Below are 115,343 nucleotides of genomic sequence, written 5' to 3' on the forward strand. Positions count from 1 at the left end.
TTGTTGTTGAAAACTTATGAAGTTATTGTTATTGGAGGTGGCCATTCGGGAGTTGAAGCATCTGCAGCGGCTGCTAGAATGGGTAAAAAAACTTTATTAATTACACAAAATAAAAATTCTATTGGATTTTTATCCTGTAACCCAGCTATTGGGGGTATTGGGAAAGGGCACTTAGTTAAAGAAATAGATGCATTAGGAGGATTGATAGCAAAAATTACAGATAAATCTGGAATACAATTTAGAATTCTTAATTCAAGAAAAGGTCCAGCAGTTCGAGCTACAAGAGCTCAAGTAGATCGAAATTTATATCAATTAGAAACTAAAAAATTTTTGCAAAATCAAAAAAATTTATTTATTATAGAAGGTGAAGTAACTAATATTTTAATTAAAAACAAAACTGCTGTTGGAGTTAATGTAAATACTGAAAATATTTTTTATGGAAAATCTATTGTTTTAACTACTGGAACATTTTTAGGGGGAAAAATTTTTATCGGAAAAAAATGTTCCGAAGGTGGTCGGATAAATTCTTTTTCTTCTAAATTTTTAAGTGATAAATTAAAAGAATTTTCTTGTTTTTATGGAAGATTAAAAACTGGAACACCTCCTCGTTTAGATGCAAAATCAATAAATTTTTCAAATTTATTAGTTCAGAAAGGGGATAAACCAGTACCTTTTTTTTCTTTTATTCATAAAAATATTAAACATCCTCAGCAGATATCTTGTCATATTACACATACAAATGAAAAAACACATTCGATAATTCGATCAAATATTTCAGAAAGCCCAATGTATAATGGATCGATTAAAAGTATAGGACCACAATATTGTCCATCTATTGAAGATAAAGTAGTTAGATTTTCTCATAGAACTAAGCATCAAATATTTTTAGAACCTGAGGATTTATCAAAATCTACTATTTATCCTAATGGAATTTCTACCAGCTTTCCTTTATCCATTCAGAAAAAAATTATTTCTTCAATATGCGGATTAGAAAATGCAAAGATTTTGGTTCCCGGATATGCAGTTGAATATGATTTTTTTGATCCTAGAAATTTAAAACTTACTTTAGAAAGTAAAGTAGTTCATGGTTTATTCTTTGCAGGGCAAATAAATGGAACAACTGGATATGAAGAAGCAGCTGCTCAAGGATTATTAGCAGGATTAAATGCAGCATTATATTCTTCTGATTTAAAAGGTTGGTTTCCTAGAAGAGATCAAGCATATTTAGGGGTGTTAGTAGATGATCTTTGTACTAAAGGAGTTGTAGAACCTTATAGAATGTTTACATCTCGTGCAGAGTATAGATTACTGTTAAGAGAAGATAATGCTGATGTAAGATTAACAAAAATCGGAAAAAAATTAGGATTAATCGATTCTTTTCGCTGGAAAAAATATAATGAAAAGTTATTGTTAATTGATTCTGAAAAAAAACGTTTAAAAAAAATTATCGTTAATTTAGACTCTAATGAGTCTTCTAATTTAGAAATGATTTTAAATAAAAAGTTAAGAAAAAATAGCACAGGTATAGATTTATTGAAAAGACAAGAGATAAGTTATGAGTTATTAACTTCTTTAAAATGCTTTTCTCCAGGTATAAAAAACAAGCAAGCTTCAGAACAAATCGAAATTCAACTTAAATATGAAGGTTATATTAAACGTCAAACAGAAGAGATTAATAATCAATTGTATTATGAAACCATGTCTTTACCATTAAATTTAAATTACAAAAATATTTGTAGTCTTTCAAATGAAGTAATTGAAAAGTTAAATAGGTATAAACCAATGACGCTTGGTCAAGCATCTAGAATTTCCGGAATAACACCTGCAGCAATATCTATTTTATTGATATATCTAAAAAAGAATAATATATAAAAAAAATAAAAAAAAAGTTTTATAAAATAATTTTTTTTTAAATTTTTTTATAATTTTTAATATAAATATATAAGAAATGTGTATTTTATACAGATATAAATACAAATTTTATTTTTCTGAAATATATTTCATAAACATTAAAGAAGAATTTTCCCAAAAGGAAAAAATTTAAAGATGAATTTAGAAAAAATAGTTAATCCTAAAGATTATATCTTACATCATTTACGTCATTTACAAATGGATATACGTACTTTAAGTATAGTTGATCCAGGAAATCCTCCTTCTGTCTATTGGATTATAAATATTGATACAATAATTTTTTCATTTTTTTTAGGTATATTTTTTTTAGGAGTTTTTTATCAAGGAACTAAAAATGTTCAAAGCATACCTACGAAATTACAAGTTTTAATTGAATTTATTATTAATTTTATCAATAAAAATGTAAATGATGTTTATTGCTTCAAAAATAAAATAATAGCTCCGTTATCTTTAACGGTTTTTATTTGGATTTTTTTAATGAATGCAATGGATTTAATCCCTATAGATTTTTTTCCTTTTATTAGTAAGTTTTTTTTAGGGGTACCTAATTGTAGAATTGTACCTTCAGCAGATATTAATGTAACATTATCAATGTCTGTCGGAATATTTTTACTTGTAATCTTTTACAGTTTAAAACATAAAGGTATATTAGGTTTTTCTAAAGAATTATTTATGCAACCGTTTAAGCATCCTTTATTTTTTTTGTTAAATTTTATTTTAGAAAGTATAAGTTTACTTTCTAAGCCTATTTCATTAGCATTAAGGTTATTTGGAAATATGTATGCTGGAGAAATGATTTTTATTTTAATTTCAGCATTAATTCCGTGGTGGTTTCAATGGTTTTTAAGCGTTCCCTGGGCAATTTTTCATATTTTAGTAATTCTATTACAATCTTTTATTTTTATGGTTTTAACTATTGTTTATTTATCAATGGCTTTTAAAAAACATTAAAATTTTTACTTTAAAAAATGTTATATAAAATATATAGGAGAAAAATTATGGAACATATGAATATGGACATGTTATATTTTTCTGCAGCAGTAATGATGGGTTTGGCAGCTATAGGGGCTGCAGTAGGGATTGGAATTTTAGGTGGAAAATTTCTAGAAGGAGCAGCTAGACAGCCAGATTTAATTCCTTTATTAAGAACACAGTTTTTTGTTGTTATGGGTTTAGTGGATGCAATTCCAATGATTGCTGTTGGAATAGGTTTATATTTACTATTTTCAGTAGCATAAATAGTTGATATATTTTTTTAAATACATGTATTCGATAGTATATATTTTATTTGATAACTAAAATATTAGTTTTATAGAATATAAAAAGGAAAGTAATGTGAACCTAAATGCAACGTTTTTGGGTCAAACGATTTCATTTATTTTTTTTGTTTGGTTTTGTATGAAATACATATGGCCTCCAATTATTAAAGTTATTGAAGAAAGAAAAAAAGAAATTGAAAATGGTTTAATTTATACAAAAGAAGCAAAAAAAAAGCTAGATTTAATGAATAAGAATGAAAAACAGGAAATTATTTTTGCGAGAAAAAAAGCAGAGATTATACTAAAAAAAGCATATGATGAACAAGTAAAAATTTTAGAACTTGCCAAAAAAAAAGCAGAAATAGAAAAAAATAAAATTATTGCTATGGCCGTTTTAAAAATAGAAATTAAACGAAAAAAAATTTTTGAAGAATTAAAAAATAATGTAGCTACATTAGCTATTTCTATAGCGGAAAAAATTATCCTTCAGTCTATTGATAGATCAGAAGGTAATAATATTACAAAAAAATATATTTCAAATTTGAAAGGAGAATAATAATCTATGATTAATGCGGATACAATTTCTCGTCCGTATGCAAAAGCTATTTTTAAACTTTCTATAGAAGAAAATTGTATTAATTATTGGGAAAAAAAATTATTTTTTTTTTCCAAAATATCAGAATCAAAAGAAATTAAAAAAATTCTTTTAAGTAATTATTCTTATAAATATATAAATAAAGTGTTTATTACTGCTTATGGAAAAAAATTAAAAAAAAATGAAGAAAAATTAATTTATTTGTTAGCGTTTAATAAACGTTTGATTTATTTAAAAAATATTTTTTCTTTCTTTTTAAAATATAAAAATAAATACGAAAAAAAGCTTTATGTTAGCATTATTTCTTCAAAAAAATTATCCAACTCTGATATTAGTCAGATTTCAAATATTTTAAGAATAAAATTTTCTAAAAATATTATTATAAATACGGTTATAAATATGTCCATTATAGGAGGTTTAATAATTAAAATTAACGACATCATTATTGATGGTTCTATCTGCACTCATTTAAAACAATTAAAAAGCATTTTACGTGCTTAATATTTGAGAGAAAAATAGTATATGGAATTAAATTCTACTGAAATTAGCGAATTAATTAAAACAAGAATTGCTAATTTTAAAATTTGCAATATTACTGAAAATGAAGGAACGATAATTACGGTAAGCGATGGAATAATTCAAATTTACGGACTTTCTAATGTTATGCAAGGAGAAATGATAAAAATATCTAATCAACAATATGCTATAGCTTTAAATTTAGAAAGAGACGTCGTAGGTGCTGTCGTATTAGGAGATTATTTAGAAATTACTGAAGGAATGAAAGTTAGAAGTATAGGAAAATCTTTAGAAGTTCCTGTAGGAAAAAATTTTTTAGGAAGAGTAGTTAACGCATTAGGAGATCCAATAGATGGAAAAGGAAAAATTATTTCTTCTTCTTTTTTACCTGTAGAAACTAATGCACCTGGAGTGATTGATAGGGAATTTGTTAATGAACCCATACAGACAGGATATAAGGCAATAGATACTATGGTTCCTATTGGACGTGGACAAAGGGAATTAATTATTGGAGATAGACAAACTGGAAAAACAACATTAGCAATAGATACAATTATTAATCAAAAAAACTCAGGAATTAAATGTATTTATGTAGCTATTGGGCAAAAATTTTCAACAATTGTTAATGTTGTAAAAAAATTAGAAGAACAAGATGCATTACAAAATACTATCGTTATAGTAGCTTCTGCATCAGAAGCTCCTGCTTTGCAATATTTGGCTCCTTATTCAGGATGTGCAATGGGTGAATATTTCAGAAATAAAGGAGAAGATGCATTAATTGTTTATGATGATCTTTCGAAACATGCAGTTGCTTACCGACAAATTTCTTTATTGTTAAAACGTCCTCCTGGTAGGGAAGCATTTCCAGGAGATATATTTTATTTGCATTCAAGATTATTAGAAAGATCGGCCCGTGTTAACGTTAATTTTATAAAGAAAAAAACCTTAGGAAAGGTTAAAAATAAAACTGGTTCTTTAACAGCATTGCCTATTATTGAAACACAAGCGGGAGATGTTTCTTCATTTGTTCCTACAAATGTAATATCAATTACTGATGGACAAATTTTCTTGGAAACTAATTTATTTAATAATGGAATTAGACCTGCTGTTGATCCAGGAATATCTGTTTCCAGAGTAGGTGGTTCTGCTCAAACAAAAATTATAAAAAAACTATCTTCTGGAATACGAACTGCATTGGCTCAGTACAGAGAATTATCTGCTTTTTCTCAGTTTTCATCAGATTTAGATGAAATTACTCGCAGTCAATTGTTATATGGACAAAAATTAACAGAATTATTAAAACAAAAACAAAATAAACCTATTTCTATTGCTGAACAAGCTTTAATTATTTTTTCAGCGGAATTTCATTATTTAGATGATGTTCCTTTAGAAAAGATTTCTTCTTTTGAAGAATCGTTATTAGATTATTTTAATCGTTTTCATTCTAAACTAATAATTAAAATTAATAAAACCGGTGTTTATGATGAAAAAATAAAAAGTACATTTATAGATATAATTCAAAACTATAAATGTAAAAGAACTGATTTATTTTAAATAATAATAATTATTGTTCATAGAGATTATTACATGGCATGTAAAAATGAAATACGTTATAAAATAGAAAGTGTTAAAAATACAAAAAAAATTACTCAAGCTATGCAAATGGTTTCTTTTGCTAAGATGAGAAAATCTAAAGAAAAAATGTATGCTAGTCGTCCATATTTAAAGACGTTATCTCAAATTATAAATAATGTTTTAGAAAGTTCTTTAGAACATCAGCATACATATTTTAGTAAAAGAAAAGTTAAAAATATTGGTTGGATTATTATATCTACTGATAGAGGTTTATGCGGTAGTTTAAATACTAATTTATTTAAAAAAATTTTAATTCAAATGAAAAAATATTCTAATAAAAATATTTCTTCTAACATTTGTATTTTTGGTTCTAAAGCGTTTTCATTTTTTAAATTTTTTAATGAAAAAATAATTTCAAAAACTATGAATATAGAAGAAAAGTCTATATATATACAATCTATAAAGCCTATTAAAAAAATGCTAGATGAATACAAATCAGGAGGCATAGAAAAACTTTATTTAGCTTTTAATTTATTTAAAAATAGTATGTTTCAAATTCCTACAATATCTCAATTATTACCATTAAATTTTAAAAAAAACAATAGTCAAAAAATAAGTAAATGGGATTATTTATATGAACCTGATTCAATAACTTTATTAAATACATTGTTAGAAAGGTACATTGAATTTCAAGTGTATCAAGCTATTGTAGAAAATGCAGCTAGTGAACAAGCGGCTAGAATGTTAGCAATGAAAACAGCAACAGAAAACAGCGATGATTATATCAAAGAACTACAATTATTATATAATAAGGTTCGTCAGAGCAGTATTACACAGGAATTAACTGAAATTATTTCTGGAGCTTCTTCAGTTTCATCAAATTAAAAAAGTTAGAGATCTAACCATGACTATCGGAAAAATTATTCAAGTTATAGGTGCTATCGTTGACGTGGAGTTTTTGCAAAATGAAACGCCTAAAATTTATCACGCTTTAGAAGTAAAAAAAAATAATAGTACATTGATTTTAGAGGTTCAACAGCAGTTGGGAGGAGGAGTAGTTAGAACCATAGCAATGGGAAATTCTGATGGACTAAAACGAGGTACTTTGGTTAAAAATTTAAAACATTACATTCAAGTTCCTGTTGGAAAATCAACACTAGGAAGAATATTAAATGTTTTAGGTAAACCTATAGATAAACAAGGTCCTTTAGTAGATATTGAAAATGATCCAATAGAATATTGGGATATTCATAGAGCTCCACCTTCTTATGTTGAACAGTTAAGTTCAAAAGAAATATTGGAAACAGGAATTAAAGTAATTGATTTAATTTGTCCTTTTGCAAAAGGAGGGAAGGTAGGTTTATTTGGAGGAGCTGGAGTTGGAAAAACTGTGAATATGATGGAATTAATTCGAAATATTGCTATAGAACATTCAGGATATTCAGTATTTACTGGTGTAGGTGAGAGAACTAGAGAAGGTAATGATTTTTATAATGAAATGAAAGATTCTAAAGTTTTAAATAAAGTTTCGTTAGTTTATGGACAAATGAATGAACCACCAGGAAACAGATTGAGAGTTGCTTTTACAGGACTAACGTTAGCTGAAAAATTTAGAGATGAAGGAAAAGACGTTTTATTATTTATAGATAATATTTATAGATATACTTTAGCTGGCACAGAGGTTTCTGCTTTATTGGGAAGAATACCTTCAGCGGTTGGATATCAACCTACTTTATCTGAAGAAATGGGAAAACTACAAGAACGAATTACATCAACAACAAAAGGTTCAATTACATCAGTACAAGCAATTTACATTCCAGCAGATGATTTAACAGATCCGTCTCCAGCTATTACATTTGCACATTTAGATTCTACAATTACATTAAGTCGACAAATTGCTTCTTTAGGAATATATCCTGCTGTTGATCCATTAAGTTCAACTAGTAGACAGTTGGATCCAACCATAGTAGGCGTAGAACATTATAATGTTGCTTGTTCGGTTCAAAAAATGTTGCAAAGATATCAAGAGTTAAAAGACATAATCTCTATTCTTGGAATGGATGAATTATCAGAAAAAGATAAGTTGTTAGTGACACGAGCAAGAAAGATTCAAAGATTTTTATCTCAACCTTTTTTTGTAGCTGAAATTTTTACAGGTTTTTCTGGAAAATATGTTTCTTTAAAAGAAAATATTTCAGGGTTTAAACAAATAATAGAAGGAAAGTGCGATCATATTCCTGAACAGGCATTTTATATGGTAGGAACAATTTCAGAAGCAATTGAAAAATCAAAAAAATTTAAATAATTTTTTAAAAAAATAATCTTTGGATTTTTATTATGGATTGTCAATTAGAAGTAGTGAATATTGAAAAAATAATTTTTTCTGGGTTGATCAAAAAAGTAAAAGTTTCCGGAATAGAAGGAAATTTATGTATTTATCCTAATCATGCTCAGTTATTGACTTTTATACAGCCGGGTTTATTATCGATTACTGATATAAAGGAAAAAATAGAAAATTTATATATATCAGGAGGAATTTTAGAAATTCAACCAAAAAAAATATCTATTTTAGCAGACTCTGTAATTAGAGTGATTGATTTAGATCGTCAACATATACTAAAAAACAAAAAAGAGTTACAAAAAAATATTAGCAATAACGTTGTTTTAGAACAACAATCGAAAATCATTAAAAAATTGTCAGAAGAAATAGCTAAATTAAAAGTAATTGAAATGATGGAAAAACCTAAAAATAGAAATTAAAAAATATTTCGGCAGGTTTTTCCTGCCGTTGTTTAAAATAAATAATTTATATTAAAAATCTATATGACTTACATATAGAGCATTTTTTTCTATAAATTCTCTTCTTGGTTCTACAGCATCACCCATAAGAGTACTAAATATTAAATTTGCATTTGTAGCATTATTTATTAAAATTTTAGACATGTTTCTAGTTTTCGGATTCATCGTTGTGTTCCACAATTGTTCTGCATTCATCTCTCCTAATCCTTTATATCGTTGTATGAACATTCGACTTTTATTTTTTTTAAGTAAGATCTCCCAGTTTTTTTCAAATTCTGAAAAAAAATATTTTTCTTTTTCTTTTAAAATATATCCTTTTTTTATAATTAATAAGCTAAAAATTTTTCCTAAGTTGCTAATATTTTGATAATTGTAGCTTTTAAAAAAATCTTCTTTAATTTTAAAATTAAAAGACTTTTCTTTTGAATCACATTTTAGTAATAAAAAAAAATTTTCTATTTTTGATTTAACATTAATGTTTAATAAAGAATAAGTTTCTTTAAATTTTTTATTTAATTCCTTTGTTAAATGTAATGTCCAATTTTTGATATTTTTCTTGTTTTTAAAATCAGATAGAATAGGATGGTAAATTAATTCGTTTAAAAAATTTTCAGGATAATCATTTTCAATATTTTTAATCGATTTTTTTGCTTTATAATATAAAAATACTATTTTTTTTAAGGTCTTAGAACCCAATAAATTTTTTTTATAAACTGAAACAATTTTTTCATTATTTTTTATTTTTTCTTTAGAGAATAGTTCCATTCCTTTTAAAGTTGTTTGTATTTGGTAATCTTTCATTTCTTTTTCATCTTTTAAATAAGATTCTTTTTTCCCTTGTTTAATTCTATATAAAGGAGGTTGAGCAATATATAAATGTCCTCGAGTAATTAATTCTGGCATTTGACGAAAAAAAAAGGTTAGTAATAAAGTTCGAATGTGAGAACCATCTACATCAGCATCTGTCATTATAATAATACTATGATATCTTAATTTATCAGGATTGTATTCGTTTTTTCCTATTCCACAACCTAAAGCGGTAATTAGAGTTGCTATTTCCTGAGAAGAAAGCATTTTATCAAATCTTGCTTTTTCAACATTTAATATTTTTCCTTTCAAAGGTAAAATAGCTTGATTTCTTCGATTTCTACCTTGTTTAGCAGATCCTCCTGCAGAATCTCCTTCTACTAAGTAAATTTCTGATAAAGCAGGATCTCTTTCTTGGCAATCAGCTAATTTTCCAGGTAAGTCAGCAATTTCTAAAGCTCCTTTTCTTCGAGTCATTTCTCTTGCTCGTTTTGCGGCATTTCTTGCTCTAGCTGCGTCTATAATTTTATTTACTATTGATTTTGCATCAATTGGATTTTCCAATAAATATTCTATTAAATATTCATTCATTAATGATTCAACAACAGATTTTACTTCTGAAGAAACTAATTTATTTTTTGTCTGAGAAGAAAATTTTGGATCTGGAACTTTTATAGAAATAATAGCCATTAATCCTTCTCTAGCATCTTCTCCAGTAGTGTTAACTTTATTTTTTTTTCCATATCCTTCTTTGTCTATATATGAATTCAATGTTCTAGTAATTGCTGCGCGAAATCCAGCTAAATGAGTTCCACCTTCCTGTTGAGGAATATTATTAGTAAAACAATATATATTTTCTTTAATTCCATTATTCCATTGTAAAGCGACTTCTACAATAATTTTTTCTTTTTTTGCAGAAAAATAAAATATTTTTGGATGTATTGGTTTTTTAGATAAATTCAATAGTTTAATAAAAGCTTTAATACCTCCTTTATATTGATATAAATCTTTTATAGAATTTCTATTATCATTTAAAAAAATAGTAATTCCTGAATTTAAAAAAGAAAGCTCCTTTAGTCTTTTAGATAAAATTTCATATTTAAATTCGGTGATATTGCTAAATATTTTATGACTAGGCCAAAATCTAATATAAGTTCCAGTATCTTTAGTTTTTCCAATAGAAGTTAGTTTATTTTTAGGTATACCATTACAATAAATTTGTTTATAAATTTTTTTATTTCTGTAAATAGTTAGTTCTAATTTTTCAGATAATGCGTTTACAACAGATATCCCTACTCCATGTAATCCTCCAGAAATTTTATAAGAATAGTTATCAAATTTTCCTCCAGCATGTAACATGGTCATGATTACTTCTGCTGCTGAGATTTTTTCTTCAGGGTGAATATCTATGGGTATACCTCTTCCATCGTCTTTAATTGAAACTGAGTTATCTAAATGAATAGTAACAATAATTTTTTTACAGTAACCAGCTAAAGCTTCGTCAATTGAATTATCAACTGCTTCGAATACCATATGGTGCAGTCCTGTCCCATCATCTGTATTTCCTATGTACATACCAGGTCTTTTTTTTACAGCATCTAATCCTTTTAAAATTTTAATATTTGATGAATCATAATTATTTTTCATTAATTTTCCTGATAAATTGAATTAGTATAAAAATTTTTTAATAAAAATATAAATTAATTTAATTAAGTATTTTAAATAATATAAGTTTTATTTTTTTAAATATAAATATTATAGACGTAATGGCATAATTATATAGTGAATAGAGAACTCATCTTTTTCTTTAATTTGAACACTAGTAATTGGATTAGAAAATAAAAGAGAAATATATTTCTTTTCTATAACATTTAAGATGTCTATTAAAAAATTAATATTAATAGATATTTTTATGTCTTCTTGTTGATAGTCAGTATTTATTATAGCTTTTGCTAATTCATCTTTTTGATTAGTAGTTATTAACTTTATCTTTTTATATGAAATGTAAAAAGTTACACTAGAAAGTCTTTCGTGAGACAATATTGAAACTCTAGAAAGAGCTTCTTTTAATTCAATTGTATTAACATTAACTGAAGTATTATTTTTTGTAAGCAATATGTTTTTGTAACTTGGAAAACTTCCTTCAATTATTTTAGTTATGAATGTTATTTCTTCTAGTTTTATTAAAACATTTTTTTTTCCAATAAAAATTATTAGTTTTGAATCTAGATTATCTATTAAATGTATTAATTCTATTATTCCTTTTCGAGGAATAATTTTTGAAAATTTTACAGATTTTGGAATTTCTTCTATAATTACACTTGAAGCGATAGCCATACGATATCCATCTGTAGCTATTACTTTGCATTTATTTTTATTAATTTTAAATAACACTCCATTTAAATAGTATCTAATATCTTGATTTCCCATACTAAAATAAGTATAAAGTAACATTTTTTTAAATAATTTTTTAGAAATTGAAATTTTTGATATACATGTAAAATTCAAAATTTTGGGGAAATTTTCTACTGATGAAGTTGATAACATAAAAGAACAATTTTCAGTATTGATAAATAATTTCTTTTTTAATAGAGTAATATTTAATAATGTTTTTTTAGGAAGTTTTCTGCAAATATTTAATAGTTTTCTTCCTGAAACAAGAATCTCTCCCTTTTCAAAAACTTTAATCTCTTTAATTTTAATTGTAATTTCAATTTCTAAATTAGTTGCAGTTAACAAAAGAATATTTTCTTTGTTAATTTTTAATAAAACATTTGAAATAATTGGAAAAGATAAATTTTTAATTAATATTCCATTAATTTTTTGTATTGGTTTTATTAAAAAATTTTGATATATAGAAAATTTCATAATTATTATGAAGATAATAGTTTAATTAAGTTAGAAAAGTCTTCTTTTATAGAATACGTATGTTTTTGAAGTTGATATATTTTTTTACAAGCATGTAATACAGTAGTATGATCTCTTCCTCCAAATGCTTCACCAATTTCTGGTAGACTATGATTTGTTAATTTTTTGGCAATCATCATTGCCATTTGTCTAGGTCTGGTAATAGACCGAGAACGTTTTCGAGATAAAATATCAGATATTTTTATCTTATAATATTTAGCAACTGTTTTTTGAATTTTTTCAATAGTTATAATTTTTTTTTGTAATTCAAAAATATGGCGTAAAGCATCTTTTGCAAAGTCAATTGTAATCATTTTACTGCTAAATTTTGCATTAGCAATGATGGTATTTAAAGCGCCTTCCAGTTCTCGAATATTAGATTTTAATTTTTTAGCTATAAAAAAAGCTACTTCATTTGGTAAATAAACATTTTTTTCTTCTGCTTTTTGCATAAGGATGGCTACTCTTGTTTCTAATTCTGGTGGTTCAATAGAAATTGTTAATCCCCAGCTAAACCTTGATTTTAGTCGATCTTCTACTCCTATAATTTTCTTAGGGTAACGATCAGAAGTTAATATTATCTGTTGGTTTTTATCAAAAAGAGCATTAAAAGTATGAAAAAGTTCTTCTTGTGATCGTTCTTTATTTGCAAAAAATTGTATATCGTCAATTAATAATGTATTTACAGAACGATAATATGTTTTAAACTTTTCAATTTCATTGTTTTTTAATGCTTTCACCATATTTTGAACAAAAGATTCTGAGTTCATATAAATTACTTTTGCATTATAAGAATTACTCAGAATGCTATTTCCTACAGCATGTAAAAGATGTGTTTTACCTAATCCTGTTTTTCCATATAAAAAGAGGGGATTATATGACTTACCTGGATTTTTAGCAATTTGAAAAGCTGCAGCTCTTGCTAATTGATTGGATTTACCTTCTATAAAATTTTTAAAACTATATTTACTATTAATTTTACATGTTTTAGAAAATGAATAAAAAGAAGAATAAATATCCCATTTTTTACGAATAAAAAAATTTTCTTTATTATTTATTTTTTTTTTTTAATTTTATGGTAACGTTTTTTTTAGTTATTTTAAAATTTAATATAGGAGAATTATTTTTACAAAGATTATTTAATAACTGATGCAAAATTTTTAAATATTTATCTTTTACCCAGTCTAGTACAAATCGGTTAGGAGCATGCAGTTCTAATATATTATTTTTTAATTTTGCTTTTAAAGGTCGTATCCACATACTAAATTCTGTAGGAGATAATTCTTCCTGTAATTGAATAAGACATTTTTTCCAAAGTAAAAGGCACATAAGGTAAACTTCTCGCATGTAAGATACAATAAAAAGATATTTAAAATTGTAAAACATTTATAAAAAAATTTTTATTAATAAAATTTTTTTTGTAAAGATTTTTTTATATTTATTTTTAAAAAAAAGAAGAATATGTATTTTTAGATAAGTAAATTATTTTTTTATGTTAAAAAAATATTTTTTTTGCTAAAATTAATTAATTTAAAATTTATAAAAAGATAATTGACTCTGTATTTTATAATTATTATTCTTTAGTATGAAATACTTTAATCAGCATATAATATATGTTTATATCTATAATTTTAACAAGTAAGGATTAATAATGAAAAGAACATTCCAACCATCTATTCTTAAACGTAATCGTTCTCATGGTTTTCGTTTTAGAATGAGCACAAAAAATGGTCGTCATATTTTATCACGTAGACGTTCTAAATTAAGAGTTCGTTTAACTATATCTTCTAGGTCATAAAAAAAAAGTGATTAAATATTTATTTAAAAAAAAAATGAAATTATTAAATTCTTTTGAATTTGAAAATGTTTTTCGTAAACCTTTTCATAAAGTTGAAAATTCGAAAATAATAATATTTAGTTGTTCAAATTTTTCAGAAGTCCCTAGATTAGGAATTAGTATAGCACGGAAACAAATAAAACTATCTCATGAAAGAATTAGAATTAAAAGATTAATTAGAGAAACATTTCGTTTATCGCAATATAAATTAGTAAAAATGGATTTTGTTGTTATAGTAAAAAAAGAAGTTATGTTTTTTAAAAATAATTTATTAAATAAAATTTTAAGGAATTTATGGTATCGTCATTATCAATAGTCTCTCGAATTTCAATATATTTAATATATATTTATCAATATTTTATTAGTTATTTGATTTATCCATCATGTAGATTTTATCCAACGTGTTCAGAATATGCTAAAATTTCAATATATCGATTCGGATTATTTAGATCTATTTTTTTGATCACAAAAAGAATTTGTAAATGTCATCCTTTACATACTGGTGGTTTTGATAGTGTTCCAATTTATAATAAGGAAGTAAAAAAACATCATGGATCTACAACGTAACTTTTTTATTTTTCTATTTTTTATTTTATCATTTTTTCTTTGGAAGGAATATAAAAAAGAAACTTTCATTCAACCAGAAGTAAGTAAAGAGAAAATGCATGTATCTAATTTTATTAATTATAAAGATGAAATTTCTAATAGTATTAGAATTAAAACAGATGTTTTATCTTTAAAAGTAAATATGAGAGGAGGAGATATAGTTCAAGCAAATTTAAATAATTATAAAAAAGATTTACATTCAAGAGAATCTTTTCAATTATTATATACTAAACCATCATTTTTATATCATGCTAAAAGTGGTTTAATAGGTAAAGATGGAATAGATAACTTTAGTGTTAACGAACGACCTATATATCAATCGAATAAAAGAACATTTGAATTAGAAAAAGATAAAACGGAGTTAAGAGTTCCAATATGGTTTCTTTCAAAAAAAAACATTTTATATAAAAAAACGTTTGTTTTTAAGAAAGGAAAATACGATGTTTATATGGATTATGATATATTGAATTTAAGTAAAAAAAGAATAGAAATGCAATTACTTAATGAATTACAGCAAAATGCAAATATTCCAAAAACTCAGCAAAATAAATATAAGCAAAATTTAATGCTTCATACTTTTAGGGGAACGGCTTATTCTTCTATTCAAAATAAGTTTAAAAAATATAAATTTGAAGATATTGTAAGTAATAAACAACTTAAATTAAAAACTAATAGTGGTTGGATAGCAATGGTGCAACAGTATTTCAGCACTGCTTGGATACCTAAAGAAAAAGATATTATTGATTATATATATACTTTTAAATCAAAGAAAAATTTAGTCAACATAGCTTATATATCTAAAAAAATTTATGTTAATCCAAATACTCATAAAAAAATTAGTTCAATATTATGGATTGGTCCTGAAATTCAAGATCAGATGAGATTAGTCGCTCCTAATTTAGATTTAACTGTAGATTATGGTTGGTTATGGTTTATTTCTCAACCATTATTTCAATTATTGCGATGTCTACATTTTTTAGTTGGAAATTGGGGAGTTTCTATTGTGTTAATTACATTAATTATTAAATTATTAATGTATCCTTTAACTAGAGCTCAATATAAATCTATGATAAGAATGAAAAAAGTACAGCCTAAAATTGACATTATTAAGGAAAAATTTAGTAATGATAAAAAGAAATTAAGTCAAGAAATTATGAGGTTGTATCAAAAAGAAAAAATTAATCCTTTTGGAGGATGTTTTCCTGTATTGTTGCAAATGCCAATTTTTTTAGCTTTATATTATATGTTAACCTCTTCTATAGAATTAAGGCATGCTCCTTTTTTATTATGGATTTTAGATTTGTCTTCTTACGATCCTTATTATATTTTACCTATATTAATGGGTTTATCTATGTTTTTAATTCAAAAAACATCTTTGAATGATATTTCAGATCCAATACAAAAAAAAATAATGTATCTAATGCCTTTTATATTTATTTTCTTTTTTTTATGGTTTCCTTCTGGATTAGTTCTTTACTATATTTCTAGTAATTTAATTACTATAATTCAACAAAAATTAATTTTTAATAATTGATTAAAAAATAAGAATTCAATTTCTTACTTAAAGAATAAGTATTATTTTTAATAAATTTTATTTTTAAAAAAAAAATATTTTTTGAGAGAATGTTTTATATGCTAAAAACAGATACAATTGTTTCACAAATTACTCCAAAAGGAAAATCCGCGATTGGAGTTATACGCGTTTCAGGAATTAACACAAGAAAGGTAATTTCAAAAGTATTAAAAAAAAAAATTAAACCAAGGTATGTTTATTACGTAAATTTTTTTGATAAAAAAAACATTATTTTAGATAGTGGTATAGCAATATGGTTTGTATCACCAAATTCATTTACAGGAGAAGATGTATTAGAATTACATAGTCATGGGAATCCAATAATCTTAAATTCTATTATTGAAAGAATTATTTCAATAGACGGAATAAGAATAGCAGAACCAGGAGAGTTTTCAAAAAGAGCATTTTTAAATGGAAAAATTGATTTAGTTCAAGCAGAAGCAATATCAGATGTGATTAACGCACAGTCTCGCCATGCTGTTCAAGCATCTTTAAATTCTTTAAAAGGTATTTTTTCAAGATATATTAAAGATTTAATAAAATTAATATTAAAATTATGTGTTCATATAGAAGCTGAAATTAATTTTTCGGAAGAAGAAAACATTACTTTAGATTTTAATATTAGTTATCAACTAAGAAATATATCTTTAAGTTTTTCAAAATTTAATAAGTTTTCGATAGAAAACAATACTGAAAAAGAAGCAGTTCGAGTAGTTATTGTTGGTCATCCTAACGCAGGAAAATCTAGTTTATTCAATGCCTTAGTTCTTGAAGATCGATCAATAGTAACTGACATTTCTGGAACCACTAGAGATGTAATTTATGAAAATTTATTAATAAATGGAACAAATGTTAAAATAGTCGATACAGCTGGGCTGCATGATTCTAAAGATAGAGTTGAAAAAATTGGAATTCAAAAAGCATGGGAAGAAATTAAAATTGCAGAATATATATTTTTTGTTATAGATGCAAATCTAAACATAGAAATACAAAAAAAACATTTTGAAAAATTTATTTTTTCTTTATCAGATAATTCAAAGAATATTATAATTATTTTAAACAAAATTGATCTTGTTAAAAAAAATAAAAAATTATTTACTTCTAAAAAACATTTAGTAATAAAAATATCTGTTAAGAAGGATATTGGAATTAACTTAATTCAAAAGATATTAAAAGAAAGTATTATTTTTTATGGAAATACAGAAGATAAATTTTTAGCACGTTTTCGTCATATAAGTGCTTTAAAAATTGCTAAAAAACAGTTTATTATAGCAAGAAAAAATTGGAATAAGCAAAAAAATATCGAACTATTAGCAGAAGATTTAAAAATAATTCAAAATACATTAAATAAAATTACTGGAAAAATAACTTCCGATGATGTATTAAAAAAAATTTTTTCTGAATTTTGTATTGGAAAATAATTTTTAATATATGCCCGAAGGCGGAATTGAACCACCGACACGGGGATTTTCAGTCCCCTGCTCTACCGACTGAGCTATTCGGGCTATAAAGTATTTAAACATTATTTGGATACTTATGTCAAATATTTTATAAATATCTTATCTTTAATTAAATAAAAATGAATACCCCCCTTGAAAATTTCTTTATTCATCCCTATATCAATTATAGGAAACTTGTTAAAAAATTTAATTTTTTAATAAAAAAAAATTAATTTTTTTGAATTTTTAAAGGAGAAGTAAAAAAATGAAAATTCGTCCATTACATGATCGTGTTATAATAAAAAGAAATGAAGTTGAATTAAAATCAGCAGGTGGAATTGTTTTAACTGGTTCTGCAGCTGGAAAATCTACTAGAGGAACAATTACAGCGGTAGGTAATGGAAGAGTGTTAGAAAATGGAAAAGTAAAACCTTTAGATGTAAAGGTCGGAGATGTAGTAATTTTTAATGAAGGATATGGAGCAAAAACTGAAAAAATTGATAATACAGAGTTATTAATTTTAACAGAGAGTGATATTTTAGCAGTTGTTGAAGAGTAAAGTTAACCAACATATTTACTGATAAAACACTTACTTAAGGGAAATTTCTAATGGCAGCTAAAGATGTAAAATTTGGTAATGAAGCTAGAGTTAAAATGCTTCGCGGAGTAAATGTATTAGCAGATGCAGTTAAAGTAACTTTAGGACCAAAAGGTAGAAATGTAGTACTAGATAAATCTTTTGGAGCACCGAGTATTACTAAAGATGGTGTTTCTGTAGCTCGAGAAATTGAATTAGAAGATAAGTTTGAAAATATGGGTGCTCAGATGGTAAAAGAAGTAGCATCTAAAGCTAATGATGCTGCGGGAGATGGGACAACAACAGCAACTTTACTAGCTCAAGCAATAGTTAATGAAGGTTTAAAAGCTGTTGCTGCAGGAATGAATCCTATGGATTTAAAAAGAGGAATAGACAAAGCAGTAATTAGTGCAGTAGATGAATTAAAAAAAATGTCAGTTCCTTGTTCTGATGCTAAAGCAATTACTCAGGTAGGAACTATTTCTGCTAATGCTGACGAAAAAGTTGGTTCATTAATTTCAGATGCTATGGAAAAAGTAGGAAATGATGGAGTAATTACTGTTGAAGAAGGAACAGGATTACAAGATGAACTAGAAGTTGTAAAAGGAATGCAGTTTGATAGAGGTTATTTATCTCCTTATTTTATTAATAAATCTGAAACAGGAATCGTTGAATTAGATAATCCATATATTTTAATGGCAGATAAGAAAATATCTAATATCAGAGAATTATTACCTCTATTAGAAGCAGTAGCTAAATCAGGAAAACCAATGTTAATTATTTCAGAGGATTTAGAAGGAGAAGCATTGGCTACATTGGTAGTAAATTCTATGAGAGGAATTGTTAAAATTGCAGCAGTAAAAGCTCCAGGTTTTGGGGATCGAAAAAAATCAATGTTACAAGACATTGCTGTATTAACAGGTGGAACTGTTATTTCTGAAGAATTAGCAATGGATTTAGAAAAATCAAGTTTAGAAGATTTAGGACAAGCAAAAAGAGTAGTTATAAGTAAAGATACGACCACAATTATTGGTGGTGTCGGAAATAAAGAATCAATTAAAAATAGAATTAATCAAATTAGACAAGAAATCTTTGAAGCTACTTCTGATTATGACAAAGAAAAATTAAATGAAAGACTAGCTAAATTATCTGGTGGTGTTGCAGTATTAAAAGTAGGTGCAGCAACAGAAGTTGAAATGAAAGAGAAAAAAGCACGTGTAGAAGATGCTTTACATGCTACTCGCGCAGCAGTAGAAGAAGGAGTTGTTGCAGGAGGAGGCGTAGCTTTAGTAAGAGTAGCAGAAAAAATTTCTGGTATGTTAGGTCAAAATGAAGATCAAAATGTAGGAATTAGAGTAGCATTAAGAGCTATGGAAGCTCCATTACGTCAAATAGTTTCTAATTCAGGAGAGGAACCATCTGTTGTTACTAATAATGTTAAAGATGGAAAAGGAAATTATGGATATAATGCAGCAACAGATGAATACGGGGATATGATCCAGTTTGGAATATTAGATCCAACAAAAGTAACTCGTTCAGCATTACAATATGCTTCTTCAGTAGCTGGTTTAATGATTACTACAGAATGTATGGTAACTGATTTACCAAAAGAAGAAAAATCTGATATAGGTGGCGGTGCACCAGCAGGTGGAATGGGCGGAATGGGCGGAATGATGTAATTTTTTTTAATAATTAATTCTTTTCTCCCTAAATATTATATATTTAGGGAGAGTTTTTTTAATAATTTATATCAATTGGAATTTTACTATATTTATTAGGTTGTTCTAAAACTAATTTTGGGACTAAAAACCCAGAAATTTTTTTCATTAAGTTTTTTATAATAAATTTTGCTTTTGATGTAGTAACATAAAAGTGATTAGTTCCATAAACAGGATCTAGCATGTGTAAATAATAAGGAATGATATTAGCATCAAATAATTTATTGCTTAATTTTAATAGGGAGGTTGTATTATCATTTATCCCTCGAAGTAGAACCGTTTGATTTAGCAAGAAAACCCCTGTTTTTTTTAATAACTTCATGCTTTCTTTAACTTCATTATCTATTTCTTGAGCATGATTTATATGTGTTACAAATAAAACTTTAATTTTTATTGATTGTAAAATTGAACATAGTCTATTTGTAATTCTAGAAGGTATTACTATTGGTAATCTAGTATGAATTCTAATTCTTTTGATATGTTTTATTTTTTGAATTTTTTTTAATAACCAATTTATTTCTTCATCTTTAGCCATTAAAGGATCTCCACCAGATAAAATTATTTCTTTTAAATTTTTATTTTTTTTTATGTATTCTAAAGAAAGAGTCCAATTTTTTTTATTTCCTGAATTACTTTCATACGGAAAAAATTTTCTAAAACAATATCTACAATTAATTGCACAATTAGTTTTTACTAATAATAAAACTCGATCAGTGTATTTTTTAATTAAACCAGGAACTATAATATTTTTTTTTTCTTCTATAGGATCTTTATTGAATCCTGGAGAACTAAAAATTTCTTGTTTTTTAATTAAAACTTGTAATAATAAAGGATCTTTTAAATCGTTTTTTTTCATTCTTTTAGCGAATTTTATGGGGACTCGTAATGGAAATAATTTCCATATTTTATTTTCTTTTTGAAAATCAGTATGATTTTTGATATTTAATAAATTAAATAATTTTTTTGAAGAAGTAATGACTTGAGAAAGTTCATTAATCCATAATTCTTTTTTTATATTCTTCATTTTTTTTAACTATTTTTTAAAAAGGAAAATATGACTACATATAATAGTAACTATTTTAGATCTGGATTAAAAATTATTTTTGATAAAGAACCATACATTATAGAAAGTAGCCAATTTGTTAAACCTGGAAAAGGGCAATCTTTTGTTAGAGTAAAGTTAAGACGATTATTAACAGGAAAATTAATAGATAAAACTTTTAAAGCCACAGATACATTAAAAAGTGCAGATGTTACAGAAATAACTGTTTCTTATTTATATAATAATAGAAAATTTTGGTTTTTTATAAATAAAAAAACATTTGAAGAGGTTTTTGCAACAAAAAAGGTATTAGGAGAGTCCATAAAATGGTTGGTTGAGCAAGCTAGTTGTTTGGCAACATTATGGAATAATGAAGTAATTTCAATAACTTTAAGTAATTTTGTAGAATTAAAAGTAATGGAAACAAATCCTGGTTTGAAAGGAGATAGTGTAAGTACAGCTACGAAAAAAGCTAAATTAATTACTGGAGCTATTATTAGAGTTCCTCTTTTTATTAAAGAGGGTGAAACAATCAAAGTTGATACTAGGTCAGGAGAGTATGTGGGGAGAGTTAGATAGGTTTTATAACTGAGAATCAATATTCATTACCTTGAACATGTTTTCTATAACTGTTCCATTCAAAAGTTAACCATAAACTTTTTCCTAATTTCATTCGATCAATTACTCTTTCTCCTAATAATAATTTCATTCCTCTATGATCTAAATTCGATAACATACCAGTAGATTTTTTAGAAGAAGATCTTCTATCGACGATTTGATTGATAATTACTTTTTCATATCTGGATTCTGTTTGCATTCCTATTTCATCTATCATTAATAGATCTACACTGCTTAATTCATTTAATAAGCGTTCTTCTGTCATTGTAGTATTTCCATTAAATGTACTTTTTATATTTGACATTAGATCTGCTACAGTTACAATGAGTACACTTTTTCCATTTAAAATTAAATAATTTCCGATTGCTGAAGCAAGGTGGTTTTTTCCTGTTCCTGGTCTTCCTGAGAAAATAAAGCTAGCTATACTAGAGTGAAATTCTTCAGCATATTTTCTTGTTGCTTTGACAACTTTTAAATGTCCTTCATGTTCAATTTTATAATTTTCAAAAGAACAATTTATATATAGTTCTTTTATTCCTGATCTTCCAAGTATTTTTTGCATTTTCATCGCTTTATTTTTTCTAATAATTGATTCAGAATCTATTTTTCCTTGTGCTTGATTCCAATTAAGTAAATCCATTTCATTTTTAAATTTTGGTTGAATATGATTAGGAATTAATTTTTTTATTCTTTTAAAAATATTAGTATAGTTTTTCATAAAAATCTCAATGATTTGTTTAAAAAAATATTTAAAGTATTTAATATATAATTTTTTAAAAATTAGGTTGTATATATTACTAATTTTTTTAATATTTAATATTTTTAAAGATGATTTTTTTTAAAATTATTATATTTTACCATTTTTTTTAAAAAATTAATAAGTGTATTTAATAAAAATAAAACTTTACTTAAATTAATTTTTAATTAAAGATTTATATCTTTTTTTTTATATAAAGAAAATATTCGTTATTTTTATTTTTTGTATTTTTTTTTAATATCCAACTTTTTGGGATGTTTACAAGATTATATTTTTTTGATTTTTCTATATAAACAATAGAACTAGGTTTTATCCAATTATTTTTTTCTAATAAAGAAATTGCTTTTTGTAATAAATTTGATTTAAAAGGAGGATCTAAGAATATTATATCATAAGGAATTCCTTTTTTTTTTAACCATTTTAAAGCATCAATTTTAATTGCTGATATATTTGGTATATTGAATATATTTTTATAAATATAAGAAATGATCATTTTATTATTTTCTAATAATAAAACTTTATTTGCTCCTCTAGATATAGCTTCTATTCCTAATGCACCGGTTCCTGCAAAACAATCAAGACAATTAGAATTTTTAATGCTGTCTCGTAACCATTCGAATAAAGTCTCTCTTTTTTTATTAGTTGTTGGTCTATTGTTTAAAGTTTCTTTAACTTGTAAGAGTTTTTTTTTTAAAAAACCTCCAATAATTCTAATTCTTTTTTTTTTATAAGATTTTTTCTTCATAAAATATATAATTTATTTATTTTTATATAATTAAAGTTATTAATATATGATAATATTTATATGTTATAAATCAAAATATTTTTTATAATAAAAAAATATTTTATATTTTTTGATTGGTTAATTTATGTTAAATAAAAAAAGAAATAGCTTTTTTTCCTGGTTTAAGAAAAAAGTAAATAATGATAATACAAGTGTTGTAAAAGATTTTAAGAAAAAAAAGAAAAAAACTTGTTTTTCTTTAAAAATTAAAGATAAAGATAATTTAATTAATATTAATAAAAAAAAATCAGATCGTTCTATTTTAAAAATATTTAAAAATTGTTTAACGAAAACAAAAATAAAGTTTCAAGATGGAATAAAAAATATTTTCTTTTCAAAAAAAAATATTTTTTATTTAGAAGAATTAGAGGAACAATTGTTATTAGCTGATGTAGGTAGTGAAACCACTAATGAAATTATAAATAAAATAAAAAAAAAGATAAATTCTTTTAATCAAAATAATAATGAATATTTATATAGTTTATTAAAAGAATACATGTTAAAAATTTTAACTAAAGTAAAAAAACCAGTAAATATAAATGTAAAAAAGCTTTTTATTATATTAATAGTAGGAGTTAATGGAGTAGGGAAAACTACTACTGTTGGAAAATTAGCATATTTTTATAAAAATATAGGGAAATCAGTTAATATAGTAGCAGCAGATACTTTTAGAGCAGCAGGAATAGAACAATTACAAATTATAGGTAATAAGTATTCTATACCCATAATTTTTGAGAAAATAGGAGCTGATCCAGCTTCAGTAGTTTTTAATGCTGTTCATTTAGCCAAAAAAAATAAAATAGATATTTTAATTATCGATACAGCGGGAAGATTGCATAATAAAATTCCATTAATGGAAGAATTAAAAAAAATTAAACGAGTAATAAAAAAAATAGAGAATATTATTATTGATCAAACAATAATAGTACTGGATGCTTCGATTGGTCAAAATAGTATAAAGCAAGTAGAATCTTTTAATAAGTATTTAGGATTAAATGGTATTATTTTGACAAAATTAGACGGAACTTCTAAAGGAGGAATTATTTTTAATTTAGCAAATACTTTTAAAATTCCTGTTCAATATGTAGGTACAGGGGAAAAAATAACAGATTTATCTTGTTTTAAAAGTACAGAATTTGTTAAAGAAATTTTTTAGTTTTTTAAAAATATTTAAAAAAATTTTAGTCTTTGATTTTTTTAAATAATTACAGTAGTATGTAGTTATCTTAAGTAATTTAATATTGTATCAATACAAAAATTATATCTGGATTTACATGATAAATAAGGTTCAAATTCTATCTATATCTCCTTTAGGAAATTTAGATGCTTATATTAGAAAAGTGAATTCTTGGCCTATGTTGTCAAGTAAAGAAGAAAAATTTCTTTCTGAAAAATTATATTATCATGGAGATCTAGAAGCGGCTAGAACGTTAATTCTATCACATTTAAGATTTGTTATTCATATTTCAAGAAATTATTCAGGTTACGGTTTGTTACAAGCTGATTTGATTCAAGAAGGAAATATAGGATTAATGAAATCTGTTCGTAGGTTTAATCCAAGTTTAAATGTACGTCTTGTTTCTTTTGCTGTTCATTGGATTAAATCGGAAATACATGAATATGTTTTAAGAAATTGGAGAATTGTAAAAGTAGCGACTACTAAATCACAAAGAAAATTGTTTTTTAATCTTAGAAAAAATAAACAACGATTAGGATGGTTTAATAATCAAGAAATTGAAATAGTTGCAAAAGAACTTGGAGTAAGCATTTCAGATGTAAGAGAAATGGAATCAAGAATGTCAGCACAAGATGTAGCCTTTAATGTTTCATCAGAAGATGATTTTCTTGGAGAAGGAAAATTTTTTAATGTGAAACCTTATTTAAAAGATCAATTCTCTAATTTTGCGAATTTTGTCGAGCAAGAAAATTGGAAAAAACATGTTACGAAAAAATTAACTAATGCTTTATTAAAATTAGATAAAAGAAGTAGACATATTATCAATCTTAGATGGTTAAATGAACATAGTAAGATTACTTTACAAGAAATAGCAAATAATTATGGAATTTCAGCAGAAAGAGTTCGACAATTAGAAAAAAACGCAATGAAAAAATTAAGAATTGCTATAGAATCATAAATTTTTTTTCAGTTTAAAGTTAATTTATTTTTAACAAAAGTTTATTATTTTAATTATTTTTTTTGAGATTTTATTATATGGAATATATAGTTGTTTCAGATTTAGATGGTACGTTATTGAACAATAATTTTCAACTTTCTAACTTTACTAAGTTGGTAATAAGAAAATTAAGTAAAATGGGTATACGTTTTATAATAGCTACCGGGAGGCACTATATTGATGTATTGAAGTTTCAAAAAGAATTGGGAATTAATTTTTTTTCAATTACTTCTAATGGTTCAAAAATTTATGATTTTTCGGGTAATTTAATTTTTAGTTGTGATTTATCATCAGATGTTTGCATAAGGTTACAAAAAATAAGAATTTTTGATAAAGATATCTATACTCATGTGTATAAAAATAATCAATGGTATGTTAATGGAATACTTATCAAGAATAATCAAGTTAATATAAATAAAATTTCTACTTTTTTAGATATTAAAAATAGAAAATTTTTTTTTTCTAAAGTAAGTAAAATATATTTTACTTCTATAGATATAAAAAAAATAAAAATTTTAGAAAAAGAAATTTTAAATAATTTTAAAAATGAAGTAAGTATAACTTACTCTTCTCCTCTTTGCTTAGAAATTATGCCTAATAAAATATCTAAAGGTTTTGCTTTAAAATTTTTATCAAATTATTTAAAATTTCGCTTAAAAAAATGTATTTCTTTTGGAAATTCTTTAAATGATCAAGAAATGTTAGATATTTCTGGAAAAGCTTATATAATGAATAATGCAGATGAAGATTTAAAAAAATCTTTACCTCATTTAAAATGTGTTAAAAACAATTTTGATGATGGAGTGGCTAATTTTTTAGTTAATTTTTTTAAGATTTAATCTTAAATTATCTAATAAAATTTCAAATAACCCATTTTAAATTAATATGTATATAAATATTTTATTTTAAATATATTCATATATAAATAAAATTTTTATAGAAGTAATGTTTTTTTAAAATTTTTAATAAGGTTTACTTTATGACAGTATTTAATCATATACTTGGATTTCCAAGAATTGGATCAAAGAGAGAGTTAAAAAAAGCTCAAGAAGAATATTGGTCTGGTAAGATAACAAAAAAAGAATTATTATTTGTAGGAAAAAAGTTACGAAAAGAAAATTGGAAACAGCAAAAAAAATATGGAATTGATTTTTTACCTGTAGGAGATTTTTCTTGGTATGATCATGTGTTGACAACAAGCATGTTTTTGGGAAATATACCTGATCGACATAAAAATTCCGATTCTTCTATAGATATAGATACAATGTTTCGTATTGCTCGTGGTTCAGCTCCAAAAGGAAAGCCTGTTTCTGCCTCTGAAATGACAAAATGGTTTAATACTAATTATCATTATATAGTTCCTGAATTTCATAAAAATCAAGAATTTTCTTATTCTTGGAATCAATTGTTAGAAGAAGTTGATGAGGCTCTATCATTAGGATATAAAATTAAACCAATTTTATTAGGACCTTTAACATATTTATGGTTAGGGAAAATTAAAGGAGATTATTTTAATCGAATTGACTTATTACATAAAATTTTACCAATTTATAAACATATTTTAAAAGAATTATCTGATAGAGGAATTTCTTGGGTTCAGATAGATGAGCCAATTTTAGGATTAGAATTATCTAACAAATGGAAGGAAGGTTTTAAATTTGCTTATCGATTTTTAGGTCATCATAAAAATTTGTTGTTAACAACTTATTTTGAAGATGTTAGTCTTAATTTAGATTTAATAGTACAATTACCTATTGCTGGATTACACATCGATTTGTTTTCTGGTAGTTATGATTTGTTGGCTTTAAATAAAAAGTTACCTGAAGATTGGCTATTATCTTTAGGGGTGGTAAATGGAAGAAATATTTGGAAAACAGATTTACTTTACTGGTTTGAAAAAATTATTCAAATAGTAAGTAAAAGAAAAAATATTTGGATTGGCTCGTCTTGTTCATTATTGCACTCTCCTATTGATTTAAACCTTGAAAAAAATTTAAGTCAAGAAATAAAAAATTGGTTTGCTTTTGCTTTGCAAAAATGTTTTGAATTGTCTATGCTTACAAAATCTTTAAATAATAAAGATATAACTGGAATTAAAGAATGGAGTGAATTACTTCATACTAGAAATATTTCTAAATTTGTTCATAATAAAGATGTTCAACATAGGTTAGAAAACCTTAATTCTCAAAGTTTAGATAGAAAAAGTGCTTATGCAGCTCGTTATTTAGAACAAAAAAAAGCTTTAAAACTACCAATCTTTCCTACTACAACTATAGGTTCTTTTCCTCAGACAGAAGATATTAGAAAAGTAAGAAGAGATTTTAAAAATGGATTGGTTACAATTGAAGATTATAATGAACATATTAAAAATAATATAAAAAAAGTAATTTTAGAACAAGAATCATTAGGAATTGATGTATTAGTTCATGGAGAAGTTGAACGAAATGATATGGTGGAATATTTTGGGGAAAATTTAAACGGATTTGCTTTTACTGATTATGGTTGGGTGCAAAGTTATGGTTCTCGTTGTGTTAAACCTCCTATAATTATAGGAGATATCTATCGAACCAAACCCATTACTGTTAAATGGTCTAAATATGCTCAATCTTTAACTAATAAACTAGTTAAAGGAATGTTAACAGGTCCAATAACTATTTTATGTTGGTCTTTTCCTAGAGAAGATGTTTCAAAAGAAACAATAGCTAAACAAATTGCTTTAGCTTTACAAGATGAAGTGTTAGATCTAGAATCAGCGGGTATTAAAATTATTCAAATAGATGAACCGGCATTAAGGGAAGGTTTACCGTTAAGAAAACAAGATTGGAAGAAATATTTATCTTGGGCTGTCAAAGCTTTTAAATTAACATGTTTTGGTGTAAAGAATACTACTCAAATTCATACTCATATGTGTTATTGTGAATTTGAAGATATTATGGATGCTATTGTACATTTAGATGCTGATGTTATTACGATTGAAACATCTCGTTCCGATATGCAATTATTAGAATTTTTTAAAAATTTTAAGTATCCGAATGGTATTGGTCCTGGGGTATATGATATTCATTCACCTAATGTACCAAAAATTGAAGATATAAAAAATTTATTAACAAAAGCATTAACTTATATTTCAAAAGAAAATTTATGGGTTAATCCTGATTGTGGTTTAAAAACAAGAACTTGGATTGAAACGAGAAAGGCTTTAAAGAACATGGTACTTGCTGCTGAAAATATGCGGTTGGATACATTGTAATTTTGTATAGAAAAATGGTCAAAAAGAAGGCGCTTTTTTTATAAAAAAAGCGCCTTCTTTTTGACCATTTTTCTATACAAAATTACAATGTATCCAACCGCATATTTTCAGCAGCAAGTACCATGTTCTTTAAAGCCTTTCTCGTTTCAATCCAAGTTCTTGTTTTTAAAGGTAAAAGTATATTAATTTTAGTTATTTTTTAGTGTTTAAAATGACGAAAATTAGTAAAAATCATGGTCATGTGACACTTATCAGCTTCTTTTTTTACCTCTTGATCTCTAATAGACCCACCTGGTTGTATAACAGTTTTTATATTCAATTTATTCGCTTCTTTAATTGAATCTGAAAAAGGTAAAAATGCATCAGATGCCATAATTATATTATTATATTTTTTTTTGTTTTGATTTAATAATTTCATATTAGCAACTTTAACAGAACATAATCTACTTGTTTGTCCTGCTCCTATACCTAAAGTAACTCTATTTTTTACATAAACAATGCCATTTGATTTAATAAATTTGACTATTTTCCAAGCAAAAATAGCATCTTTTTTTTCTTCTTCGGTAGGAATTCTTTTTGTAACAATTTTCCATTTTTTAACATCAATTGATAATTGATCTTTTTCTTGAATTAAAAGTCCATTTGTTACAGACTTAAAATCTAAAAAATTTTTTTTATTTGTGAAATAACCAACAGAAAGTAAGCGTATATTTGGTTTTTTTTTAAAAATTTTTAAAGCAGATGAAGTAATATCTGGAAAAATAATGACTTCAACGAATTGTTTGTTTAATATTTCTAAAGCAGTAACGGAATCTAAAATTTTATTAAAAGCAATAATTCCTCCAAATGCAGAAGATGAATCACTTTCATAAGCTAATTTATAAGCTTGGTGTAAATTTTCTGCACTGGCTACACCACAAGGATTTCCATGTTTAATTATTACACAAGTAGGTTCAATAAATTCCTTTACACATTCTAAAGCTATATCAGCATCATAAATATTATTTAATGATAACTTCTTCCCTTGAATTTTTTCTACATTTCCAATAGATCCAGAAAAAACTTTTTTTTCTGTATAAAAAGCTCCCTTTTGATGTTTATTTTCTCCATAAGAAAGATTTTTTTTCTTAAAAAATTGCATATTTAATATTGATGGAAAAGTTTCTTCTTTTTTTTTCAGTGAAGTAACTTTTTTTTTAAAAAAAGTAAATATTTTTTTTTCATACATAGCGGTGTATTCAAAAGCTTTCATAGCTAACCGCATTCTTTCATTTATAGATAATGTATTATTTTCCAAATGTTTATCAAATAGTAAATAATCTTTATTATCTACAAGAATTGAAATATGTTCATAATTTTTAGCAGCAGCACGAACTATAGCTGGACCTCCTATATCAATATATTTTAGAATTTCTTTCATTTTTTCATTTTTCCAACTTTCTTTTTCATCAAAAGAATAAAAGTTGGCTATTACTAGATCAAAAGGAATTATAGAATATTTTTTAATAATGTGATCATCTATTCCTTTTCTATATAAAACACCAGCATAAATTTGATAATGTAAAGTTTTTAATCGACCATCCATAATTTCTGGAAAATTAATATAATCAGAAATGTTTGTAACATTTATTTTATTTTTTCTTAATATATTCGCAGTGCCTTCAGTAGAAAATAATTTAATGTTTTTTTTTATTAATTTTTTTGAAAATTCAACAATTCCTGATTTATCAAATACACTAATTAAGGCAGTTTTAATATTTTTTGATTTCATAATTTTTTTATTCTTTTTAATATTTTTAAAAAATATAATTTAAATATAAGTTTTATATTTTTATAAAAATAAGAGGGCTAAATGCCCTCATTTATTTTAAGATTCTGGGCATTATTTAACAGCTTCTTTTAAACTTTTACCTGAGGCAAAGCTTGGTATTTTTGTTGCAGAAATTTTAATTTCTTTTCCTGTTTGAGGATTTCTACCTATTCTTTCTGATCTATAATTTACTTTAAATGTTCCAAACCCGACTAGCTGTACTGTTTCTCCTTTTTTAAGAGAATTTGTAATCGTTGATAGAGTGGCTTCTAAAAAAATTTTAGTAGTAGTTTTAGGTAAATTGGTAATTTCAGAAACAATATCAATTAATTGAGCTTTATTCATTTTTTTTTCCTTAATTAAATATTTCATTTAAAAATTTAAAAAGTATTAATACTATTTTTCTGAGTAGTTACATATTTTAAAGAATAAATTTTAATTAAATATAAATAAAAGTGAGGTATATAAAATATATATTTTTATATAATTTCAAATCGTTTGAAAATTTTTAAGAAAGTATTTTTGTATTAATATTTTTGTGTTAAAAATAATAAACGTAAAATAAGTATTCATTATAGTTAAAGTTTTTAACTGTTAAAAATTTTTTATTTAATTTTTTTATAGAAATAAATTATTAATGTTTTTAAAGAATGTAAAAAGATACAATCTATTGTATAATTAATCATTATAATTTAGCAGAATTTTTTTACTAAATTAATATTTTACTATTTTAAAAAAGTTTAAAAATTTATCATAGTATAATTGTATTGACTTTAAAAGTTTTAAAAAAATTAAAGCTTAAAAAAAATATATATATAAATATTTTTGTTATTATAAAAAAAATAGAGAAAAAAATGAACATTATTAAAAATAAAAAACGATATCTTGCTAGAAAAGAAGCAAAAAAATTTATTGATACAATTAAAAGTACTACTTTTCCAAATTCTGAACGTGTTTATATTTCTGATAATAAAAAAAAAATATCTGTTCCGATGAAAAAAATTAATTTAACTATTAATTCTGATCATAATAATGTGTGTAAAACTGATAAAGTAAAACCAAAAAAAGATTTTATCTTAACTTACGATACATCAGGTCCTTACGGTGATAGTACAAAAAAAATTGATATATATCAGGGAATAAAAAAAACAAGAGAAGAATGGATTAATCTTAGAAATGATAGTATTTCATATACTAAAAAAATTACAAGTGATTGTTTAAATGAAAAAATAAAAATTTCTTCTACTTTAAATTCTAATACTTTTAGGAAAGCAAAACCAAAGTTTGGTTTAACTCAAATGTATTATGCTAAAAGAGGAATCATTACTTCAGAAATGGAATTTGTCGCTGTTCGAGAAAATTTAAATCAGCAAAAAATAATTGATAAACGAATGAATCAACAGCATTCTGGAAACAATTTTAAAGATCAACAACATATAAAAATTACATCTGAATTTGTTCGTAATCAAATAGCTCTTGGTCGTGCAATAATTCCAGCTAATATCAATCACCCTGAATGTGAACCTATGATTATAGGTAGAGATTTTTTGGTAAAAATAAATGCTAATATCGGAAATTCTTCAATTTCCTCTTCAATTGAAGAAGAAATTGAAAAATTAGTATGGGCAACAGTCTGGGGAGCCGATACAGTCATGGATTTATCAACAGGTAGATATATAAAAGAAATAAGAGAATATATATTAAGAAATAGTCCTGTCCCAATAGGAACAGTACCTATATATGAAGCTTTAGAAAGAGTAAACGGAATACCTGAAAACTTAACATGGAATATATTTAAAGAAACTATTATTGAACAAGCAAAACAAGGTGTAGATTACTTTACAATCCATTCTGGATTATTGCTAGATCATATTCCTATGACATCTAATAGACTTACAGGAATTGTTTCTAGAGGAGGTTCTATAATAGCTAAATGGTGCTTATTCCATCAAAAAGAAAATTTTTTGTATACTCATTTTGATGAAATATGTGAAATATGTGCAGAATATGATGTGTCTATTTCTTTAGGAGATGGATTAAGACCTGGTTCAATTTATGATGCAAATGATAAAGCTCAATTTTCTGAATTAAAAGAATTAGGAAAATTAACTAAAATAGCTTGGAAGAGAAATGTACAAGTAATGATAGAAGGCCCTGGACATGTTCCAATGCAAATGATTAAAGAGAATATGTCAAAACAAATTGAACACTGTCAACATGCTCCTTTTTATACATTAGGACCATTAGTTACAGATATTGCTCCTGGATATGATCATTTTACTTCAGGAATCGGAGCGGCTTTAATAGCTTGGTTTGGTTGCGCTATGTTGTGCTATGTAACACCCAAAGAACATTTAGGCTTGCCTAATAAAGAAGATGTTAAGGCAGGTTTAATAGCTTATAAAATAGCAGCCCATGCAGCTGATTTAGCAAAAGGGCATCCGGGAGCTCAAATTAGAGATAATGCTTTATCTAAAGCTCGTTTTGAATTTAGATGGGAAGATCAGTTTAATTTATCTATTGATCCTAATACTGCTAGAACTCTACATGATGAAAGTATACCTAATAAATCAGGAAAAACAGCTCATTTTTGTTCTATGTGCGGACCTAAATTTTGTTCAATGAAAATTAGTCAAGAGATTAGAAAAAGTACTATTTCATCTAATTTTAATAAATCAATAAAAAATTAATAATAATTAAATATTTAACAAAATAAAAAAATAGTTTTTAACTTTTGGAATAAAATTTTGAAAAATTTTCCAATCATTACAAGAAAAATAGGATTGTATCCTATTGTAGATAGTACTAGTTGGATTAAAAAATTATCTAAGTTTAATATTAAAAATATTCAACTTCGAATTAAAAAAAAATCTGAGTTCGATATAGAAAGAGAAATAATAACAGCAATAAAAATTTCTGAAATAAAAAAAATTAATTTATATATTAATGATTATTGGAAATTAGCAATAAAACATAAAGCTTATGGAGTTCATTTAGGCCAAGAAGATTTAAAAAAAGCTAATCTTAAATTAATTTTAAATTCTGGTATAAAACTTGGAGTTTCAACAAGAAATGAAATTGAATTTAATGAAGCAATAAGTCTTCGACCTTCGTATATAGCTATTGGGCATATCTTTCCTACTGGAAGCAAAAAAATGGAATGTATGCCTCAAGGATTAAAAAAAATTAAAACATACATACAAAAAAAAGATACCATTCCGATAGTAGCAATCGGAGGTATTACATTAAAGCGTTTACCATTAATTTTAAATTTTAATATAGATGGTTTTTCTTTAATTAGTGCTATAACAAAATCTAAAAATTGGAAGTTCAGTGTTTTAGAATTTTTAAAAATAATTGAAAAATATTGGAAATAATATGTTAAATGATAATGATTTTTTTCGTTATAGCCGTCATTTATTATTAAAAGAAGTAGGTATTAAAGGACAAAATAAAATTCAAAAAAGTAAAATATTAATTATTGGATTAGGAGGATTAGGATCAGTTGTATCAATGTATTTATTAGCTTCTGGAGTAAATACTTTATTTATTTCAGATGGAGATGTTTTAGAATTAAGCGATTTACAAAGACAAATTATATATGATAATAATCAATTAGGAAAATTAAAATCCGAATTAGTTAAAAAACGTCTAACAAAAATGAATCCTAATTGTAAAATTACAGCTATATCTGAATATCTTAATGAAAAAAATATTCATTTTTTTATTAAAAAAGTAGATATAATATTAGATTGCACAGATAATTTAACAACCAGAAGAATAATTAACAAATTCTGCGTAAAAGCAAACAAACCTTTGTTAATTGCTTCAGCGATAGGATTTAAAGGACAATTAATTGTTATTCAACCCCCTTGGAAATTTGGATGCTATTCATGTTTATGGCCGGAAAACATTAAAGAAAACAATAATTGTGAATCATTAGGTATTTTTTCTCCTATAACTGGAATAATAGGATCATTTCAAGTATTAGAAACTTTAAAATTAATTTTAAATGGAGAATCATCGATAAATGGAAAAATTCAGCTATTTAATGGATTAAATTTGTCAATTAATCAAATAAATCTAAAAAAAAATATTCATTGTTCTATATGCAGAGGGAAAAATGAAAATTACAGTGAATGAAAAAGAACTGCTAATTAAATCCTCATTAACTATAATAGAATTATTTAAAAAATTTCCAATATATTCTAAAAATTCAGCTGTATCTGTAAATAACAATATAATTCCTCAAAAAGAATGGAAAGAATATAATATAAAAGATAACGATCAAATTGTTCTTTTTCATATTATAGCAGGAGGTTAAAAGAATGTTAAAAATATCAAATAAAGAATTTCATTCAAGATTATTATTAGGTACAGGAAAATTTTCTAGTTCATCTATAATGTTACAATCGATTCAAACATCAGAAACAGAAATAGTAACATTATCTATTGCAAGAATTGATTTTAAGAAAAAACAAGAAAATTTTTTAAAACCGCTTAAACAACTAAATGTAAAATTTTTACCTAATACGTCTGGAGCAAAAAGTGCTGAAGAAGCCGTGTTTGCAGCAATGTTAGCTAGAGAAGCTTTGAATACAAATTGGATTAAATTAGAAATTCATCCTGATACTAATTATTTAATGCCTGACCCTATTGAAACATTAAAAGCAGCTGAATTATTAGTAAAAAAAAAATTTGTAGTACTACCATATTGTAGTGCTGATTTAGTTTTATGTAAACGATTAGAAGAGGTAGGTTGTGCAGCGGTTATGCCTATTGGTTCTCCAATTGGAAGTAATAAAGGATTACAAACTATCGATATGTTAAAAATTATTATCGAACAATCTAATGTTCCTGTAATAATAGATGCTGGGATTGGTGCCCCGAGTGATGCTAGTAAAGCAATAGAAATCGGTGCTGATGCTGTTTTAGTTAATACAGCAATAGCAGTTTCTGATGATCCTATTACTATGGCAAAATCTTTTTGTTTATCTGTAAAAGCTGGATATTTAGCTAGAAAAGCTAAATTACCCATAAAAAAGAAGTATGCCGAATCAACTAGCCCCTTGACATCGTTTTTGATGACTAAAAGATAAAAAATTATGAAAAACAACTTTACTCAAGAATGGAAAGTGTATAATTGGGAAAAAATTGTTAAAAGCATCAATTCTAAAAATAATTTAGATGTAAAACAAGCATTATCTTCTTTAGAAGTAAATTCGAAAAATATAATGTCACTGTTATCTCCTTCTGCTAATCAATATATTGAAGAAATTGCAAAAAAAGCAAAAAAGTTAACACGTCAAAGATTTGGAAACATTGTTTCATTATATATACCTTTATATGTTTCTAATTTATGTTCTAACATTTGCACTTATTGTGGTTTTTCTGTTCTTAATAATATTAAAAGAAAAATTTTAACTAGTGAAGAAATATTAGAAGAATGTAAATCGATTAAAGAGTTAGGATTTGAAAAAATATTATTAGTTAGTGGTGAACACGAAAAAAAAGTTGGAATGGATTATTTTAGGAAGAATTTACCTATAATTAGAAAAAATTTTAGTACTTTAACAATAGAATTTCAGCCATTCTCTACTAAAAACTATAAAGAATTAAAGAAAATAGGTGTAGATGGAGTTTTAGTATATCAAGAAACATATAATTATAAATCATATTTGCAACATCATTTAAAGGGTAAAAAAAGAGATTTTTTTTTTAGGTTAAATGCCTTAGAAAGAGTAGGAGATGCTCAAATAAATAACATAGGTATAGGAGTTTTGTTAGGGTTATCGGATAGTTGGAGAGCAGATTGTTATTATATGGCAATGCATCTTTTATTTCTTAAAAAAAAATATTGGAGAAGTAATTTTTCAGTTTCTTTTCCTCGTATACAACCATGTGTAGGGGGGATTTCATCAAAAAATTTTATTAGTGATCGAGAGTTATTTCAATTAATTTGTGTTTTTAGATTATTTTTCCCTGATGTAGAATTTTCTCTTTCTACAAGAGAAGAAGCTACTTTTCGAGATAACGTTATTCCTATTGCAATTAATTCTATTAGTGCTTATTCTAAAACATATCCAGGAGGATATTCAAAAAAGTTAAATAGAACAAAAAAAAGAGAAAAATTAAAACAATTTGAAATTAAAGATATTAGAACTCCGAAAGAAATAGAAAATATGATAAAAAAATTAGGATTAAAACCTATTTGGAAAGATTGGGATTATTATTTAGGAAGAAAATGTAACATTTAAAGTTAAAAAAAAATTCATTCAAGAATATCTATTCTTTCAGATATTCTTGAATTTTTTATAAAATATAAATTTTATTAAGTTAATTTACTGTTAATTCAGAGTTTAAAAGTTCTGATAAATTAGCAGATGCTTCTTCAACGGTGATTTTTGATTGATGAGAAATATCTACTTTTTCTATAGGTTCTTTACGATTACTTCTAGTTTGATGATAAGCATATCCAGTTCCAGCTGGAATTAATCTACCTACAATAACATTTTCTTTCAAGCCTCTTAATTCATCTCTTTTTCCTGCAACCGCTGCTTCAGTTAATACTCTAGTGGTTTCCTGAAAGGATGCGGCAGAAATAAAAGATTCTGTTGCTAATGATGCTTTAGTAATTCCTAATAAATCTCGTGAAAAAGTAGCAGGATTTTTTCCTTTTTTTATTAATTTTTCATTAGCTGTTTTAATTCTTGAATATTCTACTTGTTCTCCTATTAAAAAATCTGAATTTCCAGAATGGAGAATAGTAGCTTTCCTTAACATTTGTCTTATAATTACTTCTATATGTTTATCATTTATTTTTACGCCTTGAAGACGATAAACATCTTGAACTTCATTAACAATATATCTAGTAACTGATTGTACACCTCTTAATCTAAGAATATCGTGGGGAGATTCAGGGCCATCAGATATTACGTCACCTTTTTCAACTCTCTCTCCTTCAAAAACATTTAATTGTCTCCATTTAGGAATCATTTCTTCATACAGATTTTCGTCATTCATAGGGTTAATAATTAATCTTCTTTTTCCTTTAGTTTCTTTTCCAAAAGAAACTAGTCCGCTAATTTCTGCTAAAATAGCTAATTCTTTTGGTTTTCTAGCTTCAAAAAGATCAGCAACTCTAGGTAAACCACCAGTAATATCTTTTGTTCCTCCAGATTCTTGAGGAATTCTTGCTAAAGTATCTCCAGAGCTAATTTCAGTTAAATTTTCTAGTTGAATAATAGCTTTTCCTGGTAAGAAATATTGAGCTGGAACATCTGTACCGGGAATTAGTATATCTTTTCCATAAGTGTCTATAATTTTTAACGATGGTCTTAAATCCTTACCTAAAGCGATTCTTTCAGAAATATCTAGTACAACTATAGAAGAAAGACCAGTCAATTCATCAGTTTGCCTAATAATACTTTGTCCCTCGATCATATCAACAAACTGAACAAAACCTTTAACTTCACTAATTACAGGAATTGTATGTGGATCCCATATAGCGACAGTTTCTCCAGCTTTTACTTTTTTTTCATTTCCTTTAGTAAGGATGGTTCCATAAGGAACTTTATAACTTTCTTTAGTTCTACCGAAGGAATCAATCATATTTAATTCAACATTTCTAGATAAAATAATAATTTGTCCTTTAGAGTTCATAATAGATTTTGCATTATTTAGTCGAATAGTTCCTTCATTTTTTACTTGAATATTAGATTCAGCAGCAACTCTTGAAGCTGCTCCTCCAATATGAAAAGTTCTCATGGTTAATTGAGTTCCTGGTTCTCCAATTGACTGAGCTGCAATAACTCCAATTGCTTCTCCTTTATTCACTAAATTACCTCTAGCAAGATCTCTTCCATAACAATATGCGCATACTCCAAAACTTGTATTACAATGAACTACTGATCTAACTTTTACATTATCAATGGAATTTTCTTCTAAAATATTACACCATTGTTCGTTTAACAATGTATTTCGAGGAATTAAGATACTAGCTGTATTAGGTTTTAAAACATTTTCAGCAGTTACTCTACCCAGTACTCTTTCTCTTAAAGGCTCTTTAACATCTCCGCCTTCTATGACAGGAGTCATAAAAATTCCTTTATTCGTATTGCAATCGTTTTCTGTCACAACTAAATCCTGAGCTACGTCGACCAATCGACGAGTTAAATAACCAGAATTTGCTGTTTTCAATGCAGTATCTGCTAATCCTTTTCTTGCTCCATGCGTAGAAATAAAATATTGCAGTACATTTAGCCCTTCACGAAAATTAGCAGTTATGGGTGTTTCAATAATTGAACCATCTGGTTTTGCCATTAAACCTCTCATTCCTGCTAATTGTCTAATTTGCGCCGCTGATCCTCTTGCACCAGAATCTGCCATCATAAATATACTATTAAAAGAAGTTTGTACTCTTTTTTTTCCTTTTTTATCTAAAATGAATTCTGTAGATAAATTTTTCATCATTGCTTTAGAAACACGTTCGTTAGCTGCAGCCCATATATCAATTACTTTATTATATCTTTCTCCAGAAGTTACTAATCCGGATTGAAATTGTTCTTGTATTTCTACAACTTCTTTTTCTGCTTCTGTGATAATTCCTATTTTCTCATTAGGTATAACCATATCATCAATTCCAACTGATGCACCAGATCTAGCAGCATAAGAAAAACCAGTATACATAATTTGATCAGCAAAATTAACAGTATCTTTTATACCTAAAATTCGATAACAAGTATTTAACATTTTAGAAATACTTTTTTTTCCTAATGTTTTATTAACAATACTGAATGAAAGTCCTTTTGGAACTATCATCCATAGAATAGATCTTCCAATTGTTGTATTTACAATTTTTTTATTTTTAATAAATTGATTATTCTTATTCTTTTTATATTCTGTAATCCTTACTTTAACAGATGCATGTAAATCAACTAAACCTAAATAATAAATTCTTTCCGCTTCTTTGGGATTACTTAATAACATTCCCTCTCCTTTCCCATTGATAGTTTCTCTAGTCATATAGTAAAGTCCTAGTACTACATCTTGAGAGGGTACTATAATTGGATCTCCATTTGCAGGGGAAAGAATGTTATTAGTAGACATCATCAATGCCTTTGCTTCTAATTGTGCTTCTAATGTTAAAGGAACATGAACTGCCATTTGATCACCATCAAAATCGGCATTATATGCTGCACAAACTAAAGGATGTAATTGAATAGCTTTTCCTTCAATTAACATTGGCTCAAAAGCTTGAATTCCTAATCTGTGTAAAGTAGGAGCTCGATTTAATAAAACTGGATGTTCTTTAATAACTTCATCCAATATATCCCATACGATAGGTTCTTCTCGTTCAACCATTCTTTTAGCTGATTTTATTGTAGTTGCTAATCCTCTAACTTCCAATTTTCCATAAATAAATGGTTTAAATAATTCTAAAGCCATTTTTTTTGGTAGCCCACATTGGTGTAAACGAAGATATGGGCCAACGGTAATTACTGATCTTCCGGAATAATCAACTCTTTTTCCTAATAAATTTTGTCTAAACCTACCTTGTTTTCCTTTAATCATGTCAGCTAATGATTTAAGCGGTCTTTTATTAGAGCCAGTTATAGCTCTACCTCTTCTTCCATTATCTAATAAAGCGTCGACAGCTTCTTGTAACATTCTTTTTTCATTTCTAACAATTATATCTGGAGCGGATAATTCTAATAAACGTTTTAATCGATTATTTCTATTAATTACACGACGATATAAATCATTTAAGTCGGAAGTAGCAAACCTTCCTCCATCTAAAGGCACTAATGGACGAAGATCAGGGGGGAGAACAGGTAAAACAGTTAGAATCATCCATTCTGGTTTGTTATTAGATTGTATAAAAGACTCTATTAATTTAATTCTTTTAGTAATTTTTTTTCTTTTAGTTTCTGAATTTGTGTCTTTAAGTTCTTGTCTTAAATTTTCACATTCTTCTTTTAAATTCATATGAATTAAAAGTTGTTGTATTGCTTCAGCTCCCATTTTTGCATCAAATTCATCTCCGAATTCTTCGAGGGCATCTAAATACTGTTCTTCTGTTAGAATTTGTTTTTTTTCAAGATTAGTCATTCCACTATCAATTACAACATAAGATTCAAAATATAAAACTCTTTCTATGTCTCTTAGTGGCATATCTAATAATAACCCAATTCTAGAAGGTAGAGATTTTAAAAACCAAATATGAGCAGTTGGAGATGATAACTCAATGTGTCCCATTCTATCTCTACGAACTTTACTTTGAGTGACTTCTACTCCACATTTTTCACAAATAACACCTCTATGTTTTAACCGTTTATATTTTCCACATAAACATTCATAATCTTTAACAGGACCAAATATTCTAGCACAAAATAAACCATCTCTTTCTGGTTTAAAAGTTCGATAATTTATTGTTTCTGGTTTTTTTACTTCTCCAAAAGACCAGGAACGAATCATATCTGGTGCCGCTAAAGCGATTTTTATTGCGTCGAATTCTTCTGTTTTAGTTTGTGATTTTAGAAATTTTAATAAATCTTTCACGGATTGATTCCCGTTGAGGTAAAGAGTTGCAGTGTTAGTAATTAATATATTTTATTTTTCTTCTAATTCTATATTAATTCCTAATGATCTAATCTCTTTTAACAGTACATTAAAAGATTCTGGCATTCCAGGTTCCATCTGATGATTACCATCAACAATGTTTTTATACATTTTTGTTCTTCCATTAACATCATCAGATTTTACTGTTAACATTTCTTGTAAGGTATATGAAGCTCCATAAGCTTCTAGCGCCCATACTTCCATTTCTCCAAATCGTTGCCCACCAAATTGAGCTTTTCCACCTAAAGGTTGTTGAGTAATTAGACTATAAGATCCTGTAGATCGAGCATGCATTTTATCATCAACCAAGTGATTCAATTTAAGCATATACATGTATCCAACTGTTACTGGTCTTTCAAATTGTTCACCAGTTCTGCCATCGAACAAATTAATTTGTCCTGAAGGCGGTAAATCTGCGAGTAATAATAATGCTTTTATTTCAGTTTCATTTGCTCCATCAAAAACTGGTGTAGCGATTGGCATTCCTTTTTTTAAATTATTTGCTAAAGAAAATATTTCATAATCTGTAAATGAATTCAAATTTACTTTTTGTCTAATATTATCTCCTAAATCAAAGACTTTTTGTAAAAATTTTTTTATTTTTTCTACTTTCTTTTTCTTTTTTAATAAAGAATTAATTTTCTCACCTATTCCTTTAGCTGCCATTCCTAGATGAGTTTCTAAAATTTGTCCAATATTCATTCTAGAAGGAACACCTAATGGATTTAAAACGATATCTACTGGAACTCCATTTTTATCGTAAGGCATGTCTTCGATAGGATTGATTTTTGAAATTACTCCTTTATTTCCATGTCTTCCCGCCATTTTATCTCCAGGTTGGATTTGTCTTTTTACTGCTAGATATACTTTCACTATTTTTAAAATTCCTGGAGCTAAGTCATCTCCTTGAGTAATTTTTTTTCTTTTTTCTTCTATTTTTTTTTCAAATTTTCTTTTTAATTCATAATACTGATTAGACAATTTTGTTAATTGTTCTTTTTTTTCTTTCATGGAAACATTTAATAATTCTTCATGAGATAATTTATTAATATTTTCCTTTAAATATCCACTAGATATTAATACGTTCTTAATTCTACTAAATAATCCAAATTCAAAAATTTTAAATTCTTCTGTTAAATCTTTTTTAATATTTTTTAAATGCATTTCTTCAATTTCTAGAGTTCTTTTATCTTTTTTAATTCCGTCTCTAGTAAATATTTGAACATCTATAATTGTTCCTGAAATTCCATTAGGTACTCTTAAAGAAGAATCTTTTACATCAGATGCTTTTTCTCCAAAAATAGCTCGCAATAGTTTTTCTTCTGGTGTGAGTTGAGTTTCTCCTTTAGGAGTTACTTTTCCAACTAGAATGTCTCCATCGCTTACTTCTGCACCAATATATACAATTCCTGATTCATCTAACTTAGATAATGCAGATTCTCCAACATTCGGTATGTCAGAAGTAATTTCTTCTATTCCTAATTTTGTATCTCTGGATATGCAAGAAAGTTCTTGAATATGAATAGTAGTAAACCGGTCATCTTGAACTACTTTTTCGGATATCAAGATAGAGTCTTCAAAATTGTACCCATTCCATGGCATAAAAGCTACTCGCATATTTTGACCTAATGCAAGCTCTCCAAGATCTGTAGATGGACCATCTGCTAATACATCTTTTTTTTTCACAATTTCATTAGGTTGAACACAGGGTATTTGATTAATACACGTATTTTGGTTTGATCGAGTATATTTAGTTAGATTATAAATATCTATTCCAGCTTCATCAGGTAGAGTTTCAGAATCATTTACTTTAATAACAATTCTTGATGCGTCCATATACTCAACTAACCCACCTCTTTTTGCAATAACTGTTACTCCAGAATCTACAGCAACTGCTCTTTCCATTCCAGTTCCAACTAAAGGTTTATCTGATTTTAATGTTGGAATGGCTTGTCTTTGCATATTAGCACCCATCAGAGCTCGATTGGCGTCGTCATGTTCTAAAAAAGGTATTAAAGATGCACCAACAGAAACAATTTGTTGAGTGGAAACATCCATAAAGTTTACTTTACTTTTATGAAATAAACCAGATTCTCCTTTATTTCTACATGTAACTAATTCTTCCAAAAAATTTCCATTTTCATCTAAATTAGTATTAGCTTGTGCAATAATAAAATCTCCTTCTTCAATAGCTGATAAATAGTGTATTTTATTAGTTACAATGGAATTTTTAACTTTTCGATATGGTGTTTCTAAAAAACCATATTCATTAGCATGAGCATATACAGATAATGAATTAATCAAACCAATATTAGGTCCTTCTGGAGTTTCTATAGGGCATACTCTTCCATAATGAGTAGGATGAACATCTCTAACTTCAAAACCTGCTCTTTCTCTAGTTAAACCCCCGACTCCAAGAGCGGAAATTCTTCTTTTATGTGTTATTTCTGATAAAGGGTTGTTTTGATCCATAAATTGTGATAGTTGACTTGATCCAAAAAATTCTTTTACGGCTGCTGAAATTGGTTTAGCATTAATAATATCTTGTGGCATTAGTGTTTCTAAGTCACCAAGAGATAATCTATCTTTTACTGCTCTTTCTACTCTAACTAATCCTATTCTAAATTGATTCTCTGCCATTTCTCCAATAGATCTGATTCTTCTATTTCCTAAATGATCTATATCATCCACTTCACCTTTTCCGTTTCGGATATTAATTAATTTTTTAATTACATCAATAATATCTGATTTTCTTAACGTATTAGGGCCATGTATTTCTTTTCTGTGTAATGAGCAGTTAAATTTCATTCTTCCAACAGAAGATAAGTCATATCTATCTTCTGAAAAAAATAAGTTTGAAAATAAAGCTTCAGCAGCTTCTTTTGTAGGAGGTTCACCAGGTCGCATCATTCGATATATTTCTATTAAAGCGCTATTTTTATCAATTGTAGAGTCAATTTTTAAAGTTTCAGAAATATAAGGGCCATGGTCTAAATCATTAGTAAATAAGGTTTCAATTTTTTTAAAACCTGCAAGTTTTATTTTTTCAAATATTTCTAAAGTAAGTTCTGTATTAGCCGAAGCTATAATTTCTCCAGTAGAAATATTAAAATAGTTTTTTGATAAGATTTTTCCTATAATGTATTCAGTTGGAACTTGTAAACTTTTAACATTATTTTCAATTAGTTTTTTTATGTGGTTAGCGGTAATTCTTCTTCCTTTTTCAACATATAATATATTATTGTCGCATTTTATATTAAATGAAGCAGTTTCTCCTCTTAATCTTTCAGCTATTAATTGCATTTCAATTATTTTGTCTTTTATAAGATATGTATTAGTTTTAAAAAACATGTTTAATATATTTTCTGATGAATAATTTAATGCTTTTAATATAATTGTTACAGGTAATTTTCTTCTTCTATCAATACGAACAAACAAATGATCTTTAGGATCAAATTCAAAATCTAGCCAAGAACCTCTATAGGGAATAATTCTTGCATTATATAATATTTTTCCAGAAGAATGAGTTTTTCCTTTATCACTGTCAAAAAATACTCCAGGACTTCGATGTAGTTGAGAAACAATAACTCTTTCTGTTCCATTAATAATAAATGTTCCGTTATTTGTCATTAAAGGAATTTCTCCCATATATACTTCTTGTTCTTTTATATCTTTTATAATTGACTTGAAAGTATCTTTTTCATAGATAATTAATCGCAATTTAACTCGTAGAGGAGCGGAATATGTTGTACCTCGAATATGACATTCCTTAACATCAAAAATAATTTTTCCTAAACGATATCCTACATATTGTAGTTCAGCATTTCCATTATAACCTCTAATTGGAAAGACTGACCGAAATGCCGCTTCTAATCCATAAATTCCTTTTTTATCTTTTTTAATAAATTTTTTAAAAGAGTTAATTTGTATAGAAAGAAGATAAGGTATTTCTAATACTTTTGGACGTTTTCCAAAATCTTTTCGAATTCTTTTTTTTTCGGTATAAGAGTACACCATGGAGTTCCTCAACTAACTAAAGATCAAGCTTTTTCTTATTGAGAAAAATTATTGTTTTTCTTTTTATATATCGTATATATTGAATAATATTTTTATAAGAAAAAATTCTTATGGAAATAATATTTTCATATTTTAAAAGCTGGTGATTATTATCTCACCAGCTAGTAATATTAATTTAATTTTTTTTTAAAGTGTTTTTATATATTATAAAATAAGATTTATATTTATTTAATTTCAATTTCGGCGCCAGCAGCTTCTAAAGCTTTTTTTAAAGATAAAGAATCATTTTTATTAAGATTTTCTTTGATTATAACAGGAGCTGATTCCACTAGATCTTTAGCTTCTTTTAAACCCAAACCAGTAGCACTACGTGCCGCTTTAATAACTGCAATTTTATTTTTTCCTATCGATTTTAGAAAAACATTAAATTCTGTTTTTTCTTCTATATTGGATGTATTCTGATTGTTTCCAGAGTTGTTCTGAGAAACAGCAGAAACATTAAATTTTTTTTCCATATCAGAAATAAGATCAATTACATTTGTAACTGACATATCAGCAATAGCTTCTATAATTTGTTCTTTTGTAATAGGCATGAAAGTTTTCCTGAAATAAATTTAGACACTGTTTATGTAATGTTTAAATTAGCTGAATTTATTTTCTAAGTAATTTTTTTTAAGAATTACTTTTCTTTTATAGCAATTAATGTTCTAAGAAGTTTACCCAAAGTTATTTCTTGCATGATGTTAATTATAAGAATTATGCTTTCTTTATATGTTGGCATAGCTGCAAGTTGATCGATTTTTGAAGAAGATAATGATTTAGATTTTAAGGCAGCTCCAATAATTTTAAAACCCTTATTTTCTATAGAAAATTTTTTGAAAATTCTAGCAGCACTTCCTGGATGTTCCATAGAAAAAGCAATTAATATGGGACCTGATAATTTTTTTTTTAAACATTCAAATTGAGTTCCTTTAAATGCTAGTTTTAATAAATTATTTCGAACTATATTAAAAATAATTCCATTTTCTCTTGATTTTTTTCTAAGATAATTAATTTTATTTGCAATTATCCCCCTAGAATCTGCAATTATTGCTGATAATGCTAAATTTGCAGTTTTATGCATATTTTCAATAATTGTTTTTTTTTTCTGAAGGTTTAATCCCATTTATTTTTTACTCCTAGATTTTTAAGATAAAAATAATTCAATTTAGAGTTTTTTAAACCAAAAGGATGATAAGTATATTAGATTTTCAATATTTATATTTTTTAAATAATTTAAAGAATATAAAAAAATAATTTAAATGAACTATTAAAATTAAATTAAAAAATATATTTTTTTGATAAAAAAATTTTAAGTTGGTTCATTTTATAAATTTTAATAATAAATTTTTAATCAATAATTTCTTTTAAACTGGATTGATCTATTACTATACTTCCACCCATAGAGCTTGATAAAGTAATTTTTTTAAAAAATTTTCCTTTAGATTGTCTTGGTTTTAATTTTTTTATTGATTCTAAAAACTTAAATAAATTTTCTTTTATGCTGTTAGTAGAAAAATTTATTTTTCCAATAGCAGCGTGAATGATCCCATTTTTGTCATTACGAAATCGTATTTGACCTTTTTTGGCGTTTTTTACTGCATTGAATATATCTTCTGTAATTGTTCCTGATTTCGGATTAGGCATCAATCCTTTAGGGCCTAAAATTGATCCAATTGATGTTAATTTTTCCATACTTTCAGGAGAGGCGATTGCAATATCAAAATTCGCACCTTCCATTTTTATCTTTTGAATTAAACTATTTAAACCAAAAAAATCTGCTCCAGCTAATTTTGCTTGTTCAATATGAGTTCCTTGAGCGAATACAGCTACTTTAATTAATTTTCCAATACCATTTGGTAAAATAGTTGACCCTCGTACATTCTGATCTGATTTTTTAGGGTTTATACTTAAATTAACGGAAACATCCATCGTTTCTACAAATTTAACTGTTGATAATTTTTTTAATTTTTTAATAGCTACATCTACTTTAAGAATATTTTTTTTGTTAATTGTTTCCTTAATTTTTTTCATTCTTTTACTAATAAACATGTATTACTTACTCCGTAATTACTAAACCCATTGATTTTGCTGTACCTTCAATTGATTTACTCATTTTATCAATATTAGAGCCGGTCATATCTTTTTTCTTAATCTTCGCAATTTCTTGAATTTGTAGTTTACTAATATTTCCAACCGTTTCAGTTTTTGTTTTTCCTGATCCCAATTTGATTCCAGAAAATTTTTTTAATAATACAGAAGCGGGCGGTGTTTTAGTAATGAAAGTAAAAGATCGATCCGAGTATACTGTTACAATGACGGGAATTGGAGTTCCTTTTTCTAAGTTGCTTGTTTTCTCATTAAATAATTTACAAAATTCCATAATATTGACTCCTTTTTGACCTAAAGCAGGCCCAATTGGAGGACTTGGAGTAGCCGTTCCTGCGGATACTTGTAATTTTATGTATGATTGAATTTTTTTTGCCATCTTTGATTTTCTCTAGTTAATAAAATATTTATATTTTATTAAAAAATAACTGCAATATCTTATTAAGATTAATTTTTTTCAACTTGTGAAAAATCTAATTCTACTGGGGTAGCTCTTCCAAAAATTGATACCGATACTTTTAATCTATTTTTTTCATAATCTACTGTTTCAACCACTCCATTAAAATCTGAAAATGGTCCGTTTTTAACTCTTACTATTTCTCCAGGATCAAAAATAGTTTTAGGACGAGGTTTATTTTCAACTTTTTTTACTTTATCAATTATGATTTTTACTTCTTTATCACTAATAGGAGAAGGTTTTTCAGAAGTTCCTCCTACAAATCCCATGACTTTAGGAACATTCTTTATTAAATGCCAACTTAAACTAGTCATATTCATATGAATAAGTATGTATCCAGGAAAGAATTTATATTCGCTTTTTTTTCTTTTTCCTTTTTTTATTTCAACAACTTCTTCTGAAGGAACCATGATTTCATCGAATAAATCATTCATTTTTTTTAATTCAATGTGTTCTTTAATAGAGTTTACAACTTTACTTTCAAATCCTGAAAATGTTTGTAACACATACCATTTTTTCTTGTTATCCATTTTATATTCTCATTTTTGTAATTATTGAAATTATATAAAATAAGATATTATCTAACCCCCATATTATAATAGATGTTAAAAAAGTTACCAATACTATAACAAGAGTTGTGTAGAAGGCTTCTTTTTTTGTTGGTTTAACGATTTTTCTTATTTCTATTGTAGCTTCTTTTATTAAAAAAGATAATTTTTTTCCTCTTTCTGAAGATTGAATTAATATAATTGTTATTATTATTAAAAGAAAAATATTTATCTCGTATTTAGGTAAAAAATTTTTTTTAAGAAATAAATTATTTAAAATTAATAGGAATGACGAAATCAATATTGTAATACATTTTATGTATTCTGTAATATTTTTTTTTTTTTAATCCGTTTAGCTTGTTTCATAAAACATCTCAAAAAAGTTTTTTTAATATATTAAAAAGTTAAATTAAGTTATGGATAATTAATTTGAATATAAATTTTTAATTTAGTTTTTTATAAAATTTAATATTTTATTATTTATTTTTTTGAATAATTTGAATAAAAAACATTTTTTTATAAGATTTAGTAGTAATTCAAAAGGTATGTTTTCTAACAGTATTTTTTAGGACGCATAAGAAATGAATATCAGAAATATTTTTTTGAATTTATATTGTTTATAAATAAGAATATTGCTTTTGCTGATACCCAGGATTGAACTGGGGACCTCGCCCTTACCAAGGGCGCGCTCTACCAACTGAGCCATACCAGCTTTTTTTGGAGCGGACATCGGGAATCGAACCCGAATCTTCAGCTTGGAAGGCTGAGGTAATAACCTTTATACCATGTCCGCTTTTAAAAGTTTTGTATTTATATGCTTTATAAAAATAAAAATTTAATATTTTTTGGTGGGAGAAGGATTCGAACCTTCGAAGTCGATGACGGCAGATTTACAGTCTGCTCCCTTTAACCGCTCGGGAATCCCACCTAATAACATTTGCATTTGATGCCGGCTACCGGAATCGAACTGGTGACCTACTGATTACAAGTCAGTCGCTCTACCTTCTGAGCTAAGCCGGCTAACATAATTAATGTATAATATACTATAATACGTATAGAACTGTTCTTATGCAATAAAAAAATTTAAATTTATTGATAATTTTAAATTATCTTGTTTTTTTTTTAAAATTTAAATTAATTTAAATTTAAAAACATATTTTTTATTTATTTTTAAATTAATAAATTTTATACTTAGTAAGTAAATTACATTTATTTTTTTAAAAAAAATTTTTATTTTTTAAAGCTTTAAAAATAAAATTCATAAAAAAATCCGTATTTTTTATATAACGCTATTTTTTTATTTTTTTTGTGCAACATAGAATATTTTTTAAAAATATTGTTAAGATTAATTATGCAATAAATATTGTGAATTTTTAACAAAAAATTTTTAGATTTTAAATATTTCAAAAATTAGTAATGTTAATAAAATAAATACATTAATATTTTTTTTAAATTAAAAAAAAGAATTTAACAGAGAATTTTTTTTTAATTTCGAATCTTTTTTTTAAAATTTGCATGAATATTTAACACCTAAATTTTTTTGTTTTAATTTTTATAGTATTAATGTGATTAATAATCACCTTACTACATTTATTTACTTTTTAAATTATTAAATACATGTTCTATGTTAGTAAAAAATATATTTATTTAATAAAATACAAATTTTAAATAATTAAGTGTACAATATTTTGTACATATAAAAATAAAAATTTTTTGAGAAACAATTATGAATAATTTAAATTTATATCAAAAAGATTTCTTTTTTGAAAAATTTTCAAAAATAGGAGAAGAAATTCAAATTTCTTTTGAATTTTTTCCTTCTAAAGATAATTTTTTGGAAAAAAAATTATGGAATACTATTAAAAAGTTAAAACTGTTTAAACCAAGTTTTTTTTCTGTTACACATGGTGCAAATAGTGGCAATGAAAATTTAACCTATTCTTTAGTAAAAAAAATAAAAGAAACTACTAAAATTAATACTGCACCTCATCTTACGTGTTCAGATTTCACTAAAACTGAACTAAGAAATATTGCTAGAAAATATTGGGATAATGATATTTTTCAGGTTGTGGCATTAAGAGGTGATGAATTAGAAAATGGTAGTAAATCTAAAATGAATGCTCTTGATTTAGTATGTTTATTAAAAGAAGTAGCAGATTTTGATATTTCAGTTGCAGCTTATCCTGAAGTTCATCCAAAAGCTAAAAGTGCTTATTTAGACATTATAAATTTAAAAAACAAATTAGACGCTGGGGCTAATAGGGCTATTACCCAGTTTTTTTTTAAAATAGATCATTATTTACATTTTAGAGATAAATGTTCTTCTATGGGTATCAAAAAAGATATAGTTCCGGGAATATTACCTATTTATAATTTTGATCAATTACTTCGTTTTGCTAAATTAGGAAAAGTATCTATACCTAAAGGAATAAAAAATACTTTTAAAAATTTTAAGAATGATATAGACATTTGTAAAATTATAGGTTCAAATATAATGTTAGAAATGATTTATATATTATTTCGAGAAGGTGTTAGACATTTTCATTTTTATACTTTAAATCGATTAGAAATTGTTTATTTCATTTGTTGCATATTAAATCAAATATCTTTTTAAAAATTCTAACATTAATTTTTGATTTAATATAAATTAAAAAAAATTTTTTAAATAATTAATTACATGTTTAAGTGCTAGTAAATTAATTAATAACTTTTAATTAGTTATTTAGCTAATAGTTAATTAAATAGTTCTTTTATTTTTTATAAACTCCCATAAATATTAGTTAGCCTAGTATTTTTTAAAAAAATTTTTAGTAAAAATATTATTATTTAAAAAAAAATTGATTTTTACTAAAAATATTTTTTCTAAAAAAATATATATTGAATCTTATAACTTAATTTTTTTTGATTAATTTATTTTAGTTAAAATTTTTAAATTAATTAAATATAAAAGTCTTAATTTATATAAATAAATATTTATTTTTTTAATAAATCGAAAGAATTACTAAGATTATTAATATTAAAAATTAAATATTTTAAAAATATTTAGTTTTTTTTGGGAATTTTTAAATTTTTTTTTTATTTTTTAAATAAAACGTTGAGTTATTAAAAATGAGTAAAATTCCTTTAGTAATAAAGTTAGGCGGTTTGCTTTTAGATAGTGATGCTGCCATGAAGCGTTTATTTAAAATTTTTGTGTCGTACCAAAATTTGTATGACAGAAAAATAATAATCGTACATGGAGGAGGAGGAAGTATAGATAATTTAATGAAAAAATTATCACTTCCTATAAAAAAGAAAAAAGGATTAAGAATTACTCCAATTGAACATATTAAAATTATAGTTGGAGTAGTAAGTGGTACAGTTAATAAAATGTTATTAGCTTGGGCTAAAAAATATAACATTAATGCTATAGGATTGTGTCTAACAGATGGAAATAGTACGAGTGTAACTCAATTAAATTCTTCTCTTGGATACGTTGGTACAGCTAAACCTCAATCTTCTAAATTTTTAAAACTTATTTTAACTCAAGGAATTATTCCGATTATTAGTTCTGTAGGTATTACTGAAGATGGAATTTTAATGAATGTTAATTCTGATGTTGCTGCTACAGCAATATCTTTAGTTTTAGATGCAGATTTAATATTACTTTCAGATATAAGCTCAATTTTAGATGGTAAAGGAAAACCGATTTCTAAAATTAATACTAATTTAGCAAATAAATTAATTGATAGAGGAATTATTACCGATGGAATGATTGTTAAAGTTCATGCTGCTTTAGAAGCAGCTAAAACTTTAAATAAAGTAGTAGATATAGCAAGTTGGCAGAATGAAGACGAGTTGCAATTATTATTTCAAGGCAAATCAATAGGTACTCAAGTATTGCCACATTGATAATTAAGGAATTAAATTATGAATATAAAAACAGTTAAAAAAGTTATTTTAGCTTATTCAGGAGGTGTAGATACTTCAGCAATTATTCCTTGGATAATTGAAAATTACGGATATGAAGTAATAGCTTTTGTAGCAGATGTAGGACAATCCTCTAAAGATTTAATAGATATAGAAAAAAAAGCAATACAGTCTGGAGCAACTCAATGTTATATATGTGATCTTAAAAAAGAATTTGTGGAAAAGTACATTTATCCTATAGTAAGAATAGGAGCTTTATACGAATGGAATTATTTATTAGGCACAGCAATGGCACGTCCTATTATAGCAAAAGCTCAAATTGATCTTGCTATTAAGTTAAAAGCATTTGCTGTATGTCACGGAGCCACAGGAAAAGGAAATGATCAAGTAAGATTTGAAATGGCTTATGCAGCTTTAGCACCGCATTTAAAAGTAATAGCTCCCTGGAGAGAATGGAATTTTAAATCTCGAGAAGAATTGTTAATTTATTTACAAAAAAGAAATATTCCTATTGCTGCAACCATTAAGAAAATTTATAGTCGAGATGAAAACATATGGCATATTTCTACAGAAGGAGGGGATTTAGAATGTCCATGGAATGCAGCTAAAGAAGATTGTTGGATGTGGACAACTAATCCTAAATTAGCTCCAGAAATTCCTGAAAAAGTTTTTATTAAAATAAAAGAAGGGAACATACATTCAGTCAATAAATATGAATTAAAACCATTAGAATGTTTGAAAATATTAAATAAAATAGCATCCCGTCATGGTATTGGTCGCGTTGATATGGTTGAAAATAGATTAGTGGGTATTAAGTCAAGAGGTTGTTATGAAACACCAGGGGGAACTTTAATGATGAGTGCTGTAAGAGCTATTGAAGAGCTAGTGTTAGATAAAAATGCTTTTCAATGGAAACAAAAACTTTCATTAGAAATGGCTTCAGTAGTATATGAAGGTCGTTGGTTTACTCCTATTAGAAAATCTTTAGAAGCAGCAGGTGATATTTTGTCAAAAGATATAACAGGAGAGGTAGTATTAGAATTATATAAAGGAACATCAAGGGTAATACAAAAAAGATCAATTAATTCCTTATATTCTAAAGAATATGCGACTTTTGGAAAAGAGGAAGTATACGATCAATCAGATGCAAAAGGATTTATAAATTTGTTTTCCTTATCTTCAAGAATAAAATCAATGAATAAAAATTCTATCAATAAAAAATTTTCAAATTAAAATAATTTAGTCAAAAAAAAATTTTAAAGCAATTAAAAACTTTTCTATTGAACAAGGTAATATTATGTCTCTTTGGGGTGGAAGGTTTATTAAAGAACCTGATAGGTTCTTTAAAATATTTAATAGATCGTTAAATGTTGATTATAAATTAGTTAAACAAGATATTTTTTTATCAATTCAGTGGTCTAAAGCGTTGACAAAAGTTAATGTTTTAACGTTAGAAGAACAAAAAAAAATTGAATTTGCGTTAAATGCTATTTTAAAAGAAGTAGAAATAAATTCTAAGATTATATTAGAAAGTCAAGAAGAAGACATACATAGCTGGATTGAAAAAAAATTAATTTCTTCATTAGGTTCATTAGGTAAAAAATTACATACAGGAAGAAGCCGAAACGATCAAGTTACTACAGATTTAAAATTATGGTGCAAATGTAATATTAAAAAAATTTTAAATAGTGTAAATAATTTGAAAAAAAAATTAATTAATTTGGCAGAAAAAAATCAAAAATCTATTATGCCTGGATATACGCATTTACAAAGCGCTCAACCTATAACTTTTGCTTATTGGTGTCTTGCTTATTTAGAAATGTTTAAAAGAGACGAATCGAGATTAAAAGATGCTTTATATCGATTAGATGAAAATCCTTTAGGTTCGGGAGCATTAGCAGGAACAGCATGGAAAATAAATAGAGAAGAGTTGTCTATTAATCTAGGTTTTAGAACAGCTACTAAAAATGCTTTGGATAGTGTTTCGGATAGAGATTATGTTATAGAATTGCTATCTACTGCCTCAATTAGTATGATTCATCTTTCTAGATTTTCTGAAGATTTAATTTTTTTTAATTCAGGGGAAGTTAATTTTATTGAACTTTCCGATTCTGTAACTTCAGGATCTTCTTTAATGCCGCAAAAAAAAAATCCGGACGCTTTAGAATTAATTAGAGGTAAATGTGGAAAAGTGTGCGGAAATTTAATAAGTAATATGATATTATTAAAAGGTTTGCCATTATCTTATAATAAAGATATGCAAGAAGATAAAAAAAATTTATTTGAAACAATAGAAATATGGATTAATTGTTTAAAAATGTCTGTTTTAGTTTTAGAAAATATTACTGTAAATCTGAAAAATTGTAGAAAATCAGCTCAAAAAGGTTATACAAATGCTACTGAATTGGCTGATTATCTTGTTAAAAAAGGCATGCCTTTTAGAGATGCTCATGATATTACAGGAAAAATAATTTTATATGCTAGTAAATTAAATTTATCTTTGGAAAAAATTGAATTAAAAGTTTTTAAAAACTATAGCAATTTAATCGAAAAAGATGTATATGAAAATATCAGTTTAAATTCTTCATTAAAAAAAAGAGATGCTTTAGGCGGTGTTTCTTTTTCTCAAGTATCTAAAATGATAGAGTTAGAAAAAAAATTCTTAAATATGTAACAATATTTTTATATATAACTTTTAAATTTATCTTAAAAATATTCTTAATAAAATTAAATAAATATTTAAATTATATAATTTAAATATTTATTTTATAAAATTTTAAAAAATGTAAATTTTAATTTATCTCAAGAATAATATGTTTTTATATATAATTAATTATAGAGAGGAAAAATTTTGCTTAAAGAAGTAAATAAAATTTGGGAAAAAATAAAATATGAAGGAGTTGAAGCAATTAAAAAAGAACCTATTCTATATGATTTTTATTATTTTTATTTGTTAAAACATAATTCTTTTCAAATGGCATTATCAACTATTTTATCAGATAAACTAAGTAGTTCTTTTTTTTCAAATAAGAAATTTTTAAATCTTATTAATACTGTTTATGAGTCTAATTTTTCAATTATAAAAAATGCTATTAAAGATCTTCAAGTGGCATATTTTATTGATCCAGCTGTAAATTCTTTATCTATTCCTCTTTTATATTTTAAAGGGTTTCATGCTTTGCAATTATATAGAATTTCTCATTTTTTTTGGAATTCTTCTCAAAAATTATTAGCAACTTATATTCAAAATCAAATTTCTACGATTTTTTCAGTAGATATACATCCTGCTGCAAAAATTGGTTCTGGAGTCATTTTAGATCATGCTACGGGAATTGTAATTGGAGAAACAGCTAGTATTGGAAATAATGTTCAGATTTTACATTCAGTAACTTTAGGAAGTATAGGGGGAGAAAAAGGAGATAGACATCCTAAAATTAGAAATGGAGTTATGATAGGAGCAGGAGCTAAAATTTTAGGAAATATAAAAATAGGATCTAATGCAAAAATAGGGGCTAATGCAGTGGTTTTATCTTCTATACCTTCAAACACTACTGTTGTAGGAGTTCCTGGAAAAATAGTTTAGTTAGACATTAACAAAATTATGTAATTATTTTCTCAGCGTATTTATTAAACTTTTTTAAAAAACAATCTGTTTAAAACTAGATAACTAAGTCTAATAAATACACTATGTTTTAAATTATTTTTTTTTAAATAAATGAATTTAGATTAGTTACTACCTAATATTAGTATTAGTCATCTAAAAAACTTTTAAGTACTTCAGATCGACTAGGATGTCTTAACTTTCGCAAAGCTTTAGCTTCTATTTGTCTAATTCTTTCTCTTGTAACATCAAACTGTTTTCCTACTTCTTCTAAAGTATGATCAGTATTCATATCGATTCCAAATCGCATTCTTAATACTTTTGCTTCTCTAGGCGTTAATCCAGCTAAAATATCATGAGTAACAGAACGAAGACTTTCAGAAGTCGCTGATTCTAAGGGAAGTTCTAACGTGGTATCTTCAATAAAATCTCCTAAATGAGAGTCATCGTCATCTCCAATTGGAGTTTCCATGGAAATTGGTTCTTTTGCTATTTTTAATACCTTTCTTATTTTATCTTCTGGAATAAGCATTTTTTCTGACAATTCCTCTGGAGTAGGCTCTCTTCCCATTTCTTGTAACATATTTCTAGAAATTCTATTAAGTTTATTAATTGTTTCAATCATATGAACAGGAATGCGAATAGTTCTTGCTTGATCAGCAATAGAACGAGTAATAGCTTGTCTTATCCACCAAGTAGCATATGTTGAAAATTTATAGCCTCTTCTATATTCAAATTTATCAACTGCTTTCATTAATCCTATATTTCCTTCTTGAATTAAATCTAAAAATTGTAATCCTCGATTAGTATATTTTTTAGCAATTGAAATTACCAGTCTTAAATTAGCTTCAACCATTTCTTTTTTAGCACGTTTAGCTTTTGCTTCTCCAATTGCCATTCTTCTATTTATATCTTTTACTTGTTCTATAGTTAAACCTGTATCTTTTTCAACTTTTAATAATATATTAGATATAGACAAAATTTTATCTTTTATTTTATAAAGTTTTTCAGACCAAGGTTGTTTCATTTTTTTTGCTTGATGTAACCACTTAATGTTTGTTTCTTGACCAACAAATAGGCTAATAAATTTTTTTTTAGGCATTTTACATTTTTCAACACATAATTTCATAATTAAACGTTCTTGAACACGTACTTTGTTCATCATGTTTCTCATATTATTAACTAAATAATCAAATTGTTTGGGAGCTAATCTAAATTGTTTAAATATTTCAGATAAATTATTTATTTCTGAAATAGTATCTTTATGATTTCTTTTTTTTGATTTTATAGAATAATGTGTTATTAAGTATTGATTACGTAAAGCAAAAAATTTTTCTTTTGCTATTTCTGGATCTATTGAGTTATCCTCTTCATTTGTATTCTCTTTATCTAAATTATTTTCATGATGTTGTAATTCTTCTTCTGCATTATTTGATGCTGAAGATATATAATCTTCTATATTTGGGTCAACAAATCCTATTATTAAATCAGACAATCGCATTTTTTTATTTTCTACACGTTCATATTGTTTTAATAAGTAGGTAATTGCTTCTGGATACTCTGCTACGGAAGATTGGACTTGATTAATTCCTTCTTCTATTCTTTTAGCTATATCTATTTCACCTTTTCTAGTAAGTAATTCAACAGTTCCCATTTCACGCATATACATGCGAACAGGATCAGTTGTACGACCTAATTCTGATTCAACATTAGATAAGACCTGAGCTGCTGCTTCTACAGCATCTTCATCGGTATCTGTTTGTGTTTCATTTAATATAAGTTCATCAGCATCTGGGGCTTTTTCCACCACTTGTATTCCCATATCGTTAATCATTTGAATGATATCTTGAATTTGATCTGAATCAACAATATCATCTGGTAAATGATCATGAATTTCAGAATAAGTCAAGTAACCTTGTTCTTTCCCATATGTAATTAGTAGCTTGAGCTGAAACTGCGGATTTCGCTGCATAATACTGTGTCCATACTTCAGTTAATTAAATTTATTTTCAGTATAATTTTTATTTAACAATAAATATTATAAATAGGGTTAAAACTAATTGCTATAATATATTTTTTATTATACCATTTAAACGAAATTGTAAAAATTCTTTATTTTATTATTTTAATTTTAAAATTTTTAATTTTCTATTTTTTTTAGAAAAGTAAAAATAATCAATTATTTAGAAAGTTCTTTATTTATTAACCATAATTCTTTTTTTTCAGATGTATTTATATTTTTAATTCGATCTTTAGAAATTAAAGACTCTTGTCTATTTCTTAAAATAGTATTAAATAAATTTATCAAGGTATCTAAGAACACATTTCTTGCTTCTTTTTGAACGATCATATGATCCCATTGAATTAATTTTGATAAAATATTTTTTTTAGAATGTCTATAAAGTTCTAATAATTGGCCTGTATTTATATTTTCTTTTTTTTTACAATTATAAAAAATATCTAAAAATAAAGATATTCCTGGAATTTTAATCAATTTTAGTTCAGACAGATCCGGAATTATTTTGGCTATTTTAGGGTCTTGTATTAATAAAGCAATTAATGTTCGCATTGTATTTTTTTTTATTATTTTTAATTTTTTTTTATGTTTATAAAATAATGGAATTATTTTTTCTAGCTCGTATTCTTCAATAATTCCAACTATTTTTCCTAATTTTTTTCTCAAATAAATCTTTGTAATTTGTCCAGGTATTTTATCAATTAGTGTTTTTGATTTAATGCAAAATTTTATTTTTTCTTCTGTTGAAATAATAGTTTTATTTTTTAATAAACTTTGAAACAAGAACTTTGATAGGCTAATAGCATTTATAATTCTTTCTTTAAATTTTTTCTCTCCTTCTTTTCTAATTATTGAATCAGGATCTTCATTTATTGGAAGAATAATAAATTTGATTGTTCTTTCATCCGTTAAATAAGGTAAAGTTAGAATTAAAGCTTTCCAAGTTGCTTCTTTTCCGGCTTTATCTCCATCAAAACAGTAAATAATGTTTTTTGTTATTTTAAAAAGATTAGAAATTTGTAAATTAGAGATAGCTGTTCCTAATAATGAAATTGAATAATTAATATTAAATTGAGATAACATAATTACATCCATATAACCTTCAACAATAATTATATATTTTGGATTATTAGTTTTTTTATATAATTGGTAAATACCATAAAGATTATTTTTTTTATAAAAAATACTTGTTTCTGGTGAATTAATATATTTAGGAAAATTACTAGAAACATTCCTTCCTCCAAATCCATTAATTTTCCCTTTTTTATTTTTAATAGGAAATGTAATTCTTCCACAAAATCGATCGTATGTATTGTTTGTGACACATACAACCATTCCTGAATCAATAAGAAATTTTTTATCTTCTTTTTCTATTTGAGAATGTTCAGATAAAAATTTTTTTTTATTACTTGCGTATCCAATAGAAAATTTTTTTAAGGTTTTTTTATTCAATCCACGCTTTAAAAGATATTTGTAAATATGTAAAAATTTTGTTGAATAAAGATTGGTTTCGTATAAAAAAGAAATTTTTTCCATTAAAGAGTAAATATTTTTTTGTTTAACATATAATTTGTTTAAAGATGAGTGTTTTTTTTGAATTGGTAATATTAATCCATTTTTTTTAGATAATTCTTTAATGCTTTCTAAAAAACTTAGTTTTTCATAGTTCATCAAAAAATCAATAACATTTCCATTTTCTTTACATCCAAAACAATAAAAAAATTGTTTTTTAAGATTTACAGAAAAAGAAGGAGTTTTTTCATTATGAAATGGACAAAGAGAATAATAATTTTCTCCTTTTTTCTTTAATTTTATTCGACTACCAATAAGTTCTACTATATTCGTTCGATTTATTAGTTCTTGAATAAAATGTTGAGGAATTTTAGTAGTCATATACTATTTTTACTTATTATATAATTTTGACCGTACAGTTATGAACGGTCTTTTATAGAAAATATAAATATTAATTTTTTTATTTTCTTTAATTTTAGGTTAATACATTCTTATTTTTTTTAGATTTTCTCGAGATAATTTTTTAGAAAGTCTTTTTACTGCTGAAGATTTTGCTCTTTTTCTTTCAGTTGTTGGTTTTTCGTAAAATTCTCTTCTTCTAATTTCGGCTAAAATACCAGCTTTTTCACAGGATCGTTTAAATCTTCTTAAAGCTATATCAAAGGGTTCGTTATCTCTAACTTTTATTATTGGCATAATTTCAACCTTATAATATAATTATTTTTTATAATATTATTATAAATAAATAATTTTAAATGAATAACTTTTAATCCTACCTTATTGAGTATAAGGTTGTAAAGAACCATTTTTTTAAAAATAAAAAATAGGAAATAAATTATGAAAATATTAGGAATAGAAACATCATGTGATGAAACTGGAATAGCAATATATGATACAAATTTAGGTGTAATTATAAATAAATTATATTCTCAAAGTAAAATTCATTCTAAATATGGAGGGGTAGTTCCAGAGTTAGCTGCTAGAAAACATAGTCTTAAAATTGTTCCTCTAATTGTAGCAGTATTAAAAAAAATGAATAAAAGAAAAAGTAATTTTATTGATGCTATTGCATACACGGCCGGACCCGGGTTGGTTGGTTCTCTTTTAGTGGGAGCAAGTGTGGCTACATCTTTATCTTATGCTTGGAAAATACCTAAAATATCTATCAATCATATGGAAGGACATTTATTATCTCCTATGTTAAGTAATCATTTGATAAAGTTTCCTGTATTAGCATTGTTAGTTTCAGGGGGTCATACTCAAATAGTTCAATGTAATAAAATAGGAGAATATATAATTTTAGGAACTTCATTAGATGATGCTGCTGGAGAAGCGTTTGACAAAATTTCTAAATTATTAGGTTTGGGGTATCCAGGTGGAAAAAGAATATCTGAATTAGCTAAAAAGGGTAGATCAGAACATTTTTTTTTTCCTAGACCTATGACTAATGTTCCTGGTTTAAATTTTAGTTTTTCTGGATTAAAAACTTTTACGTCAAACGTTTATTTGAATTCTTCTAAAGATGATCAGTCTAAAGCTAATATTGCAAAAGCATTTGAAGATGCTGTAATTGATACGTTAATAATTAAATGCAAAAGAGCCATAGAAATGACTGGTATTAAACGATTAATTATAGCTGGAGGAGTTAGTGCAAATATAAAATTAAAAAAAGAAGCAAGAAAAATGATTAATTCTTATAGAGGAGAATTATATGTTCCACTAAAAAGATTTAGTACAGATAATGCAGCTATGATTGCATATGTAGGTTCATTGAGATATAAAAAGTATAAAGATTTTTCTTTAAAAATTTCAATAAATTCTAATTGGTCAATTTCAGATTTATTTAGTATATAATTACTATGTTTTTGTTTTTTACTTGTTAAGTTTTAATTTTAAAAAAAATTAAGTTACTTAATTCAGTAACTTAAAATAAAAAAATAAAACATAAATATAATTATTAATTTAATTTTTTTATGAACGGTTAATAACTATTAATAAATATTCATACATTTATACGTTTTTTACATAATTAATTATGTCCTTAATAGTTAAAACAGTTAAATTATTTTTTCTGGAAAAATTAATAATATCCGGAATACGAGCCATAGATCCATTTTTATTCGTTAATTCTGATAAAACTGCTGTAGGATTAAATCCTGCTAATTTAATTAATTCAATGGATGCTTCAGTATGACCCTCTCTAGCCAGTAAACCATTTTTATCTGCACATAAAGGAAAGACATGTCCAGGTCTATTTAAATCTTCTGGTTTAGCTTTACTTGATATTGCTGCTCTAATTGTAGTAATTCTATCGGTAGCAGATACTCCAGTAGAAACTCCTTTAGCTGCTTCAATAGACACAGTAAATTTTGTTCCATAAGTACTGGTATTATTTTTGACCATCATGGGCAATAGTAATTCTTTTCGTTTTTTTTCTGTAATGCATAAACAAATAATACCACTTCCATATCTAATAGAAAAAGCCATTTGTTCAATTGTCATTGTTTCACTAGAAAAAACTAAGTCTCCTTCATTTTCTCTTTTTTCATCATCTAATAAAATAATTCCATTTCCTTTTTTTAATTCTTGAATAGCTTTTAGTACTCTTTTTTTAGAGTTTCCAAATTCTTTTAATAATTTTTTTTTCATAAATTTTCCTGTTTTTTTCAAAATTAAATAAAATTTTATTTTTTAATATAAAAATTGCTATTTTTAATAGCATTATCGATTAATTATAATTCTTTTTAAGAAACATTTAATTATCATTTATTTTTATAGGAAAATTATTAACTTTAATTCTACAGGAATTTGTATATAAATTTATATTTTTTAGAAAATTTATTTAATAGTGGTAGTAATTTTACAATCCTGAAAAAATTTAATTTTTTTCAGCATTTCTTCTATACTAACGGTTGAAGTTCCTATTTTTTCAACAACTATTCCTGCTGCTATATTAGCGTACCAACATGCTATTTCAAAAGTTTTTCCTAATGATAACATAAGACTTATCAAGGATATAACAGTATCTCCTGCTCCGGTTGGATCATTTGCATTTTTTGAGAGCGATTGAAAATGAATAGAATTTTTATTATTTTCTATTAATGTCATTCCAAATTCAGATTGTGTAATTAATAAAGCAGATAATTTTAATTTAGAAATTAATAATTTTCCTTTTTTAATTATTTCTATTTTATTTTCGCATCTTCCTACCATACTTTGAAATTCTTCAAAATTAGGAGTTAATAACGTAGCACCAAAATATTTTGAGATATTTTCTTTTTTAGGATCAATTATTACAGGAATAGACAATTTTTTTGCAATTTTAATAATCGATTCTGTGCTTACTAAAGTTCCTTTATTGTAATCGGATATAATAACTACATTATAATTTTTAATTATTCTTGAAATTAATTCCAACATTTCTTCTTTTTTTTCAATAAAATATTTTTTTTCTAAATCTAATCTTAATAATTGATTTTTTTTAGAAATTATCCGAATTTTTTTTATTGTTTTGCTATTATAATTAATGATTAAATTATGTTTAAGATTAGTTTCTTTTAATAAATTCTTTATTATTTTTCCTTCTGTGTCATTTCCTATCACACCTATTAAATGAGCATTACCTCCTATTTTAGAAATATTTTTAGCAACATTAGCAGCTCCTCCAGCTCTATTTTCTACATTTTTTACATTTACAATAGGTGCTGATTTTTCAAAAAAGTTTTTTTTGTCAGTGATATGCCAATATTGATCTAAAATAATATCTCCAATAACTAATATATTTGATTTTTTGAAATCGGAAATTATATTAAACATAATGTACCACAATTTTAAAGTTTATGATTTACTCTTTATATCATATATTTTTTTAAGTATTAAAAGATATTTTTTTAAAAAAAAAATGATTTTTTTAAAAAAAAGCTTGTATTTCTACATTACATATTATGAATTTTTTTTAAAATAAAATTGTTTAGTTAGTAAAATAATACTAATTATTATAGGAATTTTTATGAAAGTATATTTAGTAGGTGGAGCAGTAAGAGATAGTTTATTAGGATTATCCATTAAAGATAAAGATTGGGTGGTAGTTGGAGCTACTCCTAGTATTTTACTAAAAAAAAAATATCAACAAGTTGGAAAAAATTTTCCAGTTTTTTTACATCCTACAAGCAATGAAGAATATGCATTAGCAAGAGTAGAAAAAAAAAAGGGAATAGGTCATACAGGATTTAATACTATATTCTCTCCAAATATTTCGTTAGAACAAGACTTAAAAAGAAGAGATTTAACAATTAATGCAATTGCACAAGATATAAATGGAAATTTTATTGATCCTTTTAATGGAATTAAAGATTTAAAGAATAGGTTATTAAAACACGTATCTTCATCTTTTAGTGAAGATCCTTTGCGAATATTAAGAGTTGCAAGATTTGCAGCTAATTTTTCACATTTAGGTTTTGTTATTTCTAAAGATACTATGAAAATTATGTCATTAATGGTTAAAAATAAAGAGCTAATGTATTTAAGTAAAGAAAGAGTTTGGAATGAAACAGAAAAAGCATTAAAAACAAATAATCCTCATATTTTTTTTAAAGTTTTGAAAGAATGTGATGCACTTTATATTATATTTCCAGAAATAGATAAAGTAATTAATTTTAATCATTTTTATTCAAATATTATTTTTAAAAATTATTCATCTAATTTATTTATAATTTTAGCAAAAATATCTAAAAATACTAGTGATATTTCTATACGTTTTTCTTCTATTTTTTCATTATTAAATAATATTATTTTTTTTAAAGATTCTTTATCTCATCAAGAATTTGATTATTGTTCTGCTATGCTAACAAAAAAAATGTGTGAACGTTTTAAAGTTCCAAAATATATTCAAGATTTTTCAACATTAATTTCTGGATTTTTTTTATTTTTGAGAAATTTTCATTTGCAAACGGAAAAGAAAATAATTTATTTTTTTAATCGAATGGATGTTTGGAGAAAACCAGATAGAATAAAAAAATTAATTATGTTGATTGAACAAGGTTTTGTTTCATTCAACTTAAGTAAAAATTCTAATTTTAATTATTGTATTTTTTTGAGTAAGTATTTAAAAAAAATATTTAATATTTCTTTAGATATTTCGGTACAATCAATTATAAAAAAAGGAATTTTAGGGTCTAAAATTAGTATTGAATTAGAAAAATTAAGAATTTCTAAAATTAAGAAATGGAAGAAGAAAAATTTTAAAAAGTATTTTTTACTAAAATAAATAATTTTAAAAAATTATTAATATTTAATTATTTTATTAAAAAAAATTAATAAATAGATATTTTTATTGTATATAATTTAAAAAATTTTATTTTAATATATAACATACATAAGTGTTAAAATATATAGAAAAGATTGATTAGGAAATTTTCCTATAAAGATAAAGCTCAAAAAATAATAGTAATAAATAATTTCTATAACTAGTTTCTGGTGTTAACAATTTTTTTTTTTTTTTTTAAAATGAAAATAAAGTATATTAATTTAAATTAATTTAAGTAACGATTTAAAAAAAAATTATTTTTTTATATTTTAATTTATAAAATAAGTACTAAATAAAGCCTTTGTAAAGCAAAAAATTGTAAATAATTAATTTATCTGGATTATTTGAAGTGGTTAATATTATTTAAATTTTTTTATATTTTTATTATTTTTTTAAAAAATATTACTAAATTATAGCTTTGCAGTTTAAACGGTAAAAATTTCCGTTCAAACTGTAAAGAATTATTTTAATATAGTCATAATTTTTGTTTTTCCTTCAATAACTTTCCCTGAAAATTTTTTTATTTTATTTATTTTTTCCATATTAGAAATAATTATTGGAGTTATTATGGATACTGCATTTTTTTTTAAAAATAGTAAATCTAAACCAATGATAGGTTCCCCTACTTGAACTTTTCTTTTTTTAATAATTAAATTTTTAAAACCTTTTCCTTTAAGCTGTACTGTATCGATTCCAAAATGTACAAATAATTCTATGTCTTCATCTGATTTTATAGAAAAAGCATGTAATGTTTTAAATATTTTTCCGATAGTTCCGGAAATTGGAGCAACTAATTGATTTCCTGATGGATTAATTGCTATCCCATCTCCAACTATTTTTTTAGAAAATACTTCATCAGGAACTTTTTCAAGATCTATTATTGTTCCTGATATAGGTGCAATAATATCAATTTTTTTTTGATTTTTTTTAAAAAATTTAGAAAAAAAATTCATTTCTTCCCCTTTATACTAAATAATTTTTTTTTAATTAATTTAAATATTTTCATTATATTGTTTAATAACTTCTATTATTTCTTTAGATGTAGATTTTTTTAATGCTAATTCAGCAATTTCAGAAGATTTTTGAAAATTAGTTTCTCTAATAATTTTTTTTATATAAGGTATTGAAATAGAGCTCATACTAAATTCATTTATTCCTATTCCTACAAGTAAAACAGTTGCATTTTTATCAGCGGCTAATTCTCCACAAATTCCTGTCCATTTTCCCTCTGAATGCGATGCATCAGTAATTTTTTTTATTAAGTTAAGAACAGATGGACTCATAGGATCATATAAATGAGAGATTAAATCGTTTCCTCTATCTACGGCTAAAGTATATTGAGTTAAGTCATTTGAACCAATACTAAAAAAATCTACTTCTTTTGCTAAATGAGAAGAAATTACTGCAGCAGCTGGAGTTTCTATCATAATTCCAATTTCTATTTTCTTATCAAATTCGTATTTTTCCTGATATAATTTTTTTTTGATAAATTTTATTTCTTCTTTAAGAAACCTTATTTCTTCTATTGAAATAATCATAGGAAACATAATCCGTATTTTTCCAAATGCTGAAGCTCTTAGTAACGCTCTCAGTTGAGTATGTAAAATATCTTTTCTATCAATTAAAATTCGAATTGCTCTCCATCCCAAAAATGGATTTTCTTCTTTTGGAAGATTCATATAAGGAATGTTTTTATCTCCTCCAATATCCATAGTTCTAATAATAACAAATTTTCCTTTCATAGAACTTGCTATAGTTTTATAGGAGTTAAATTGTTCTTCTTCAGATGGAAGGGAGTTTCTTTCCATAAATAAAAATTCTGTTCTATATAGTCCAATACATTCCGCACCGTATTTTTTTGCATTTTTAATATCTCTTATTCCGCTAATATTTGCTCCGATTTCTATTTTATGATTATCTAATGTAATAGCTGGAAATTTTTTTAATTTTAGTAATTCATTTTTTTCTAATAAAAAATTTTTTTTTCTTTTTTTAAATTCTTCTATTAGTTTAGTATGGGGGTTAATAAAAATTTCATTATTTATACTATCTAAAATTAAATAATCACCATCTTGAACTTTTTTAGTAATATCAGTTGTTCCAACGATGGCTGGTAATTCTAATGATCTTGCTATAATAGATGAATGCGAAGTTTTTCCTCCTAAATCTGTAATAAATCCAAGTATTTTCTTTATATTAATTTGAGTTGTTTCTGAAGGCGTTAAGTCTTTAGCAACTAAAATTACTTTTTCAGTAATGTTTTCTAAATCAATGATTTTAAATTTTAAAATATTTTTTATTAATCGGTTACTAATATCTTTAATATCAATAGCACGATTTTTTAAGTATTCATCGTTTAAATTTTCTAGTTCATTTTGTTGCTTTTGAAAAACTGTAAGAGCAGCAAATTCTGCTGACATATTTTTTTCTTGAATACAAGAAATAATTTCTTGTTCTAATTCTTCATCTTCAAGTAACATAATATGTCCCTCAAAAATTGATTCTTTTTCTTTTCCAAGTGATTTTCTTGTTTTTAATTTTATTTTTTTTAATTGTTTTATTGATTTTGCTCTTGCATTAATAAATTTTTTAACTTCTTTATTTAATTTTTTAGAAGAAATTTTTTTTTGATTAATAATTATTGGTTCTTCTTTTATTATTAACGCTTTACCAAGAGCAATTCCTGGAGATGCTATAATACCCGAAATCATAATATTACCTTTAATATGATGATAGCTTGTTATTTTTAGGAATTGAAATTTAATATTTTAAAAATTCTATTTTAGAAAAGTAAAAATTATTCTTTTAAGGCAGTAATTAATTCTGCTAAAGATTCAACAGCTTTCTTTTCATCTTCCCCTTCAGCAGATATGTTAATTTTAGAACCTTTAACGATACCTAATGTTTGTAATTTAAATAAACTTTTTGCACTAGCACTTTTTTTATTTGTTGTTACCATAATTTTAGATTTAAATTTTTTTGCTTCTTGTACAAACTTTGCTGCTGGACGTATGTGTAATCCATGTGTTAGTAGTATTTCTACTGTCTTTTGAAACATAATTCTTTCCTTGTTAGTATTTTATTAATACTTAATGTATAAAAAAATAATTTTTATTTAAGATTCAAAATATTTGAAAAAAATGTTTTTCAGAAAAATTTATTGAAATAAAATAGTACTTAAATATCTTTCTCCAGAAGAAGGAAGAATTACTACTATTTTTTTTTCTTCATATAAAGGATTCTGGATAATTTTATGTGCGGCAGCTACAGCTGCTCCTGAAGATATACCTGCAAGAATACCTTCTTTTTTCATTAACATTTTGGAAAATTTTATAGCTTCTTCATCGCTGATTAATATAACTTTATCAATTAAATTTATATCTAAATTTTCCGGAATAAATCCAGCTCCAATACCTTGAATTTTATGTGCACTAATTGGAAATTTTTTTTTGTATTTTAAATTTGTAATAATAGGAGAATTTTTTGGTTCTACAGCTACATTTAATATTTTTTTTTCTGATTTTTTATTTAGATATCGGCTTACACCAGAAATAGTACCTCCTGTTCCAACACCGGAAATGAAAATATCTATTTTTCCTTTCATATCTTTCCAAATTTCAGGTCCTGTAGTTTTTTCATGTATTTCTGGATTAGCAGGATTTTCAAATTGTCTGGTATAAAAATATTTTTTAGGATTTAAAAATATTATTTCTTTTAGTTTTTTAATAGCCCCTTTCATACCCTGACTTCCATCAGTTAAAATTAAATTAGCTCCTAACATCTTAAGTAATTTTATTCTTTCTTTTGACATAGTTTCAGGCATGGTTAATGTTAATTTGTAATTTTTTGATGCAGCTAAGCAAGCTAAAGAAATTCCTATATTTCCGCTAGTTGCTTCTATTAAATGTTGTTTTTTTGTTAATTCTCCTATTTTTTCTGCATTGTTAATTATATTTTGACTAACTCTACATTTTACACTAAAACCAGGATTACGAGATTCTATTTTTACAAAAATGTTTCCATTTCCTATATTATTTAATTTAACGATAGGTGTATTCCCAATAGTTGAAAAATTATTCTTATATATTTTACACATAATTTTCCTTATTTAAATTTAATATTTTTAAAAAATATTTTTTTGTTAAAAAATAATATTTAGATAAAGGAACAATCTAAACAAAATTTTTTAAAAAAATATTTTTTTTTAAATCATTTATCTGATTAATATCTTTTGGTAAGGTTATTTTTTTTAAAAATAATTTACTTTTTAAAAATAAATTATTTGTTATTTAATTATGTTTAAAAAAATTTTATTTAATAAATATTTTTTATTTTCATGTTTTAAAAGCTGCTAACATTTTTTTTAAAAAAATATTAGATTAAATGTTTTAAGAATTTATTTTTTATCTAAATATCTTTTTAATTAAAAGAATATGTTAACATTAAAATAATAGAACACAAGCTGTGTACGATATAAAAATTATAATTAATATGTTAATTAAAATGATTGAACATATTTGTTGTATATTATTTTTAATATTTAATAATAATTATTATAATATGGAGCATTATGAAAAAAATTAAAAAATCTATTTCTATATTAAAAAAAAAATTACTTATTATAACTATCAATATTTTACTTTAAGTAAGTCGGTTATATCGGATATAAAATATGATTTTTTAATGAAAAAATTATGTTTTTTAGAGAAAAAATATAAGTTTTTAAAAACAAAAAATAGTGTAAGTAAAACGGTAGGAGGTCCACTGTTAATAGGGTATAAACCTATTAAACATATTGTACCTATGCTTTCATTAGATAATGTTTATTCTAAAAAAGAATATTCATTATTTGATCAAAAAGTAAGAAATACTTTAAAAAGTAGAAATGAAAAAATTCTTTTTTGTTGTGAATTAAAATTAGATGGTTTAGCATTAAATATTATGTATAAAAATGGAATTCTTAAATGGGCAACTACTCGGGGAAATGGAGAATATGGAGAAGATGTTACAAAAAATGTAAAAAAAATTAAATCTATACCTCAAAAGTTAATAGGGGAAAAAATTCCTAAAAAAATAGAAATAAGAGGAGAAGTATTTATTCCTTTAAAAAGTTTTTTTAATTTAAATAAAAAACTGTTATTAAATAATCAAAAAGTTTTTTCTAATCCAAGAAACGTAGCTGCTGGCTCCCTAAGACAAAGTGATCCTAATATTGTTTCAGAAAGAAATTTAATGTTTTTGTGTTATGGTTATGGAACATACGAAGGTGAAAATAATAACAGAACACATTATGATCAGCTAAAATTATTTGAAACTTGGGGAATTCCTATTAACAAATTGAAATTATATTCGAAAGTTTCAGAAATTTTTTCTTTTTATGACAATATTTATAAAAAAAGAAATTTATTAGATTTTCAAATTGACGGAATTGTGATTAAAGTCAATTCTTTAGAATTACAATATTTATTAGGAAATAATAGAAAATTTCCAAAATGGGCTATAGCTTTTAAATTTCTTTCGGAAAGACAACAAACTACATTAATAGGAGTTGATTTTAAAGTAGGAAGAACAGGTGTAATTACTCCTGTAGCAAGAATAAAGCCTGTTTATTTATCAAACGCATTAATTAAGAGTGTTTCTTTATATAATGAAAATCAAATTAAAAAATTTAATTTACATATAAATGATCAAATTATAGTTTGTCGTTCTGGGGATGTCATACCAAAAATAATAGATGTTTTTCCAAAATATAGAGAGTCTAATTATAAAAAAGTAATTTTTCCTAAAAAATGTCCAGCTTGTAGTTCAAGAATTAATAAATTTAATAAAAATAGTATTTCATTTTGTACAGCAGGATTAAAATGTTTTATCCAATTTAAAAAATCTATTTTTCATTTTTTTTCAAAAGAAGCATTAAACGTTAGTGGTTTAGGGTATAAAACTATAGAAATTTTAATTCATTCTAATATTGTCAAAAATATTTCAGATTTTTATGTTCTAGATTTTAATAAATTATCGAAGATAAAAAAATTTGGAAAACAATCAGCTAATAAGCTTATTCAAAATATACTAAAATCAAAAAAAACGACTTTATCCCGTTTTTTATATGGTTTAGGGATATTAGATGTCGGAGTAGTTATTGCAAAAAATATTTCTTTTCATTATAAAGATATTAATAAGATAATGTGTTCTTCTTTAGAAGAACTAATATCTATAAAAAATATAGGAAAAGAAATTTCTGTAAATGTATATAATTTTATGCAAAAAGAAAAAAATAGAAATTTAATTTTTGATTTATTAAAACATATATCATTTTTCAAAAATGAAAATATTGAAAGTACAAATAAAGAAAAATATAAGAATTCTATTTTTTTTCAAAAAAATATAGTTCTTACAGGAAAATTTAATATAAATAAAAGAACTTGGATAGAAAAAAAGTTAATTTCTTTAGGAGCTGAAGTGAATAAAACTTTATCCAAAAAAACTGATTTTTTAATTTTTGGGGAAAAACCTGGAAAAAAAATTATCCAATCCAAAATAATGAATATTAAAGTAATTAATGAAAACCAATTATCTTTAGAGATAAAGAAGTATTTTAAATAATATTTTTTGGGTCGTGCAGGATTTGAACCTGCGACCAATTGATTAAAAGTCAACTGCTCTACCAACTGAGCTAACGACCCTATATTGAAAAGTAAATTTGATAGTTTTAAAGAATATAGGTGATGACAGAATCGAACTGCCGACTTCCTCCGTGTAAAGGAGGCGCTCTACCAACTGAGCTAATCACCCAATATAACTATTATAAATGCAAAAAAAATTGAGTCAATGATTATTTGAAATATAATATTTTTTATTAAGTAAAGTAATATTAAAAATTAATTTTTTTTTTAGAAATAAAAAATTTTATAAAACAGAAGGTTTATATGAAAGTAAGAACAAGATTTGCTCCAAGCCCAACAGGTTTTTTACATATTGGAGGAGCTAGAACAGCTTTATATTCTTGGTTATTTGCAAAAAAATATAAAGGATCATTTATTTTAAGAATAGAAGATACTGATATTAAACGTTTATCATCAAATGCAGTTAAATCAATTATTGATAGTTTAAAATGGCTAGGTATAACTTGGGATGAAGGTCCTTTTTTTCAAATAGATAAATTATCTTATTATCAAAATATTATTCGATCTATGATTTCTAATGGTCAAGCATATAAATGTTATTGTTCAAAAGAACGACTAGAAAATATTAGAAAATTACAAATATCAAAAAATAAAAAACCTAAGTATGATAGAAAATGTAGGAAAAATAAAATTTTTTATAAAAAAAATCAATCTTATGTGGTTAGATTTAAAAATCCTTTAAAAGGTTCTGTAATTGTTAAAGATCAAATAAGGGGGAATATAATATTTCAAAATAAAGAGTTAGATGATCTTGTTATTCAAAGAGAGGATGGTCTTCCAACATATAATTTTTGTGTTGTGATAGATGATCGAGATATGAATATTACCCATATAATTAGAGGGGAGGATCACATTAATAATACTCCTCGTCAAATTAATATTATGAATTCATTAGGAATAAATATTCCTTCATACGCTCATTTATCTTTGATAGTTGATGAAAAAGGAAAAAAAATTTCAAAAAGAAATAATTTAGTGGACGTTATGTCGTATCATAAAAAAGGATATTTACCAGAAGCATTATTAAATTATATGTTTAGATTAGGTTGGTCTAATGGAAATAGAGAAATTTTTTCAATAGAAGAAGTAAAAGAGGTTTTTGATTTAAAAGATATTAGTTCTTCTTCTAGTATGTTTGATATGGAGAAATTATCTTGGTATAACCGATATTATATGAAAAAAATTTCAATAGATCGGCTAGTTCTTCTTTTAAAAAATCAATTTCTAATTATGAATATAAATATAAAATTTGGACCTGATTTAAAGGAATTAATTAAATTATTAAGATTTAGATTTAGCACTGTTAAAGATATGGCTAACGAATGTAAAATTTTTTACAAAGAAAATATTATTTTAAAAGATTTAAATAAACAATATATTCATTTAAATACTAACGCAGTAGTATTTTGTTTTTATAAAAAAATAAAAAATATTAAAAGTTGGGATATTGAAAGTATTTCTTTTGCTTTAAAAAAGGTTGTAGAAAAATTTAAAATTAATTTTAAAGAATTAGCAATTCCTTTAAGAATAATTTTAACAGGAAAAGAAAATTTTTTTTCTATTAATACGATAGTTTTTCTTTTAGGGAAAGATGTAGTTTTATTAAGAATTAAAAAAGGGTTGAATTGGATTTCTGGAACTATTTAATTTTTTTTTTAAAAATATTTTTTTAATTAAATGTTTTTTATATGAGAGCAATATAATTGTAATCGGGGGGGGCTATAGCTCAATAGGGTAGAGCGTTTGCATGGCATGCAAAAGGTTATCGGTTCAATTCCGTTTAGCTCCAAAATTATTAAAATTTTTTATTAAAGTAATTTTTTGAAAATAAAAAAACTATTACTTAAGCTTTATTTTTCATTTTTTTAGTTTTTATAATTGTAAATTCATAATTTCTTGGTAAACTGAAATTAATTTATTTGCTAAGCGCATAGCAGTTTGAATAGAGAGTTCAGAATTTTCTAATTTAATAATAGAATTTTTAAAAGATAAATTATCTTCTTTATTTTTTGATAAATTAGTTTTATTTTGTTTATTAATATTAATTTTCGTATTTTTTTTTGGAGTTAATATAATAAATTTTTTTGAATTATCAGTTTCCTTTATTTTTAAATTTTCTATTTTTTTATTGTAAATTTTTTCACAATTGTTAATTGTATTGATAAACATTTTTTTCTTATTTTTTAAAATTTTTTTTTATTTGTATAGATTATAAATGATAAATTTGAACTTTCAAGAAAAATACTTTTTTTTAAAAAAAATAAAAAAAATTTTTAAAAAAGAAATTTATTTTTAATTTTTTAAAATAATTTAAAAAAATAAACAAAATAAATTAGCAGTAGGATAATTTTTATGAATGTAAATTATATTGAAAATATATATGAAAAAGTTATAAAAAAAATAAAATTTTTTTTAAAAAATTCTATTAGTAATTTTAAAATTTTATTTTTTGTTATTTTTATAATAATTTCCGGAATAATTTTTTTTTCTTTATGGGAAAATTCTGCAGAATATTCTTTATTATATACTAACTTATCAAATGAAGAAAAAAAAATCATTGTAAAAAAGTTGGAAAATTTGAAGATTCCTTATCAATTTGTAAAAAATTCTAATAGTTTGTTAGTTCCTACAGAAAAAATAAATAATTTACATCATTTAGCGTTAAATAAATCTTTTATAAAAAAACCAGAGATAGGATTTGAATTATTAGATAGTCAAAAGTTTGGAATTAGTCAATTTAATGAAAAAATTAATTATCAGAGAGCGTTAGAAGGTGAGCTTTCTCGTACCATTCAAAGATTAATTTTAGTCAATGATGCTAGAGTACATATAGCATGGCCTCCTAAATCTTCTTTATTTATGGAAGAAAAAAAAGATCCTTCAGCTTCAGTTTTTTTAGAAGTTAAGCCTAATACTTTTTTAAATTCAGAACAAATAGTTGGTATTAAAAATTTAGTTTCAAATAGCGTTATAGGTTTATCAGTAGATAAAGTAGTGGTATTAAATCAATTCGGGAAATTATTAGATGAGTCTACTGCTGAGCTAAATTTTTCTAATGATATTAGAAATAAATATATTTCAAGAATAGAATCTCAGTATAAAGAGAAGGTTAAAACTCTTTTACAACCTATTTTTGGAAATGAAAATATAAAAGTAGAAGTAACAGCTCAAATAAATTTTAATGAAAAAGAAAAAACAGACGAAATTTATCATCCAAATGGAAATAAAAAAAATCAATCGATTAGATCAAAAGATATTTCAATTAATGAAGAAGCCTTTTCAGCTTATTTAAATATTTTAAAAAATCAAATTTTGTTATTAAAAAATTTTAAAAAAAATATATTTGATAAAAATAATCTAGAAAAAAATATTGATTTTTTTAAAAAAAATAATAATGACCACATTAGTTTTTTAAATATTCATGATTTTAATAATAAAACTAAAAATTATGAATTAAATCATACTGTTTCACATACGAAAATTAATTCCGGGGAAATTAAAAAATTATCTGTAGGAATAGTTATAAATGATTTAAAAAATAAATTTAATAAAAATAAATCGATTTCTAATACTGATTTAAATAAAATAAAAAAAATGATTAAAGGAGCTATAGGATATTCCTCAAAACGAGGTGATCAAATTAAGATCATTAATACTAGATTTTTAGAAAATAGTTCTAATCAACCAAAAATAATTGTTAACTCTATCAATGGGTTTAATTTTTTTATAGAATATAAAAAAATAGTATATATATTTTCTTTTTTATTTTTAATTATTCTATTTGGAATGTTTTTTTATAAAAAAAATTATTTTTTTTTAAAAAGAAAATTTTTTAAAAATAATTCTTTAATTTTAAATGAAAAAAATAAAAAAATAAATAAGAAATTTTTAAATAAAAACTAAATCTTTTTTGTATTTGAAATACATTTATTTTTTAAAAAAAATTTATGTAATATAAAAATTAATATTAAATAACTGTTTAAGTAAAAAAAATATTTTTAGTAAAAAAATATTTTTTGAATTTTATAAATTAAACAAAGACTATTATTAATAATAATTATTATATTTAGTTTAAAATATTTTAAAATTTTTAATGATAGTTTTTTTTAAAAATTTAAAATTTTTTAATAAATAATATTTTATAAATATATTTTCATTTAAAATTTTACAGCAAAGATTAATATCTATATTATTAAGTGACTTTTTTATATAAGGAGAAAATTAAATACATAATAAATATGTTTATACATATTTTTTAAAAAAAATTTTAAATAAATATTTAAAAAATTAAGTTTTAAAATTAAATTTTTATTTTTTAAAAGTAAAAATTTATTTAAATTTAATAAATTTTTTTGTAAGTTAACTTTTTTATTTATAAAAAAAAATATGGATATAATAAAATTATTAAAAAAGTTTTTTTGTAACAAAAAAAACTTTTTTAATAATTTAATAATATTTATATTGAAAAAAATATTTTTAATTATTAAAACATAATTAATAATTTAAAGTTGAAACATTTTAATTAAATTAAGGAAGTATATTAGGTAAATTATTTATGCATGAAATAATGAAATGTTTAAGCATGTATGCTGTTTTTTTAAAAGAAATTTTTTTTGAACATAAAAATTTTTTATTAATATTAATATTAATAAGTTTTTTTTCACTTGTTTTTTTTATTTTTAAAAAAATAAAAATATTCAAATTTGAGAAAAACAAACATGTGAAAATTATTTCTAAAACTTTTATAGATTTAAATAACTACATATTAATTATTGAATTTCATCAAATAGTTTTAATATTAGGTATAACTAAAAACAATATAACATGTTTGCATAAAATCTTACCTGAATACAGAATATATAATAAAAATTTATCTGTTAAAGGTGATAAAAATGTTACAAAAAAGTAGTAGTTATTTTTTTAGAAGATTTAATTTCTTCTCATTATTCTATTTTTTTTCTTTATTTTTTTCATCATCAGTTTATGGAAATAATTCAAATGTTACTATAGACAATATTTTAAATAATAATAACGAATATTTTTCATCCTCTATAAAAATAATCATATTTATAGCATTATTAACATTTATTCCAGCTGTTTTATTAATGATGACGAGTTTTACTAGAATAGTTATTGTTTTTAGTTTACTAAGAAACGCTTTGGGAATACCTTTTTCTCCATCTAATCAAATAATAGTAGGTCTTTCTTTATTTCTAACATTTTTCATTATGTCACCTGTATTTAATCAAGCATATAAAGAAGCATATCTTCCTTTTGTTGAAAATAAAATTTCAATAAAAAAAACTATTAATAAAAGTATATATCCTTTTAAAAAATTTATGTTGAATCAAGTAAAAGAATCTGATCTTATAGCATTTTCTAATATTTCTCATAAATTTGCATTTAAAAAAAAAGAAGATGTTCCTATGAATATTTTGTTACCATCTTTTATTACAAGTGAATTAAAAACTGCTTTTCAAATAGGATTTACTATTTTTATTCCCTTTGTAATTATAGATTTAGTAGTAGCAAGTGTTTTAATGTCATTAGGAATGATGATGGTACCTCCATCAACTATTGCTCTTCCTCTTAAGTTAATGCTTTTTGTTTTAGTTGACGGATGGAAATTACTAGTTTTTTCATTAGCAAATAGTTTTTATATGTAATTATTATTTTTTTTTAATTAAAAATATTATAAAAGATAAAAAAGGAATTGTATGTCTTCTCAGTATATTTCTTTAATTTTTCATGAAGCTTTAAAAGTAATTTTAATGTTATCTTTACCACTATTATTAGTATCATTAATAACAGGCTTAATTGTTGGAGTTTTTCAGGCTGTAACACAAATTAATGAACAAACTTTATCTTTTATTCCTAAAATGTTTGCAGTTATCATTACTTTAATTATCTTAGGACCTTGGATGCTTAGAATAATAAAAGATTACATGTATTTTTTATTTAATAATTTTCAGCTGAATAATTAAAAATGTTAGAAAATTATTCCTTATATGAATTATTAAAAGAATTAAATTTTTTTATTTATTCTTTAGTGAGAATTTTTTCATTTATAATTATTGTTCCAATTTTAGGTAATAAGGTTATTAATTATAAAATTAAATTATTATTTTCAATATTAATTAGCTGTTGTTTAGAAAGCAATACATTTAATTTAAACTTTTCATTATTTTCATCGAAAGGAATTTTAATTCTAATAGAACAAATTCTAATCGGAATGATAATGGGATATTTTATTGTTTTAATTTTTTCAATTTCTAGAATAGCAGGAGAAATAATAAGCGTGCAAATGGGATTATCTTTCTCTGCTATATTTGATTTAAATTCTCGTTTGAATAGTTTAGTTCTTTCAAGATTAATTAGTTTATTTACAAACTTTTTATTTCTTTCACTTAATGGACATTTAATTGTATTACAAATTATTATTAGAAGTTTTCAAATTCTTCCTATACAAAATATTTTTTTTGAAAAGAAAATATTTTTTAATTTAGTTATTTTTTTTAATGTAGTTTTATTACAAAGTATAATGTTTATATTTCCTATTTTAATAAGTTTATTACTAATAAATATTATTATTTCTTTTTTAAATCGTATTTGTTCTCAACTATCTATTTTTTCAATTGGAATTCCAACTACATTAATAGTAGGAATTATAATGTTGTATAACTTTATTCCAATAGCATCTTTAGTATATAAAACATTTTTTTTTAATCTATTGAATCAATTATAGTGTTTTAATTTTTTTTTAAATTTAATAATAAAAATTATTTTTTTATTTTTTTTTCGATATATAAGACATGTTTTTTAATTTTTGGATCATATTTTTTTAATTCTAATTTTTTTGGTTTTGATCTTTTATTTTTCGTAGTAGTATAATAATGACCAGATCCACTAGATGAAACTAGTTTTATTTTTTCTCTAACTTTTTTAGCCATAGATTCTCCACAATTTTTTATATTTTATTTTCTTTAAAATTTATACTTTTTTTTCTTTTTTTAAAAAATATGATATTCCTTTTTTATCAATTAAACGAATAGCTTTAGTTGAAACTTTTAATTTTATAAATTTTCTTTTTTCACTAATCCAAAATCTATGTATTTGTAAATTTGGAAAAAATTTTCTTTTAGTTGCATTCATTGCATGAGAACGATTGTTTCCTGACATTGGTTTTTTTCCAGTAATTTTGCAAATCTGAGACATTTTAAAGTTTCCTAAATAAAAATAGATAATAATTAAAAAAATGATTTTGAATATAAAAAATAAATAATTATATGTATATTTTATATAGACAAAATTTCTTTTTTTCGTTTTAAACAGGATAAAATTTCTTTTTTTGCTGCTTTATAATCACACCATTCGATATTCTTAACCCATTTTTTCGGCTCAAGATCTTTGTAATGTGAGAAAAAATGTACAATTTCTGATTTTAATGTTTTTGAAAGATCATTTATATTTTTAATATCTGTATATATATTACTAATTTTTTTCTCAGGAACAGCAATAACTTTATTATCTTCTCCAGATTCATCAATCATTTTTAATAAACCTATAGGACGACATAAAATTACCGATCCTGGTAAAATAGGATGTGGTGATGGTACTAAAGCGTCTAGAGGGTCTCCATCTTGAGATTCTGTTTTATTTATATATCCATAATTGCAAGGATAAAACATTGGAGTTGAAATAAAACGATCTACAAATAAAACCCCAGTTTTTTTATCAACTTCATATTTTATAGGAGTTGAATTGGAAGATATTTCAATAATAACATAAATATTTTCAGGAATATTTTTTCCGGAAGGAATAATGTTTAAATTCATAATTTTTTCCTAATTTTTTATTCGCATTATGAATAATATAAATATTAACTGTTTTTTATAATAGCAAAAAAAATAGAAAAAAAACAATTTTTTATTTTTTGATCTTATAAAAAATTAGTATTTTTAATATTAATCAGATTAATTTTTAAATTCTAGAATTAAAATTCTAGCACTAATAGTAAATATTTGATAAAGTTTTATTAGAAACTAAATATTTTTTTAAAAAATTTTTTTTCAAAAAAATTTTTTTTAAAATACAAGGAGTTTTTACAGTGAATATTTTTCATTCAACAAATGTAGAAGAGCAGTTATTAAAAGAAAAAATAATAACAATTTTAAGTTTGATCAAAAATAAAGTGGAAAATGCAGCAATAACAATTATAAGAACTACAGGAATTAATATAAATATACGATTTGGAAAATTAGAAAATATAGAATTTCATAATGAATCAAATTTAATTATTACAGTTTTTAATAAAAATAAAACAGGTACTGTTTACTCTTCTGATTTGAGTATGAATGGAATACATAAAATTATAGAAGGTGCTATTAATATTTCTAGACATACAACAGAAGATATTTTTTCTGGTTTACCTGAAAAAAAATTATTAGCATTTAAAATAAAAAAAATAAATTTATTTTATCCTTGGAATTTTCAATTAGAAACGGTAAAAAATTTAGCAATCTTAGCTGAAAATACATCTTTTGAATACGATAAAAGAATTGTAAATACTGAAGGAAGCTCTTTTGATGCCTATATAACCACTAAAGTTTTTGGAAATACTTATAATATGATTCAAGCATATCATACTAGCCAATACTCTTTATCAACTTGTGTTATAGCAAAAAATAAACATGACATGCAAAGAGATTACGAATATTCTTTTGTAAGAGATATTAAGGATATGAAAAGTCCTATTTGGATAGGAACAAAAAGTGCAGAAAAAGCTTTGTCTCGATTATCGCCTACTAAAATTAAAACAATGAAATCTTCAGTTATTTTAAATTCTGATGTTACAGCTGAAATTTTACTACTTTTCTCTATGGCAATAAATGGAGAAAATATATATAAAAAATCAACATTTTTATTAGATAAATTAGGAAAAAAAATTTTTCCTAGTTGGATAAATATTCAAGAAGACCCAGATTTAGATAAGGGTATAGGATCTAAACCATTCGATAACGAAGGAGTTAAAACTAAATTTCGTTATATAATTAAACAAGGAATATTAACTACATGGTTATTAGATAATTATTCAGGAAAAAAATTAGGAAAATTGAGTACTGGAAATTCAGGAGGAATTCACAATTGGATAGTTACTTCAACTTTAAAAATAAATTTTAATGGTTTACTAGAAAATATGAAAACAGGATTATTTATAACTGAATTATTAGGTAATGGTATTAATTTAATTACAGGAGATTATTCATATGGAGCAGTTGGTTTTTGGGTATCAAATAATAGAATTCAATATTCTGTTAGTGAAATCACCATATCAGGAAATTTAAAAGATTTGTTTCTTAACGTAGTAAATATCAGTAATGATATAAATTATAAAAATAGTATACAATGTGGTTCAATGTTAATATCAGATGTTCAAGTATCAGGAATATAAAAAAAATTATATATTTATTTTTATATAAAACTAAAAAAAAGAAGTTGACCTATAAGCCGGGTTTTGTTTTAGATAGTCATTTCTCTAGACTAACAATCACTTGTTAGTTCAAGCAGCTTACCCAGGTTTTTTAAGTAAGGGCTATAACTTTTTTTACCTTATTTAGCTTTGCTCTAAGTGGAGTTTACACTGCCAAAATTATTACTAATTTTGCGGTAAGCTCTTACCTTACCTTTTCACCCTTCCCGAATTTTTATTTTTTTTTTCAAAAAATTGGAGGTTTTTTTCTGTTGCACTATTCGTAGGTTCACACCTCCCAGACATTATCTGGCACTTTCAGCCCTTTAGAGCCCGGACTTTCCTCTCCTAATAAATATTTAAATTAGCAGCGACTATCTGGTCAACTTCTTTAATAAAATAAATATTTTTTTATAAAATTAATTCTTAACTAAATTTCTAATTAAAAAATCAGATAATATTTTAAGAAATATATATTATATATATAGTATATAAAAAAATTTTATCATATATTATTAAAAATAAACATCTTTATATATTTTTTATTTATTTAAAAAAATATTTCTTGGAAGTTAAAATCATAAGTAATTTTTTTTAAAAAAATATTTTTTTTAAAAAATAAATAAATTTTATTAGTTTTAAATGTAGTTAAATTAATTTTTTATTGGTTTTTATTAAAATTTAATTTTAATAAATAGTTTTTGTAAAGTAAAAAATTATTTTTTAAAAAAATTAGTTATTTTTTTGATTATATATAAATAAATATTTATTATAAGGTGTCATTTACGTGAAAAAAGTTGTAATTACTGGATTAGGAATCGTTTCTAGTATTGGAAATAATATTAAAGAAGTATTGTTTTCATTAAAAAAATTAAATTCAGGAATAATTTTTTCTGATTTTATGAAAAAAATAGGTATGCGTAGTCAAATTTGCGGTAATATAAAATATAATATAGACATATTTAAAGATATTTCTAAAAAAAAAATTCGATTTATGAATACTTCTTCAGCATATGCATATTTAACAATGTTGGAAGCCATTAAAGATTCTTCTCTTAGAGAAGATTTTTTTAAAAGAAATTCTCGAGTGGGTATTATTATAGGTTCTTCAATAAATTCAGAAAATAAAAATAATTTATTGCATAATACAGAAAATAAAAATATAAAAAAAAAGAAAAATCCTAATACATATTCTTTAATACAAACAATGACGTCCAATATATCAGCTTGTCTCTCTACTTTTTTTAATATTTATGGAATTAGTTACTCAATTAGTTCTGCTTGTGCTAGTTCAGCATATTGTATAGGGAATGCTTACGACTTAATTCAATTCGGGAAACAAGATATTATTTTTGCTGGAGGATCTGAAGTATTAAGTAAAGAATTAATGCTAAAATTTGATGCTATGAGAGTATTATCTAAAAAAAGAAATTATAATCCTGAGCAAGCTTCAAGAGCTTATGATATCGATAGGGATGGTTTTATCATATCGGAAGGATCAGGAATAGTAGTATTAGAAGAATTAAATCATGCCTTATCGAGAAAAGCAAAAATATATGCTGAAATTATAGGATATGGATTTAGTTCAGACGGAGAAAATATGGTTAAACTGTCAAAAAAGGGAGTAATCAGATGTATGAAATCTGCATTAAGTACAGTCAATTTTCCAATTGATTATATAAATACACATGCGACTTCTACAAAAATAGGAGATATTTCTGAATTATTTTGTATTGAAGAAATATTCAATAACAAAAAAATTCCACTAATTTCTTCAACAAAAAGTTTAACCGGTCATTCGCTAGGAGCAGCTGGCGTACATGAGTTAATATATTCTATTTTAATGTTAAAAAATAATTTTATTGTTCCAAGTATTAATATTTCTAATTTAGATCCTGTTGCTAAAGATTTTCCAATAGTGAGAAATCTTATACATTTTAATCATAAAACTATTATGTCTAATAGTTTTGGATTTGGTGGTGCTAATGTTTCTTTAATTATAAGAAAATTTCTTTCTTAATTTTTTTTAAAAAAATAATGTTAATTTTTTATTTTTTATAAAAAGAAATTTTAAAAAAAGTAATCTTTAATTAAGTAAAGTTCTATAAACTATAACAGTTTTATTTTTTAAATAAATATTTAATTTTAAAAGAGGTTTGTATTTATAATGAATCAATTACAAAGTTTAAAAAAAATTACAACTGTTGTTGCTGATACAGGAGATATTAAATTTATTCAGAAATATCAACCAAAAGATGCAACTACTAATCCAACTCTTATTTTACAAGCTATTAATTTATCTTGTTATCAAAATCTTATTATTTCTGCAATAAAATATGCTAAATTAAAAGGAGGAAATCATCAAAAAAAAATTGTTAACGCTAGTGAAAAAATTTCAGTTTTGATTGGTTCGGAAATATTAAAATATATACCAGGGAAAATTTCTACTGAAGTAGATGCTAGATTATCGTTTAATAAAGAAGAATGTATTAAAAAAGCAAATTCGATTATAAAGATGTACGAAGAAGAAGGTATTAATAGATCTAAAATCTTAATTAAATTAGCTGCAACCTGGGAGTGTATTGCTGCTGCTAAAGAATTAAAAAAAAATAATATTAATTGTAATTTAACTTTATTATTCTCTTTTGCACAAGCTAGAGCTTGCGCTGAAGCAAAAGTTTTTTTAATTTCTCCTTTTGTAGGAAGAATTTATGATTGGTATAAGTCAAAAAATCCTAATGAAATCTATTCAGTTAAAAAAGATCCAGGAGTATTATCTGTTCGAAAAATTTATAAATATTATAAAGAAAATAATTATAAGACTATTATTATGGGTGCTAGTTTTAGAAGAATAGAACAAATATTAGCATTAGCAGGATGCGATTATTTAACAATTTCCCCTGTATTATTAAAAGAATTAGAAAATAGTTTAGGAGTAGTAGATCAAATTTTAAATAATGAAAAAAAATATTATAAAAATAATCAATCATTATCAGAATCTGAATTTAGATGGCACCATAATCAAGATGCTATGGCTGTTGAAAAATTATCAGAAGGTATTCGAAAATTTGCTAAAGATCAAGAAAATTTAGAGAGAATATTATCAAAAAATTTTTAGTTTTTATTTAATTTTATTTTTTTAGATAGTTTAAATAATTTTTAAGGATTAATATGTATTCAAGAAAAGAATTAGCTAATGCAATTAGAGCATTAAGTATAGATATGGTTGAAAGAGCTAACTCAGGACATCCCGGAGCTCCTATGGGAATGGCAGATATAGCAGAAGTTTTATGGAGAGATTTTTTTAAGCATAACCCTTTAAATTCAAAGTGGTCTAATAGAGATCGTTTTGTTCTTTCAAATGGACATGCTTCTGCTTTATTATACAGTATTTTACATCTTACTGGTTATGATTTATCTATTAAAGAATTAAAGAATTTTAGAAAATTGGGATCAAAAACACCAGGACATCCTGAATTTGGTTGTACAGAAGGAGTTGATATTACAACAGGTCCATTAGGACAGGGAATAGCTAATGCAGTTGGAATGGCTATTTCTGAACGTACTTTAGGCGCTTATTTTAATCGAAAAAATTATTCTATAGTAGATCATTACACCTGGGTGTTTGCTGGAGATGGTTGTTTAATGGAAGGAATTTCTCATGAATCATGTTCATTAGCAGGAACATTAGGTTTAGGAAAATTAATAGTATTTTATGATAGCAATAAAATATCTATTGATGGTCCTGTTATAGATTGGTTTACTGAAAATACAAAAAAACGTTTTGAAGCATATGGTTGGCATGTAGTTGACGAAGTAGATGGGCATGATACCTTATCGATTTCTAATGCAATTGTAGAAGCTAAAAAAAATACTAAAAAACCATCATTAATTATTTGTAATACAGTTATTGGATTTGGTTCTCCTAATAAATCTAATAAGGAGATTGTTCATGGTGCTCCTTTAGGAAAAACTGAATCAGATTTAACAAAAAAAAATATGAATTGGAAGTATCCAGAATTTTTTATACCCAAAGAAATGTATAATATTTGGAATGCGACAAAAAAAGGAAAAGAAATAGAAGAAAAATGGAATAATATTTTTAGTGATTATGAAAAAGAATATGCTGATTTAGCATTAGAATATAAAAGAAGAATTGATGGTTCTCTTCCAACTAATTGGAAGAAAAAAATAAATTATTTGATCAATTCATTACAAGAAGATTCTAAAACAATTGCTACTAGACAAGCATCTCAAAAAATTTTATCATTTATTGGAAAAATGTTACCAGAATTAATAGGTGGTTCTGCAGATTTATCTCCTAGTAATTTAACAATGCATTGCAATTCTGTTTCTATTAAAAATAATCATAATGGAAATTATATACATTATGGAGTTAGAGAGTTTGCAATGACAGCTATTTCTAATGGAATTTCTGTTTATAGAGGTTTTATTCCTTATACTGCTACTTTTTTAGTTTTTTCAGAATATGCTAAAAATGCGATTAGAATGTCTGCATTAATGAAAACTAAGCAAATTTTTATTTACACTCATGATTCAATAGGATTAGGAGAAGATGGTCCAACACATCAACCTATCGAACAGTTATCACATTTACGGTTAACTCCAAATTTAAGTGTATGGAGACCAAGTGATCAAGTTGAAACTGCAGTAGCATGGAAGTGTGCGATAGAAAAAAAAGATGGTCCAACTGCTTTGATTTTATCTAGACAAAATTTGGTTCAATCTAATAGAAGCAAAGAACAATTAAAAAATATTTCTAAGGGAGCTTATATTGTTAAAGATACAAAGAATATACCTGATTTAATTTTAATTTCAACAGGTTCTGAATTATCTTTAACTTTAAAAGTATCTAAGAAAATTGATTCATTAGGATACTCTAGTAGAGTAATATCAATGCCATCAGCAGATATGTTTGATAAACAAAATATAGAATATAGAAAATATCTTCTTCCTGAAAAAGTTATAAAGAGAGTAGTTATCGAAGCTGGAATAACAGATTTTTGGTATAAATATGTTGGTTTACATGGAAAAATAATAGGAATTAATAGATATGGAGAATCAGCTTCTGGTGAAGCTTTATATTCCAAATTTGGATTTACAATAGAAAGTATAGTAAAAAAAATAAAATCGTTGTTAAGTAGTTAAATATTTTAGTTTTTTAACTTAAAAAAAAATTATACTTAACATATATAAAATAAAAAATATTAAATAAAATAATTAATTTTTTTTATTTCTCAAGGCATTGCATGAAAAATCTTTCTGTTACTAAATTAGCTCAACAATTAATTTCTATACCTTCTATAAGTCCATTAGATTTAGGTTGTCAAGAAATTATTTCAAATAGATTACGATCCATTGGATTTACTGTAGAACATATAAATATTAACAATACTTCTAATATATGGGCTTTTCGTGGAAAAGGAAAAAATCTGACGTTTGCGGGTCATACAGATGTTGTACCTGCTGGCAAAAAAAGTTTATGGAAATTTCCTCCATTTAGTGCTGTTATTAAAAAAAATAAACTTTTTGGAAGAGGTGCCGTTGACATGAAAGGTGCTTTAGCTGCAATGATTGTAGCAGCTGAAAAATTTGTTAATTTAAATCCTAATCACAAAAATCGATTATCATTTTTAATAACTTCTGATGAAGAATCTTTGGCGTTGGATGGTACAAAAGCGGTCGTAAAAACATTGTTATCTAGAAAAGAAAACATAGATTATTGTATTTTAGGGGAACCTTCTAGTAAGAGTATTATTGGAGATTTTATAAAAAATGGTAGAAGAGGTTCAATCACAGGATATTTAAAAATTTTAGGAATTCAGGGACATGTTGCTTATCCAGAATCTGTAGATAATCCTATACATAAATCCATTTCTTTTTTAAAAGAATTAATTAAATACGAATTTGATATAGGAAATAATTTTTTTCCTCCTACAAATATGCAAATAGTTAGAGTTGAATCTAATTCAAATTCAGAAAATTTAGTTCCAAGTGAATTACTTGTGGTATTTAATATCCGATTTAGTCCTGTTATTACAATTCAAGAAATAAAAAATTACTTTAAAAAAATGTTACTTAAATATAATTTAAAATATTTTATTAGTTGGAAATTATCAGGTTTTCCGTTTTTTTCTACTCCAGGTATATTAACAAAGGTAGTTGCTCAAGCCATTCAAAGTATTAATAAAATCAAACCTATATTATCGACTGCAGGAGGTACTTCGGATGGTAGGTTCATTTCTTTAATGAATTCTGAAATTATTGAATTAGGACTTATAAATAAAACTATTCATCAAGTTAATGAGCATGTCGAAATAAAAGATTTATGTATTTTAAGCAAAATATATGAGTATATTATGAATAAATTACTTTCTTAATTTTTTTATAAAAATAAATATCATTTTTATAATTATTTTATATAGTTTATTATACAGAGCAGCGTAACAATGCTCTGTATAATTTTTTTTTTTGCATTTACAACAATATTTTTTAAAATGCTTTTGATATATTTCAATTCATTTATGTTTATAAAAATGTATTTATAAATACATGTTTTTTTTAATCTGAATTGTTTAATTTAAGTAAATTTAAAAAAAATTAAATTTAAGAAAAATATTTTTTTCATATTTAAAAAACGTTTTAAAATTTAATATATTACTTTTTTTAATTTTTTTTTTCTAAAAATGATAAATTTATTTTTTTTAAAATATTTCTTAAAGAAATTTTAGTAGAATTAGAAATTTGTATCATTGGTAATCTAAGCGTATCAGTTAATATTAAATTAAGTTCTTTAGCTGCCCATTTAATTGGCATTGGATTTGGTTCAATAAATAAAGTTTCGTGCAAATCTATTAATTTTTTATTAATTTCTCTAGCGGAATTAAAATCTTTATCTAAAGCTAATTTGCAAATTTTTGACATTTCTTTCGCTACTATATTTGCAGTTACTGAGATCACGCCATCTCCCCCTAATTGCATAAAATCTAAAGCACTAGCGTCGTCTCCACTAAATAATAAAAAGTTTTTAGAAACATAATTTTTAATATTATTTACTCTAGATAGATCTCCTGAAGCCTCTTTTATACCTATAATATTTTTAAGTTTAGACAATTTAATTACAGTCTTTGGTAATAAATCACAACCTGTTCGTGAAGGCACATTGTAGAGAATTTGTGGGATTTTCGTACTTTCAGAAATTAGTTTAAAGTGCTGATATAGACCTTCTTGAGTAGGACGATTATAATAAGGAGTAACACTTAAACAACCAGAAATTCCAGAGTTTTTTAAACGTTTAGTTAACGATATTGCTTCTGATGTTGCGTTAGCTCCTGTCCCAGCAATAATAGGAATTTTTCCATCAGCTAGTTCTACAGTATGCATAATTAAATCGAGGTGTTCATCTTGATTTAAAGTAGCTGATTCTCCAGTAGTTCCAACAGATACAATGGCGTTTGTTCCAGACATAATGTGATAATTAATTAATTTTTTTAAACTATTTTTACAAATATTTCCTTTTTCATCCATTGGAGTAATAAGGGCTACAATACTTCCTTTAAACATTTTTAATTTTTCCCAAAGGTAAATTTTATATAGCACGTTTGAAAGGTATGTAAAAAGCAAGTAGAAGATTTTATGCTTAACACATAATTAATTTTTATTAAATTTCAAATAATTTTTTAAATAAAACTAAAAATTTTTTTTTAATGATAGTTAGAATATCAATTCTTATATTTCTATATAAGATATATTTATCTTTTTCTTAAAAGTTTTAATAATAGTTTTATTTTACATAAAATTTGAATTTTTAGAAAGATATAATAATATTATGAATATAATAGCATTTTTTGTTTTTTTAATTTAGAGTTTTTTATAATCAATGTAATTTTTTAACAAAAAAATATTTTTTTTGTTATTAATATGGAGATAATTAATGAAAAAATTAAAAGTTGGAGATATAGCTCCAAAATTTGCTTTATTAGATCAAGATAATACTTTAGTAGCTTTAGATCATTTTTTGGGAAAAAATGTACTACTTTTTTTTTATCCTAAAGCTATGACTCCAAGTTGTACTATACAAGCATGTAATCTACGAGATAAGTTAGAAATTTTTAAACGTTTTAGTACAGAAATAATAGGAATAAGTATAGATAAACCAAAAAAATTGTTAAGATTTATAGAAAAAGAAATGTTGAACTATACTTTATTATCAGATTTTGAACATAAAGTAAGTAAGAAGTTTGGTGTTTGGAAAAAAAAAACGTTTATCGGAAAAGATTATTATGGAGTACATAGAACAAGTTTTTTAATTAATTCTAAAGGTTTTATTGAAAAAATATTTAATGATTTTCAGGCTAACACCCATCATAAATTAGTTTTAAACTATATTAAATTAAATTTAAGTTAAATAAAGTATTATTATTTTTTTATAAAAAATTTTTAAACAATTTTTTAGCAAAAAAAATGCTACTAAATTAGTAGTTTAGTAGCATCTAAATTTAAAAAATATAAATTTATATAAAAATGTATATAAATAAAAGAATAAGTAAATATTATATATTTTATTTATTCAAAATTAAATTTTATTACATTGTGCCCTATATCTTAACAAATGGTCCATTAAAACTATAGCAACCATAGATTCAGCAATTGGAACAGCCCTGATTCCCACGCATGGATCGTGTCTACCTTTAGTAGAAATGATATTATTTTTTCCATATATATCTATAGTTTTTCCAGGAATTCTAATACTAGATGTTGGTTTTAAAGCAATTGTAGCTATAATAGGTTGACCATTACTAATTCCACCAAGTATTCCACCAGCATGATTACTTTCAAATTTTTTGTTAGTGATTTCATCCCTATGTTCGGATCCTTTTTGATGTACCACAGAAAATCCATCTCCTATTTCTACTCCTTTAACAGCATTAATACTCATTAAAGCATGAGCTAAATCAGCATCTAATCGATCAAATACTGGTTCACCTAATCCGATTGGAACATTTTCTGAAATTATAGTTACCTTTGCTCCAATAGAATTTCCTTCTTTTTTTAATAATCGTATAAAATTTTCAATTTTTTTAACTTTTTTAATATCAGCACAAAAAAATGGATTTTTTTCAACTTCTTCCCATGATTTTAAATTGCAAATAATATCTCCAAGTTGCGATAAATAACCTCGAATAACAATATTATATTTTTCAAATAAATATTTTTTAGCTATTGCACCGGCTGCAACTCTCATGGTTGTTTCTCTAGCTGAAGAACGTCCTCCACCTCTATAATCTCTGATCCCATATTTTTTATAATAAGTAAAATCAGCATGCCCTGGACGAAATAAATCTTCATTATTTTTATAATCTTGACTTCTTTGATCAGTATTGTGTATGAGTAACCCAATACTAGTTCCAGTAGTAGTTCCATTAAATAATCCAGATAAAATTTTTACTTTATCAGCTTCTTTTCTTTGAGTTGTATAATTAGAATTTCCTGGTTTTCTTCTATCAAGTTCTTTTTGTAAATCTTGAATAGATATTTTTATTCCAGGAGGAACTCCATCAATAATACAACCTAATGATTTTCCATGAGATTCCCCAAAAGTAGTAATACAAAAATTTTTTCCAATAGTATTTCCAGCCATTTTAAATCCCTTATTTGTTTTAAATGATAAGCATATTTTTTTTTAATTTAAAAAATTTTTTTTTTGCTGTAGTATTACTATACTTTTTTATAATAAAATTATTATAATTAATTTAATTTTTTAAAAATATTAAATGCTTCAGGACAATTAAATTTCAATAATATTTTTTGTATAAAAGATATAATGGTAATTAAAAAAATTATGGAAAACAATAAAACATTTTCATTAAATGATGTTTCATTATTTCGAACATCTTTAAAAGATATTAGAGAAATAAAACAAGATACTATTTTTCATTATAAAAGTTCTTATAAAAAAAAATCTTTTTTTTCAAAACGTAAAATATTTGAGTATGATCTTAATTCTCATTTATTATCTAACAGTAAATTAACTCATAAAGTTAAATATAATCCTGTTTCATATGTTCGAAATATAAGGGATGAAAATGAATTAAAAAAAATGAAAAAAGGAAAATATATTCCTGAAATTACTCTTGATTTACATGGGTTAAATCAATTACAAGCAAAAAAAGAATTAGGAATATTAATTTCTATTTGTCTTGAGGAAAATATTTTTTGTGCATGTATAATACATGGACATGGAAAAAATATTCTTAAACAACAAACTTCTTTTTGGTTATCTCAACACCCAGATATTATTGCTTTTTGTCAGGCACCTAAAGGTTTAGGCAGTAAAGCTGCTTTAATTGTTTTAATTGATTCTTTAATTTAAGTATTTTTTACTTTTTCATTTTTTTAAAAGAAAATCATTTTTTTATTAATTTAAAAAAATTTTTATTTTAAATGGTAATTTATTAAGTTTTAATTAATTATTTATTTATAATAAGGTAATAACTTTTTTATTTTTTTATAAAAATGTATTTTTTTAAAAAAATTTATTAATTTTTAGAAATAAGAGAGAAAAATGATAAAAAAAAATTGTCGTGTTCGAATAGCTATGCAGAAATCAGGAAGATTAAGTGATGATTCTAAAAAATTATTAACTCGTTGTGGAATTAAAATTAATCTACAACAAAAAGGATTAATTGCATTTGCTGAAAATATGCCTATTGATATTATGTATGTTAGAGATGATGATATTCCAGAGTTAGTTATCGAAGGAGTTGTGGACTTAGGAATTGTAGGAAAAAACGTATTAAAAGAAAACTTTTTAAGTAGAAAAGAAAAATTAAAAAAAAATTTATATAATGTATTGTGTGATCTTGATTTCGGAACGTGTAGACTATCTTTATCTGTACCATTAAATATAAAATATTCTGGTATTGAATACTTTCAAAATTTACGGATTGCTACATCTTATCCTAATTTATTAAAAAATTTTTTAGATAAAAAAAAAATTCAGTTTAAATTATGTTCACTAAATGGATCAGTAGAAGTAGCACCAAGATTAAATTTAGCCGATGCTATATGTGATTTAGTTTCTACTGGAGCTACTCTTAAAGAAAATGGATTACATGAAGTAGAAACTGTTTATGTTTCTTCCGCTTGTCTTATTAGTAAACTAGGAAAAATTTCTGATTTTAAAGAGAATATAATTAATAAATTAATTACACGTATTCAAGGAGTAATTAAGGCAAGAGAATCTAAATATATTATGTTGCATGCTCCAATCTCTAAATTAGAAAAAGTTATTTCACTATTACGAGGCGCTGAAAATCCAACGATTTTAAAATTAGCAAACGATAAAACAAAAGTAGCTATGCATATGGTTAGTAGCGAAACTTTATTTTGGGAAACTATGGAAAAATTAAAAAATTTAGGTGCTAGTTCAATATTAGTTTTACCAATTGAAAAAATGATGGAATAAATAAAATGATACAAAGAAATGTTATTTTTTGGGAAAAATTAAATTCAGAAGAAAAAAAAAGAATTCTAATTAGACCTCATTTAAAAAATTCAAATGTAGTTAGTAAAACTGTAGCTAACATCATCAATGATATTAAACAGTTTGGTGATAGAGCAATTACAAAATATACTAAAGAATTTGATAAAGTTGAAACAAACAATTTTTTCTTAAATCAAGAGAATATTTCTATTGATTCATTAAATATACAAGATAATTTCAAAAAATCTATTCTAATTGCTTTTAAAAATATAAACTTATTTCATAAGTTACAAAATAACTCAAGAAAAGAAGTGGAAACACAACCTGGAATTAAATGTTCTAAATTAGTAGTCCCAATTCAATCAGTAGGGTTGTATGTTCCAGGTGGATCTACATCTTTATTTTCTACGGCTTTAATGTTAGCAATACCAGCTAAAATTGCCGGATGCAAAAACATTTTTATTTGCTCCCCCCCTCCGATTTCTGATGAATTATTATATGTAGCAAAATTATGTGGAGTACATAAAGTATTTCAAGTTGGTGGTGCTCAAGCTATAGCAGGATTAACATTTGGAACCGAAACAATTCCAAAAGTTGATAAAATTTTTGGACCGGGAAATGTATACGTTACTGAGGCAAAATTGCAGGTAAGTAAATCTTTTCATAATGTTGATATTGATATGATTGCTGGACCATCAGAATTATTAGTGCTCGCTGATTATACAGCTAACCCTGAATTTATTGTTGCAGATTTATTTTCTCAGGCAGAACATGGTTCTTCTTCTCAAGTTTTATTAGTTACTACATGTAAAAAAATAGCTACATTAACTTTATCTATTTTATTAAAAAAATTAAATTCTTTTTCTGATTTTCATGTAATTAAAAATTCAATTATGAATAGTCGAATAATTTATTCAGAAAATATGAATGAGTGTATTAATATAGTAAATAGATATGGTCCAGAACATTTAATTATTCAAACGAATTCACCTAAAAAAGAATTAAGCAATATTAAAAATGCAGGTTCAATTTTTTTAGGAAAATGGTCACCTGTTTCTGCTGGAGATTATGCATCAGGAACTAATCATGTTTTACCTACTTCAGGTTCTGTGAATACACGTTCTGGATTATCAGTATCAGATTTTCAAAAACAAATTACAGTACAAGAATTAACTAAAGAAGGATTAAAAGACCTATCATTTACTATTCAAACTTTAGCTAAACAAGAAAATATGATTGAGCATTCCAACGCAGTACAAGTTAGAATAGATAGCTTTGACTCGTTAAAGGAAAATTATGATATTTAATATTGAAAAATTAGTTCAACCTCATTTACGAAAGATCATTCCTTATCAATCTGCTAGAAGAATTGGAGGAAAAGGTAGCATATGGTTAAATGCTAATGAATCACCTTTTTCTATTGAAAATACGATAAAAAGAAATAATTTAAATAGATATCCTGAATGTCAACCAAAAAATCTTATATTAAAATATGCTAGTTATTCAAATGTTAATTTTAAAAACATATTAGTAACTAGAGGATCTGATGAAGGGATAGATTTGTTGAGTAGAACATTTTGTATTCCAGAAAAAGATTCAATTATGATTTTTCCACCTACTTATGATATGTATTCAGTCACTGCTAAAATAATGGGAATTAATGTTAAGCAAGTCCCATTATTAAAGAATTGGGATCTTGATATATTAAATATCAAATTACATATTAAAAATGTAAAAATAATTTATTTATGTAGACCAAATAACCCTACTGGAAATTGTTTTAGTATTCAATCGATAAAGAAAATATTAGAAATTGCTTATAAGAGAGCAATTGTGGTAGTAGATGAAGCATATATTGAATTTTGTTACGATAAGAATATTTCTTCCTGGATACATAAATATTCTCATTTAGTTATATTAAGAACATTATCAAAAGCTTTTTCTTTAGCAGGTCTACGTTGTGGTTTTCTTGTAAGCAATAAAAAAATAATCAAGATATTGTCTAAAATAATCCCACCTTATCCTATATCTATTCCTACTTCAGATATAGCAGAGGAGGCATTGAGTAAAAAGAACATTGACATTATTAAAAAAAATGTAGTTTTATTAAACCAAAATAAAAATTGGTTAATAGAATCTTTAAAAAAAAATGTTTTAGTAGAAAAAATATATGACAGTGATGCTAATTATATTTTAGTAAAATTTTACTCTTCACATAAAGTGTTTACATTTCTTTGGAACAAAGGAATTATACTTCGAGATCAAAGTAAAAAAACAAATTTAAAAAGATATTTACGAATTTCTATTGGAACTAAAAACGAATGTTTAATATTAATTAAATCTTTGAATTCATTAAAATTATAATTTTTATTAAGATTATTATTGAGAGTAAATATGTATAAAAAATTTTTATTTATTGATAGAGACGGAACATTGATATCTGAACCAAAGGATAATTTTCAAGTTGATAGATTAGATAAAATTAAATTAGAAAAAAATGTTATTCCTTCTTTAATTTTTTTACAGAAAAAAAAATATAATTTAGTTATGGTTACAAATCAAGATGGTCTTGGTAGTTCTTCATTTTCTTTTCAAGATTTTAACAAAACGCATAATTTTATAATGAATATTTTTAATTCGCAAGGTATTTTTTTTGAAAAAATATTAATTTGTCCTCATAAAGAGATGGAAAATTGTGAATGTAGAAAACCTAAAACTAAGTTAGTAAATGAATTTTTACTAAATAAAAAAATACTATTTAGAGAAAGTTATGTTATTGGAGATCGGGAAAGTGATATGAAATTTGCAGAAAATATAGGGATTACAGGTCTACATTATAATAACGAAAAATTGGATTGGGATCAAATAACTCATAATATTATTCTTAATGAAAAAAAAAGGACATTCAAAGTAACCCGAAACACAAAAGAAACTAAAATTGAAGTAGAAGTATGGATAGATGAAAAAAGAGAAAATGATATTTATACAGGAATTAATTTTTTTGATCATATGTTAGAACAAATTTTTGTACATGCAAGAATTTCAGGAAGAATAAAAGTAATTGGAGACATAAAAGTAGATGACCACCATACTGTAGAAGATACAGGAATAGTATTAGGTTTAGTTTTAAAAAAAGCATTAAAAGATAAAAAAGGATTAAATAGATTTGGATCATATGTTCCTATGGATGAAAGTTTATCTTCTTGTATAGTAGACATTTCAGGAAGACCATATCTTGTTTTTAAAGCAAAATTTTCTTATCAATATATAGGATCTTTAAGCACTCAAATGATAGAGCATTTTTTTTATTCTTTAACTCATTCAATGGGTATAACATTACATTTAAAGGGAAAAGGAAAAAATGATCATCATATAGCAGAGAGTTTATTTAAGTCGTTTGGTGTTGCTTTAAGACAAGCTTTTCAAATTAATGGGAATGTTGTACCTAGTTCAAAAGGTATTTTATAATGAATATTATGATACTTGATACAGGATGTGCTAATTTAGCTTCTTTAAAGTATTCTATTAAGAAATTAGGATTTAACGTAATTATTAGCTCGAATATTGATGAATTATCTACATCAGATAAATTATTTATACCTGGAGTAGGAACACCCATGGCTGCAATGCAGCAAATTAAATTAAATAATTTATATTCATTTATCAAAAATTATAAAAAACCAGTTTTAGGAATTTGTTTAGGAATGCAATTATTATGTCGTATTAGTGAAGAATGTTTAGACGTAAAAATGTTGAATATTTTTCATATTAAAGTAATTCGCATAAAAGCTAAAGGTATTGCTTTACCACATAATGGTTGGAATGTAATAAATTGGGATAATGAAAATATTTTATTTAAAAACATTGATAGAAAAGAAAGATTTTATTTTTTACATAGTTATGCTTTACCAATAAACAAATACACTATTTGTAAGTCAAATTATGGAATTAATTTTTCCGCGGCTATACAAAAAAATAATTTTTTTGGCGTTCAATTTCATCCAGAAAAATCAGGCTCCATAGGGTCTAAACTAATAAAAAATTTTTTAGAGATATAATATGATTATTCCATCTATCGACATAATAAAAGAAAAAGTAGTTCGTTTGTACCAAGGAAAATATAGTCAGGTAAAAGAGTATAATAAAGATGTTCAATATTATGTTAATAAATATCGAACTCATAAAGTAAAAATGATGCATTTAGTAGATCTTGATGGAGCAAGAAACTATAATAGTAAACAAACATTTTTTTTAAAAAAATTACTAATAAAAAATTCAAATTTTTTTCAAATAGGAGGTGGAATAAAATACTCTAAGGATATAGAAACTTTGTTAGAGTTTGGAGCAAAACGAGTAGTAATAGGTTCATCGGCATTAAATAATATGAATAAAACAAAAAAATGGTTTAAAAAATATGGACCAAAAGTAATAACTTTAGCTATTGATGTATATATTCACAGTAATTTTTTTAAAGAAGTCGTTATTTCTGGATGGAAAAAAAGAACTGGTATAAGTTTAGAACACATTATTGCTGAATTTTCTCCCTTTGGTTTAAAGCATGTATTATGTACCGACATATCTAAAGATGGAACTTTATCTGGTCCGAATTTTTCATTATATAAAGAAATTTCAAAAAAATTTCAACATATTGAATTTCAGGCTTCTGGAGGGGTAGGTTCATTAGAAGATATTTTAATTTTAAAAAAAAATGGAATTAAAAAAATTATTGTAGGAAAAGCATTATTAGAGAATAAATTTACATTATTAGAGGCAGAGCAATGCTATCAAAAAGAATCATTCCATGCTTAGATGTAAAAGACAATTTAGTTGTTAAAGGAATACAATTTTTGAATCATAAAGTAATGGGCAGTATTATACCTCTAATAAAAAAATATATTGAGGAAGGAGCTGATGAATTAGTCTTTTATGATATTGAAGCATCTACAAAAGATAGATTAATAGATAGAAGTTGGGTGTCTAAAATTGCAAAAATAATTAATATACCATTTTGTGTTGCCGGAGGAATAACTAGTTTAAATCAAGCATTGAAAATTCTTTCTTTAGGCGCAGATAAAATATCTATTAATTCTCCAGCAATAATAAATCCTAATTTAATTAATAAAATAGCAGAATATTGTGGTGTTCAATGTGTAGTAGTAGGAATTGATTCTTGGTTTGATCATATTGATAAAGTATATCGTGTAAAAAAATACACAGGGGATCCTAAAAAATCAAAAACTACTAGCCTAGAAACTGTAAAATGGGTACAAGAAGTACAAAGTAGAGGCGCTGGAGAGATTGTGTTAAATGTGATGAATCAAGATGGTATGATGAAAGGATATGATTTAAAACAATTAATAAAAGTTAGAAAAGTGTGTAAAGTTCCATTAATTGCTTCTGGTGGTGCTGGAAAAATGAAAGATTTTTATAAGGTATTTAGTGAGTGTGATGTTGAAGGAGCACTAGCTGCTTCTGTATTTCATAGAAATCTTATTAATATCAGAAAACTTAAACAATTTTTATTTGATAGAGGAATAGAAGTTAGAAAATGTTAGAAAATAAAGATTTATACCTTAAAATAAATTGGAAAAAAGTTAATGATTTTGTTCCAGTAGTAATTCAGAATCAATATTCTGGAACTGTATTAATGCATGGATATATGAATAAATCAGCATTATTAAGAACTCAAAAAACAAAATTAGTTACATTCTATTCTCGTACTAAAAAAAGATTATGGACTAAAGGAGAAACTTCCCAAAACTATTTAAAAGTAAAAAAAATATTTTTAGATTGTGATACTGATGCAATTTTGATATTAGTATCACCTTTGGGAGATACATGTCATTTAAAACAAGAAAGTTGTTTTAATAGTAAACATACTTTTTTTTCTTTTTTATATTCTTTAGAAAAAATATTAGAAAACAAAAAAAAATGTGGTTTAGAAAACTCATATACAAAGAAACTATATAAAGAAGGAATGCATCGAATTGCTCAAAAAGTTGGAGAAGAAGCTGTAGAAGTTGTTATTGCTTCAATTTCAAAAAATAAAAAAGAATTAATTAATGAGTCTTCAGATTTAATTTTTCATTTGTTAGTTTTATTAAAAAAAAGTAATTTAAATCTAAATACTGTTATTAAAAATTTAATAAGTCGATCAAAAAAAAATGATATTTTTTATAAAAAAACTTAATAATTAATTTTTATTAATATAGATTTTTTTAAAAAATAAAATTTAGTAAATTTTAATTAAAAGAATAGTCAATTTAGTTTGTAGAGGATAATTATGTTAAAAAAAGATATTGGTGTAATAGGCATGTCAGTAATGGGAAAAAATTTAGCTTTAAACCTTGAAAGTAAAGGTTATTTAGTATCTATATTTAATAGAAGTAAAGAAAAAACTAAAAAAGTAATATTAGAAAATAAAGAAAAAAAGTTATTTCCATATTTTAATCTTTCTGAATTTATTAATTCTTTGAAAAATCCTAGATGTATTTTTTTAATGGTTCAAGCAGGAAAAGCTACTGATGAAACTATTTCTAGCATTATTCCTTTGCTAAAAAAAGGAGACGTTTTAATAGATGGAGGAAATACTTTTTATCTTGATACAATTCGGAGAGATAAGGAATTATCTAAAATAGGAATTAATTTTATTGGAGCGGGAATATCTGGAGGGGAAGAGGGAGCGTTGAAAGGTCCTTCGATTATGCCAGGAGGTTCAAAAAAAACTTATAATTTAGTTGCTCCAATGCTGAAAAAAATTTCTGCAAAATTTAATAATGAATCATGTGTGACTTATATAGGTCCAAATGGTTCTGGGCATTATGTTAAAATGATTCATAATGGAATTGAATATGGAGATATGCAATTAATTTCAGAAGCATATTTTTTATTAAAATCTGTATTAGGATTAAATAATAAAGAAATTTCTGATGTTTTTTCTGATTGGAATAAAGGAGAACTTAATAGTTATTTGATAGATATTACTAAATATATTTTTTTGAAAAAAGATGAAAAAAATAACGATTTAATTGATATGATACGTGATAACGCTGAAAATAAAGGAACTGGTAAATGGGTATCTAAGGATGCTTTAAATCTTGAAGAACCTTTATCTTTAATTACTACTTCTGTTTTTTCTCGTTATTTATCTTCCTTAAAAAATCAGAGAGTTCTAGCTTCAAAAAAATTAAAAGGTCCAGAAAAGAATTTTTCTTTAAATGATGAAAAAAAAATTTTTATAGAAAAGATAAGAAAAGCACTGTATCTAGGAAAAATTATTTCTTATGCTCAAGGATTTTCACAATTAAAAAAAGCATCTGAAAAATATAATTGGAATTTAAATTATGGGAAAATAGCTAAAATTTTCCGAGCAGGATGTATTATTAGAGCCGATTTTTTACAAAAAATAACTGATGTTTACTCTGAAAAAAAACTAGTTATTAATTTACTTTTAACTTCATATTTTAAAAATATTGCTAATAAATATCAAGTTGATTTAAGAAACATTGTTTCATTTTCAGTAAAACATGGAATACCAATCCCAGCTTTTTCTTCAGCTATATCATATTACGATACTTATCGTTCAGAATTTTTGCCAGCTAATTTAATTCAAGCACAAAGAGATTTTTTTGGAGCACATACATATAAACGTATAGATAAAAAAGGAAGTTTTCATACAAACTGGTTAAGTTAATTTTTTTAGTTTATTTAAAATTTTAAATATAGAAATTTTGATACATAAAAATATATGTTTTTTCTTTAAGGTTCCAGAGATATAAATCTCTGGTAATTTTAAAGAATTAAATTTTTCAAAGAAATAGTATTAAGTTGTAAATACAAAATATTTTTTTAAAATGTTATAAAAAAATAGATTACAAAAAATATAGGAATAGAATTATGCGTTTATGTGATGAAGAAATAAAAAAATGGTTAAAAGAGAAAAAGTTAGTTATAACTCCTTTTCCAAATGAATCTTCAATAACTGGAGTAACAGTTGATATTCGTTTAGGAAATAAATTTAGAAAATTTAATAATACAAAAGATTCTTTTATTGATTTAAGTGCTAAAAGTAAAGATATTGCTTTAGAGATAGAAAAAAATGTAAGTAATGAAATTTTCATTAAAAACAATGAAGTATTTTATATATCCCCGAAAGAGTTTATTTTAGCTACTACTTTAGAAAATTTTAGTATTCCAGATAATTTAGTAGGTTGGTTAGATGGAAGATCTTCATTGGCTCGATTAGGACTAATGATTCATGCAACTTCTCATAGAGTAGACCCAGGTTGGAAAGGAAATATAGTTTTAGAATTTTTTAATTCAGGAAACATAAAATTAGCTTTAAGACCTGGGATGTTTATAGCAGCTTTAAGTTTTGAAACGTTATCTCAATCAGTAATGCATCCTTATAGTTCTAAGAATAAAGCAAAATATTATCTTCAAGATAGTATAATAGTAAGTCGTATTGATAAAGATTAAATAATAAATAATTTTTTTAATTATTTATTATTTAATTAAAGCATATTTACCACCATTTGTAAAAATGGTGAACAGGGCCTCTTCCGTTTCCAACAGATAATTTGTTAGAATTTAAAATAGCTCCTTGTAGCCATTTTTTGGCTTTTTTAATTGGATCTATCCAGTTTTCATAATGGGGTTTGATAGTGGCTAATGCTGAAGATAAACAACATCCTGTACCATGAGTATTAAGGGTGTTAATTTTTTTAATAGAAAATCTTTTTTCAATTTTATTAGTAAATAACCAGTCAGGACAGTTAATGTTATTTAAATGGCCACCTTTTAATAAAACAGCTTTACTTCCTAACTTTAATAATTTTCTTCCCTGAATTTGCATATCATCTTCACATTGAGCTATCTTACAATTCAATAAAATCGAAGCTTCTAATAAATTAGGGGTAATAATTGAAGAAATAGGTATTAAATAATTAGTTAGTGTGTTAATTGAATTTTTTGATAACAGAGGAAATCCATTTTTTGTATACATAACAGTATCTAATACTATACAAGATAATTCAGTTTTCTCTAATTTTTTAGAAATAGATTTAATAATTTCTGAATTTCCTACCATTCCAATTTTACAACTATTGATTTTTACATCATTTAAAACAGAATTTAATTGTGTTAAAACTAATTTACTATCAAGAGATAAAATTGATTGGACTGAGCAAGTATTTTGAGCAACAATAGCTGTAATAACACTAGCACTATAAGCTTTTAAAGCAGAAATAGTTTTTATATCTGCTTGAATTCCAGCTCCTCCTGTAGGATCTGTTCCAGCAATAGTTAGTACATTAAGAGGCTTCATTTATTTAATATCTTTTTTATAAAAATAATAATTATTATATAAAATATATTAATTATTTAAAATATTTAATTTTACATAAAATACATAATGGTGAAAAATGATCAATCAAGAAAAAAAAATATTAGTTACTTGTGCTTTCCCATATGCTAATGGTCCTATACATTTAGGCCATATGTTAGAACATATTCAAGCAGATATTTGGGTGAGATATCATAGATTGCAAGAAAAAAAAATATGGTTTATTTCAGCTGATGACAGTCATGGTACAGCAACCATGTTAAATGCTGAAAAATTAAACATAACTCCGGAAAAATTAGTTTTAAATAGTTATAAACAACATAAATTAGATTTATTAAATTTTAATATTTCGTATGATAATTATTACTTAACTCATAGTAAAGAAAATTATTCTTTTTTAAAAAAAATTTATTTTGAACTAAATAAAAAAAAATTATTTGAAACAAAAGTTATTAATCAATTATATGATACTAAAAAAAACATATTTTTACCTGATCGCTATATAAAAGGAACTTGTCCAATTTGTTTAGCGATTGATCAATATGGAGATAATTGCGAAAAATGTGGATCTATTTATTCAACAATGGATATTATTAATCCAAAATCAGTTATTTCTAACGTAACTCCAATTATTAAGAAATCTACTCATTTATTTTTTAAATTAAAAAAATTTACAAAAATACTAAAATCTTGGATAGCATCTGGAGTATTACAGAAATCAGTAATGAACAAAACTAAAGAATGGTTTAAAAATGGTTTAAAAAATTGGAATATTTCAAGAGATGCGCCTTATTTTGGATTTAAAATACCAAATTTCTTAAACAAATATTTTTATGTTTGGTTAGACGCACCAATTGGTTATATAAGTACTTTTAAAAATTTATGCGATAAAAATAACAGCATTAATTTTGATGAATTCTGGAAAAAAAATTCTAATACCCAATTATATCATTTTATAGGAAAAGATATTATTTACTTTCATAGTTTATTTTGGCCTGCTATATTAGAAGCTAGTTCTTTTAGAAAACCTACAAAAATTTTTGTTCATGGATACTTAACTAATAATGGGAAAAAATTTTCAAAATCTAAAAATTCTTTTATAAAAGCATCTGATTGGATTAAACATTTTAATACTGATAGTTTAAGGTATTACTATGCTAGTAAATTGTCTTCTACTATAGAAGATATAGAGTTTGATTTAAAAGATTTAGTGCAGAGGTTTAATTCAGAAATAATTAATAAAGTCATTAATTTAGCATCTAGGAATGCTAGATTTATTAATCTTAATTTTAATAATTTATTATCTGAAAATATAGATGAACCGAAATTATTTTTTTTATTTTGTAAAGAATCTCATGTAATTGGAGAATTTTATAAAAAAAGGGAATATTTTTTAGCGATTAAAAAAATTATGTTTTTTGCTGATTTAGCAAATAAATATATTACAGAACAATCTCCTTGGGTAATTGCTAAAATTAATTCTAAAAGTTTAAAATTACAATCAATATGTTCTATGGGAATTAATTTATTTAGGATTATTATAATATGGTTAGCTCCTGTTTTACCTGATTTATTTTTAAAAGTTGAAAAATTTTTAAATATAAAATTGTTATGGAAAGAGATTTCTATTCCTTTGCTTAGTCATAAGATTTCTTTATTTTCTCCTTTGTATAATCGATTAGAAATATCTAATTCTAATTTTTTTTATAAAAAAAAAAAATAATATAATTAATATATTTTATATTGATTTAAATAATTAAAAAAGAAATTTTTTTTGTTTTTCTTTTATTGAAGAAAACCAAGAAATAGAAAAATTTGAGTTGATTTTTTTTTTATAAGTAACAAATATACCTAAAGCGCTAATTAATTCGTTATTATAATATAAAAGAGGAATTTTATTTCTTAACCAAGGAGGTATTTTGTACATTTGCCATATTTTTTTTATGGTTGTTTTTTTTCTTTGAGAAAGAAAAATTTTTTCATTTTTTTTTACATAAAAACGAATGTATATATTTTCTTTTTTTTTGGGAAATGGAATATTCATTCCTAATTTATTAATAATTAATTTTCCTAAATTATTTGGTAAATTTATTGAATTTTTTAAATTTTTCCAAAATAAAACTTTTTTTTTAATAGAAGAAGATTTTTTAGTCCAATATAAAATATTATTGTATTTTTGAATTTCAAAATTTTTCCAACATATTTTTATATTTTTTTTAGTATCATTTAGTATTAGTTGAGTAAATATTTGTTTTATAAAGATATTGGTGGGATAAATTAAGCTATTTTTTTTAATCCAATGCCTTAATATAATTTTTTGAATGAGTTTATTTGTTTTTTTTAATTTAAAAATATCAATACCATTATTTATTAAAGATAAATTTTTTATTTTTTCAGTTATTAGTTCGTTTATGATTAAATCTTGTTCTTTAAAAATATGCATGCTTTTATAACAATTTTTTAAAAAGAAAGGCCATCTTTTTTTTAATTTAGGAATCACTTCTTTTCTTAGAAAATTTCTTTCAAACTTAATATTTTTATTACTGGGGTCATCGATCCAGATTAATTGATTTTTAATAGCTATTTTTTTTAGCTGAGATTTTTTAATTTTTAAAAAAGGTCGAACTATTTTATTTTTAGAAAGTTGAATTACTTCAGATATTCCAGAAAGACCTTTTGAGCCGCTTCCTCGTTTTAAATGCAAAAAAAAAGTTTCAATTTGATCATCTAAATGATGTGCAGTAAGAATTATTTCATTATCAACAGCATGTTTAATTATTTCTTGATATCTCAAATTTCTTGCTTGTTCTTCTATACCTGTTTTTTTAGATAAAAATATTTTTTTGATAGTTAAATTTATACCTAACTTTAAACATTCTTTTTCACAAAATTTAGCCCAAAAACCTGAAAGAGGATGCAAATTATGATTAATATGAATAGCACGAAATTTTATCGATGAATATTTTTTTTTAAATTCTAATAATTTATGTAATAATACAGTGGAATCCAATCCACCGCTATATGCAACTAAAAATTTTTGACTTTTTTTAATTTTTTTTTCGAGAATTTTCATATTATTTAAATTATAAATTAATTTATTATTATTTTTAAATAACTCTGTGTGCGTTTAAGTGGATTTGAACCACTGGCCTTCTTCATGTCATAAAGATGCTCTAACCAGGCTGAGCTATAAACGCAAAATTTTTTATCTTTATGATAACATTAATTGAATTTTAAATAAAATAAAAAATCTTAAATTTAAATATATTTATTTTTTTAAATAAAAAATTTAGAGGTAAAAATTATGTTTTCTGGTATTGTACATGGGCGCACTAAATTAGTAGAAATTAAAAAAGAAGAGCAATGTTTTATATATATTTTTAAATTTAAAAAATATCAAATAAAAAATTTAAGATTAGGAAATTCAATTTCACATAATGGATGTTGTCTTACAGTCTCTAAAATTAATAAGAATTATGTTAGTTTTAATGTTATTAAAGAAACTTTAAACAATACAAATTTAAAATATTTAAAAATAGGAGAATACGTAAATTTTGAAAGGGCAGCTAAATTTGGAGATGAAATAGGAGGACATATAGTTTCTGGGCATATTATTACTATGGTTAAAGTTAAAAAAATTAAAAATGAAAATGAAAGTTATGTAATGTGGTTAACAGTATTAAATAGTAATGTTATGCAATTTATTTTTTATAAAGGGTTTATTTGTATAGATGGAATTAGTTTAACTATAGCAAAAATAAAAAAAAATAGTTTTTGTATATGTTTAATTCCAGAAACATTAAGAATAACTACCATAAAGGATAAAAAAAAAGATGATTATTTAAATTTAGAAGTAGATTTTTTTACACAAACTATTGTTTCTACAGTAAATACATTAGTCAAATCAAAAAAAATTTTATAAAAAATTAAAGATTTTTAATAATTTTATTTAGTATGTATAAAAATTATGTATTTTTTTAGGTAAAATTTGTGAAAGAATATTTTTGGATTTTCATTAGTAATATTTTAATCGATAATTTTGTGTTATCAAAATTTTTAGGAATGTGTCCATTCATGGGTGTTTCTCAAAAAATAAAAAATTCCATTGGAATAGGATATGCAACAATTTTTGTTATTATGTTAACCTCAATTTTTTCATGGATAATTAATTATTTTATTTTAAAACCATTTGATTTAACATATTTAAATACTATGTTTTATATATTATTAATATCAGTTAGTGTTCAGTTGTTAGAAATAATTATTCGTTCGATGAGTTTTAAAATGTATAATTCATTAGGAATATTTTTACCTTTAATAACAACTAACTGTGCTATTTTAGCGGTTCCTTTAGTTAGTTCAAAATTAAATTATTCATTTTTAGAAAATTTTATTCAAGGAGCTAGTTCATCTATAGGATTTTTTATAGTTATCACTATATTTTCTAGTCTTCGAAATAGAATTTCTAGAACTAATATTTCGTTTGTATTTGAAGGGGTTCCGGTTTCTCTTGTAACTGCTGCTATAATTTCAATAGCTTTTATGGGATTTAACGGATTAATAAAATTATGATGTTTAATATATTATTAGCGATGTTTTTTTTTACTATTTTAAGTGCATTACTAGGAGTATGTTTAAGTTTTTTTTCTATTTTTTTATTAGTAAAAAAAAGTAAATTTGCAGAAAAGATAGATAATTTATTACCTCAAACACAGTGTGGACAATGTGGGTACCCAGGTTGTTATCCATATGCTGAAGCTATTTTAAAAAAGAAAGAAGATATTAATAAGTGTGTTCCTGGAGGACGTAAAATTTATTTAAAGATAGCAAAAATTTTAAAAATTAATATTGATCAAAATTTTTTTCAAGATAAAAAAAATTATTCTAAACTTATAAATCATACCGTTTATATTGATGAACTAAATTGTATAGGTTGTGCAAAATGTTTAGATGTATGTCCAATAGATGCAATTGTTGGTTCATTTGGGTTTTTACATACTGTATTACAAAAATTTTGTACAGGTTGCGATTTATGTGTTTCTATATGTCCTATGAATTGTATAAAAAGTAAGAAGCTATGATAATACGAATCATTCAATTCTTTAAAAAAAAATTTTTAGAATTAAAGTTATTTTTTTTAAAAAAAAATTTTTTAGTTTCAGGAATTAATCTTTTTTCAAGAAGATATTTATCTGTTAATTCTTATTTAAAAAAAAATTCTATTCCAACTTATTTAAAAATAAGTTTGCCAAATACATTGGTACATAAAAAACAAATATGTATTAAATCTGGTGATTTTGTATTAAGAGGGCAATTATTAATTAAAGGAAATTATTTAACTGTTCCTATTAATGCTTCTACTTCAGGATATATAAAAATAGAGTATTCCTCAGATATTTTTAAAAAATCTTCTTTTATAAAAATAAAAAATATAATTATATATCCGGATAAAAAAGACTCTTGGAAAAAATTAAAATTATTAACCAAGTATTATGCTTACTCAGCTTCAACTTTAATAAATCAAATTTATAAAGCAGGAATTTTAGGATTAGGAGGATCGGGATTTCCGTCATTTTTAAAATTACGTTTAGCTATTAAATATAAAGTTAAAACATTAGTTATTAACGGTATCGAAAGTGATCCATTTATATCTTCAGATAGTATTTTGATACTTAAAAAAATTGATGAAATTTTTTTAGGATGTAAAATTCTTATGCATATTTTATGCATAAAAAAAGTGATTTTTGCTATATCTGAAAACAATATACAATGTATTCAAATTTTAAAAAAAGCAATTTTAAAGAGTTCTACATTTAATTTATGCATTCTTCCATCAACATATCCTTTAGGAAGTTCAAAGTTATTAATTAAGAAAATATTTGGAATAGAGATTAAAAAAGGTTTTCGATCGTTTCATTTTAAAATTATAGTACATAATGTTGGAACAATATATGCCATTAAAAGATCAATAATAAATGGAGAAGCATTTACAGAGCGAGTTGTTACGGTCACCGGAACATCTTCTTTAATAAAAAAAGGAAACATAATAGTGCGAATAGGTACACCTATTAAACATATTGTAGATACGTGTTGCATGGCTAATGAAAGAATAAAAAATATTTTAATCAATGGTACCATAATGGGTTTAAAAATAAATAACAGTGCGCTTTCTTATTGTTCTGTAAGTACGAATTGTATTGCAATATTTTTTGGTTCTAAAAATAATTATAAAAAAATAGAAAAAGAATGTATTTTTTGTTCAAAATGTTCAGAAGTATGTCCTGTAAATTTATTACCTCAAAAGCTATATTGGTATATCAAAGAAAAGAATCATGCTAAAACAAAAGAATATCATATTGATGCTTGTATTGAATGCAAAAATTGTGAATTAGTTTGTCCTAGCAACATTTCATTAGTAAAATACTATAAAAAAGAAAAAAAAATAGTACAAACAAAAAATAAAGAGAAATTATTTACTAAGCAATTAAAAATTCGTTTTCAACAACATACGGAGAGAAAATTAATTAGAAAAAGAAATAATAATTTTTTTCCTACAGATAAAAAAAATAATAAAAAAATGAAATATGAATTTTATAAAGAAAAAAGTTTGTTTAAAACGAAAAAAGATAAAAGAAAATATGTTCAAGATGCATTTTTACGTGTAAAATTAAGAAAAAAAATATAATTTCTATTATAGTTTAAAACTAGTTAAAGGAAATATTTAATGAATTTGTATTTTATTTTTTATCTATAATTCAAAATTAATATTTTTATTTGATAAAAAAGTAATTAATATGATAAGTTTTCCCTATATTTATAGAAAAAATAATGTAAATCAGATTATGATTTATGTGATCATAGCTATGATTCCTGGAATTTTAACAAAATCTTATTATGATCATTATAGTACGTTAATTCAAATAACAATATCCATAATTACAGCTATTATATTAGAAATAATTATTTTAAAATTAAAAAAAAAAAATGTAAAAGATATATTTGAAGATTTTTCTTATATTATTACAGGAATTTTAATAGGTGTTAGTATACCTTCTTTATCATCTTGGTGGATTAATGTAGTAGGTGTTTTTTGTGCTATTGTTTTAGCTAAAGAAGTGTACGGTGGATTTGGAAAAAATATATTCAATCCTGCAATGGTTGGATATGCAATATTATTAATTTCTTTTCCAGATTTCATGACTTATCTAGTTATACCTTACAAATATATTGCTGAATATATTCATATTTCTGAAATTATAAAAAGTATTATGTCAAATAATTTTATTAATTATTGGAAAAATTTTTCAGATTCTATACATAAAATTGATTTTATAACTCAACCTACTCCTTTAGATTATTTCAGAAGTTATAAACATGAAAACAAAAGTTTTTTTTTAAATTTTTTAAAAAAACAAAATGAATATTGTTTCTTTAATTTTTTGATTTCTAGAAACGTTAATATTGCTTTTTTTTTAGGAGGTTTATTTTTAATTTATAAAAAAATTATTAATTGGAGGATTTCTTTTTCATTTTTAATAACATTTATTTCAATATCCGAATTAGGATGGGTGTTTCTTAAAGAGCAGTCAATTTCTCCATATGTACATTTATTTTCAGGAGCAACTATGTTAGGTGCATTTTTTATAGCAACAGATCCTGTAACTACATGCTGTACTAATATGGGAAAAGTTATTTTTGGAATAGTAATTGGTATTTTAGAATGGGTCATTCGTACATTTGGTGGATATCCAGACGCAATGGCTTTTTCTATATTAATTGCTAATATGTTAGTTCCTTTATTAGAATATTATACTCAACCTCTTGTTTACGGAACTAAAGAATAATTAAAAATGTTAATGAAAACAATTTCAAATGTTATAAAAATTGGTTTTTTTGCTATTTTTTTTTCAGGAATTACAGCTTTTGTGTATGAAAATACAAAACCTATTATTTATAAAAACGTTCAAGAAAAACAAAAAAAAATTTTAAAAATAATTGTAAATAATGAAAAAGATAGTAAGAATATACAATATAATTGTTATGTAACTTCTAACAAGTTACTTGGAGATAAAAAAAAACATCATATTTGGATAATTAAAAAAAAAAATGAATTATATGGAATGATAGTAGAGTCAATAGCATTAGATGGATATTCTGGATCAATTAAAATGATAGTAGGAAGTGATTTTTTAGGAAAAATTTTTGGTGTTAGAATATTAGAACATTATGAAACGCCTGGATTAGGTGATAAGATTGATTCAAAAGTATCTAATTGGATTACTTATTTTTCTGATATGAATGTATTTAGTTTAATTTCAAAGGGAAAATTTGCTTTAAAAAAAGATGGAGGTGTAATAGATCAGTTTACTGGAGCAAGTATAACACCTCGAGCAGTGATTAATCAAATTAAAAATTCTGTGATATTTATATCAAAACAAAAAAACAGTCAGTTTTTTGAAACCTGTAATAATAAAAAAAAATAAATTAATGAAAAATAAAATTTTTTATCGAATCTGGAAAAAAAATATTATTTTGGATAAATTATTAGGATTGTGTCCTACATTAGCTATTACAACTAATGCATCCAATGCGTTGGGACTAGGTATATCCACAATAATAGTTTTGGTATTAACAAATACTGTGATTTCTTGTATGAAAAATTGGATTCCAAATGATCTTCGTATTCCTATTTATATGATTATTATTTCTTCAATTGTAACCTGTTTAGATCTTTTGATAAATGCTTATGCTTTTAGCTTGCATGAATCGTTAGGAATTTTTATTCCATTAATTATTACTAATTGCATTGTTTTACATTCTGCTGAAGAAATAAGAAGCAAAGAAAAGATATACATATCGGTAATTAACGCTTTTTTGACAGGTGTAGCTGCTACTATTTCTATGGTAATATTAGGAATTTTTAGAGAAATAATAGGAAAAGGAACAATATTTTTTAATGTAGATAACTTATTAGGTTCTTATTTTAGTTTTCTTTATTGTAAATTCATAAACTCATCTTCATTATTTATATTAGCTACTTTACCCCCTGGTGCTCTCTTTATTTTAAGTTTATTGTTATCTATCAAAAGAATAATAAAAAATAAAAGAGTTAAACATATAGATTGTATTTTAAATTATAAATAATAAATTCATATGTTTAACTGTATTTATAATTACAAATCATGAATAATCATAAAAGATATCTAATATTATTAGAATTTAAAAGAAATAATCCAAAACCAAAAACAGAACTTATATTTTCTTCTACATTTGAATTATTAATTTCTGTAATTTTATCGGCACAAACAACAGATAATCAGGTTAATAAAGCAACTCGAAAACTATATTCTATAGCTAATACACCCAATCAGATTTTAGATCTTGGAATAGAAAAAATTAAATATCATATAAAAAATGTTGGTTTATCTAATATTAAAAGTCAGTATTTAATTAAAACTTCTAAAATATTAGTCAATAAACATAAAGGGTTAGTTCCTAATACTCGAAAAAAATTAATGAACTTACCAGGTGTAGGAAGAAAAACAGCTAATATTATTTTAAATATTGCATTTAAAAAAAATACAATTGCTGTGGATACGCATGTTTTTAGAGTAGTAAATCGTATTAATTTTGTTTCAGGAAAAAATGTTTTTATAGTGGAAAAAAAATTAGTTCAGTTGATTCCTATAGAATTTAAATTCTATGCTCATTCTTGGTTTGTTTTACACGGAAGATATATTTGTTTAAAAAGAAATCCAAAATGCAATATATGTATAATTTTTAAATTTTGTGAATTTTCTAAAAAAATAAATTATTTAAACTAAAAAATTAAATTTTTTTATATATTTTAAATAAATTAATAAAAAATTTTTGATATTAAAATTTTTTTAAAAAAATATTAATTTAGATCTTTTGTATGGTATTAGGAGGGAAATAGTGAAAGTCGATATAATTTCTGAATTAAAAAATAGAGGTTTAGTTCATAATTTAACTAAAGAAATAGAGTGTTCAAAGATTTTTTTAGAAAAAAAAATAAAAGTGTATTGTGGATTTGATCCTACAGCAGACAGCTTGCATTTAGGTCATTTACTTCCTTTAATTTGCATGAAAAGATTTCAAAAGAAGGGACATGAATTAGTTTTTTTAATAGGAGAAGCAACTAGCTTAATAGGAGATCCTAGTTTTAAAAAAGAAGCTAGAAAATCAAATTCTATTTCTAGTATGCATTCATTTAGTAAAAAAATTGAGATTCAAATTTCTAATTTTTTCAAAGGAAATAAGAATTTTTCTAATTTAAATATAATAAATAATTTAACTTGGTTTAAAAAAATGAACCTATTAGATTTTTTATCTAATATAGGAAGACATTTTTCAATAAATTCAATGATTAATAAAGAATCCGTAAAGAGAAGAATTAAAAGGATCGACCAAGGAATAGCATTTTCTGAATTTTCTTATAGTTTGTTACAAGCATATGATTTTTTAAAATTATATCAAAAAAAAGGGGTAATTCTTCAAATAGGAGGTTCAGATCAGTGGGGAAATATTTCTTCTGGAATTAATTTAGTTAGAAAAGTTACTAAAAAAAAAGTTTTTGGTTTAACTATTCCTTTATTAATGCGTTCTAATGGAGTAAAATTTGGAAAAACAGAAAGTGGAACAATTTGGTTAGATTCAAAAAAGACTAGTTCATATAAATTTTATCAATTTTGGATTAATGTTTCTGACATTGACGTATATGATTATTTGCGAAAATTTACTTTTTTAAAAAATTCAGAAATTAATGATTTTGAAAGCAAAAAAAACTTTGAGAAATATTTATTTTTAGCAAAAAAAAAATTAGCAGAAAATGTTACAACGTTAGTACATGGAAAAGAAAAATGTGATTCTGCGGAAAGAATTACTCAATCTATTTTTTTAAATAATATCGAAGCTATGACAGAATTTGATTTTTTTCAATTAAAACAAGATGGTATTCCTACAGTTAATTTGGATAGCTCGGATGATTTACAAGAAGCTCTAGTGAAATCAGGATTGTCCTCTTCTAAAGGACAAGCAAGAAATATGATTTTATCGAATGCTATTTATATAAATTATGTAAAAGAAAGAAATGTTAAATATAAATTTAATTATAAAGATAGAATATTTGGAAAATATACTCTCTTAAGAAGAGGAAAAAAAAATTATTGTTTAATATGTTGGTAATGTATGTCATATTAAGTTTAATAAATAAATTTTATTCTTATACATAAAAATATTTATTTTTATTCAGATAAGGTGAAACTTTCTCCACAACCACAAAATTTTTTTATTTTATCATTGTTAAATTTAAATATTTGATTCATTCCTTCTTTTACAAAGTCTATTTTAGTGTCTATTAAAAATGGAATAACTTTTATTGGTATAAATATATTAAAACCATTTTTCAAAAAAAATATTTCTTTTTCTTTTTTATTTTTTGCTATTTCTAATACATATTTAAATCCAGCACAACCTGTTTTTTTTAAGTTAATCCTAATTCCTTTCCCTAAAGGATCTTTTTTTATAAGAAGCTTTATTTGTTTTTCTGCTGCTTTAGTAATATGAATTTTTTTACATTGATGGTATGAATCGGATTTAAATTTGATATTTTTTTCAATCATGAAAATTTTCCTTTTTAATTATTTCTAAGTTTAAAGCAGGTATTTTAAATTAATTTCAAAGTAATATTATGATATAATTAGTATTTAAATAAGATTAAATAACAAACTTAAAAAATATTTTTTAAATTTAATATATATAATATATATATTAAAGTATAAAGAATTATTTTTTATATTCTTTTTTTATTAATAAAATATTTTAAATAAAATTAATTATTTTTATAGTAAATTAATTCTTATGAAGTGTAAAGTACAGTTTTTTATATAAAAAATAATTTGAACACAATTGAGGTATGATTTTTTATATGCAAAATACAGAAGAAGGTATGGATTTACCGCAGTCTGTTTTTTCTTTTATGTTTATAGTTTTAATGATATTTATCAGTTTTTGGGTGCTTCGTCCTTTTTTATTAAGTTTTTTATGGGCTAGTATGATTGTTATAGCAACTTGGCCTCTTATGTTAAAGATTCAAAATATATTAATAGGAAAACGTTTTTTAGCAGTAGGTTTTATGACAATAGGATTGTTGCTTTTGTTTTTTATCCCTGTGATATGTATAGTTAATAGTTTAATCGATAGCAGTATACCTTTTGTAAATTGTTTTATATCTGGAAATTTTAGTTTTCCTAATTTGGTTTGGCTACAAGATTTACCAATTGTAGGAAAAAAATTATTTTTTTCTTATCAAAAAATATTAAATGGAGGAGGGGGATTATTAATCAGTCAGGTACAACCATATATAGGAAAAACAACTTATTTTTTTGTAGCTCGTGCAGAAGGAATAGGTCACTTTATTATACAGCTTATCTTTACTGTAATGTTTAGTGCTTTTCTTTATTGGAAAGGAGAAAAACTTGCTCATGTTTTACGATATTTTGCTTTTAGGTTAGCGGATCAATCAGGAGATGCAGTAGTTTTATTAGCAGGGCAGGCTGTTAGATCAGTTGCATTAGGTGTTGTAGTTACAGCATTTATTCAAGGAATGTTAGCTGGAATGGGGCTGGTAATTTCAGGTATTCCTTATTCTGCGTTATTAATGTTATTAATGTTCTTATTGTGTTTAGTTCAGTTAGGCCCATTACCTGTGTTAATTCCAGCCATAATTTGGTTATTTTGGAAAAATGATGTTACGTTAGGAACGATTCTTTTAATTTGGAGTTTTTTTCTTTTTATTTTAGATAATATTTTACGTCCAATGATTATAAGAACAGGTGCAGATTTACCTACGATATTGATTTTATCTGGAGTAGTTGGAGGATTATTAGCTTTTGGAATGATAGGATTATTTATTGGTCCGGTAGTTTTATTAATTTCGTATCGATTAATTACTAATTGGATGAATGAAACTTCATATTCAGGATCAATATCTAAAAAAGTAATATATCAATTAAAAAAAAATATTTATAAAAAAAACATGTAGTAATAGAAAGAAGTGTTCATATTAAGCTACTTTTTTATAAATCTAAAAATTAGTTGTTATGAATTAGTAATAAAATATATATAAAATTAAAAATATTTATTTTTATATATTAAATATTAACGTTATGTTTTTTTATAAGTAAAAAATTAAAAATTTCTTAAAAAACTTATATTAAACATGTAATTTAAAATTTTTTTATTAAATACTTTTAAAAATTTAAGCAATTTCAATATATAAAAATGTGATTATTAATATCTAGATACAAATTTATATTTAATTAAAAAATATTTTTTAAGAAATATCTTAAAATATAAAAAAATATATTATTGCTAATTAAATATATAAAAAATGTATACAAATTATTAAAAATATAAAAATATTTTATTAAAAAAATTTTTTTCTTTATTTACTTTTGAAAAGAATTTATATGATTTTGAAGAAAGTATATATATTTTTATAACTTATATAATTTATAAATATAAGTAAGTATCTTTTATTATTAATAATTATTAATAAATAATTTATTATTACTTATTATTCTTTTCAGAATACAAAAAAACTCATTTAGAGAAAAAAATGAAAAAAACAGAT

The 115,343-nt window shown here is 24.2% G+C and carries 103 protein-coding genes, 9 tRNA genes, 1 other RNA gene and 1 pseudogene (1 of these 114 running past the window's edge); 71 read left to right on the forward strand and 43 right to left on the reverse strand.

Features of this window, described 5'->3' with window-relative positions; genetic code table 11:
- From mnmG to atpC, 9 genes are all read left to right on the forward strand, one after another.
- Positions 1-1,872, forward strand: coding sequence for a tRNA uridine-5-carboxymethylaminomethyl(34) synthesis enzyme MnmG (gene mnmG / locus RJT65_RS00005; RefSeq protein ID WP_343152752.1), 1,872 nt, complete (start codon positions 1-3; stop codon positions 1,870-1,872).
- Between the two features lie 174 nt (positions 1,873-2,046).
- Positions 2,047-2,862 carry a F0F1 ATP synthase subunit A gene (atpB, locus tag RJT65_RS00010; RefSeq protein ID WP_343152754.1) on the forward strand — a complete coding sequence of 272 codons (816 nt, stop codon included), beginning with the start codon at positions 2,047-2,049 and terminating at the stop codon, positions 2,860-2,862.
- Positions 2,863-2,909: 47 nt separating this feature from the next.
- On the forward strand, positions 2,910-3,149 hold the full coding sequence (gene atpE / locus RJT65_RS00015; RefSeq protein WP_343152755.1) for a F0F1 ATP synthase subunit C: 240 nt from the start codon (positions 2,910-2,912) through the stop codon (positions 3,147-3,149).
- A gap of 97 nt (positions 3,150-3,246) precedes the next feature.
- Entirely contained in the window at positions 3,247-3,726 is a 480-nt protein-coding gene (locus RJT65_RS00020) for a F0F1 ATP synthase subunit B (protein WP_343152757.1), read from the forward strand.
- Between the two features lie 6 nt (positions 3,727-3,732).
- Entirely contained in the window at positions 3,733-4,266 is a 534-nt protein-coding gene (locus tag RJT65_RS00025; RefSeq protein WP_343152759.1) for a F0F1 ATP synthase subunit delta, read from the forward strand.
- Between the two features lie 21 nt (positions 4,267-4,287).
- Positions 4,288-5,835, forward strand: a complete 1,548-nt coding sequence (atpA, locus tag RJT65_RS00030) for a F0F1 ATP synthase subunit alpha (protein WP_343152761.1) — start codon at positions 4,288-4,290, stop codon at positions 5,833-5,835.
- 33 nt (positions 5,836-5,868) lie between these two features.
- A complete protein-coding gene (atpG, locus tag RJT65_RS00035) occupies positions 5,869-6,741 on the forward strand; it encodes a F0F1 ATP synthase subunit gamma (protein ID WP_343152763.1) in 873 nt (290 codons plus the stop codon).
- A gap of 19 nt (positions 6,742-6,760) precedes the next feature.
- Entirely contained in the window at positions 6,761-8,161 is a 1,401-nt protein-coding gene (gene atpD / locus RJT65_RS00040) for a F0F1 ATP synthase subunit beta (protein WP_343152764.1), read from the forward strand.
- A 32-nt stretch (positions 8,162-8,193) separates the two neighbouring features.
- Entirely contained in the window at positions 8,194-8,616 is a 423-nt protein-coding gene (atpC, locus tag RJT65_RS00045) for an ATP synthase F1 subunit epsilon (RefSeq protein WP_343152766.1), read from the forward strand.
- A gap of 51 nt (positions 8,617-8,667) precedes the next feature.
- On the opposite strand, the gene gyrB is transcribed toward atpC, so the two are convergent.
- From gyrB to dnaA, 3 genes and pseudogenes are all read right to left on the reverse strand, one after another.
- Positions 8,668-11,109: a DNA topoisomerase (ATP-hydrolyzing) subunit B gene (gene gyrB / locus RJT65_RS00050; RefSeq protein WP_343152768.1), complete on the reverse strand. Its 2,442-nt coding sequence runs from the start codon at positions 11,107-11,109 to the stop codon at positions 8,668-8,670.
- A gap of 108 nt (positions 11,110-11,217) precedes the next feature.
- Positions 11,218-12,330 (reverse strand): DNA polymerase III subunit beta, encoded by a 1,113-nt coding sequence (gene dnaN, locus RJT65_RS00055; RefSeq protein ID WP_343152771.1) that lies wholly within the window; start codon positions 12,328-12,330, stop codon positions 11,218-11,220.
- Between the two features lie 5 nt (positions 12,331-12,335).
- Positions 12,336-13,698, reverse strand: a pseudogene (gene dnaA, locus RJT65_RS00060) (chromosomal replication initiator protein DnaA).
- A 322-nt stretch (positions 13,699-14,020) separates the two neighbouring features.
- On the opposite strand from dnaA, the gene rpmH reads away from it, so the two are divergent.
- The 5 genes from rpmH (at position 14,021) to mnmE (ending at position 17,806) form a co-directional block, all read left to right on the forward strand.
- Positions 14,021-14,167, forward strand: coding sequence for a 50S ribosomal protein L34 (gene rpmH, locus RJT65_RS00065; RefSeq protein WP_343152773.1), 147 nt, complete (start codon positions 14,021-14,023; stop codon positions 14,165-14,167).
- 34 nt (positions 14,168-14,201) lie between these two features.
- Complete coding sequence (rnpA, locus tag RJT65_RS00070; RefSeq protein WP_343152775.1) at positions 14,202-14,522, forward strand: ribonuclease P protein component; 321 nt, start codon at positions 14,202-14,204, stop codon at positions 14,520-14,522.
- Complete coding sequence (gene yidD / locus RJT65_RS00075) at positions 14,501-14,773, forward strand: membrane protein insertion efficiency factor YidD (protein ID WP_343152778.1); 273 nt, start codon at positions 14,501-14,503, stop codon at positions 14,771-14,773. The genes rnpA and yidD overlap by 22 nt, the downstream gene beginning before the upstream one ends.
- Positions 14,757-16,346 carry a membrane protein insertase YidC gene (gene yidC / locus RJT65_RS00080; RefSeq protein ID WP_343152779.1) on the forward strand — a complete coding sequence of 530 codons (1,590 nt, stop codon included), beginning with the start codon at positions 14,757-14,759 and terminating at the stop codon, positions 16,344-16,346. The genes yidD and yidC overlap by 17 nt, the downstream gene beginning before the upstream one ends.
- Positions 16,347-16,444: 98 nt before the next feature.
- Positions 16,445-17,806, forward strand: a complete 1,362-nt coding sequence (gene mnmE / locus RJT65_RS00085; protein WP_343152781.1) for a tRNA uridine-5-carboxymethylaminomethyl(34) synthesis GTPase MnmE — start codon at positions 16,445-16,447, stop codon at positions 17,804-17,806.
- Positions 17,807-17,817: 11 nt separating this feature from the next.
- Here the strand turns inward: mnmE and RJT65_RS00090 are convergent.
- Positions 17,818-17,890, reverse strand: a tRNA-Phe gene (locus RJT65_RS00090).
- 199 nt (positions 17,891-18,089) lie between these two features.
- On the opposite strand from RJT65_RS00090, the gene RJT65_RS00095 reads away from it, so the two are divergent.
- Together RJT65_RS00095 and groL are read left to right on the forward strand one after the other, a co-directional pair.
- Complete coding sequence (locus RJT65_RS00095) at positions 18,090-18,383, forward strand: co-chaperone GroES (protein WP_343152783.1); 294 nt, start codon at positions 18,090-18,092, stop codon at positions 18,381-18,383.
- Between the two features lie 50 nt (positions 18,384-18,433).
- Complete coding sequence (gene groL / locus RJT65_RS00100; protein ID WP_343152785.1) at positions 18,434-20,080, forward strand: chaperonin GroEL; 1,647 nt, start codon at positions 18,434-18,436, stop codon at positions 20,078-20,080.
- 58 nt (positions 20,081-20,138) lie between these two features.
- Here the strand turns inward: groL and epmB are convergent, their stop codons facing one another.
- Positions 20,139-21,143, reverse strand: a complete 1,005-nt coding sequence (gene epmB / locus RJT65_RS00105) for an EF-P beta-lysylation protein EpmB (protein WP_343152786.1) — start codon at positions 21,141-21,143, stop codon at positions 20,139-20,141.
- Between the two features lie 30 nt (positions 21,144-21,173).
- On the opposite strand from epmB, the gene efp reads away from it, so the two are divergent.
- Positions 21,174-21,740, forward strand: coding sequence for an elongation factor P (gene efp / locus RJT65_RS00110; protein WP_343152788.1), 567 nt, complete (start codon positions 21,174-21,176; stop codon positions 21,738-21,740).
- A 16-nt stretch (positions 21,741-21,756) separates the two neighbouring features.
- On the opposite strand, the gene dnaC is transcribed toward efp, so the two are convergent.
- Together dnaC and rsmD are read right to left on the reverse strand one after the other, a co-directional pair.
- Positions 21,757-22,497, reverse strand: a complete 741-nt coding sequence (gene dnaC, locus RJT65_RS00115; RefSeq protein WP_343152790.1) for a DNA replication protein DnaC — start codon at positions 22,495-22,497, stop codon at positions 21,757-21,759.
- A gap of 214 nt (positions 22,498-22,711) precedes the next feature.
- Complete coding sequence (gene rsmD / locus RJT65_RS00120) at positions 22,712-23,281, reverse strand: 16S rRNA (guanine(966)-N(2))-methyltransferase RsmD (RefSeq protein WP_343152792.1); 570 nt, start codon at positions 23,279-23,281, stop codon at positions 22,712-22,714.
- 124 nt (positions 23,282-23,405) lie between these two features.
- Between rsmD and ftsY the strand changes: the two genes are divergently transcribed.
- The 4 genes from ftsY (at position 23,406) to metE (ending at position 28,744) form a co-directional block, all read left to right on the forward strand.
- Complete coding sequence (ftsY, locus tag RJT65_RS00125; RefSeq protein ID WP_343152794.1) at positions 23,406-24,476, forward strand: signal recognition particle-docking protein FtsY; 1,071 nt, start codon at positions 23,406-23,408, stop codon at positions 24,474-24,476.
- A 118-nt stretch (positions 24,477-24,594) separates the two neighbouring features.
- On the forward strand, positions 24,595-25,455 hold the full coding sequence (gene rpoH / locus RJT65_RS00130) for an RNA polymerase sigma factor RpoH (protein ID WP_343152796.1): 861 nt from the start codon (positions 24,595-24,597) through the stop codon (positions 25,453-25,455).
- 77 nt (positions 25,456-25,532) lie between these two features.
- On the forward strand, positions 25,533-26,333 hold the full coding sequence (locus tag RJT65_RS00135) for a Cof-type HAD-IIB family hydrolase (RefSeq protein WP_343152797.1): 801 nt from the start codon (positions 25,533-25,535) through the stop codon (positions 26,331-26,333).
- Between the two features lie 140 nt (positions 26,334-26,473).
- Positions 26,474-28,744 (forward strand): 5-methyltetrahydropteroyltriglutamate--homocysteine S-methyltransferase, encoded by a 2,271-nt coding sequence (gene metE / locus RJT65_RS00140; RefSeq protein WP_343152799.1) that lies wholly within the window; start codon positions 26,474-26,476, stop codon positions 28,742-28,744.
- Positions 28,745-28,943: 199 nt separating this feature from the next.
- Here the strand turns inward: metE and purH are convergent, their stop codons facing one another.
- Both purH and RJT65_RS00150 read right to left on the reverse strand, forming a co-directional pair.
- Complete coding sequence (purH, locus tag RJT65_RS00145) at positions 28,944-30,515, reverse strand: bifunctional phosphoribosylaminoimidazolecarboxamide formyltransferase/IMP cyclohydrolase (protein ID WP_343152801.1); 1,572 nt, start codon at positions 30,513-30,515, stop codon at positions 28,944-28,946.
- Positions 30,516-30,626: 111 nt separating this feature from the next.
- The gene (locus RJT65_RS00150; RefSeq protein WP_343152803.1) at positions 30,627-30,926 is read right to left on the reverse strand and encodes an HU family DNA-binding protein; all 300 of its coding nucleotides are present in this window, start codon (positions 30,924-30,926) and stop codon (positions 30,627-30,629) included.
- 482 nt (positions 30,927-31,408) lie between these two features.
- Between RJT65_RS00150 and thiC the strand changes: the two genes are divergently transcribed.
- From thiC to thiH, 6 genes are read left to right on the forward strand one after another with little or no spacing between them, the layout of a single operon-like run.
- Entirely contained in the window at positions 31,409-33,244 is a 1,836-nt protein-coding gene (gene thiC, locus RJT65_RS00155) for a phosphomethylpyrimidine synthase ThiC (RefSeq protein ID WP_343152805.1), read from the forward strand.
- A 57-nt stretch (positions 33,245-33,301) separates the two neighbouring features.
- A complete protein-coding gene (gene thiE / locus RJT65_RS00160; RefSeq protein WP_343152807.1) occupies positions 33,302-33,931 on the forward strand; it encodes a thiamine phosphate synthase in 630 nt (209 codons plus the stop codon).
- 1 nt (position 33,932) lies between these two features.
- Positions 33,933-34,697, forward strand: coding sequence for a HesA/MoeB/ThiF family protein (locus RJT65_RS00165; protein WP_343152809.1), 765 nt, complete (start codon positions 33,933-33,935; stop codon positions 34,695-34,697).
- Positions 34,678-34,878 (forward strand): sulfur carrier protein ThiS, encoded by a 201-nt coding sequence (gene thiS / locus RJT65_RS00170; protein ID WP_343152810.1) that lies wholly within the window; start codon positions 34,678-34,680, stop codon positions 34,876-34,878. The genes RJT65_RS00165 and thiS overlap by 20 nt, the downstream gene beginning before the upstream one ends.
- Positions 34,879-34,882: 4 nt before the next feature.
- Complete coding sequence (locus tag RJT65_RS00175; RefSeq protein WP_343152811.1) at positions 34,883-35,653, forward strand: thiazole synthase; 771 nt, start codon at positions 34,883-34,885, stop codon at positions 35,651-35,653.
- Positions 35,654-35,659: 6 nt separating this feature from the next.
- Positions 35,660-36,811 (forward strand): 2-iminoacetate synthase ThiH, encoded by a 1,152-nt coding sequence (gene thiH, locus RJT65_RS00180; protein ID WP_343152813.1) that lies wholly within the window; start codon positions 35,660-35,662, stop codon positions 36,809-36,811.
- Between the two features lie 79 nt (positions 36,812-36,890).
- Here the strand turns inward: thiH and rpoC are convergent, their stop codons facing one another.
- The 12 genes from rpoC to RJT65_RS00240 form a co-directional block, all read right to left on the reverse strand.
- Positions 36,891-41,114 carry a DNA-directed RNA polymerase subunit beta' gene (rpoC, locus tag RJT65_RS00185; protein WP_343152814.1) on the reverse strand — a complete coding sequence of 1,408 codons (4,224 nt, stop codon included), beginning with the start codon at positions 41,112-41,114 and terminating at the stop codon, positions 36,891-36,893.
- Positions 41,115-41,165: 51 nt separating this feature from the next.
- Positions 41,166-45,191: a DNA-directed RNA polymerase subunit beta gene (rpoB, locus tag RJT65_RS00190; protein WP_343152815.1), complete on the reverse strand. Its 4,026-nt coding sequence runs from the start codon at positions 45,189-45,191 to the stop codon at positions 41,166-41,168.
- A gap of 224 nt (positions 45,192-45,415) precedes the next feature.
- The gene (gene rplL / locus RJT65_RS00195) at positions 45,416-45,784 is read right to left on the reverse strand and encodes a 50S ribosomal protein L7/L12 (RefSeq protein ID WP_343152816.1); all 369 of its coding nucleotides are present in this window, start codon (positions 45,782-45,784) and stop codon (positions 45,416-45,418) included.
- 86 nt (positions 45,785-45,870) lie between these two features.
- On the reverse strand, positions 45,871-46,356 hold the full coding sequence (gene rplJ, locus RJT65_RS00200; RefSeq protein WP_343152817.1) for a 50S ribosomal protein L10: 486 nt from the start codon (positions 46,354-46,356) through the stop codon (positions 45,871-45,873).
- A 224-nt stretch (positions 46,357-46,580) separates the two neighbouring features.
- A complete protein-coding gene (gene rplA / locus RJT65_RS00205) occupies positions 46,581-47,282 on the reverse strand; it encodes a 50S ribosomal protein L1 (RefSeq protein ID WP_343152818.1) in 702 nt (233 codons plus the stop codon).
- A gap of 7 nt (positions 47,283-47,289) precedes the next feature.
- Positions 47,290-47,718 carry a 50S ribosomal protein L11 gene (gene rplK / locus RJT65_RS00210; protein ID WP_343152820.1) on the reverse strand — a complete coding sequence of 143 codons (429 nt, stop codon included), beginning with the start codon at positions 47,716-47,718 and terminating at the stop codon, positions 47,290-47,292.
- A 68-nt stretch (positions 47,719-47,786) separates the two neighbouring features.
- The gene (gene nusG, locus RJT65_RS00215; protein WP_343152821.1) at positions 47,787-48,326 is read right to left on the reverse strand and encodes a transcription termination/antitermination protein NusG; all 540 of its coding nucleotides are present in this window, start codon (positions 48,324-48,326) and stop codon (positions 47,787-47,789) included.
- A gap of 1 nt (position 48,327) precedes the next feature.
- Positions 48,328-48,645: a preprotein translocase subunit SecE gene (gene secE, locus RJT65_RS00220; RefSeq protein WP_343152822.1), complete on the reverse strand. Its 318-nt coding sequence runs from the start codon at positions 48,643-48,645 to the stop codon at positions 48,328-48,330.
- A 338-nt stretch (positions 48,646-48,983) separates the two neighbouring features.
- Positions 48,984-49,056 (reverse strand) — tRNA-Thr (locus RJT65_RS00225).
- A 6-nt stretch (positions 49,057-49,062) separates the two neighbouring features.
- A tRNA-Gly gene (locus tag RJT65_RS00230) sits at positions 49,063-49,137 on the reverse strand.
- Positions 49,138-49,190: 53 nt separating this feature from the next.
- Positions 49,191-49,272, reverse strand: a tRNA-Tyr gene (locus RJT65_RS00235).
- Between the two features lie 19 nt (positions 49,273-49,291).
- Positions 49,292-49,364, reverse strand: a tRNA-Thr gene (locus tag RJT65_RS00240).
- A 706-nt stretch (positions 49,365-50,070) separates the two neighbouring features.
- Between RJT65_RS00240 and metF the strand changes: the two genes are divergently transcribed.
- From metF to cysE, 5 genes are all read left to right on the forward strand, one after another.
- Positions 50,071-50,958 (forward strand): methylenetetrahydrofolate reductase, encoded by an 888-nt coding sequence (metF, locus tag RJT65_RS00245; RefSeq protein WP_343152824.1) that lies wholly within the window; start codon positions 50,071-50,073, stop codon positions 50,956-50,958.
- A gap of 494 nt (positions 50,959-51,452) precedes the next feature.
- Positions 51,453-52,235 carry an acetylglutamate kinase gene (gene argB, locus RJT65_RS00250; RefSeq protein ID WP_343152827.1) on the forward strand — a complete coding sequence of 261 codons (783 nt, stop codon included), beginning with the start codon at positions 51,453-51,455 and terminating at the stop codon, positions 52,233-52,235.
- Positions 52,236-52,253: 18 nt separating this feature from the next.
- A complete protein-coding gene (locus tag RJT65_RS00255) occupies positions 52,254-53,486 on the forward strand; it encodes an argininosuccinate synthase (RefSeq protein ID WP_343152828.1) in 1,233 nt (410 codons plus the stop codon).
- Between the two features lie 64 nt (positions 53,487-53,550).
- Positions 53,551-54,927: an argininosuccinate lyase gene (argH, locus tag RJT65_RS00260; protein WP_343152829.1), complete on the forward strand. Its 1,377-nt coding sequence runs from the start codon at positions 53,551-53,553 to the stop codon at positions 54,925-54,927.
- Between the two features lie 177 nt (positions 54,928-55,104).
- The gene (gene cysE / locus RJT65_RS00265) at positions 55,105-55,836 is read left to right on the forward strand and encodes a serine O-acetyltransferase (protein ID WP_343152830.1); all 732 of its coding nucleotides are present in this window, start codon (positions 55,105-55,107) and stop codon (positions 55,834-55,836) included.
- Between the two features lie 166 nt (positions 55,837-56,002).
- Here the strand turns inward: cysE and rpoD are convergent, their stop codons facing one another.
- The 3 genes from rpoD to rpsU form a co-directional block, all read right to left on the reverse strand.
- Positions 56,003-57,826, reverse strand: coding sequence for an RNA polymerase sigma factor RpoD (gene rpoD / locus RJT65_RS00270; RefSeq protein ID WP_343152832.1), 1,824 nt, complete (start codon positions 57,824-57,826; stop codon positions 56,003-56,005).
- 207 nt (positions 57,827-58,033) lie between these two features.
- A complete protein-coding gene (gene dnaG / locus RJT65_RS00275; protein WP_343152833.1) occupies positions 58,034-59,764 on the reverse strand; it encodes a DNA primase in 1,731 nt (576 codons plus the stop codon).
- Positions 59,765-59,863: 99 nt separating this feature from the next.
- A complete protein-coding gene (gene rpsU / locus RJT65_RS00280; protein WP_343152836.1) occupies positions 59,864-60,079 on the reverse strand; it encodes a 30S ribosomal protein S21 in 216 nt (71 codons plus the stop codon).
- Positions 60,080-60,220: 141 nt separating this feature from the next.
- On the opposite strand from rpsU, the gene tsaD reads away from it, so the two are divergent.
- Entirely contained in the window at positions 60,221-61,237 is a 1,017-nt protein-coding gene (gene tsaD / locus RJT65_RS00285) for a tRNA (adenosine(37)-N6)-threonylcarbamoyltransferase complex transferase subunit TsaD (protein WP_343152838.1), read from the forward strand.
- 156 nt (positions 61,238-61,393) lie between these two features.
- On the opposite strand, the gene ribB is transcribed toward tsaD, so the two are convergent.
- Both ribB and rfaE1 read right to left on the reverse strand, forming a co-directional pair.
- Positions 61,394-62,032 carry a 3,4-dihydroxy-2-butanone-4-phosphate synthase gene (gene ribB / locus RJT65_RS00290; RefSeq protein ID WP_343152839.1) on the reverse strand — a complete coding sequence of 213 codons (639 nt, stop codon included), beginning with the start codon at positions 62,030-62,032 and terminating at the stop codon, positions 61,394-61,396.
- A 189-nt stretch (positions 62,033-62,221) separates the two neighbouring features.
- Positions 62,222-63,199 carry a D-glycero-beta-D-manno-heptose-7-phosphate kinase gene (gene rfaE1 / locus RJT65_RS00295; RefSeq protein WP_343152840.1) on the reverse strand — a complete coding sequence of 326 codons (978 nt, stop codon included), beginning with the start codon at positions 63,197-63,199 and terminating at the stop codon, positions 62,222-62,224.
- 193 nt (positions 63,200-63,392) lie between these two features.
- On the opposite strand from rfaE1, the gene RJT65_RS00300 reads away from it, so the two are divergent.
- The gene (locus tag RJT65_RS00300; RefSeq protein WP_343152841.1) at positions 63,393-64,649 is read left to right on the forward strand and encodes a tRNA CCA-pyrophosphorylase; all 1,257 of its coding nucleotides are present in this window, start codon (positions 63,393-63,395) and stop codon (positions 64,647-64,649) included.
- Positions 64,650-65,149: 500 nt separating this feature from the next.
- On the opposite strand, the gene crr is transcribed toward RJT65_RS00300, so the two are convergent.
- The 4 genes from crr to cysK all read right to left on the reverse strand — a co-directional run bounded on the left by crr (position 65,150) and on the right by cysK (position 68,784).
- On the reverse strand, positions 65,150-65,641 hold the full coding sequence (gene crr / locus RJT65_RS00305) for a PTS glucose transporter subunit IIA (RefSeq protein WP_343152842.1): 492 nt from the start codon (positions 65,639-65,641) through the stop codon (positions 65,150-65,152).
- Positions 65,642-65,680: 39 nt separating this feature from the next.
- On the reverse strand, positions 65,681-67,399 hold the full coding sequence (gene ptsI, locus RJT65_RS00310) for a phosphoenolpyruvate-protein phosphotransferase PtsI (RefSeq protein WP_343152844.1): 1,719 nt from the start codon (positions 67,397-67,399) through the stop codon (positions 65,681-65,683).
- A gap of 86 nt (positions 67,400-67,485) precedes the next feature.
- Entirely contained in the window at positions 67,486-67,746 is a 261-nt protein-coding gene (locus tag RJT65_RS00315; RefSeq protein ID WP_343152848.1) for an HPr family phosphocarrier protein, read from the reverse strand.
- A 99-nt stretch (positions 67,747-67,845) separates the two neighbouring features.
- On the reverse strand, positions 67,846-68,784 hold the full coding sequence (cysK, locus tag RJT65_RS00320) for a cysteine synthase A (RefSeq protein WP_343152849.1): 939 nt from the start codon (positions 68,782-68,784) through the stop codon (positions 67,846-67,848).
- Between the two features lie 515 nt (positions 68,785-69,299).
- Here cysK and ligA point away from each other — a divergent pair.
- Complete coding sequence (ligA, locus tag RJT65_RS00325; RefSeq protein ID WP_343153196.1) at positions 69,300-71,291, forward strand: NAD-dependent DNA ligase LigA; 1,992 nt, start codon at positions 69,300-69,302, stop codon at positions 71,289-71,291.
- A 7-nt stretch (positions 71,292-71,298) separates the two neighbouring features.
- On the opposite strand, the gene RJT65_RS00330 is transcribed toward ligA, so the two are convergent.
- Together RJT65_RS00330 and RJT65_RS00335 are read right to left on the reverse strand one after the other, a co-directional pair.
- A tRNA-Lys gene (locus tag RJT65_RS00330) sits at positions 71,299-71,371 on the reverse strand.
- A gap of 36 nt (positions 71,372-71,407) precedes the next feature.
- Positions 71,408-71,480: transfer RNA gene (locus tag RJT65_RS00335), tRNA-Val, on the reverse strand.
- 134 nt (positions 71,481-71,614) lie between these two features.
- On the opposite strand from RJT65_RS00335, the gene gltX reads away from it, so the two are divergent.
- Positions 71,615-73,018: a glutamate--tRNA ligase gene (gene gltX, locus RJT65_RS00340; protein WP_343152851.1), complete on the forward strand. Its 1,404-nt coding sequence runs from the start codon at positions 71,615-71,617 to the stop codon at positions 73,016-73,018.
- A 68-nt stretch (positions 73,019-73,086) separates the two neighbouring features.
- Positions 73,087-73,160 (forward strand) — tRNA-Ala (locus RJT65_RS00345).
- A gap of 83 nt (positions 73,161-73,243) precedes the next feature.
- Here RJT65_RS00345 and RJT65_RS00350 read toward each other — a convergent pair.
- Complete coding sequence (locus RJT65_RS00350; protein ID WP_343152852.1) at positions 73,244-73,540, reverse strand: flagellar hook-basal body complex protein FliE; 297 nt, start codon at positions 73,538-73,540, stop codon at positions 73,244-73,246.
- 183 nt (positions 73,541-73,723) lie between these two features.
- On the opposite strand from RJT65_RS00350, the gene fliF reads away from it, so the two are divergent.
- The 5 genes from fliF (at position 73,724) to RJT65_RS00375 (ending at position 78,116) form a co-directional block, all read left to right on the forward strand.
- A complete protein-coding gene (gene fliF, locus RJT65_RS00355; RefSeq protein ID WP_343152854.1) occupies positions 73,724-75,274 on the forward strand; it encodes a flagellar basal-body MS-ring/collar protein FliF in 1,551 nt (516 codons plus the stop codon).
- A 652-nt stretch (positions 75,275-75,926) separates the two neighbouring features.
- Positions 75,927-76,280 (forward strand): flagellar biosynthetic protein FliO, encoded by a 354-nt coding sequence (locus RJT65_RS00360; protein WP_343152856.1) that lies wholly within the window; start codon positions 75,927-75,929, stop codon positions 76,278-76,280.
- The gene (fliP, locus tag RJT65_RS00365) at positions 76,264-77,037 is read left to right on the forward strand and encodes a flagellar type III secretion system pore protein FliP (RefSeq protein ID WP_343152858.1); all 774 of its coding nucleotides are present in this window, start codon (positions 76,264-76,266) and stop codon (positions 77,035-77,037) included. The genes RJT65_RS00360 and fliP overlap by 17 nt, the downstream gene beginning before the upstream one ends.
- 51 nt (positions 77,038-77,088) lie before the next feature.
- Positions 77,089-77,355 (forward strand): flagellar biosynthesis protein FliQ, encoded by a 267-nt coding sequence (fliQ, locus tag RJT65_RS00370; protein WP_343152861.1) that lies wholly within the window; start codon positions 77,089-77,091, stop codon positions 77,353-77,355.
- 2 nt (positions 77,356-77,357) lie between these two features.
- Positions 77,358-78,116 carry a flagellar biosynthetic protein FliR gene (locus tag RJT65_RS00375; protein WP_343152862.1) on the forward strand — a complete coding sequence of 253 codons (759 nt, stop codon included), beginning with the start codon at positions 77,358-77,360 and terminating at the stop codon, positions 78,114-78,116.
- A gap of 34 nt (positions 78,117-78,150) precedes the next feature.
- On the opposite strand, the gene rpmG is transcribed toward RJT65_RS00375, so the two are convergent.
- From rpmG to ppa, 3 genes are all read right to left on the reverse strand, one after another.
- Positions 78,151-78,321, reverse strand: a complete 171-nt coding sequence (gene rpmG, locus RJT65_RS00380) for a 50S ribosomal protein L33 (RefSeq protein ID WP_343152864.1) — start codon at positions 78,319-78,321, stop codon at positions 78,151-78,153.
- A 40-nt stretch (positions 78,322-78,361) separates the two neighbouring features.
- Positions 78,362-78,586 (reverse strand): 50S ribosomal protein L28, encoded by a 225-nt coding sequence (gene rpmB / locus RJT65_RS00385; protein WP_343152865.1) that lies wholly within the window; start codon positions 78,584-78,586, stop codon positions 78,362-78,364.
- A gap of 80 nt (positions 78,587-78,666) precedes the next feature.
- Positions 78,667-79,206 carry an inorganic diphosphatase gene (ppa, locus tag RJT65_RS00390; RefSeq protein ID WP_343152867.1) on the reverse strand — a complete coding sequence of 180 codons (540 nt, stop codon included), beginning with the start codon at positions 79,204-79,206 and terminating at the stop codon, positions 78,667-78,669.
- Positions 79,207-79,478: 272 nt separating this feature from the next.
- Between ppa and pmbA the strand changes: the two genes are divergently transcribed.
- Positions 79,479-80,822, forward strand: coding sequence for a metalloprotease PmbA (gene pmbA / locus RJT65_RS00395; protein ID WP_343152870.1), 1,344 nt, complete (start codon positions 79,479-79,481; stop codon positions 80,820-80,822).
- Positions 80,823-80,858: 36 nt separating this feature from the next.
- Here pmbA and rnpB read toward each other — a convergent pair.
- Positions 80,859-81,230: RNase P RNA component class A (gene rnpB, locus RJT65_RS00400), an RNA gene on the reverse strand.
- 397 nt (positions 81,231-81,627) lie between these two features.
- On the opposite strand from rnpB, the gene RJT65_RS00405 reads away from it, so the two are divergent.
- The 4 genes from RJT65_RS00405 (at position 81,628) to dapE (ending at position 87,241) form a co-directional block, all read left to right on the forward strand.
- Complete coding sequence (locus RJT65_RS00405; protein WP_343152871.1) at positions 81,628-82,860, forward strand: beta-ketoacyl synthase N-terminal-like domain-containing protein; 1,233 nt, start codon at positions 81,628-81,630, stop codon at positions 82,858-82,860.
- Between the two features lie 147 nt (positions 82,861-83,007).
- Positions 83,008-83,958 carry a transaldolase gene (tal, locus tag RJT65_RS00410; RefSeq protein WP_343152872.1) on the forward strand — a complete coding sequence of 317 codons (951 nt, stop codon included), beginning with the start codon at positions 83,008-83,010 and terminating at the stop codon, positions 83,956-83,958.
- Positions 83,959-84,011: 53 nt separating this feature from the next.
- Complete coding sequence (gene tkt / locus RJT65_RS00415) at positions 84,012-86,009, forward strand: transketolase (protein ID WP_343152873.1); 1,998 nt, start codon at positions 84,012-84,014, stop codon at positions 86,007-86,009.
- Between the two features lie 101 nt (positions 86,010-86,110).
- Complete coding sequence (gene dapE / locus RJT65_RS00420; RefSeq protein ID WP_343152874.1) at positions 86,111-87,241, forward strand: succinyl-diaminopimelate desuccinylase; 1,131 nt, start codon at positions 86,111-86,113, stop codon at positions 87,239-87,241.
- Between the two features lie 286 nt (positions 87,242-87,527).
- Here dapE and dapA read toward each other — a convergent pair whose 3' ends face one another.
- Positions 87,528-88,424, reverse strand: a complete 897-nt coding sequence (gene dapA, locus RJT65_RS00425) for a 4-hydroxy-tetrahydrodipicolinate synthase (protein ID WP_343152876.1) — start codon at positions 88,422-88,424, stop codon at positions 87,528-87,530.
- A 370-nt stretch (positions 88,425-88,794) separates the two neighbouring features.
- Between dapA and bcp the strand changes: the two genes are divergently transcribed.
- Positions 88,795-89,268, forward strand: coding sequence for a thioredoxin-dependent thiol peroxidase (gene bcp, locus RJT65_RS00430; RefSeq protein WP_343152878.1), 474 nt, complete (start codon positions 88,795-88,797; stop codon positions 89,266-89,268).
- 168 nt (positions 89,269-89,436) lie between these two features.
- Here bcp and aroC read toward each other — a convergent pair whose 3' ends face one another.
- Complete coding sequence (gene aroC, locus RJT65_RS00435; protein WP_343152880.1) at positions 89,437-90,501, reverse strand: chorismate synthase; 1,065 nt, start codon at positions 90,499-90,501, stop codon at positions 89,437-89,439.
- Between the two features lie 201 nt (positions 90,502-90,702).
- Between aroC and smrB the strand changes: the two genes are divergently transcribed.
- The 11 genes from smrB (at position 90,703) to dcd (ending at position 100,824) form a co-directional block, all read left to right on the forward strand.
- Complete coding sequence (smrB, locus tag RJT65_RS00440; protein WP_343152882.1) at positions 90,703-91,233, forward strand: endonuclease SmrB; 531 nt, start codon at positions 90,703-90,705, stop codon at positions 91,231-91,233.
- A gap of 195 nt (positions 91,234-91,428) precedes the next feature.
- Entirely contained in the window at positions 91,429-92,328 is a 900-nt protein-coding gene (gene hisG, locus RJT65_RS00445; RefSeq protein WP_343153162.1) for an ATP phosphoribosyltransferase, read from the forward strand.
- Positions 92,329-92,333: 5 nt separating this feature from the next.
- Positions 92,334-93,653, forward strand: a complete 1,320-nt coding sequence (hisD, locus tag RJT65_RS00450) for a histidinol dehydrogenase (protein WP_343152883.1) — start codon at positions 92,334-92,336, stop codon at positions 93,651-93,653.
- Positions 93,643-94,710 carry a histidinol-phosphate transaminase gene (gene hisC, locus RJT65_RS00455; protein WP_343152885.1) on the forward strand — a complete coding sequence of 356 codons (1,068 nt, stop codon included), beginning with the start codon at positions 93,643-93,645 and terminating at the stop codon, positions 94,708-94,710. The genes hisD and hisC overlap by 11 nt, the downstream gene beginning before the upstream one ends.
- A gap of 30 nt (positions 94,711-94,740) precedes the next feature.
- Positions 94,741-95,814: a bifunctional histidinol-phosphatase/imidazoleglycerol-phosphate dehydratase HisB gene (hisB, locus tag RJT65_RS00460; RefSeq protein ID WP_343152887.1), complete on the forward strand. Its 1,074-nt coding sequence runs from the start codon at positions 94,741-94,743 to the stop codon at positions 95,812-95,814.
- Positions 95,814-96,404, forward strand: a complete 591-nt coding sequence (gene hisH / locus RJT65_RS00465; protein WP_343152889.1) for an imidazole glycerol phosphate synthase subunit HisH — start codon at positions 95,814-95,816, stop codon at positions 96,402-96,404. The genes hisB and hisH overlap by 1 nt, the downstream gene beginning before the upstream one ends.
- A 1-nt stretch (position 96,405) precedes the next feature.
- Positions 96,406-97,155, forward strand: coding sequence for a 1-(5-phosphoribosyl)-5-[(5-phosphoribosylamino)methylideneamino]imidazole-4-carboxamide isomerase (hisA, locus tag RJT65_RS00470; RefSeq protein ID WP_343152891.1), 750 nt, complete (start codon positions 96,406-96,408; stop codon positions 97,153-97,155).
- Positions 97,125-97,901 (forward strand): imidazole glycerol phosphate synthase subunit HisF, encoded by a 777-nt coding sequence (gene hisF / locus RJT65_RS00475; protein ID WP_343152893.1) that lies wholly within the window; start codon positions 97,125-97,127, stop codon positions 97,899-97,901. The genes hisA and hisF overlap by 31 nt, the downstream gene beginning before the upstream one ends.
- A complete protein-coding gene (gene hisIE, locus RJT65_RS00480) occupies positions 97,895-98,536 on the forward strand; it encodes a bifunctional phosphoribosyl-AMP cyclohydrolase/phosphoribosyl-ATP diphosphatase HisIE (RefSeq protein ID WP_343152896.1) in 642 nt (213 codons plus the stop codon). The genes hisF and hisIE overlap by 7 nt, the downstream gene beginning before the upstream one ends.
- Positions 98,537-98,629: 93 nt before the next feature.
- Positions 98,630-100,039, forward strand: coding sequence for an NADP-dependent phosphogluconate dehydrogenase (gndA, locus tag RJT65_RS00485; protein ID WP_343152897.1), 1,410 nt, complete (start codon positions 98,630-98,632; stop codon positions 100,037-100,039).
- A gap of 203 nt (positions 100,040-100,242) precedes the next feature.
- On the forward strand, positions 100,243-100,824 hold the full coding sequence (gene dcd / locus RJT65_RS00490) for a dCTP deaminase (RefSeq protein ID WP_343152899.1): 582 nt from the start codon (positions 100,243-100,245) through the stop codon (positions 100,822-100,824).
- A 46-nt stretch (positions 100,825-100,870) separates the two neighbouring features.
- Here the strand turns inward: dcd and thiD are convergent, their stop codons facing one another.
- Positions 100,871-101,671 (reverse strand): bifunctional hydroxymethylpyrimidine kinase/phosphomethylpyrimidine kinase, encoded by an 801-nt coding sequence (thiD, locus tag RJT65_RS00495; RefSeq protein ID WP_343152901.1) that lies wholly within the window; start codon positions 101,669-101,671, stop codon positions 100,871-100,873.
- Between the two features lie 97 nt (positions 101,672-101,768).
- Here thiD and metG point away from each other — a divergent pair, with 97 nt between their 5' ends.
- Positions 101,769-103,412, forward strand: a complete 1,644-nt coding sequence (gene metG, locus RJT65_RS00500; protein ID WP_343152903.1) for a methionine--tRNA ligase — start codon at positions 101,769-101,771, stop codon at positions 103,410-103,412.
- 33 nt (positions 103,413-103,445) lie between these two features.
- On the opposite strand, the gene tilS is transcribed toward metG, so the two are convergent.
- Both tilS and RJT65_RS00510 read right to left on the reverse strand, forming a co-directional pair.
- A complete protein-coding gene (gene tilS, locus RJT65_RS00505) occupies positions 103,446-104,762 on the reverse strand; it encodes a tRNA lysidine(34) synthetase TilS (RefSeq protein WP_343152905.1) in 1,317 nt (438 codons plus the stop codon).
- A gap of 49 nt (positions 104,763-104,811) precedes the next feature.
- Positions 104,812-104,886 (reverse strand) — tRNA-Ser (locus RJT65_RS00510).
- Between the two features lie 107 nt (positions 104,887-104,993).
- Here RJT65_RS00510 and RJT65_RS00515 point away from each other — a divergent pair.
- The 9 genes from RJT65_RS00515 (at position 104,994) to tyrS (ending at position 112,894) form a co-directional block, all read left to right on the forward strand.
- Positions 104,994-105,611, forward strand: coding sequence for a riboflavin synthase subunit alpha (locus RJT65_RS00515; protein ID WP_343152907.1), 618 nt, complete (start codon positions 104,994-104,996; stop codon positions 105,609-105,611).
- 68 nt (positions 105,612-105,679) lie between these two features.
- Positions 105,680-106,261 (forward strand): electron transport complex protein RnfA, encoded by a 582-nt coding sequence (locus tag RJT65_RS00520; protein WP_343152909.1) that lies wholly within the window; start codon positions 105,680-105,682, stop codon positions 106,259-106,261.
- On the forward strand, positions 106,258-106,770 hold the full coding sequence (locus tag RJT65_RS00525; RefSeq protein ID WP_343152911.1) for an RnfABCDGE type electron transport complex subunit B: 513 nt from the start codon (positions 106,258-106,260) through the stop codon (positions 106,768-106,770). The genes RJT65_RS00520 and RJT65_RS00525 overlap by 4 nt, the downstream gene beginning before the upstream one ends.
- On the forward strand, positions 106,767-108,374 hold the full coding sequence (gene rsxC / locus RJT65_RS00530; protein ID WP_343152913.1) for an electron transport complex subunit RsxC: 1,608 nt from the start codon (positions 106,767-106,769) through the stop codon (positions 108,372-108,374). Before RJT65_RS00525 ends, rsxC begins: the two co-directional genes overlap by 4 nt.
- 109 nt (positions 108,375-108,483) lie before the next feature.
- Positions 108,484-109,533, forward strand: a complete 1,050-nt coding sequence (locus RJT65_RS00535) for an RnfABCDGE type electron transport complex subunit D (protein WP_343152915.1) — start codon at positions 108,484-108,486, stop codon at positions 109,531-109,533.
- Positions 109,534-109,545: 12 nt separating this feature from the next.
- Entirely contained in the window at positions 109,546-110,172 is a 627-nt protein-coding gene (gene rsxG / locus RJT65_RS00540) for an electron transport complex subunit RsxG (protein WP_343152916.1), read from the forward strand.
- Positions 110,173-110,176: 4 nt separating this feature from the next.
- Positions 110,177-110,833 carry an electron transport complex subunit RsxE gene (rsxE, locus tag RJT65_RS00545; RefSeq protein WP_343152919.1) on the forward strand — a complete coding sequence of 219 codons (657 nt, stop codon included), beginning with the start codon at positions 110,177-110,179 and terminating at the stop codon, positions 110,831-110,833.
- Positions 110,834-110,871: 38 nt separating this feature from the next.
- Positions 110,872-111,513, forward strand: coding sequence for an endonuclease III (gene nth, locus RJT65_RS00550; RefSeq protein WP_343152921.1), 642 nt, complete (start codon positions 110,872-110,874; stop codon positions 111,511-111,513).
- A gap of 109 nt (positions 111,514-111,622) precedes the next feature.
- Entirely contained in the window at positions 111,623-112,894 is a 1,272-nt protein-coding gene (gene tyrS, locus RJT65_RS00555; RefSeq protein ID WP_343153164.1) for a tyrosine--tRNA ligase, read from the forward strand.
- Positions 112,895-112,953: 59 nt separating this feature from the next.
- Here the strand turns inward: tyrS and RJT65_RS00560 are convergent, their stop codons facing one another.
- Positions 112,954-113,331 (reverse strand): iron-sulfur cluster assembly accessory protein, encoded by a 378-nt coding sequence (locus tag RJT65_RS00560; protein ID WP_343152923.1) that lies wholly within the window; start codon positions 113,329-113,331, stop codon positions 112,954-112,956.
- A gap of 305 nt (positions 113,332-113,636) precedes the next feature.
- Here RJT65_RS00560 and ydiK point away from each other — a divergent pair, with 305 nt between their 5' ends.
- Complete coding sequence (gene ydiK, locus RJT65_RS00565; protein ID WP_343152924.1) at positions 113,637-114,752, forward strand: AI-2E family transporter YdiK; 1,116 nt, start codon at positions 113,637-113,639, stop codon at positions 114,750-114,752.
- A 576-nt stretch (positions 114,753-115,328) separates the two neighbouring features.
- Positions 115,329-115,343, forward strand: the 5' portion of a protein-coding gene (locus RJT65_RS00570; RefSeq protein WP_343152926.1) for a 3-deoxy-7-phosphoheptulonate synthase. Its footprint extends 1,032 nt past the window's final position; only the first 15 of its 1,047 coding nucleotides appear in the window; its start codon is at positions 115,329-115,331; the stop codon falls past the right edge of the window.

The sequence above is a fragment of the Buchnera aphidicola (Mindarus japonicus) genome (assembly GCF_039393905.1).
Taxonomy (GTDB): domain Bacteria; phylum Pseudomonadota; class Gammaproteobacteria; order Enterobacterales; family Enterobacteriaceae; genus Buchnera_A; species Buchnera_A aphidicola_B.

Coding starts and splice junctions, on each gene's coding strand:
- fliP (WP_343152858.1), top strand. CDS start 76,264: ATGTTACAAAAAAGTAGTAGTTATTTTTTTAGAAGATTTAATTTCTTC.
- rpmG (WP_343152864.1), bottom strand. CDS start 78,321: ATGGCTAAAAAAGTTAGAGAAAAAATAAAACTAGTTTCATCTAGTGGA.
- atpD (WP_343152764.1), top strand. CDS start 6,761: ATGACTATCGGAAAAATTATTCAAGTTATAGGTGCTATCGTTGACGTG.
- rsmD (WP_343152792.1), bottom strand. CDS start 23,281: ATGAAGAAAAAATCTTATAAAAAAAAAAGAATTAGAATTATTGGAGGT.
- bcp (WP_343152878.1), top strand. CDS start 88,795: ATGAAAAAATTAAAAGTTGGAGATATAGCTCCAAAATTTGCTTTATTA.
- atpB (WP_343152754.1), top strand. CDS start 2,047: ATGAATTTAGAAAAAATAGTTAATCCTAAAGATTATATCTTACATCAT.
- RJT65_RS00315 (WP_343152848.1), bottom strand. CDS start 67,746: ATGTTTCAAAAGACAGTAGAAATACTACTAACACATGGATTACACATA.
- dapE (WP_343152874.1), top strand. CDS start 86,111: ATGAAAAATCTTTCTGTTACTAAATTAGCTCAACAATTAATTTCTATA.
- metE (WP_343152799.1), top strand. CDS start 26,474: ATGACAGTATTTAATCATATACTTGGATTTCCAAGAATTGGATCAAAG.
- RJT65_RS00535 (WP_343152915.1), top strand. CDS start 108,484: ATGATAAGTTTTCCCTATATTTATAGAAAAAATAATGTAAATCAGATT.
- RJT65_RS00165 (WP_343152809.1), top strand. CDS start 33,933: ATGTTAAATGATAATGATTTTTTTCGTTATAGCCGTCATTTATTATTA.
- hisD (WP_343152883.1), top strand. CDS start 92,334: ATGATACAAAGAAATGTTATTTTTTGGGAAAAATTAAATTCAGAAGAA.
- rnpA (WP_343152775.1), top strand. CDS start 14,202: ATGAAATTATTAAATTCTTTTGAATTTGAAAATGTTTTTCGTAAACCT.
- RJT65_RS00025 (WP_343152759.1), top strand. CDS start 3,733: ATGATTAATGCGGATACAATTTCTCGTCCGTATGCAAAAGCTATTTTT.
- RJT65_RS00095 (WP_343152783.1), top strand. CDS start 18,090: ATGAAAATTCGTCCATTACATGATCGTGTTATAATAAAAAGAAATGAA.
- RJT65_RS00360 (WP_343152856.1), top strand. CDS start 75,927: ATGCATGAAATAATGAAATGTTTAAGCATGTATGCTGTTTTTTTAAAA.
- epmB (WP_343152786.1), bottom strand. CDS start 21,143: ATGAAGAATATAAAAAAAGAATTATGGATTAATGAACTTTCTCAAGTC.
- rfaE1 (WP_343152840.1), bottom strand. CDS start 63,199: ATGTTTAATATAATTTCCGATTTCAAAAAATCAAATATATTAGTTATT.
- mnmE (WP_343152781.1), top strand. CDS start 16,445: ATGCTAAAAACAGATACAATTGTTTCACAAATTACTCCAAAAGGAAAA.
- purH (WP_343152801.1), bottom strand. CDS start 30,515: ATGAAATCAAAAAATATTAAAACTGCCTTAATTAGTGTATTTGATAAA.
- tsaD (WP_343152838.1), top strand. CDS start 60,221: ATGAAAATATTAGGAATAGAAACATCATGTGATGAAACTGGAATAGCA.
- metF (WP_343152824.1), top strand. CDS start 50,071: ATGAATAATTTAAATTTATATCAAAAAGATTTCTTTTTTGAAAAATTT.
- argB (WP_343152827.1), top strand. CDS start 51,453: ATGAGTAAAATTCCTTTAGTAATAAAGTTAGGCGGTTTGCTTTTAGAT.
- rpoD (WP_343152832.1), bottom strand. CDS start 57,826: ATGCAGCGAAATCCGCAGTTTCAGCTCAAGCTACTAATTACATATGGG.
- hisF (WP_343152893.1), top strand. CDS start 97,125: ATGCTATCAAAAAGAATCATTCCATGCTTAGATGTAAAAGACAATTTA.
- rpmB (WP_343152865.1), bottom strand. CDS start 78,586: ATGTCTCAGATTTGCAAAATTACTGGAAAAAAACCAATGTCAGGAAAC.
- atpA (WP_343152761.1), top strand. CDS start 4,288: ATGGAATTAAATTCTACTGAAATTAGCGAATTAATTAAAACAAGAATT.
- rplL (WP_343152816.1), bottom strand. CDS start 45,784: ATGCCTATTACAAAAGAACAAATTATAGAAGCTATTGCTGATATGTCA.
- RJT65_RS00350 (WP_343152852.1), bottom strand. CDS start 73,540: ATGTTTATCAATACAATTAACAATTGTGAAAAAATTTACAATAAAAAA.
- metG (WP_343152903.1), top strand. CDS start 101,769: ATGATCAATCAAGAAAAAAAAATATTAGTTACTTGTGCTTTCCCATAT.
- hisA (WP_343152891.1), top strand. CDS start 96,406: ATGATTATTCCATCTATCGACATAATAAAAGAAAAAGTAGTTCGTTTG.
- fliQ (WP_343152861.1), top strand. CDS start 77,089: ATGTCTTCTCAGTATATTTCTTTAATTTTTCATGAAGCTTTAAAAGTA.
- cysK (WP_343152849.1), bottom strand. CDS start 68,784: ATGTGTAAAATATATAAGAATAATTTTTCAACTATTGGGAATACACCT.
- RJT65_RS00135 (WP_343152797.1), top strand. CDS start 25,533: ATGGAATATATAGTTGTTTCAGATTTAGATGGTACGTTATTGAACAAT.
- rsxG (WP_343152916.1), top strand. CDS start 109,546: ATGAAAACAATTTCAAATGTTATAAAAATTGGTTTTTTTGCTATTTTT.
- hisH (WP_343152889.1), top strand. CDS start 95,814: ATGAATATTATGATACTTGATACAGGATGTGCTAATTTAGCTTCTTTA.
- rpoH (WP_343152796.1), top strand. CDS start 24,595: ATGATAAATAAGGTTCAAATTCTATCTATATCTCCTTTAGGAAATTTA.
- rsxC (WP_343152913.1), top strand. CDS start 106,767: ATGATAATACGAATCATTCAATTCTTTAAAAAAAAATTTTTAGAATTA.
- efp (WP_343152788.1), top strand. CDS start 21,174: ATGACTACATATAATAGTAACTATTTTAGATCTGGATTAAAAATTATT.
- gltX (WP_343152851.1), top strand. CDS start 71,615: ATGAAAGTAAGAACAAGATTTGCTCCAAGCCCAACAGGTTTTTTACAT.
- tal (WP_343152872.1), top strand. CDS start 83,008: ATGAATCAATTACAAAGTTTAAAAAAAATTACAACTGTTGTTGCTGAT.
- rpmH (WP_343152773.1), top strand. CDS start 14,021: ATGAAAAGAACATTCCAACCATCTATTCTTAAACGTAATCGTTCTCAT.
- rsxE (WP_343152919.1), top strand. CDS start 110,177: ATGAAAAATAAAATTTTTTATCGAATCTGGAAAAAAAATATTATTTTG.
- dnaC (WP_343152790.1), bottom strand. CDS start 22,497: ATGAAAAACTATACTAATATTTTTAAAAGAATAAAAAAATTAATTCCT.
- groL (WP_343152785.1), top strand. CDS start 18,434: ATGGCAGCTAAAGATGTAAAATTTGGTAATGAAGCTAGAGTTAAAATG.
- hisB (WP_343152887.1), top strand. CDS start 94,741: ATGTATAAAAAATTTTTATTTATTGATAGAGACGGAACATTGATATCT.
- dnaG (WP_343152833.1), bottom strand. CDS start 59,764: ATGACTACTAAAATTCCTCAACATTTTATTCAAGAACTAATAAATCGA.
- atpE (WP_343152755.1), top strand. CDS start 2,910: ATGGAACATATGAATATGGACATGTTATATTTTTCTGCAGCAGTAATG.
- thiC (WP_343152805.1), top strand. CDS start 31,409: ATGAACATTATTAAAAATAAAAAACGATATCTTGCTAGAAAAGAAGCA.
- ydiK (WP_343152924.1), top strand. CDS start 113,637: ATGCAAAATACAGAAGAAGGTATGGATTTACCGCAGTCTGTTTTTTCT.
- gndA (WP_343152897.1), top strand. CDS start 98,630: ATGTTAAAAAAAGATATTGGTGTAATAGGCATGTCAGTAATGGGAAAA.
- fliF (WP_343152854.1), top strand. CDS start 73,724: ATGAATGTAAATTATATTGAAAATATATATGAAAAAGTTATAAAAAAA.
- ribB (WP_343152839.1), bottom strand. CDS start 62,032: ATGAAAAAAAAATTATTAAAAGAATTTGGAAACTCTAAAAAAAGAGTA.
- dapA (WP_343152876.1), bottom strand. CDS start 88,424: ATGTTTAAAGGAAGTATTGTAGCCCTTATTACTCCAATGGATGAAAAA.
- nusG (WP_343152821.1), bottom strand. CDS start 48,326: ATGGATAACAAGAAAAAATGGTATGTGTTACAAACATTTTCAGGATTT.
- RJT65_RS00300 (WP_343152841.1), top strand. CDS start 63,393: ATGAAAGTATATTTAGTAGGTGGAGCAGTAAGAGATAGTTTATTAGGA.
- thiS (WP_343152810.1), top strand. CDS start 34,678: ATGAAAATTACAGTGAATGAAAAAGAACTGCTAATTAAATCCTCATTA.
- dnaN (WP_343152771.1), bottom strand. CDS start 12,330: ATGAAATTTTCTATATATCAAAATTTTTTAATAAAACCAATACAAAAA.
- rplK (WP_343152820.1), bottom strand. CDS start 47,718: ATGGCAAAAAAAATTCAATCATACATAAAATTACAAGTATCCGCAGGA.
- aroC (WP_343152880.1), bottom strand. CDS start 90,501: ATGGCTGGAAATACTATTGGAAAAAATTTTTGTATTACTACTTTTGGG.
- hisIE (WP_343152896.1), top strand. CDS start 97,895: ATGTTAGAAAATAAAGATTTATACCTTAAAATAAATTGGAAAAAAGTT.
- RJT65_RS00175 (WP_343152811.1), top strand. CDS start 34,883: ATGTTAAAAATATCAAATAAAGAATTTCATTCAAGATTATTATTAGGT.
- RJT65_RS00255 (WP_343152828.1), top strand. CDS start 52,254: ATGAATATAAAAACAGTTAAAAAAGTTATTTTAGCTTATTCAGGAGGT.
- RJT65_RS00560 (WP_343152923.1), bottom strand. CDS start 113,331: ATGATTGAAAAAAATATCAAATTTAAATCCGATTCATACCATCAATGT.
- thiH (WP_343152813.1), top strand. CDS start 35,660: ATGAAAAACAACTTTACTCAAGAATGGAAAGTGTATAATTGGGAAAAA.
- RJT65_RS00150 (WP_343152803.1), bottom strand. CDS start 30,926: ATGAAATATTTAATTAAGGAAAAAAAAATGAATAAAGCTCAATTAATT.
- hisC (WP_343152885.1), top strand. CDS start 93,643: ATGATATTTAATATTGAAAAATTAGTTCAACCTCATTTACGAAAGATC.
- yidD (WP_343152778.1), top strand. CDS start 14,501: ATGGTATCGTCATTATCAATAGTCTCTCGAATTTCAATATATTTAATA.
- smrB (WP_343152882.1), top strand. CDS start 90,703: ATGGAAAACAATAAAACATTTTCATTAAATGATGTTTCATTATTTCGA.
- tkt (WP_343152873.1), top strand. CDS start 84,012: ATGTATTCAAGAAAAGAATTAGCTAATGCAATTAGAGCATTAAGTATA.
- ptsI (WP_343152844.1), bottom strand. CDS start 67,399: ATGATTTCGGGTATTATAGCATCTCCAGGAATTGCTCTTGGTAAAGCG.
- ppa (WP_343152867.1), bottom strand. CDS start 79,206: ATGAATTTAAACATTATTCCTTCCGGAAAAAATATTCCTGAAAATATT.
- atpG (WP_343152763.1), top strand. CDS start 5,869: ATGGCATGTAAAAATGAAATACGTTATAAAATAGAAAGTGTTAAAAAT.
- atpC (WP_343152766.1), top strand. CDS start 8,194: ATGGATTGTCAATTAGAAGTAGTGAATATTGAAAAAATAATTTTTTCT.
- nth (WP_343152921.1), top strand. CDS start 110,872: ATGAATAATCATAAAAGATATCTAATATTATTAGAATTTAAAAGAAAT.
- gyrB (WP_343152768.1), bottom strand. CDS start 11,109: ATGAAAAATAATTATGATTCATCAAATATTAAAATTTTAAAAGGATTA.
- rpsU (WP_343152836.1), bottom strand. CDS start 60,079: ATGCCAATAATAAAAGTTAGAGATAACGAACCCTTTGATATAGCTTTA.
- RJT65_RS00525 (WP_343152911.1), top strand. CDS start 106,258: ATGATGTTTAATATATTATTAGCGATGTTTTTTTTTACTATTTTAAGT.
- argH (WP_343152829.1), top strand. CDS start 53,551: ATGTCTCTTTGGGGTGGAAGGTTTATTAAAGAACCTGATAGGTTCTTT.
- RJT65_RS00375 (WP_343152862.1), top strand. CDS start 77,358: ATGTTAGAAAATTATTCCTTATATGAATTATTAAAAGAATTAAATTTT.
- rplA (WP_343152818.1), bottom strand. CDS start 47,282: ATGTTTATTAGTAAAAGAATGAAAAAAATTAAGGAAACAATTAACAAA.
- RJT65_RS00515 (WP_343152907.1), top strand. CDS start 104,994: ATGTTTTCTGGTATTGTACATGGGCGCACTAAATTAGTAGAAATTAAA.
- crr (WP_343152842.1), bottom strand. CDS start 65,641: ATGAATTTTTTTTCTAAATTTTTTAAAAAAAATCAAAAAAAAATTGAT.
- thiD (WP_343152901.1), bottom strand. CDS start 101,671: ATGAAGCCTCTTAATGTACTAACTATTGCTGGAACAGATCCTACAGGA.
- yidC (WP_343152779.1), top strand. CDS start 14,757: ATGGATCTACAACGTAACTTTTTTATTTTTCTATTTTTTATTTTATCA.
- ftsY (WP_343152794.1), top strand. CDS start 23,406: ATGTTAAATAAAAAAAGAAATAGCTTTTTTTCCTGGTTTAAGAAAAAA.
- rplJ (WP_343152817.1), bottom strand. CDS start 46,356: ATGGGATTAAACCTTCAGAAAAAAAAAACAATTATTGAAAATATGCAT.
- dcd (WP_343152899.1), top strand. CDS start 100,243: ATGCGTTTATGTGATGAAGAAATAAAAAAATGGTTAAAAGAGAAAAAG.
- tilS (WP_343152905.1), bottom strand. CDS start 104,762: ATGAAAATTCTCGAAAAAAAAATTAAAAAAAGTCAAAAATTTTTAGTT.
- rpoB (WP_343152815.1), bottom strand. CDS start 45,191: ATGGTGTACTCTTATACCGAAAAAAAAAGAATTCGAAAAGATTTTGGA.